The organism is Urbifossiella limnaea (assembly GCF_007747215.1).
Taxonomy (GTDB): Bacteria; Planctomycetota; Planctomycetia; order Gemmatales; family Gemmataceae; genus Urbifossiella; species Urbifossiella limnaea.
Genome location: NZ_CP036273.1, coordinates 3661994 through 3777336, shown reverse-complemented (window position 1 = coordinate 3777336; position 115343 = coordinate 3661994). Strand labels below are relative to the sequence as shown.

87 protein-coding genes and 1 other RNA gene (2 of these 88 running past the window's edge) are annotated in these 115343 nt (G+C 70.3%); 46 read left to right on the top strand and 42 right to left on the bottom strand.

Features of this window, described 5'->3' with window-relative positions:
- The 6 genes in view from ETAA1_RS15475 to ypfJ are tightly spaced (at most 60 nt apart) and all read left to right on the top strand, a layout consistent with a single transcriptional unit that may run on beyond the window.
- On the top strand, window positions 1-585 hold the 3' portion of the coding sequence (locus tag ETAA1_RS15475) for a lysophospholipid acyltransferase family protein (protein WP_202920919.1). It extends 195 nt beyond the left edge of the window; only the last 585 of its 780 coding nucleotides appear in the window; the start codon falls outside the window, past its left edge; the stop codon is at window positions 583-585.
- On the top strand, window positions 585-1673 hold the full coding sequence (locus ETAA1_RS15470) for a glycosyltransferase family 2 protein (RefSeq protein ID WP_145239949.1): 1089 nt from the start codon (window positions 585-587) through the stop codon (window positions 1671-1673). The genes ETAA1_RS15475 and ETAA1_RS15470 overlap by 1 nt, the downstream gene beginning before the upstream one ends.
- 26 nt (window positions 1674-1699) lie before the next feature.
- Window positions 1700-2689 (top strand): malate dehydrogenase, encoded by a 990-nt coding sequence (locus tag ETAA1_RS15465; RefSeq protein WP_145239947.1) that lies wholly within the window; start codon window positions 1700-1702, stop codon window positions 2687-2689.
- A gap of 60 nt (window positions 2690-2749) precedes the next feature.
- The gene (locus ETAA1_RS15460; RefSeq protein WP_145239945.1) at window positions 2750-3349 is read left to right on the top strand and encodes an esterase/lipase family protein; all 600 of its coding nucleotides are present in this window, start codon (window positions 2750-2752) and stop codon (window positions 3347-3349) included.
- 21 nt (window positions 3350-3370) lie between these two features.
- Window positions 3371-3751, top strand: coding sequence for a DUF2237 family protein (locus ETAA1_RS15455; RefSeq protein WP_145239943.1), 381 nt, complete (start codon window positions 3371-3373; stop codon window positions 3749-3751).
- A gap of 51 nt (window positions 3752-3802) precedes the next feature.
- Complete coding sequence (gene ypfJ / locus ETAA1_RS15450; RefSeq protein WP_145239941.1) at window positions 3803-4678, top strand: KPN_02809 family neutral zinc metallopeptidase; 876 nt, start codon at window positions 3803-3805, stop codon at window positions 4676-4678.
- 119 nt (window positions 4679-4797) lie between these two features.
- Here ypfJ and ETAA1_RS15445 read toward each other — a convergent pair whose 3' ends face one another.
- Window positions 4798-6111, bottom strand: a complete 1314-nt coding sequence (locus ETAA1_RS15445) for a DUF1501 domain-containing protein (protein ID WP_145239939.1) — start codon at window positions 6109-6111, stop codon at window positions 4798-4800.
- Window positions 6112-6382: 271 nt separating this feature from the next.
- Here ETAA1_RS15445 and ETAA1_RS15440 point away from each other — a divergent pair, with 271 nt between their 5' ends.
- The 3 genes from ETAA1_RS15440 (at window position 6383) to ETAA1_RS15430 (ending at window position 10922) form a co-directional block, all read left to right on the top strand.
- The gene (locus ETAA1_RS15440) at window positions 6383-7609 is read left to right on the top strand and encodes an MFS transporter (RefSeq protein WP_145239937.1); all 1227 of its coding nucleotides are present in this window, start codon (window positions 6383-6385) and stop codon (window positions 7607-7609) included.
- Window positions 7610-7766: 157 nt separating this feature from the next.
- The gene (locus ETAA1_RS15435; RefSeq protein ID WP_202920918.1) at window positions 7767-9380 is read left to right on the top strand and encodes a sensor histidine kinase; all 1614 of its coding nucleotides are present in this window, start codon (window positions 7767-7769) and stop codon (window positions 9378-9380) included.
- A 75-nt stretch (window positions 9381-9455) separates the two neighbouring features.
- Complete coding sequence (locus ETAA1_RS15430) at window positions 9456-10922, top strand: sigma-54-dependent transcriptional regulator (RefSeq protein WP_145244673.1); 1467 nt, start codon at window positions 9456-9458, stop codon at window positions 10920-10922.
- 75 nt (window positions 10923-10997) lie between these two features.
- Here the strand turns inward: ETAA1_RS15430 and ETAA1_RS15425 are convergent, their stop codons facing one another.
- The 3 genes from ETAA1_RS15425 to ETAA1_RS15415 form a co-directional block, all read right to left on the bottom strand.
- Complete coding sequence (locus ETAA1_RS15425) at window positions 10998-13073, bottom strand: O-linked N-acetylglucosamine transferase, SPINDLY family protein (protein WP_145239933.1); 2076 nt, start codon at window positions 13071-13073, stop codon at window positions 10998-11000.
- A 77-nt stretch (window positions 13074-13150) separates the two neighbouring features.
- Window positions 13151-13396 carry a 30S ribosomal protein S18 gene (gene rpsR, locus ETAA1_RS15420; protein ID WP_145239931.1) on the bottom strand — a complete coding sequence of 82 codons (246 nt, stop codon included), beginning with the start codon at window positions 13394-13396 and terminating at the stop codon, window positions 13151-13153.
- 164 nt (window positions 13397-13560) lie between these two features.
- Window positions 13561-13992 (bottom strand): hypothetical protein, encoded by a 432-nt coding sequence (locus ETAA1_RS15415; protein ID WP_145239929.1) that lies wholly within the window; start codon window positions 13990-13992, stop codon window positions 13561-13563.
- A 177-nt stretch (window positions 13993-14169) separates the two neighbouring features.
- Here ETAA1_RS15415 and ETAA1_RS15410 point away from each other — a divergent pair, with 177 nt between their 5' ends.
- From ETAA1_RS15410 to ETAA1_RS15390, 5 genes are all read left to right on the top strand, one after another.
- The gene (locus tag ETAA1_RS15410) at window positions 14170-15687 is read left to right on the top strand and encodes a spinster family MFS transporter (RefSeq protein WP_145239927.1); all 1518 of its coding nucleotides are present in this window, start codon (window positions 14170-14172) and stop codon (window positions 15685-15687) included.
- Window positions 15688-15836: 149 nt separating this feature from the next.
- Window positions 15837-16850 carry a DUF1559 domain-containing protein gene (locus tag ETAA1_RS15405; protein WP_261342020.1) on the top strand — a complete coding sequence of 338 codons (1014 nt, stop codon included), beginning with the start codon at window positions 15837-15839 and terminating at the stop codon, window positions 16848-16850.
- Window positions 16851-16934: 84 nt separating this feature from the next.
- On the top strand, window positions 16935-17423 hold the full coding sequence (locus ETAA1_RS15400; RefSeq protein WP_145239925.1) for a hypothetical protein: 489 nt from the start codon (window positions 16935-16937) through the stop codon (window positions 17421-17423).
- 179 nt (window positions 17424-17602) lie between these two features.
- Window positions 17603-20200 carry a leucine--tRNA ligase gene (leuS, locus tag ETAA1_RS15395; RefSeq protein ID WP_145239923.1) on the top strand — a complete coding sequence of 866 codons (2598 nt, stop codon included), beginning with the start codon at window positions 17603-17605 and terminating at the stop codon, window positions 20198-20200.
- 55 nt (window positions 20201-20255) lie between these two features.
- Complete coding sequence (locus ETAA1_RS15390) at window positions 20256-20684, top strand: hypothetical protein (protein ID WP_145239921.1); 429 nt, start codon at window positions 20256-20258, stop codon at window positions 20682-20684.
- Here ETAA1_RS15390 and ETAA1_RS15385 read toward each other — a convergent pair.
- The 7 genes from ETAA1_RS15385 to glmM all read right to left on the bottom strand — a co-directional run bounded on the left by ETAA1_RS15385 (window position 20633) and on the right by glmM (window position 28440).
- Window positions 20633-21241, bottom strand: a complete 609-nt coding sequence (locus ETAA1_RS15385; protein ID WP_202920917.1) for a phosphorylase family protein — start codon at window positions 21239-21241, stop codon at window positions 20633-20635. The two genes, ETAA1_RS15390 and ETAA1_RS15385, sit on opposite strands and share 52 nt — an antisense overlap.
- 5 nt (window positions 21242-21246) lie before the next feature.
- Complete coding sequence (gene hpnH / locus ETAA1_RS15380; RefSeq protein WP_145239916.1) at window positions 21247-22263, bottom strand: adenosyl-hopene transferase HpnH; 1017 nt, start codon at window positions 22261-22263, stop codon at window positions 21247-21249.
- Window positions 22264-22309: 46 nt separating this feature from the next.
- Window positions 22310-24325 carry a squalene--hopene cyclase gene (shc, locus tag ETAA1_RS15375; RefSeq protein WP_202920916.1) on the bottom strand — a complete coding sequence of 672 codons (2016 nt, stop codon included), beginning with the start codon at window positions 24323-24325 and terminating at the stop codon, window positions 22310-22312.
- A gap of 91 nt (window positions 24326-24416) precedes the next feature.
- Window positions 24417-25442, bottom strand: a complete 1026-nt coding sequence (cheB, locus tag ETAA1_RS15370; RefSeq protein WP_145239912.1) for a chemotaxis-specific protein-glutamate methyltransferase CheB — start codon at window positions 25440-25442, stop codon at window positions 24417-24419.
- A gap of 17 nt (window positions 25443-25459) precedes the next feature.
- Complete coding sequence (locus tag ETAA1_RS15365) at window positions 25460-26335, bottom strand: bifunctional 5,10-methylenetetrahydrofolate dehydrogenase/5,10-methenyltetrahydrofolate cyclohydrolase (protein WP_145239910.1); 876 nt, start codon at window positions 26333-26335, stop codon at window positions 25460-25462.
- A complete protein-coding gene (locus tag ETAA1_RS15360) occupies window positions 26332-27087 on the bottom strand; it encodes an SIR2 family NAD-dependent protein deacylase (RefSeq protein ID WP_145239908.1) in 756 nt (251 codons plus the stop codon). The genes ETAA1_RS15365 and ETAA1_RS15360 overlap by 4 nt, the downstream gene beginning before the upstream one ends.
- A gap of 9 nt (window positions 27088-27096) precedes the next feature.
- A complete protein-coding gene (gene glmM / locus ETAA1_RS15355; RefSeq protein WP_238389451.1) occupies window positions 27097-28440 on the bottom strand; it encodes a phosphoglucosamine mutase in 1344 nt (447 codons plus the stop codon).
- 75 nt (window positions 28441-28515) lie between these two features.
- Between glmM and ETAA1_RS15350 the strand changes: the two genes are divergently transcribed.
- The 4 genes from ETAA1_RS15350 to ETAA1_RS15335 all read left to right on the top strand — a co-directional run bounded on the left by ETAA1_RS15350 (window position 28516) and on the right by ETAA1_RS15335 (window position 33080).
- Window positions 28516-29412, top strand: a complete 897-nt coding sequence (locus ETAA1_RS15350) for a serine hydrolase (RefSeq protein WP_145239904.1) — start codon at window positions 28516-28518, stop codon at window positions 29410-29412.
- 53 nt (window positions 29413-29465) lie between these two features.
- Window positions 29466-30617 (top strand): Gfo/Idh/MocA family protein, encoded by a 1152-nt coding sequence (locus ETAA1_RS15345; RefSeq protein ID WP_145239902.1) that lies wholly within the window; start codon window positions 29466-29468, stop codon window positions 30615-30617.
- 162 nt (window positions 30618-30779) lie between these two features.
- Window positions 30780-31910: a glycosyltransferase gene (locus ETAA1_RS15340; RefSeq protein WP_145239900.1), complete on the top strand. Its 1131-nt coding sequence runs from the start codon at window positions 30780-30782 to the stop codon at window positions 31908-31910.
- Window positions 31911-31928: 18 nt separating this feature from the next.
- Window positions 31929-33080 carry a glycosyltransferase gene (locus tag ETAA1_RS15335; protein ID WP_145239898.1) on the top strand — a complete coding sequence of 384 codons (1152 nt, stop codon included), beginning with the start codon at window positions 31929-31931 and terminating at the stop codon, window positions 33078-33080.
- 111 nt (window positions 33081-33191) lie between these two features.
- Here the strand turns inward: ETAA1_RS15335 and ETAA1_RS15325 are convergent, their stop codons facing one another.
- From ETAA1_RS15325 to ETAA1_RS15305, 5 genes are read right to left on the bottom strand one after another with little or no spacing between them, the layout of a single operon-like run.
- Window positions 33192-33428 (bottom strand): hypothetical protein, encoded by a 237-nt coding sequence (locus tag ETAA1_RS15325; protein ID WP_145239896.1) that lies wholly within the window; start codon window positions 33426-33428, stop codon window positions 33192-33194.
- Between the two features lie 11 nt (window positions 33429-33439).
- A complete protein-coding gene (gene mug, locus ETAA1_RS15320; RefSeq protein WP_145239895.1) occupies window positions 33440-33991 on the bottom strand; it encodes a G/U mismatch-specific DNA glycosylase in 552 nt (183 codons plus the stop codon).
- The gene (locus tag ETAA1_RS15315) at window positions 33988-35334 is read right to left on the bottom strand and encodes a di-heme oxidoredictase family protein (RefSeq protein ID WP_145239893.1); all 1347 of its coding nucleotides are present in this window, start codon (window positions 35332-35334) and stop codon (window positions 33988-33990) included. The genes mug and ETAA1_RS15315 overlap by 4 nt, the downstream gene beginning before the upstream one ends.
- Window positions 35335-35376: 42 nt before the next feature.
- Window positions 35377-36183: an SPL family radical SAM protein gene (locus tag ETAA1_RS15310; RefSeq protein WP_202920915.1), complete on the bottom strand. Its 807-nt coding sequence runs from the start codon at window positions 36181-36183 to the stop codon at window positions 35377-35379.
- 31 nt (window positions 36184-36214) lie between these two features.
- Window positions 36215-36553 carry a hypothetical protein gene (locus tag ETAA1_RS15305; protein WP_145239889.1) on the bottom strand — a complete coding sequence of 113 codons (339 nt, stop codon included), beginning with the start codon at window positions 36551-36553 and terminating at the stop codon, window positions 36215-36217.
- A gap of 357 nt (window positions 36554-36910) precedes the next feature.
- On the opposite strand from ETAA1_RS15305, the gene ETAA1_RS15300 reads away from it, so the two are divergent.
- The 5 genes from ETAA1_RS15300 to ETAA1_RS15280 all read left to right on the top strand — a co-directional run bounded on the left by ETAA1_RS15300 (window position 36911) and on the right by ETAA1_RS15280 (window position 42730).
- On the top strand, window positions 36911-38959 hold the full coding sequence (locus tag ETAA1_RS15300; RefSeq protein ID WP_145239887.1) for a PrkA family serine protein kinase: 2049 nt from the start codon (window positions 36911-36913) through the stop codon (window positions 38957-38959).
- A gap of 31 nt (window positions 38960-38990) precedes the next feature.
- Window positions 38991-39086, top strand: an RNA gene (ffs, locus tag ETAA1_RS15295) — signal recognition particle sRNA small type.
- Window positions 39087-39215: 129 nt separating this feature from the next.
- Window positions 39216-41414: a tetratricopeptide repeat protein gene (locus ETAA1_RS15290; protein ID WP_145239885.1), complete on the top strand. Its 2199-nt coding sequence runs from the start codon at window positions 39216-39218 to the stop codon at window positions 41412-41414.
- Between the two features lie 48 nt (window positions 41415-41462).
- The gene (locus ETAA1_RS15285; RefSeq protein WP_145239883.1) at window positions 41463-42203 is read left to right on the top strand and encodes a YebC/PmpR family DNA-binding transcriptional regulator; all 741 of its coding nucleotides are present in this window, start codon (window positions 41463-41465) and stop codon (window positions 42201-42203) included.
- Between the two features lie 77 nt (window positions 42204-42280).
- Complete coding sequence (locus ETAA1_RS15280) at window positions 42281-42730, top strand: hypothetical protein (protein ID WP_145239881.1); 450 nt, start codon at window positions 42281-42283, stop codon at window positions 42728-42730.
- A 51-nt stretch (window positions 42731-42781) separates the two neighbouring features.
- On the opposite strand, the gene ETAA1_RS15275 is transcribed toward ETAA1_RS15280, so the two are convergent.
- The 5 genes from ETAA1_RS15275 to ETAA1_RS15255 form a co-directional block, all read right to left on the bottom strand.
- Window positions 42782-45910, bottom strand: coding sequence for a WD40 repeat domain-containing protein (locus ETAA1_RS15275; protein ID WP_145239879.1), 3129 nt, complete (start codon window positions 45908-45910; stop codon window positions 42782-42784).
- Window positions 45911-45929: 19 nt separating this feature from the next.
- Entirely contained in the window at window positions 45930-46286 is a 357-nt protein-coding gene (locus tag ETAA1_RS15270; protein ID WP_145239877.1) for a hypothetical protein, read from the bottom strand.
- Window positions 46287-46300: 14 nt separating this feature from the next.
- Entirely contained in the window at window positions 46301-48766 is a 2466-nt protein-coding gene (locus ETAA1_RS15265) for a DUF1553 domain-containing protein (protein ID WP_145239875.1), read from the bottom strand.
- A gap of 52 nt (window positions 48767-48818) precedes the next feature.
- Window positions 48819-50186 carry a DUF1501 domain-containing protein gene (locus ETAA1_RS15260; protein ID WP_145239873.1) on the bottom strand — a complete coding sequence of 456 codons (1368 nt, stop codon included), beginning with the start codon at window positions 50184-50186 and terminating at the stop codon, window positions 48819-48821.
- An 80-nt stretch (window positions 50187-50266) separates the two neighbouring features.
- Complete coding sequence (locus ETAA1_RS15255) at window positions 50267-52828, bottom strand: protein kinase domain-containing protein (protein ID WP_145239871.1); 2562 nt, start codon at window positions 52826-52828, stop codon at window positions 50267-50269.
- 167 nt (window positions 52829-52995) lie between these two features.
- Here ETAA1_RS15255 and ETAA1_RS15250 point away from each other — a divergent pair, with 167 nt between their 5' ends.
- Together ETAA1_RS15250 and ETAA1_RS15245 are read left to right on the top strand one after the other, a co-directional pair.
- Window positions 52996-55662, top strand: a complete 2667-nt coding sequence (locus ETAA1_RS15250) for a PSD1 and planctomycete cytochrome C domain-containing protein (protein ID WP_145239869.1) — start codon at window positions 52996-52998, stop codon at window positions 55660-55662.
- Window positions 55663-55754: 92 nt separating this feature from the next.
- Window positions 55755-57164, top strand: a complete 1410-nt coding sequence (locus ETAA1_RS15245; RefSeq protein WP_145239867.1) for a DUF1501 domain-containing protein — start codon at window positions 55755-55757, stop codon at window positions 57162-57164.
- A 61-nt stretch (window positions 57165-57225) separates the two neighbouring features.
- On the opposite strand, the gene ETAA1_RS15240 is transcribed toward ETAA1_RS15245, so the two are convergent.
- Window positions 57226-57843, bottom strand: a complete 618-nt coding sequence (locus ETAA1_RS15240) for a PHP-associated domain-containing protein (protein WP_145239866.1) — start codon at window positions 57841-57843, stop codon at window positions 57226-57228.
- Between the two features lie 204 nt (window positions 57844-58047).
- Between ETAA1_RS15240 and ETAA1_RS15235 the strand changes: the two genes are divergently transcribed.
- Window positions 58048-59610: a hypothetical protein gene (locus tag ETAA1_RS15235; RefSeq protein WP_145239864.1), complete on the top strand. Its 1563-nt coding sequence runs from the start codon at window positions 58048-58050 to the stop codon at window positions 59608-59610.
- A 49-nt stretch (window positions 59611-59659) separates the two neighbouring features.
- On the opposite strand, the gene arfB is transcribed toward ETAA1_RS15235, so the two are convergent.
- Window positions 59660-60082 carry an alternative ribosome rescue aminoacyl-tRNA hydrolase ArfB gene (gene arfB, locus ETAA1_RS15230; RefSeq protein WP_145239862.1) on the bottom strand — a complete coding sequence of 141 codons (423 nt, stop codon included), beginning with the start codon at window positions 60080-60082 and terminating at the stop codon, window positions 59660-59662.
- A gap of 110 nt (window positions 60083-60192) precedes the next feature.
- Between arfB and ETAA1_RS15225 the strand changes: the two genes are divergently transcribed.
- Window positions 60193-61812, top strand: coding sequence for a glycosyltransferase family 39 protein (locus ETAA1_RS15225; RefSeq protein WP_145239860.1), 1620 nt, complete (start codon window positions 60193-60195; stop codon window positions 61810-61812).
- Between the two features lie 43 nt (window positions 61813-61855).
- Here ETAA1_RS15225 and ETAA1_RS15220 read toward each other — a convergent pair whose 3' ends face one another.
- Together ETAA1_RS15220 and uvrA are read right to left on the bottom strand one after the other, a co-directional pair.
- Complete coding sequence (locus ETAA1_RS15220) at window positions 61856-63229, bottom strand: MmgE/PrpD family protein (protein ID WP_145239858.1); 1374 nt, start codon at window positions 63227-63229, stop codon at window positions 61856-61858.
- 50 nt (window positions 63230-63279) lie between these two features.
- Entirely contained in the window at window positions 63280-70233 is a 6954-nt protein-coding gene (gene uvrA, locus ETAA1_RS15215; RefSeq protein WP_145239856.1) for an excinuclease ABC subunit UvrA, read from the bottom strand.
- Between the two features lie 155 nt (window positions 70234-70388).
- Here uvrA and ETAA1_RS15210 point away from each other — a divergent pair, with 155 nt between their 5' ends.
- The 10 genes from ETAA1_RS15210 to ETAA1_RS15165 all read left to right on the top strand — a co-directional run bounded on the left by ETAA1_RS15210 (window position 70389) and on the right by ETAA1_RS15165 (window position 82223).
- Entirely contained in the window at window positions 70389-71042 is a 654-nt protein-coding gene (locus ETAA1_RS15210; protein ID WP_238389450.1) for a sigma-70 family RNA polymerase sigma factor, read from the top strand.
- A complete protein-coding gene (locus tag ETAA1_RS15205; RefSeq protein WP_145239854.1) occupies window positions 71039-72295 on the top strand; it encodes an anti-sigma factor family protein in 1257 nt (418 codons plus the stop codon). Before ETAA1_RS15210 ends, ETAA1_RS15205 begins: the two co-directional genes overlap by 4 nt.
- 136 nt (window positions 72296-72431) lie before the next feature.
- The gene (locus ETAA1_RS15200; RefSeq protein WP_145239852.1) at window positions 72432-74912 is read left to right on the top strand and encodes a VIT and vWA domain-containing protein; all 2481 of its coding nucleotides are present in this window, start codon (window positions 72432-72434) and stop codon (window positions 74910-74912) included.
- Window positions 74913-75009: 97 nt separating this feature from the next.
- Complete coding sequence (locus ETAA1_RS15195) at window positions 75010-75870, top strand: sugar phosphate isomerase/epimerase family protein (RefSeq protein WP_145239850.1); 861 nt, start codon at window positions 75010-75012, stop codon at window positions 75868-75870.
- An 83-nt stretch (window positions 75871-75953) separates the two neighbouring features.
- Window positions 75954-76886, top strand: coding sequence for a ferredoxin--NADP reductase (locus ETAA1_RS15190; protein WP_238389449.1), 933 nt, complete (start codon window positions 75954-75956; stop codon window positions 76884-76886).
- A 9-nt stretch (window positions 76887-76895) separates the two neighbouring features.
- Complete coding sequence (locus tag ETAA1_RS15185; RefSeq protein WP_145239848.1) at window positions 76896-77774, top strand: serine/threonine protein kinase; 879 nt, start codon at window positions 76896-76898, stop codon at window positions 77772-77774.
- A gap of 45 nt (window positions 77775-77819) precedes the next feature.
- Window positions 77820-78773 (top strand): acetyl-CoA carboxylase carboxyltransferase subunit alpha, encoded by a 954-nt coding sequence (locus ETAA1_RS15180; protein ID WP_145239846.1) that lies wholly within the window; start codon window positions 77820-77822, stop codon window positions 78771-78773.
- 169 nt (window positions 78774-78942) lie between these two features.
- Window positions 78943-80238, top strand: a complete 1296-nt coding sequence (locus ETAA1_RS15175; protein WP_145239844.1) for a Gfo/Idh/MocA family protein — start codon at window positions 78943-78945, stop codon at window positions 80236-80238.
- Between the two features lie 25 nt (window positions 80239-80263).
- Complete coding sequence (locus ETAA1_RS15170; protein WP_145239842.1) at window positions 80264-80824, top strand: RNA 2'-phosphotransferase; 561 nt, start codon at window positions 80264-80266, stop codon at window positions 80822-80824.
- 1 nt (window position 80825) lies between these two features.
- The gene (locus ETAA1_RS15165) at window positions 80826-82223 is read left to right on the top strand and encodes an aminotransferase class III-fold pyridoxal phosphate-dependent enzyme (protein ID WP_145239840.1); all 1398 of its coding nucleotides are present in this window, start codon (window positions 80826-80828) and stop codon (window positions 82221-82223) included.
- A gap of 60 nt (window positions 82224-82283) precedes the next feature.
- On the opposite strand, the gene ETAA1_RS32890 is transcribed toward ETAA1_RS15165, so the two are convergent.
- Window positions 82284-82769 carry a hypothetical protein gene (locus tag ETAA1_RS32890; protein ID WP_145239838.1) on the bottom strand — a complete coding sequence of 162 codons (486 nt, stop codon included), beginning with the start codon at window positions 82767-82769 and terminating at the stop codon, window positions 82284-82286.
- Between the two features lie 187 nt (window positions 82770-82956).
- On the opposite strand from ETAA1_RS32890, the gene ETAA1_RS15155 reads away from it, so the two are divergent.
- From ETAA1_RS15155 to ETAA1_RS31955, 3 genes are all read left to right on the top strand, one after another.
- Window positions 82957-83883: a metal ABC transporter permease gene (locus ETAA1_RS15155; protein WP_145239836.1), complete on the top strand. Its 927-nt coding sequence runs from the start codon at window positions 82957-82959 to the stop codon at window positions 83881-83883.
- A 76-nt stretch (window positions 83884-83959) separates the two neighbouring features.
- On the top strand, window positions 83960-84922 hold the full coding sequence (locus tag ETAA1_RS15150; RefSeq protein ID WP_145239834.1) for a permease: 963 nt from the start codon (window positions 83960-83962) through the stop codon (window positions 84920-84922).
- Between the two features lie 20 nt (window positions 84923-84942).
- Window positions 84943-85914: a TIGR03943 family putative permease subunit gene (locus ETAA1_RS31955; RefSeq protein ID WP_202920914.1), complete on the top strand. Its 972-nt coding sequence runs from the start codon at window positions 84943-84945 to the stop codon at window positions 85912-85914.
- Between the two features lie 49 nt (window positions 85915-85963).
- On the opposite strand, the gene ETAA1_RS15135 is transcribed toward ETAA1_RS31955, so the two are convergent.
- From ETAA1_RS15135 to ETAA1_RS15085, 11 genes are all read right to left on the bottom strand, one after another.
- On the bottom strand, window positions 85964-88909 hold the full coding sequence (locus tag ETAA1_RS15135; RefSeq protein ID WP_145239832.1) for a PVC-type heme-binding CxxCH protein: 2946 nt from the start codon (window positions 88907-88909) through the stop codon (window positions 85964-85966).
- Between the two features lie 85 nt (window positions 88910-88994).
- Window positions 88995-89921, bottom strand: coding sequence for a DMT family transporter (locus ETAA1_RS15130; protein ID WP_145239831.1), 927 nt, complete (start codon window positions 89919-89921; stop codon window positions 88995-88997).
- A complete protein-coding gene (locus ETAA1_RS15125; protein WP_145239830.1) occupies window positions 89918-90916 on the bottom strand; it encodes a serine/threonine-protein kinase in 999 nt (332 codons plus the stop codon). The genes ETAA1_RS15130 and ETAA1_RS15125 overlap by 4 nt, the downstream gene beginning before the upstream one ends.
- Window positions 90917-91033: 117 nt before the next feature.
- Window positions 91034-92524: an endo-1,4-beta-xylanase gene (locus tag ETAA1_RS15120; RefSeq protein ID WP_145239828.1), complete on the bottom strand. Its 1491-nt coding sequence runs from the start codon at window positions 92522-92524 to the stop codon at window positions 91034-91036.
- An 81-nt stretch (window positions 92525-92605) separates the two neighbouring features.
- The gene (locus ETAA1_RS15115; protein WP_238389448.1) at window positions 92606-93499 is read right to left on the bottom strand and encodes an LpxI family protein; all 894 of its coding nucleotides are present in this window, start codon (window positions 93497-93499) and stop codon (window positions 92606-92608) included.
- The gene (gene lpxD, locus ETAA1_RS15110; RefSeq protein WP_145239826.1) at window positions 93496-94518 is read right to left on the bottom strand and encodes a UDP-3-O-(3-hydroxymyristoyl)glucosamine N-acyltransferase; all 1023 of its coding nucleotides are present in this window, start codon (window positions 94516-94518) and stop codon (window positions 93496-93498) included. The genes ETAA1_RS15115 and lpxD overlap by 4 nt, the downstream gene beginning before the upstream one ends.
- 188 nt (window positions 94519-94706) lie before the next feature.
- Window positions 94707-95075, bottom strand: a complete 369-nt coding sequence (locus tag ETAA1_RS15105) for a hypothetical protein (protein ID WP_145239824.1) — start codon at window positions 95073-95075, stop codon at window positions 94707-94709.
- Window positions 95076-95096: 21 nt separating this feature from the next.
- A complete protein-coding gene (locus ETAA1_RS15100; RefSeq protein WP_145239822.1) occupies window positions 95097-95420 on the bottom strand; it encodes a hypothetical protein in 324 nt (107 codons plus the stop codon).
- Window positions 95421-95566: 146 nt separating this feature from the next.
- Entirely contained in the window at window positions 95567-96025 is a 459-nt protein-coding gene (locus ETAA1_RS15095) for a DUF4198 domain-containing protein (protein ID WP_145239820.1), read from the bottom strand.
- Between the two features lie 14 nt (window positions 96026-96039).
- On the bottom strand, window positions 96040-97032 hold the full coding sequence (locus ETAA1_RS15090; RefSeq protein WP_145239818.1) for a DUF1559 domain-containing protein: 993 nt from the start codon (window positions 97030-97032) through the stop codon (window positions 96040-96042).
- A 49-nt stretch (window positions 97033-97081) separates the two neighbouring features.
- On the bottom strand, window positions 97082-97969 hold the full coding sequence (locus ETAA1_RS15085; RefSeq protein WP_145239816.1) for a DUF1559 domain-containing protein: 888 nt from the start codon (window positions 97967-97969) through the stop codon (window positions 97082-97084).
- A 370-nt stretch (window positions 97970-98339) separates the two neighbouring features.
- Here ETAA1_RS15085 and rny point away from each other — a divergent pair, with 370 nt between their 5' ends.
- Window positions 98340-99944: a ribonuclease Y gene (gene rny / locus ETAA1_RS15080; protein WP_202920913.1), complete on the top strand. Its 1605-nt coding sequence runs from the start codon at window positions 98340-98342 to the stop codon at window positions 99942-99944.
- A 144-nt stretch (window positions 99945-100088) separates the two neighbouring features.
- Here rny and ftsY read toward each other — a convergent pair whose 3' ends face one another.
- Window positions 100089-100994 (bottom strand): signal recognition particle-docking protein FtsY, encoded by a 906-nt coding sequence (gene ftsY, locus ETAA1_RS15075; protein WP_145239814.1) that lies wholly within the window; start codon window positions 100992-100994, stop codon window positions 100089-100091.
- Between the two features lie 163 nt (window positions 100995-101157).
- Between ftsY and ETAA1_RS31950 the strand changes: the two genes are divergently transcribed.
- Entirely contained in the window at window positions 101158-102024 is an 867-nt protein-coding gene (locus ETAA1_RS31950) for a tetratricopeptide repeat protein (RefSeq protein WP_202920912.1), read from the top strand.
- A gap of 70 nt (window positions 102025-102094) precedes the next feature.
- Entirely contained in the window at window positions 102095-103153 is a 1059-nt protein-coding gene (locus ETAA1_RS15065; protein WP_145239812.1) for an RluA family pseudouridine synthase, read from the top strand.
- Window positions 103154-103157: 4 nt separating this feature from the next.
- Here ETAA1_RS15065 and ETAA1_RS15060 read toward each other — a convergent pair whose 3' ends face one another.
- The gene (locus tag ETAA1_RS15060) at window positions 103158-105272 is read right to left on the bottom strand and encodes a hypothetical protein (protein WP_145239810.1); all 2115 of its coding nucleotides are present in this window, start codon (window positions 105270-105272) and stop codon (window positions 103158-103160) included.
- Complete coding sequence (locus tag ETAA1_RS15055; protein ID WP_145239808.1) at window positions 105236-107614, bottom strand: thioredoxin domain-containing protein; 2379 nt, start codon at window positions 107612-107614, stop codon at window positions 105236-105238. Before ETAA1_RS15055 ends, ETAA1_RS15060 begins: the two co-directional genes overlap by 37 nt.
- 87 nt (window positions 107615-107701) lie before the next feature.
- On the opposite strand from ETAA1_RS15055, the gene ETAA1_RS15050 reads away from it, so the two are divergent.
- Window positions 107702-108589 carry a hypothetical protein gene (locus ETAA1_RS15050; protein WP_145239806.1) on the top strand — a complete coding sequence of 296 codons (888 nt, stop codon included), beginning with the start codon at window positions 107702-107704 and terminating at the stop codon, window positions 108587-108589.
- Window positions 108590-108738: 149 nt separating this feature from the next.
- On the opposite strand, the gene ETAA1_RS15045 is transcribed toward ETAA1_RS15050, so the two are convergent.
- On the bottom strand, window positions 108739-109227 hold the full coding sequence (locus ETAA1_RS15045) for a SixA phosphatase family protein (protein WP_145239804.1): 489 nt from the start codon (window positions 109225-109227) through the stop codon (window positions 108739-108741).
- Window positions 109228-109373: 146 nt separating this feature from the next.
- Here ETAA1_RS15045 and typA point away from each other — a divergent pair, with 146 nt between their 5' ends.
- Together typA and ETAA1_RS15035 are read left to right on the top strand one after the other, a co-directional pair.
- The gene (typA, locus tag ETAA1_RS15040) at window positions 109374-111212 is read left to right on the top strand and encodes a translational GTPase TypA (protein ID WP_145239802.1); all 1839 of its coding nucleotides are present in this window, start codon (window positions 109374-109376) and stop codon (window positions 111210-111212) included.
- Between the two features lie 106 nt (window positions 111213-111318).
- Window positions 111319-111942: a class I SAM-dependent methyltransferase gene (locus ETAA1_RS15035; protein ID WP_145239799.1), complete on the top strand. Its 624-nt coding sequence runs from the start codon at window positions 111319-111321 to the stop codon at window positions 111940-111942.
- 43 nt (window positions 111943-111985) lie between these two features.
- Here the strand turns inward: ETAA1_RS15035 and ETAA1_RS15030 are convergent, their stop codons facing one another.
- Window positions 111986-115343: the 3' portion of an AsmA family protein gene (locus ETAA1_RS15030; protein ID WP_145239796.1), read on the bottom strand. It continues 56 nt past the right edge of the window; 3358 of the gene's 3414 nt are visible here — the last part of the coding sequence; the start codon falls outside the window, past its right edge; the stop codon is at window positions 111986-111988.

Here is a 115343-nt window from a genome sequence, read left to right as displayed (position 1 = left end):
GACGCCTTCGCCGGCCGCGACCAGTTCGCCGCAATCGACTCGACAGCCTTGCGCCAGTACCGCGTCTTCGGCCGCCTCGGGTTCGTCGGCGTGGACACCACCTCGTTCCGCGGCGCGGCCGAGTTCCTCCGCGTCGGGCAACTCATCCTGTCCGAGCCGAACCGCGTGCTGTGGGTGACGGCGCAGGGCCGCTTCTCCGACGTGCGCGAGCGGCCGCTGGCGCTGCGGTCGGGCGTGGGCCACCTCGCCGCCCGGCTCGGCCGCGGCGTCGTGCTGCCACTGGCGCTCGAGTACGCCTTCTGGGCGGAGCGCACGCCCGAGGCGCTGGCCCGCGTTGGCGAACCCATTCGCGTTGCGGACCACGCCGGGCTCGACGGCAAGGCGTGGACGCGGCTCGTCGAGGAGCGGCTGACGCACACGCTCGACGCGCTGAACGCCGACGCCATGACCCGCGACCCGGCCCGCTTCACGACGGTCCTCGGCGGGTCGGCCGGCGTCGGCGGCGTGTACGACGGGTGGCGGCGGCTCAAGGCACTGCTGACGGGCCGGCGGTTCGACCCGTCGCACGGGGGGGAGCGGCCGTGATGCTGGCGTGGCTCTGCATCGGCCTCGCGGCGCTGCCGGCGGTGATGGCGGCGGTGAACGCGCTGTTCTTCCGCCCGCCGCCGCGTGGCACCGCGGCGTCACAGGTGTCGGTGCTGATTCCGGCGCGGAACGAGGAGGCGGGCATCGCCGCGTGCGTCGCGTCGGTGCTGGCGTCCGTCGGCGCCGAAATCGAAGTGATCGTGCTGGACGACGCCTCGACCGACCGCACCGCTGCGGTCGTGGCCGAGATCGCGGCGACGGACGCGCGCGTCCGGGTGGAGTCGGCCCCGGAACTCCCCGCGGGGTGGAACGGCAAGCAGCACGCCTGCTTCGCGCTGAGCCGACTCGCACGGCAGCCGCTGCTGTGCTTCCTCGACGCCGACGTGCGGCTGACGCCCGACGCAGTCGCGCGCCTCATCGCCTTCCGCGCGCGGAGCGGCGCCGCGCTCGTGAGCGGCTTCCCGCGGCAGGAGACGGGCACCCTGCTGGAAAAGCTGCTGATCCCGCTCATCAACTGGCTGCTGGTCGGCTACCTGCCGATGGCGGGGATGCGGTTCTCGCGTCGGGCCGGATTCGGCGCCGGCTGCGGACAGTGGTTCCTCACCGACCGCGACTCGTACGTCGCCGTCGGCGGGCACGCGGCCGTGAAGGCGTCGCGGCACGACGGGCTGACGCTGCCGCGGGCCTACCGCCGGGCCGGCTTCCGCACCGACGTGTGCGACGCGAGCGGCGTCGCCGTGTGCCGCATGTACCGCGACGCGGCCGGCGTGTGGTTCGGGCTGTCGAAGAACGCCCGCGAGGGGATGGCGGCCGCGGCGCAGCTGCCGGTGTGGACCGTGCTGCTCGGCGGCGGGCACGTCCTGCCGTGGGTCGTCGCGCCGGTCGAGCCGCTGGCGTGGGTCGCGGTGGGGCTCAGTGTCGGCTTGCGGCTCGCCACGGCGGTGTGGTTTCGGGCGTCGCTGGTGGGTGCCGTGCTGCACCCGGTGGGGGTGATTTTGTTGCTCGCGGTGCAGTGGACGGCGGCGGTGCGGCGGCCGGTCGGGTGGAAGGGACGGCCGGCGGTTGCTAGTCATAGCGACGTGGCCTGATCCTCCCCTGACGCGAAGGCGAAGCGATGTCCAAGACGGTCCGCGTGGCGGTGACCGGGGCGGCCGGTCAGGTGGCGTACTCGATGCTCGCCCGGCTCGCGTCCGGCGAGGTGTTCGGCCCCGACGTGAAGGTCCGCCTGCAGCTGCTCGAAATCACCCCCGCCCTCGGCGCCCTCGAAGGCGTCGCCATGGAACTCGACGACTGCGGGTTCGCCACCCTCGACGGGGTGGACGTGTCCGACGACCCGCTCAAGGCGTTCGACGGCGTCAACTGGGCGCTGCTGGTCGGCGCCGCGCCGCGCAAGCAGGGGATGGAGCGGAAGGACCTGCTCGGCCTGAACGGCAAGATTTTCGTGGGGCAGGGCCAGGCGCTGGCCCGCCGCGCCGCCTCGGACGTTCGGGTGCTCATCGTCGGCAACCCGTGCAACACCAACTGCCTGGTCGCGTACAAGAACGGCAAGGACATCCCGCACGACCGCTGGAGCGCGATGACGCGGCTCGACCACAACCGGGCCGTGTCGGCGCTCGCCAAGAAGGCCGGCGTGCCGAACGGGGCGGTGTCGAACGTCACCATCTGGGGGAACCACTCGAACACGCAGTTCCCCGACTTCACGAACGCGAAGATCGGCGGCAAGCCGGCAACGGAGAGCATCACCGACCGGGCGTGGCTCGAAGCGACGTTCGTGCCGGCGGTGCAGACGCGCGGCGCGGCGGTCATCAAGGCGCGGGGGCTGTCCAGCGCCCTGTCCGCGGCGAACGGCGCCATCGACCACGTCAAGACGTGGCTGGCAGGCACGGCGGCCGGCGACTGGACCAGCTCGGCGGTCATCTCGAAGGGCGAGTACGGCGTGCCGGCGGGGCTCGTGTTCGGCTACCCGTGTACGACGACGAACGGCTCCCCGTGGCAGGTCGTCGAGGGGCTGAAACACGACGCCTTCGGCAAGGAGCGGCTGAAGATCACGCTCACCGAACTCCTGGAGGAGCAGGACGCGGTGAAGGAACTGCTGCCGAGCTGATTCTGCTGCCGCTTGCGGCTTCGCGCTGCGAGACGCGAAGCCGCAAGCGGCGGACTCCTGATGCTCATCCTCCACGTTCACGGCCTCGGCCGGAAGCCGCTGTCGATGCTCGGCCTCGCGGCGGCCCTCCGCCGCGCCGGCCACCGCACGCGCTTCTTCGGCTACTCCCCGACGCTCGAATCCGTTCCGCGCATCGTCGCCCGCCTCGCACGGCTGATGCGCCAACTCCGCGGCCCCGTCGGCCTCGTCGGCCACTCCCTCGGCGGCCTCTTGCTGCGCCGCGCCCTCGCCGACGTGCCTGCCCTGAACGTGCGGCGGCTCGTGCTCCTCGGCTCGCCGAACCCGCCGGCCCGCGCCGCAATTCTTGCCTCGCGCTTCGCCCCGTTCCGCTGGCTCACGCGCGACTGCGGGCGCTTCCTCCGCTCGTCCGAAGCCGTGCCGGTGCCGACGGTGCCGTACACCCTCGTCGCCGGGACCGCGGGGGCGACCGGGCGGTGGAGCCCGTTCGGGAACGAACCGAACGACGGCCTCGTAAGTGTGGCCGAGACGCGGATCCTGCCGGCCGACGAACCGCTGCTCGTGCCCGCGCTGCACACGTTCCTGATGGACCACCCCGCGGTGCAGTCGGCGGTCGTCGCGGCTATGATAACCCGGTCGTAATCACCGCCGCCGAGGGACATCATGCCGAACGCCAAGAACGTGTTAGGCGGGCCGCTGAAGACGTGCTCCACGAAGCCACTCACCGGGTTCTACCGCGACGGGTGCTGCAACACCGGTCCCGACGACGAGGGGCTGCACACCATCTGCTGCCAGGTCACCGCCGAGTTCCTCGCCTTCCAGCAGCAGATCGGCAACGACCTGAGTACGCCGTTCCCGCTGTTCGGCTTCCCCGGCCTCCGCCCCGGCGACCGCTGGTGCGTCTGCATCACCCGCTGGAAGGAAGCCTTCGAGGCGGGGATGGCGTGCCCGGTCGACCTCGAAGCCACGCACATGCACGCCCTGGAGTTCGTCGACCTCGACGACCTGAAGCGCTACGCCGTCGCCCAGCCGGCCGGGAGCTGAGCGGCGCGCCGGTTGCATTGCGGCCAACAACTCACCACCGGAGGACGACAGATGCAGTGGGAAGGCGGCGACGAGAGCTCCAACGTCGAAGACCGGCGCGGGATGGGCGGCCTCGGCGGCGGCGTGGCCCTCGGCGGCGGCAGCATCGTGCTGGTGATTCTGGGTCTGATCTTCGGGGTGGACCTGAGCGGCTTCCGCGGCGGCCAGCGCGAGACGCGGCAGGCGGCCGCCCCGATCAACGACAAGACCAAGAAGTTCGTCTCGGTGGTGCTGAACTACACCGAAAAGGTCTGGGACGAGCAGTTCCGCGACCCGAAGAACGGCTACGCCGCCCGCCGCGGCTACCAGAAGCCGAAGCTCGTGCTGTTCTCCGACGGCGTGCGCACCGGCTGCGGCGACGCCCCCTCGTCGGTCGGCCCGTTCTACTGCCCGGCGGACGAGACCGTGTACCTCGACCCGACCTTTTTCGAGGAATTGGAGGCGAAGCTGGGCGGGTCGAAGGCCGAGTTCTCGCAGGCGTACGTGATCGCCCACGAGGTCGGCCACCACGTGCAGAACCTCCTCGGCTACTCGGCCCGCGTCGACCAGCACCGCGGCAAGCGCGACGAGAAGCAGTACTCGGTGCGGCTGGAGCTCCAGGCCGACTACCTGGCCGGCGTGTGGGCGCACCACGGGAACAAGAAGTTCAACTTCATCGAGGCCGGCGACGTGGAGTCGGCCATCACGTCCGCGAAGGCCATCGGCGACGACCGGTTGCAGAAGAAGTCGCGCGGGTGGTCGTCGCCGGAGAGCTACACGCACGGCACGTCGAAGCAGCGGGTCCGCTACTTTACCGAGGGGCTGAAGTCGGGCGACGCCACGAAGGCGCGACTCGATCGCTTCTTCACGGTGCCCTACGACCAGCGCACGGGCGAGCTGGCGGAGTGAGGTTATGCGTTTCGCCGCTTGCGGCGTAGCGTCCCCACGCTTCGCCGCGAGCGGCGAAACGAGAGCGGCCGCCGGGGTCACCCCCGGCGGCCGCTTGGCTTCTAACCTTCAGCCCCGACTCAGCTCACCAGGTCGGTGATCCACGTCGGCTTGTCGCCGGCGATGTAGTACGGCCGGCCGAGGTTGTCGCGGACCGACGCGTTCGTCTCGGGCGTGGGGTCGATGCCCAGGCCCTTGTAAAGCGTCGCGTACAGGTCCAGGATGCCGACCTTCTTGTCGGTCACGTCCATGCCGTCGGCGCTGGTGGCCCCGTAGGCCATCCCGCCCTTGATGTTACCGCCGCCCACCACCACGCTCCAGGCGCGGGGGAAGTGGTCGCGGCCGGCGTTCTGGTTGATCCGCGGCGTGCGGCCGAAGTCGCCCATCCACACGATCACGGTGTCCTGCAGCTTGCCGCGGTCCTTCAGGTCCTTCACCAGGGTGCCCATCGCCTTGTCGAGCGTCGGCAGGCGCTGGTTGGCGAGCGTCGGGAAGATCTGGTTGTGCATGTCCCAGCCGCCGAGCTCGATCTGGACGCAGGCGGTGCCAGCCTCGACCAGCTTGCGGGCCAGCAGGGCGGCGCGGCCGAAGCCGTTCGCGCCCGGGCCGGCGGCGCCGTACTCCTCCTTCAGGGCGGCGGAGATGGGCTGGCCGTTGGCCTCCTTGTCAAGGCTGAACACGTCCTTGCGGGTGGACACGACCATCGCCAGGGCCTTCTCGTACACCTCGCGGTGGGCGCGGGCGGCGTCCATCGACACGTTCGAGGTGAACCCGCCCTCCAGCCGGTTGAACAGGGCGGCCCGGCGGAGCATGTCGGCGCCGTTCGGCGGGGACACGTTCTCGGGCGGCGAGCCGGCGTTCTGGACGGTGAACGGGGCGTACTTCATGCCGAGGAACCCGGACTCGCCGCGGGTGCCGCCGACCGAGATGAACGCCGGCAGGTCGGCGTTCCGCATGGCCTCGACGTCCATCCCCTGGTAGTAGCTCAGGACCGAGCCGATCGACGGGAACGGGGTGAGCGGGTTCGGGGAGCGGCCGTGGTTCATCAGGTAGGTGCCGCGGGCGTGGTCGCCCTCGGAGGTGCTCAGCGACCGGATGATGGACAGGTCGCGGAACTGGGCGCCGACCTTCGGCAGGTGCTCGCTGATCTGGACGGCGCTGCCGGCGGCCGTGGCGCGGGGGCGGTGCTCGCCGCCGTTGGCGTTGCCCGGCTTCATGTCCCACAGGTCGATCGTCGTCGGGCCGCCGCTCATCCACAGGATGATGAGGCTCTTCTGCCGCCGCCGCATCGTCTGAGCCTGGGCGCGGAGACCGGTCAGGAACTCCAGGCCGGGGGCGGCCACGGCCGCCCCCGCCATCGCGTGCTTGATGAAGTGACGACGGTCGCTGGACATCTGGAACTCCCTGGGCTGTCGCCGGTGGGTGAGCGGCGAAGGTCGTGTGAAGGCGAGTGTATCTCGGAAGGTCGGCTCGTGCAACCGGTTGTGGCGGGTTTTACCGGTCGGCTGGCGGGCGGGAGAGCCGTTCTACAGGGTCAGACGCCACGCGCCGACCGAAGTTCCCGATTTCCCACGCAAAGTTCGCCCACCGGTCCGGGTTAGCGCGAACCCTGCTAGCCGGTATCCCTTCCGTATGGGGTTCCGGCCCCGCCGCCGTGAGGGTTAGATGGCCGACCGCGCTCCCGCCCCGCCGCTGACCCGTTCCGAGTGGGGGTTGCTGCTCGTACTGGTGGCTGTGCAGTTCACCCACATGGTCGATTTCGTCATCATCATGCCGCTGGGGCACCGGCTTCAGCAGGAGCTCGGCATCGACCCGGCGCAGTTCGGCTCCGTGGTCGCGGCCTACGCCTGGGCCGCGGGCATCGCCAGCCTCGTCGCCGCGTCCGTCATCGACCGGTTCGACCGGCGGACGGCCTTGCTGGCGCTGTACGGCGGGTTCGCGGTCAGCACGCTACTGTGCGGCCTGGCTCGCGACTACGGCGAGCTCCTGGCCGGGCGGACGCTCGCCGGCGTGTTCGGCGGGCTGGCGGCGGTGACGCTCATGGCCGTCATCGGCGACGTCTTCCCGCCGGAGAAGCGCGGCCGGGCGAGTGGCGCCGTCGTGTCCTCGTTCGCCGCCGCGTCCGTGCTCGGGTTGCCAGTCGGCCTCAAGTTCGCCGAATTGTACGGCCGCGGGGCGCCGTTCGTCGTGCTGGCCGGCTTTAGCGGCCTGGTGTGGCTGGTCGCCTGGGTGCAACTCCCGCCCGTACGAGGACACATGGGGGGGCCGCGGCGGCACCCGGTGGCGGAGTTCAACGCGGTGGTCCGCGTACCGAACCACCTCTGGGGCTTCGCGTTCAGCTTCTTCCTGGTGCTGGGCACGTTCACCGTCGCGGCGTTCATCGCCCCGGTGTACACCAGGGCGAACGGCTGGAGCGAGGGGACGCTGGCGGGGATTTACTTCGTCGCCGGGCTCTGCACGCTCGTCGGCACGAACGTCGTCGGCCGGCTCGCCGACCGCTTCCCGCGGCTGGCGCTGTTCCGCGTCCTGGCCGGCGCGGCGATGGTGATGGCGGTCGTGGTCGGGTACGTCACGCAGGTGTCGTTTTGGGGCGGCGCGGCGCTGGTCAGTGGGTTCATGGTCGCGGCGGCCGGGCGGATGGTGCCGGCGCAGGCGATGCTGCTGGGGGCGAGCGCGCCGGCGACGCGCGGCTCGTTCATGAGCCTGAACACGGCTGTGCAGCACGCCGCGACCGGGCTCGCCCCGGTGCTCGCCGGCGCCATCCTGACGCGATACCCCGACGGCTTTCCGGTCGTCGGGTGGGTCGCGGCCGGGACGGCGGCGGTGTCGCTGGTCCTGGCCGGGAAGCTGAAGCCGGCCGCGGCCCCGGTCGCCCCCGCCGCGGCCGCGTGAGTCGGTAATTCCCGCCGGTTCGGCCCGTAAAAATTGCTCTGGGCGTGTAAGAACGCTCCTGGTAGAGTCCCCGCCGCGCCGCCGGTACGGCCCCACGGACGGGGCCGGGCGGCCGGCGCGCCCGCGGTACTGCCGCGGCGGCATGGAGGCTCACCCCGTGGCGCGTCCCCGGCGGTTGCGGCACAAGCTGATGCTCGGCCTCGCCCTGGTCGTGGGGAGCGTCGGGCTGCTGCTCGGGGGCACCCTCTACGGCCTCACTGCGTACCTCCGCACCGTCCGCGTCACCGAGCGGAAGCTGTGCGAGCTCGAGAACATCAGCGTCGTCCTCGTCCACCTCACCGGCCTCCAGCCGGCCCAGTTCAGCGACCCGGCCACCGAGCACCGCGAGCTGTCCGGCCAGGTGGAGCGTGCGACCATCCTGTCGGGCGTGTACCGCACCGAACTCAAGCTCACGCAGTCGCTCGGGCTCGACCCCGAGGGCGGTGAGGACGAGACCACCCTGCTCGACCGCTTCGACGCGGCGCTGGGCAAGCTCACCGCCGCGCTGAAAAGAGTGTCGGGCACCCGGGCCGGGGATGAGGTGCTGAAGTCGGTGCGCGAGGACCCGGACGTCCGCGAGGCCTACGACGAGGCGAACCTGCTCGGGCAGAACATCCGCCACGCCATCGTCGGCGACATCGGCCGGTCGATCCGCGAGTCGAACAGCACCATCCGCCGCAGCCTGTGGGTGGTCGGCTTCTCGACGCTCCAGATGCTCATCATCGTCGCCGCGCTGATGGTCTACTTCCGCGAGTGGTTCTACACCCCGATCCGCGAGCTGCAGGCCGGGGTGCAGCGGGTCCACGCCCAGGACTTCACCCACCCGATCGTGCTGACCACCCGCGACGAGTTGCAGGAACTGGCGACCGAGTTCAACGCCATGACCGCCCGGCTGGGGGCCGTCCACCGCGACCTCGTGCAGCAGGTGAACGACCGCAGCCGGCAGCTGGTCCGCAGCGAGCGGATGGTGTCGGTCGGGTTCCTCGCCGCCGGCGTCGCCCACGAGATCAACAACCCGCTGGCCAGCATCCTGTTCTGCTCGGAGGCGCTCGAGCGCCGCCTCGCCGACGCCGTCGCCCACGCCCCGCCGGCCGACGCCGAGGTGCTGACGCGCTACCTGAAGATGATCCAGCAGGAAGCCCTCCGCTGCAAAGAGATCACGCAGAAGCTGTTGGACTTCAGCCGCACCGGCGAGCGGAAGCGCGAGGCGACCGACATCGCCGGCCTCGTCCGCGGCGTGCTCGAAGTCGCGCGGCACCTGCCGAACTGCCGCGGCAAGGCGATCACGTTCGACCCGCAGGGCTACGTCGTCGCGCCGGTCAACGCCCAGGACCTCAAGAGCGTCATCCTCAACCTCGTGGTCAACGCCCTCGACAGCATGGACGAAACGGGCGCGCTCGCCATCCACCTCGGCACCGCCGACGGGGCCGCGGTGCTGTCGTTCGCCGACACCGGCTGCGGCATGACGGAGGAGACGTTGCAGAACATCTTCGAGCCGTTCTACACCCGCAGCCGGACCGGGAAGGGGACCGGCCTGGGGTTGTTCATCAGCCACCAGATCGTGGACCAGCACGGCGGCCAGATCCAGGCGACGAGCGCGGGGCCGGGGAAGGGGAGCACGTTCACCGTGCGCATCCCCCTGGCGGACGCGGGCGACGTGACCGCGCCCGGGGTGCCGGGCGAGAGCGACCCGGCGGCGATCCTGCCGTTCCCGGGCAAGCGCGCCGCGTGACCGAACACACCTTGACGTGACAGCGTGCCCCTGGTCTACGGGGGCGGACGGCGAATCAGGAGATGGCTTGTGGCGATCCCGACTCCCGCACACCACCGGCTCCGGCTGCTGTTCGTCGACGACGAGCAGCACCTGCGGGAGTTCATGAAGACCGAGCTGCCACGGCTCGGCCACGAGGTCACCGTCTGCCCGGACAGCAAGACGGCGCTCGAGGTCATCAAGAAGGCCACGTTCGACGCCGCCATCCTCGACATGCGGATGGAGCACGACAAGGCCGGGCTCACCGTCCTGGCCGCGCTCAAGCAGGCGTCGCCGGACACCGAAGCCGTCATCATGACCGGCTACGGCAGCACCGAAACCGCCGTCGAGGCGCTGCGGCTCGGGGCGTTCGACTACCTGACCAAGCCGTGCAAGCTGGCCGACATCGAGGCGCTGCTCCTCCGCATCCAGGAGAAGCGGAAGCTGAAGCACAAGGCGGCCGCGCTCGAGACGCGGGTGCAGGCCGCCGAGGGGCCGGGCGGCCTCATCGGCACCAGCCCGGCGATGCTGCCGGTGCGGCAGTTCGTCGAGCGGATCGGGCCGACCGAGGGGCGCGTCCTCATCACCGGCGAGACGGGCACCGGCAAGGAAGTGGTGGCGCGGGCGATCTACACGCAGAGCCAGCGGGCGGACATGCCGTTCGTGCCGGTGAACTGCGGCGCGCTGACGCAGACGCTGGCCGAGAGCGAGCTGTTCGGCCACAAGCGCGGCTCGTTCAGCGGCGCGGAGAAGGACCGCAAGGGGCTGTTCGAGGTCGCCAACGGCGGCACGCTGTTCCTCGACGAACTCGGCGAGCTGGACAAGAACATCCAGGTGAAGCTGCTCCGCTTCCTGGAGGCGGGCGAGATCCGGCCGGTGGGGTCGAACGAGCCGATCATCGCCGACGTGCGGGTGATCTCGGCCACGAACCGCGACCTGCGGCAGATGGTGGCCGAGGGCACGTTCCGCGAGGACTTGCTGTTCCGGCTGAACATGTTCCACATCCACCTGCCGCCGCTGCGCGACCGCAAGCCGGACATCCCCGACCTCGCCCGGCACCTGCTGGCGCGGGCGGCCAAGCGGCCCGTCGAGGCGGTGGCCCACCTGCTCGGCCACGACGTGCTCGGCGTGCTGATGGACGACTACTGGCAGGGGAACGTCCGCGAGCTGGCGAACGCGATGGAGTACGCCTGGATCATGTCCGGCGGGCAGCCGATCACGCCGACGCACCTGCCGCTGGCGAACCGCACGCCGCGAACGCCGGCGCGCCCGGCGGCCTACGAGGCGCCGGCCGCGGTGCCGTTCCCCACGGCCGTGAGCACGGGGTACCACCCGCACCCGGCTCACGTGCCGAGCAGCAGCGGCAAGACGCTCGCGGACATCGAGATGGAGTACATCCTGCAGGTGTACGCGAAGAACAACTCGAACAAGCAGGCGACCGCCGCCGAGTTGGGGATCAGCCTCAAGACGCTGTACAACAAGCTGCACAAGTACGAGGAAGAGCGGCAGCAGCGGGCGGGGTGAAGGTCACCGAAATGTCGAGCGGCCCGCGTGAGCGGGCTGGTCCGCGGCGCCTCGTTCCGCCGCGGACCAGCCCGCTCACGCGGGCCGCTCGCCTGCGCCGATCGTGTTCGCCCAGGCCTCTCGGTACGCCGCCTCCAGGTGCCGCACGTACCGCGGCGCGTCGGTCAGCGGGCTGGCCGTCATCATCTCGCGCAGCGAGCCGCGCAGGTCCGCGAGGGCGGCCCGCTGGTCGGCCCAGCTCGCGGCCAGTTCCACCAGCTTGTCCGACGAGTCGGCCACGAACTCGGGCAGGCCCAGGTTCGTCAGGATGCTCGCCCCCTGCCGACTCCGGTAGTCGGTGCCGGCCACGGTGAGCACCGGCACGCCCATCCACAGGGCGTCGCACGTCGTGACGCCGCCGTTGTACGGGAAGGGGTCGAGGGCCAGGTCGATGGGCTGGTACGCCTCCAGGTACTCGGCCGCGGGCAGCCGGTACACGATCTCCAGCCGGTCGGACACGATGCCGTGCAGGGTGAAGCGGTCGGCGATGCCGCGGGCCGCCGCCGAGGAGCGGCCGGCGAGCAACACCAGCCGCGACTTCGGCACCGCCTTCAGGACGCGCGACCACGCCGCAACGCAGGCCTCCGACAGTTTCGCCGGGTTGTTCAGGCAGCCGAACGTGAACGACCGGCCGGACAGCCCCGGCAGGGCGTTCGGCTCCGGGGCGTTCGCCGGCGGGCGATACGCCCAGGCCACCTCCGGCAGCCGCAGCACGCGCTCGGCGTACTGTTCGCCGGACTCGCTCGGCGGGTCGGCGACCGGGTCCGACACCTTGTAGTCGATCGCCTTGAGGCCCGTGGTCGCGGGGTAACCGAAGAGAGTGATCTGAACCGGCGCCGGCTTGCGGGCGAAGACCAGGAGGCGGTTCCCGGCGGTGTGGCCGCTGAGGTCCACGAGGACGTCGATCTCGTCGGCCGCGATCAGGTCGGCGACCTGGGCGTCGGGGAGGTGCGTGATCGGCCGCCAGCCGTCGGCGAGGCGGCGGAGGCGGTCCGTGGTGTCGTCGGCGCGCGTGACGTTCGCGTAGCCGGTGACGTGGACGCGGTTGCGGTCGTGGTGCGTGAACAGCGTCTCGATGAACGCGGCGACGGTGTGCTGGCGGAAGTCGGCCGAGACGTAGCCGACCTTCAGCCGCCGCTCGGGCGACGCGTCCACTACCCGCGGCGGCGGGCCGAGCAGCGCGTCGGCGTACCGGCCGGTCCAGTCGGCGTGGGCGTGGAACAGGTCGTTCGCGTCGTGGCCCGAGCTGTAGCAGAGGGCGAGGAGTCGGTTGCTGTCGGTGCGGGCGTCGGCGCGGAGGGACAGCGCCTTGTTCAGCGCGTCGAGGGCTTCCGGAACGCGGCCCTGTTCGGTGAGGCTGGTGCCGAGGTTGCTCCAGGCGTCGGCGAAAGTCTCGCGCAGCTCGATGGCCCGGCGGTACTGCTCCTGCGCCTCGTCGGCGCGGCCCAGGGCCTCGAGCGCGACGCCCAGCGAGTTGCAGGCGTCGGCGTAGTCGGGCCGCAGCCTGACGGCGAGCTCCAGCTCCGGGACGGCGTCCTCGTAGGTACCGCTCCCGGCGAGCGCGAGGCCGAGGTTGTGGTGGCCGCGCGGGTCGTCGGGGCAGCGGGCGACGTACTCGCGGAACACGCCGACGGCCTCCGCCGGCCGGCCGAGACGGTACAGGGCGTCGCCGAGCAGGTTGTAGGCGTCGGCGAGGCCGGGGTCGATCGCCACGGCACGCCGGAAGCAGTCCACGGCCGTGGGCCAGTCGCCGGCGTCGGACACGGCGAGGCCGAGGTTCAGGAACGCCCGCGGGTGGTTGGGGTCGATGCGGACGGCGTGCTGGTACGCGGCGGCGGCGTCGTGCGGCTTGCCGAGCTTGCGGAGGAGGTTGCCGAGGTTGAAGTGGGCGTCGAGCTGGCCGGGGTTGACGGCGATGGCGTCCTGGTACAGCTGCGTGGCCGTCACCAGGTCGCCGCGCTTCGCCGCGAGCACGCCGAGGTTGACGAGCGCCCCCGGGTGGGCCGGGTTCATGTCGAGGACGCGCCGGTAGCCGGGCTCGGCGGCGGCGAGGTCGCCGGCCTGGTGGAGGCGGACGGCCTCGGTGAAGGCGGCGTCGACGTGCGCACTCACAGGCTCACTCCATGAACCTCCGAAAGTGGCGAAAGCCCGGGGGGTCGTCCCCGGGCTTCGCGGCGCTCACGGGCGACTCACTCGCCGACGTACGGGAGCAGGCCCATGAACCGGGCGCGCTTCACCGCCACCGACACAGCCCGCTGGTACGGGGCACAGAGCCCGCTCCGCTTGCGGCTGTACAGCTTGCCGTGGCTGGTGATCAGCTTCTTGAGGTTCCCCACGTCCTTGTAGTCGACGAACGTCGGGCGGGGGCAGCCTTCTTTCGTGCAGAACCGGCAGCGGCCCTGCTTGCTCTTGCCGAGATTCTTCGTTGCGACCATGTCACCAACCAGGGGGCCGGAACTGGGAAAGTGACTTGATAGGAACTCGGCCGCGGACGGCAACCCGGCTGAGGGACTTAGGGGCCGTGGGACACAGGGACGGCGGGACAAGATTCGAGATCTTGTCCCGCCGTCCCTGTGTCCCACGGCCCCTAAGTCGCAACTCAGGCCATCCCCAGGTCGCGCTTCAGGGCGGTGTACCAGTCGCTGAACCAGCCGGTCTTCACCTTGTTGTTGCCCGACTCTTCCATGACGGTGATGATCATCTTCTTGATCTCGCGGTCGTTCTTCTTCCCCTGCATCTTCCGCTTGGTGTTCTGGAAGATCAGCTCGAACTCCTTCTGGTCGACCTTGCCGTCGTTCCCGGCGGCGGTCTCGACCTGATCCTTGACCTCGCGGAGGATCGAGCTCTCCAGGATGTAGTTGCTGTCCTCGCACACCGACGCCAGCGCGCCGCGGGCGCTGTCGATGTTGACGCCGAGCTGGATGGCGATCTGGAGGATCTCGCGCTCCTCGCTCTTGTCGATGTACTTGTCGTCGTACGCCCGCAGCTTGATCTCGTTCGTGAACCGCTTCTTGATGTCGTCGATCGACATGGCCGGGCTCCAGTGGGGGGGTGGACTGACCGGGTATTCGCGGCCGGCCCGCGGGTATTCCGCGGGCGCCGGATTTTTTCCGCGCGTGCCGGTACGGGGTCGTTATCGACGTGGGGCCGATTATACGGTAGCGTAGCCCCGCCGATCAACTGTCCGCTTCCGAACAGGGGTAGGGTCATGCCGGGCGTGCCGACGGGCGGGACCGGGCCGCGGGAGCCGGTGCCGGGGGCGCGGGCCGCCCTGCTGCTGCTGCTGGCCATCAACCTGTTCAACTACATCGACCGGCAGGTGCTCTCGGCCGTGCTGCCGATGCTGCAACTGGACGCCGCCCTGTTCGACCCCACCGACCCCGACCTGAACTTCAAACTCGGCATCCTCACCAGCGTGTTCCTGGTCACGTACACGATGTTTTCGCCGGTGTTCGGGTGGTTCGGCGACCGCGGCTCGCGGTGGCCGCTGGTCGGCATCGCGGTGATCGTGTGGAGCCTGGCGAGCGGCGGGTCGGGGCTCGCCGGCGCCTACGGGATCATGGTGCTGACGCGCTGCCTGGTCGGCGTCGGCGAGGCGGCTTACGGGCCGGTGGCCCCGTCGATGCTCTCGGACATGTACCCCGTGGCCGACCGCGGCAAGGTCATGTCGTGGTTCTACCTGGCGATTCCGGTCGGGAGTGCGCTCGGGTTCGTGGTCGGCGGGCTGGTGGCGGGCGCGTTCGGCTGGCGGATGGCGTTCCAGGTCGTCGTGATACCCGGGTTGATCCTGGGCGGCCTGTGCTTCCTGATGCGCGACCCGCGCGTGCACCTCGCGCCGGCTGCGGACGCACCGAAGGCCAGGTCGCCGGGGTATCTCGCGGTCCTCCGCGAGCTCACCGGCGTGAAGTCGTTCGTCCTCTGCTGCGCCGGCATGACGTGTACCACGTTCATGCTCGGCGGCGTGGCGGCGTGGGCGCCGACGTACATCTTCCAGCGCGAGGCCCGCTTCGCCCTGACGCCCGCGGCGGTGACCAAGCTGGAGGAGCTGAAGGCCAGCGACGAGTCGCGGGTGGTGCCGGACGAGGTGACGACCCGGCTCCGCAGCGTGGCCGGCGAGAAGGAGTACGACTTCCCCGCCTTCAAGGCGCTGCTGCTGGAGCTCCTGGGGCCGGACCGGCTGCGGCAGTACGGCGAGCGGGTCTACGAGGCGGCCCCGACGGCCGACTCGGCGACGGTCGGCGGCGTGAGCACCCGGTTCGGCGCCATCGTCGTGCTGTCCGGGTTGGGGGCGACGCTGCTCGGCGGCTGGCTCGGCGACAACCTCCGGGCGAAGGGCGTGCGCGGGGCGTACTTCCAGGTCGCCGGGTGGGGGACGGTGCTGTCGTTCCCGCTGTTCGTGGCGATGCTGTACGTGCCGTTCCCGTGGGCGTGGCTGCCGCTGTTCGTGGCCGTGTTCGGCCTGTTCGTCAACACCGGCCCGGCCAACACGATCCTGGCGAACGTCACCCGCGCCGACATCCGCGGGACCGCGTTCGCCATCAACATCTTCGTCATCCACATCCTCGGCGACGTGATCTCGCCGCCGCTGATCGGCCTGGCCGCCGACGCCTGGGGGCTGACGACGGCGTTCCTGGCCACGTCGGTGATGATCCTCGCGGGCGGCATCTTGTGGGTGGTCGGGGCGCGCTACCTGGACGCCGACACGGCCCGCGCCGCGAGTTCGTGAAACCATTCGGGCGCGGCGGCGTCGTAACTGTACCGCCGGCGCCGACGGGGCTCCGGGCACTGCGGGGCGGCAAAAATTGACCCCGACCCCCGTCTTTTCGCTGGCGTTCGCTCCGGTTTGCTCGTAACATAGGCTCTTAGAGCCCGTCATTGTACTCCGTACCGGTCTACGTTCGCCCCCAACTCTTCCTGGAGAAGGTCGTGCTGAAGCTCTCGTTCATGCCTCCTCCGATTCGGCGCCGGCGGGGGTTCACCCTGATCGAGCTGCTGGTCGTTATCGCCATCATTGCCATTCTGATCGGCCTGCTCCTGCCGGCGGTGCAGAAGGTTCGCGAGTCGGCCAACCGGGCCAAGTGCCTGAACAACTTGAAGCAGCTGGCCCTCGGCATGCACCTGTTCCAGGACAGCCAGAAGAAGCTGCCAGCCGGGCACCTGACTTCGACCAGCGGTGCGGTGGCGCCGAGCCCGGGCTGGACCTGGGCCACGCTGATCATGCCGTACATCGAGCAGGGTAACCTCTACTCCCAGCTGGCCGTTCCCCCGGCCAACGTCCTGGACACCGTTCCGCTCCCCGCGCAGTTCAACTCGGGGCCGAACACCGCCGCCCTGGTGACGCTCTGCTCGACCCGCCTCACGCTGTACCGCTGCCCGTCGGACGTCCTGCCGGACCTGAATACCGCCCCGAGCTGGGCCGTGGACTTCGCGACCAACAACTACGTCTGCAACCGTGAGGTACTCGGGCCGGGTCGGACGAACGGGAGCAACGTGCCGGACGCCCTCAGTGTCGACACCATCCGCGACGGCTCGAGCAACACGATCCTGCTCGGCGAGCGCGACGGCATCTTCAACGTCGGGGCGATGTACGTCCGCTCGACTACCACCTCGGCCAGCTTCGAGGGTCGGCCCGGGTACGGGATCAACCCCCGCCCGGTCCCGATCACGAACCCCCCGTTCAACACGGGCAACAACGAGCGACTGGCCTACAGCAGCGGTCACACGGGTGGCGTTCTGTTCGCAATGGCCGACGGTCACGTGGTCTTCCTGACCGACTCGATCGACGCGGACACAACCGACAGCCACGTCGGCTTCCCGGCGCTGAACACGAACTTCACGCTCCAGAAGCTCCAGCACCCGAACGACCGGCGGCCGGTCTCGATCGACTGACCATCACCCGCGTATCACCCGGGCGGACGACGGCCGTCGTCCGCCCGGGTCGTTTCCGTTCACCCCCTGAGAGAACCCCCTCCCATGTTCCCGCGGCGACTCCGAATCGCGCTCGGCTCGGCGGCACTGTCTCTCGTGTTCGTCGTCGGCTGCGGCGGGCCCAACATCTCGGGCACCGTGAAGATCGACGGCCAGAACGTGGACGGCGGCGGAATCGCGTTCCTCACGGAGGGCGGGAAGGAGGCGGTCGCGACCGGCCAGATCGTCGGCGGCGCCTACAAGATTCCGACGAACAAGAAGCTCGTGCCGGGTAAGTACACCGTTCAGATCACCTGGCTGAAGGGGACCGGCAAGAAGGTCAAGAACGAGAGCGACCCCGGCACCGAGGACGAGGAGAAGGTGCAGTACATCCCCGGCGAGTACAACACCGGCTCCAAGCTCTCAGTCGAAATTACCTCCGGCTCGAACACCCACAACTTCGACCTGAAGGGCGGCGGCGCGGTCGCCCCGGCCCCGGGGGCCGGTCCGAAGCAGGGTGGCGGCGGTGCTGGCAAGGCCGTCGGCGATTCGTAATCTCGGCCGAAAACGACGGCGGCCGGCGACCCATCGGGTCGCCGGCCGCCGTCGTTTTCGTCTCCCGCCCGGCGCCGACCGTGAACCCGGCTCAAGCGTCGGACATCACTTCGCGGGGCGTTGACACGTTATTCCTCTGCCGTAAGCCAGATTCCGCACCCCCACCGAGGCCGAGGCTGATGCCGAGCTACAACCCCGCCGACGTCGAGCGCCGGTGGCAGCAGTACTGGCTGGCGAACAAGACCTTTCGCACGCCCGACCCCGGCGACCCGGCCGCCGCCGGCCGGCCCAAGTTCTACGTCCTGGATATGTTCCCGTACCCGAGCGGCGCCGGCCTCCACGTCGGCCACCCGGAAGGGTACACGGCCACCGACATCCTCGCCCGCTTCAAGCGGATGCGCGGCTTCCACGTCCTCCACCCGATGGGCTGGGACGCCTACGGCCTGCCGGCCGAGCAGTACGCGGTCGAGAAGAACGTCCACCCGCGCATCACGACCCAGCAGAACATCGCCACGTTCCGCCGGCAGATTCAGTCGCTCGGCTTCTCCTACGACTGGGACCGCGAGGTCGACACCACCGACCCCACGTACTTCCGCTGGACCCAGTGGATCTTCCTGGTCCTGTACGACACCTGGTACGACGCCGCGGCGGGGAAGGGCCGCCCGATCGCGGAGCTACCCATTCCCCCCGATGTCGCCGCGCGCGGCGACGCCGCCGTTCGCCAGTATCGCGACGACCGCCGGCTGGCGTACCAGGCCGAGGTGCCGGTGAACTGGTGCCCGGCGCTCGGCACCGTGCTGGCGAACGAGGAGGTGATCGACGGCAAGAGCGAGCGCGGCGGCCACCCGGTCGAGCGTCGGCCGCTGCGCCAGTGGCTGATGCGGATCACCGCCTACGCCGAGCGCCTGATCGACGACCTGGCCGGCCTCGACTGGTCGGAGTCGATCAAGCAGATGCAGCGGAACTGGATCGGCAAGAGCGAGGGGGCGGAGGTTCACTTCGCACTGGCGAGCGGCGGGCGTGAGCCCGCCGTTTCCGAACCGATCACCGTGTTCACCACGCGGCCCGACACGCTGTTCGGCGCCACGTACATGGTGCTGTCGCCCGAGCACGCGCTGGTGCCGCGGATCACGACCCCCGAACAGGCCGCCGCCGTGAAGGCGTACCAGGACGCCGCCGCCCGCAAGAGCGACTTCGAGCGCACCGAGCTGGCCAAGACGAAGACCGGCGTGTTCACCGGCGCCTACGCCGTAAACCCGGTGAACGGCGAGCGCGTCCCGATCTGGATCGCCGACTACGTGCTGTCCGGCTACGGCACCGGGGCCATCATGGCCGTCCCCGGCCACGACGAGCGCGACTTCGAGTTCGCGCAGCTGTTCGACCTGCCGGTCGTGACCGTGGTGACGCCGACCGCCGAGTGGCTGAAGCGAACCGGGAGCACGATGGCTCGCCTGACCGAGGCATACACCGACGACGGCGTGGCGGTGAACTCCGGCCCGCTGGACGGGCTCGACACCGCGGCCGCGAAGTCCAAGATCACCGCCTGGCTGGAGGAGCGCGGGCTCGGCAGCCGGCGCGTGAACTACAAGCTGCGCGACTGGCTGTTCAGCCGGCAGCGCTACTGGGGCGAGCCGTTCCCGGTGCTGCACGGCCCGCACGGCGAGCTGGTGCCGCTTCCGACGACCGAGCTGCCGCTGATCCCGCCCGACCTCGCCGACTTCAAGCCGACCGGCACGCCCGAGGGGCCGCTGTCGAAGGCGACGGACTGGGTGAACGTCACGCGCGACGGCGTGGCCTACCGGCGCGAGACGAACACGATGCCGCAGTGGGCCGGCTCGTGCTGGTACTTCCTCCGCTACATCGACCCGCAGAACACCGAGGTGCTGGCCGACCCGGAGAAGCTGAAGTACTGGCTGCCGGTGGACCTGTACGTCGGCGGGGCCGAGCACGCGGTGCTCCACCTGCTGTACAGCCGGTTCTGGCACAAGGTGCTGTTCGACCGCGGCTACGTGCCGTGCGCCGAGCCGTTCCAGCGGCTCGTGAACCAGGGCATGATCCTCGGCGAAAACGGCGAGAAGATGTCGAAGGCCCGCGGGAACGTCATCAACCCCGACGACGTGGTGCAGGAGTACGGGGCCGACAGCCTGCGGCTGTACGAGATGTTCATGGGGCCGCTGGAGGCGGTAAAGCCCTGGAACACGAAGTCGATCGAGGGCGTGTACCGCTTCCTGACGCGGGCGTGGCGGTTGATCGTGGACGACACCGCCGAGGAGCTGAAGCTGCACGCGGCGGTGAAGGAAGTTGAGCCGGACAAGGACACGCTGCGGGTGCTCCACCGTACCATCCAGAAGGTCACCGAGGACACCGACGGTCTTCGCTTCAACACGGCGATCGCGGCGATGATGGAGTTCGTCAACCACGTCAACAAGCTGGAAGCGCGGCCGCGGGCGGTGCTGGAGCCGTTCGTGCTGCTGCTCGCCCCCTACGCCCCGCACGCGGCCGAGGAGCTGTGGCGGGCGCTCGGCCGCGGCCCGACGCTGGCCTACGAGCCGTGGCCGGCGTTCGACCCGGCGCTGACGAAGGCGGACGAGATCGAGGTGCCGGTGCAGGTGAACGGCAAGCTGAAGGCCCGGCTCAAGGTGCCCGCCGAGGTGTCGGACGCCGACCTGGAAGCCGCGGCCCGCGGCGACGCCGCGGTTCAGGCCGCGATCGCCGGCAAGACCGTGAAGCTGGTGAAGGTGGTGCCGCGGAAGCTGGTCAACGTCGTCGTGGTCTGAACCTACCTCGCGGCCCGCGTGTCCGCTCCGAACCACCGGAGGGAAGCCGATGTGTATGGTCGTCTACGTTGGCTCCGACTACCCACTGCCGACCTGGCCGTGGGACCAGTCCCGGCCTGCGTTCCACGTCGTCGAGCAGTCGGACCCGGCTGACCCGGTCCGTCAGCGGTTCACGAAGCCGTACGTGTACTTCGCCGGGTCGCAGGACGGCTGCGGGTGCGGGTTCCACTACGGCCCGTACGGCACGGACGACCCGGACGCGGAGGTGGACGCCGCGACCGCGGCGTGCCGCCGGGCGTTCGGCGACTACCTGGCGGTCGCGCTGCAACACCAGCGCGAGGTCGAGGTGTACGCCTGCTGGAGCGGCGAGGAGGCGGAACCGCCCGAGTACCACGACCGCGCCACGCCGGCGGAGCTGGGCTCGGGTGAAGCCTACGTCCGCGAGCGGGAACTGGTGATCGTGTCGGACGCGCCCGCTTCCTGATCCAGCTTGGCGACCAGCGCCCGGGCGAGTGTGCCGGCCGCGGTCGCGGTGTCGCGCCCGAGCCGCAAGAATTCGGGGAGCAAGGCGGGCCGTCGGACCAGGGCCAACAGCACACGGGGCACCGAGACCGTGCCCCCGCTCAGCAACCGTACCAACTCGGGTGACAACTCGGCGTCGGCGGTGTCTGACACCGCCCGTACCGCGAAAAAACTCACGCCGCGCTCGCGGCACGCTTCCTCGACCGCCGCCGATTCCATGTCCACCGCGTCCGCCCCGGCCGAGGCTCGTAGGGCAGCCTTCTCGCCCGGCGGTCCGACGATTCGATCGACCGTCACGATTCGCGGTGACACCACGATGTCACCGACCTTCAATCCTGGGTCGAGCGCCCCGCAGAAGCCGGCGGCGATGACGCGGTCGGGCCGCACCTCGTCGACCAGCCTCAGCGCCGTAACCTGCGCCGCGGCGCGACCGACGCCCGACACGCGAACGGCCACGTCCTGCCGCCCGCGGACCAGCCGCCGGAACGGGGCCGCCTCGCGCTCCAGCGCGAACAGCACGCCGGTCACGTCAGCTGCCAGCGGAGCATCTTCAGGCTGTCGCCGAGCCGGCTGTTCACGCCGAGCGCGGCCGCGACCTCGTACCCGCTGTGCATCATGCAGTGCTCGCACCGCGGGTCCTTGCCGTACCCGTAGCTCGACCAGTCGGTGTTCTCCATCAGGTCGCCGAACGACGGGTGGTGCTCGTCGGTGATGAGGTAGCACGGCCCCTTCCAGCCCTTCACGTTCCGGGTCGGGCTGGCCCACGCGGCGCACGTCAGGTCGCGCTTCCCCTGCAAGAATTCCAGGTACACCGGCGACGTGTTCATGGCGTACTTCTTGAACAGCCCGGCCGCCTCGTTGAACTTCTGCTTGATCTGGTCGCGGGTCAGGAAGATCTCGGCCGCGTCCGGGTTCGTGCTGCACACGGCCGCGTACCCGTAGGCCGGCGACAGCATGAAGCCGTCGACGCCGAGCTGCGAGAGGTAGGCGTACAGGGCGTCGACCTCGGCCATGTCGGTGTCCTGGAACACCGTCGTGTTCGTGCACACCATGAACCCGGCCGCCTTCGCCGCCTTGATCCCCTCGACCGCCTCCTTGAACACGCCGTCCCGCTCGACGGCCTTGTCGTGCGTCTTCTCCAGGCCGTCGAGGTGGACGTTGAAGAAGAACCGGCTCGTCGGCTTGAACTGGTGGAGCTTCTTCTTGATGAACATCCCGTTCGTGCAGAGGTAGATGTGCTTCCGCTTCTTGAGCACGCCGCGGACCAACTCGCCGATCTGCGGGTAGATCAGCGGCTCGCCGCCGCAGATGCTCACGATCGGGGCGCCGGCCGCGTCCACCGAGTCGAGGCACTCCTCGACGGTGAGCTTCTCCTTGATGGTGCTCTCGTACTCGCGGATGCGGCCGCACCCGGTGCAAGTGAGGTTGCAGGCGTGGAGCGGCTCCAGCATCAGCACGAGCGGGAACCGCCGCTCGCGCTTGATCTTCTTCTTGATCATGTACCCGGCCATGTCGGTGGTCAGGCTGAGCGGGAAGCGCATGTCCTTCTCCGGGCCGGCGGCGCCGGCAGGATTCGGGATTCGGGATTCAGGATTCGGTATTCCGGGACCGAACCGCCGCGGCCTGCATCCGGGGGCGCGGAGCCGGGTGGGCCTGGTCTGCCCGAAGTCCCGACTCCCGACGCCCGTAGCCTGCCGCGAAGCGGCCCAACGCCATCAGCGGGAAGTACACCGGGTACAGGTGGTACTTCAGGTAGAAAACCCGCGGGAAGCCGGTGCCGGTGAACGGCTCCTCGGCCCACCCGCCGTCCGCGGCCTGGGTGCCGATCAGGTACTCGACGCCGGCCCGCACCTCGGCCGTGTCGGTCTCACCCGCGGCCATCAGCCCGAGCAGCGCCCACGCGGTCTGTGACGCGGTCGAGGGGCCCACGCCGGCCTGCGTCGGGTCGTCGTAGCTGCGGCAGCTCTCGCCCCAGCCGCCGTCCTCGTTCTGCACGTCCTTGAGCCAGCGGACCGCCCGGCGGACCACCGGCTGCGTCATGTCGAAGCCGACCGCGGCGAGGCCGACGAGCACCTGCCAGGTGCCGTAGACGTAGTTCACGCCCCACCGGCCGAACCAGCTGCCGTTGTCTTCCTGCCGTGCGAGGATGAACCGCACGGCTCGATCGACCGGCGGCTGACCGACGCGGTAGCCGTAGTGGCTGAGCGATTCGAGGACGCGGGCCGTAATGTCGGGGCAGCTCGGGTCGAGCATCGCGTTGTGGTCGGCGAACGGCACCTTTTCAAGCACCTGCTTGTCGATGTCGCGGTCGAACGCGGCCCAGCCGCCGTCCGAGTTCTGCATCGCGAGCAGCCAGTCGAGCGCCCGGCGGACCGCCGGCGCGGCCGCGACGCGCGTCGCGTGGCCGGTGCGCGCCAGGGCGATGAGCACCATCGAGGTGTCGTCGGTGTCGGGGTAGAAGGCGTTGCGGTACTCGAAAAACCAGCCCCCGGGCTCGACGCCGCGCACGGTCTTCGCCCAGTCGCCCTCGCGCCGCACTTCCTTGTCGAGGAGCCAGCGCACGGCCGCGTCGCAGTCGGCGGCCGCGGCCGCGCCGGCGTCCGCCATGCCGATGAGTGACAACGCGGTGTCCCACACCGGCGACAGGCATGGCTGCAGCCGCAGCGTGTCGCCCTCGGGGATGCACAGGTCGTCGAGCTGCTTCATCACCCAGCGGGCTTCGGGGTCGGTGTCGGGCACGCCGAGGCACTTCAGCACGATGGCGTGGTACACGATCGGCGGGAAGATCGCCCCGAGCCCGTCGCTCTCCGCCATCCGCTCGCGCATCCAGGCCCGCGCCTCGCGGACGCCCCACCCACGCAGCGGCGTCAGCCGCAACTTCTCGGCGGCCTTGAAGCACCAGTCCACGCCGAGGAAGAAGTTCGTCCACGAGAACCACTGCGTCGTCGGCGTCGCCGGCCAGCGCGGCGTCTCGGGCGGGTTCAGGAACAGTTCGCGGCAGCCCTGCGACCCCGGCAGCTGCGTCACGGGCTTGTAGGCGTCCACGATGCTGAGCGGCACGAAGATGGTGCGGCTCCACGCCGACATGGCGTAGACGTGGAAGTAGAACCAGCGCGGGAACAGGATGATCTCGGCCGGCACGCTCGCGCACGCGGCGTACGGCAGCTGGCCGAGCAGGGCGAGGTAGAAGCGCGTGAACGAGTTCGTCGCCTCGGCCCCGCCGATGCTGCGAATCTCGGCGGCGGCGCGGCGCATCCGCGGCTCGTCGGCGGCGTGCCCGGCGATCTTCAGCGCCAGGTACGCCTTCACCGACACGCTGACCTCGGCGGGGCCGCCGGGGTAGTTCGGCCAGCCGCCGCTCGGCAGCTGCTTCTGAAGAAGGTAGTTGGCCGCGGGGCGGACGCGCGGGTCGTCGGCCTTGCCCAGGAAGGCCAGGAGGAGGATGAACTCGGATTCGAGGATCGTGTCGCCTTCCAGCTCGCCGACCCAGTGTCCGTCCGGCTTCTGGCGGGCGAGTAGTCCACGGCGGCCGCGACCGACGGCGTCGTCGACGGCTTCGAGGAAGGCGGCGGTGCGGGCGTCCGGGGGCGCGGGGCGCGTCACGGGCGGAATCCTTTCCGGCGGCGCGTGGCGGGTGTGGGTAGAGTCTAACCCGCGGGCGAAGTGGGGAGCAAGGGCAACCGGCGCGGGCGGGTCAAGACCTGGTCCGGCTCCGCACCTGGTTCACGACGGCGGCCCCGATCAGGCCCAGCGGCAGCACCTCGGTCGCCGCGCGGCGCTCGACCGCGGCCTTCGGCATCCCGTACACGACGCACGTCGCCTCGTCCTGGGCGATAGTATGCCACCCGATTTGCCGCAACCTCAGCAACCCGTCGGCGCCGTCGGTGCCCATGCCGGTGAGGAGCACGCCGACTCCCGGCCGCGGCGCGCGGGCGGCGAGGCTGGCGAACAACACGTCCACCGACGGCCGGTACGGCGCCGAGTGCGGCGCCGGCGTGTACCGCAGCCGCAGATCGGACGCGAGTTCGAGGTGGTCGTCGGTCGCGGCCAGGTAGACCGTCCCGGGGTGCGGCACTTCACCGGAGGCGACCACGCGGACCGGCAACCGGCAGCGCGGCCGGAGTGCCTCGGCCAGACCCGGGGCGTACTCGGCGGCGATGTGCTGAACGACGACCACGGCCGCGGGGAAGCCGACCGGCAACGCCGCGAGTACCGCCGCGAGCGCGTCCGGCCCCCCGGTCGACACGCCGACGCCGACGATCCGCGGCACGTCGATCGACGGGGGCTTCGTCGCCGGAACGGGGACGAAACCGGAGCCCGTCTGCCCGCGGAGGGCGGCGTCGAGTTTCGTGAGGCGGGCGACCAGCGGCTCGGCGTTGTGCGGCACGCCGCCGGGGCCGAGCGTCGGCGTTTCGACCGCGTCCAGCGCCCCGGCGCTCATCGCCCGGTAGACCAGCGCGATGTTGCCGCCGACGGTCGCGGTGACGAGCAGAACGGGGCAGGGGGCCTGCCGCATGATCTGCCGCGTGGCCTCGGCCCCGTCGAGCCGCGGCATCACCAGGTCCATCAATATCACGTCGGGCCGGTCGGCTACGGCCTTCGTCACGGCGTCGTCGCCGTCCACCGCCTCCCACGCGACGACGTACCCCGGTACGGACCGGACGACCCGCCGGAGCACGTCCCGAGCCAGCGCCAGATCGTTGACGATTGCGACCCGCATACCGGGAATTGTACCACTCACCCGTCGATGTGTTCGGCCGCGGCGAGCGTGTTCACGAGTAGCATGGTGATGGTCATCGGGCCGACGCCGCCGGGGACGGGAGAGAGGGCCGCCGCCACGGCCGCGACGCCCTCGTGAACGTCACCGACGAGCTTGCCGTCCATGGAATTCGTCCCCACGTCCACGACGACGGCCCCGGGGCGGACCATTTCGGGCGTGACGACGCGCGGCACGCCGGCGGCGGCGACGAGTATGTCGGCCCGCCGACAAACAGCGGTCAGGTCGGCAGTGCGGGTGTGCGCGATCGTGACGGTCGCGTCGCCGCCGGCCGGGTTCGCGGCCGTGCGCTTCTGGGCGAGCATCAGCGCCAGCGGCTTGCCCACGATGTTGCTGCGGCCGACGATCACGACTTCCTTCCCCGCGGGGTCGAAGCCGTTGCGGGCGAGGAGGTGGAAGACGCCGTGCGGCGTGCACGGGTAGTAACGCGGGTGGCCGACCGCGAGGAGGCCGACGTTCTCGGGGTGGAAGCAGTCCACGTCCTTCGCCGGCGTGACGGCACGGAGGACGGCGTCCTCGTCGATCTGCTTCGGCAGCGGCAACTGCACGAGGATGCCGTGAACGGCCGGGTCGGCGTTCAGCCGGGCGACGAGGGCCAGGAGTTCGGCCTGGGTGGTGGTCGCGGGTAGCGTGTGAACCCAGGTGGCGAGACCGGCGTCGGTACAGGCCTTGTGCTTGTTGCGGACGTAGACGTGACTCGCCGGGTTGTCGCCGACGATGACCGCCGCGAGCCCCGGCCGCGACTTCCCCGCCGCGACCCGGGCCGCCACCTCCGCGGCGACCTCGGCCCGCATCGTCTGCCCCAGCGCCTTGCCGTCCAGTCGCGTCGCGGTCATGCGGTTCGTTCCAGTTCGGCCACGAGCTTCGGGAGCACCTCGCCGGCCGGGCCGTACAGGCCGACGTCGGCGTAGTGGCTGGCCTCGGTGCGGGTCATGTTGACCTCGACGACGGTGGCGTCGTTGGTCCGCTTCGCGATCGGGATCAGCGACGCGGCCGGGTGTACGACAGCGGAGGTGCCGACGACGAGCATCACGTCGCACTCGGACGCCGCGATCTGAGCGGCGTCCCACACGTCCGGGGGGAGGTTCTCGTTGAACCACACGATGTCCGGCCGGAGCATCGCACCGCAGTGGCAGTGCGGGATCGCGGGCAGGGCGTCAAGCCCGCGGTCGAGCACCTCGCCGCAGTAGGTACAGCGCGTGCGGTAGAGGCTGCCGTGGATTTCGAGCAGCGACTTTGTGCCGGCGACGCGGTGGAGGCCGTCCACGTTCTGCGTCACGAGCGTGAAGCGGGTGCCGTAGCGGTCTTCGAGCCGGACGAGGGCGTGGTGCCCGGGGTTGGGCCGGACCGTGCGGACGTTCGCGCGGCGTGCGTTGTAGAAGTTCCACACCAGCCGCGGGTCGCGCTCGAACCCCATCGGGCTGGCCACGTCCTCGATGCGGTGGCCCTCCCACAGTCCGTCGGAGGCGCGGAACGTCGGCACGCCGCTCTCGGCCGACACGCCGGCTCCGGTCAGCACGCACACCCGCGACGCGGCCCGGAGGGCGTCGGCGGCGCGCTTCAATTCCCCGTCGAAGTCGTCGGTCATCACGAGCCCTCAGCCGGTGACCACCGCCCCCGCCTCGTCACACAGTCGCCTCACGTCCGCGTCGGTCGGCGCCTCGGCGATCACGCGCACGACCGGCTCCGTGTTACTGCCGCGGACGTGCAGCCACCAGTCGCTGCCGTCGAGGCGCAGGCCGTCGTCGCGGTTCACGCGGGCGTCGGGCCAGCGGCGCTCGAGCGCGTCGTAGGCGGCGGCAAGCTTCGAGCGCGGCACCTCGAACTTCGTCTTGAGCATGGCGTACCGCGGCAGCCCGGCCACCAGCTCGGAGAACGGCCGCCCCGTCTCGGCCATCAGGCTCAGAATGAACGCCATGCCGACGAACGGGTCGCGCACCCAGCCGACGCGCGGGTCGATGACGCCGCCGTTCCCCTCGCCGCCGATCACGGCCCCTTCCGCCCGCATCCGGCCGACCACGTTCGCCTCGCCGACCGCGGCCCGCACGCAAGTACACCCCGCGGCGCGGGCGACGTCCTCGGCCATCCGCGACGTGCTGAGGTTGAGGACGACCGGCCCGGCCTCCTGGTTCAGGCGGTACTGCACGGCCAGCGCCAGCGTCGCCTCCTCGCTCACGCAGACGCCGTGCTCGTCGATCAGTGCCAGGCGGTCGGCGTCGGGGTCGAGGACGAAGCCGACGGCGGAGCCGGACTGCTTCACCCACGGGGCCACGTCCGTGAGGTGGGCCGGCGTCGGCTCGGGCTCGTGGGTGAAGTGGCCGGTCGGCTCGCAGCCGTGCTGCACGACCTCGCACCCCAGGTCGGCGAGGAGCTGGACGCCGAGCGGGCCGCCGGCGCCGCCGTTGGCGTCGAGGAAGACCCGGAAGCGGTGCGCCGCCACGCTCGCCACGCTGACGAGGTCGAGGACGGCCTGCCGGTGGTCTCCGAGCACGTCGGGCGGGACGCGGGTGCAACCGATGCCGTCCCACGCGGCGCGCGGGAAGTCGCCGGATTCGTAGCGGCCGCGGACCTCGGCCCCGCGGTCGGCGGGGAGCACGGCGCCGTCGGCGCCGAACATCTTGAGGCCGTTCCACGGCGCCGGGTTGTGGCTCGCCGTGATCTGGATCGCGCCCGCGGCCCCGAGCGCCCGCACCGCGAACCCGCACGTCGGCGTCGGCGTGATGCCGATGTCTTCGACGGTGCAGCCGGCCCCGAGCAGCCCCGCGATGACGGCGTGCCGCAGCATGTCGCCGCTCGGCCGGCCGTCGCGGCTGACGAGAACGGGCTTCGGCCCGACGGTGCCGCCGTAGGCGGCGGCGAACCGGGCCGCGGCCTCGGCGGTGAGCCCGCGACCGACCACGCCTCGGATGCCCGACACGGACACGATCAACTCGTCGCTCATGACGATTTTCTACGGACCGAGCCGGGCCGGTTCACCCCCGGCTACAACACCCGCACCGCACCCCGGAGGTGACACATGCGTACCGTCGCCGCACTCGTTCTGCTCGCGTCCCTCGCCCGGCCGGCCACGGCCGCCGAGCTGGCCGACACGCTCGCCCCGTTGCTCAAGGCCCACCGCGGTCGCGTCGCCGTGGCCGTGAAGCACCTCAAGACCGGCGCCGAGTTCTACCACCAGGCCGACGAGCCGATGCCGACGGCGAGCCTGATCAAGTTCCCGGTGATGGTCGAAGCGTTCTACCAGGCGGCCGACAAGAAGATCGACTTCGGCACGACGCTCACCCTGAAGAAGGAGCACCGCGTCCCGGGCAGCGGCGTCCTCACGTCGCACTTCTCCGACGGCGCGACGTTTCCGCTGCGGGACGCCGTGCGGCTGATGATCGCCGTCTCCGACAACACCGCCACGAACCTCGTCCTGGAGCAGACCGGCATCCGCCCCGTGAACGAGCGGATGGCGAAGCTCGGGCTGACGGAGACGCGGATCAACGCCCAGGTGTTCCGCGGCAGCACCACGAGCGTGGACCCGGAGCGGACCAAGAAGTACGGCCTCGGCAGCACCACCGCCCGCGAGATGGTGAAGCTGCTGGAAATGCTTCAGGAGAACAAGCTCGTCTCCGAGGAGGCGTGCAAGGCGATGATCGCCCACCTCCGGGCCTGCGACGACACTGCGATGTTCAAGCGCTACCTCCCGCCCGGCGTGCTTCTGGCCCACAAGACCGGCGCGGTCAGCAACGCCCGCACCCAGGCCGGCATCATGACGCTCCCCTCCGGCCCGGTGGCGCTGTGCGTCCTGACGAACGAGAACGCCGACCAGCGGTGGGCCGTGGACAACGCCGCACAGGTGCTACTGGCGAACGTGGCGAAGGCCGTTTACGACCACTTCACGCCGCCGGCGAAGGAAGCTGGCCGGCCGTGAGCGGGGGCGGTATCCTCCCCATCACACTCCTTCCACGCCGAGGTCGCTCTCCCATGCCGAGCAAGGAACTCCGGGTCGGGATGATCGGGTACGGGTTCATGGGCCGCGCCCACTCGAACGCGTACAAGCAGGTCGGCCAGTTCTTCCCGTCGGACTACCGCGTGGTCCTCAAGGCCGCGTGCGCCCGGGACGCGGCCAAGGCCAAGGAGTTCGCCGACCAGTGGGGCTACGAGTCGGTCGAGACCGACTGGAAGAAGCTCATCGCCCGCCCCGACATCGACGCGATCGACATCTGCACCCCGAACAACCTCCACAAGGAGATTGCGATCACCGCCGCCGCGGCGGGGAAGATGATCCTGTGCGAGAAGCCGCTGGCGATGAACGTGGCCGAGGGGCGCGAGATGGTCGCCGCCGTGGAGCGGGCCAAGGTGCCCAACATGGTGTGGTACAACTACCGCCGCATCCCGGCGGTCACGCTCGCCAAGAAGTTGATCGAGGAAGGCCGGCTCGGGAAGATCTTTCACTACCGGGCCAAGTTCCTCCAGGACTGGACGATCAACGCCGACCTGCCGCAGGGTGGGCAGGGGCTGTGGCGGCTGGATGTGGCCGCGGCCGGCAGCGGCGTCAGCGGCGACCTGCTCGCCCACTGCATCGACACGGCCGTGTGGCTGAACGGCTCGGTGGAGAGCATCTCGGCGCTTACCGAGACGTTCGTGAAGGAGCGGAAGCACAACCTGACCGGCAAGGTGGAGCCGGTCGGTATCGACGACGCCTGCATCTTCATGGGCAAGTTCAGCAACGGGTCGCTGGCGAACTTCGAGAGCACCCGCTACGCCCGTGGACACAAGGCGCAGTACACGTTCGAGATCAACGGCGAGAAGGCGAGCCTGGCCTGGGACCTGCACGACCTGCACCGCCTCCAGATGTTCGACTACAAGGACGAGGGCAAGATTCGCGGCTGGAAGTCGATCCACGTGACCGACAACGGCGGCGAGCACCCGTACATGGACAAGTGGTGGGTGCCGGGCCTCGCGGTCGGCTACGACTGCAGCTTCACGCACCAGGTCGCGGACTTCATCACGGGGCTGGAGACCGGCACGCCCGCCGGCCCGACCTTCCGCGACGCCCTGGAGACGCAGGCCGTACTGGACGCGATCCTCGACTCGGCCAAGTCCCACCAGTGGGTGCAGGTGGCGAAGGGGTGATTGTTCGCACCGACCACTCGGCCGCGGTCCGCACCGCGGCCGAACACTCTGCCAAAGCTCGCGTCACCCACCGTCAAACCGATCCCACTGGACACGCCCCCGCTGCGGGCCCTACACTCCCCATTCGTTTCAATCGCCCCTGCCGCACGGACGCGACCGGGAATGACCGTCGTCCACCTGACCGCGAGCACGTTCTACGGCGGCCCCGAGCGGCAGATGCTCGGGCTCGCTGACGCCCTCCCGGACTCCGTCCGCACCGCGTTCGTCAGCTTCCCGGAGGGCGGCCGGTGTGCCGCGTTCCTCGACGTGGTCCGCGACCGGGGGCGCGAAGCGGTCGCACTGCGGGCCGACTTCCCGCGGTTGATCCGCGTCACCGCCGAACTCACGGCCACGATCCGCGAGTTGGGATGTGAGATCTTGTTGTGCCACGGCTATAAGGCGAATCTGCTCGGCCGCGTCGCCGCGCGGCGGGTCGGGGTGCCGGCCGTCGCCGTGTCGCGCGGGTGGACGTGGCAGGACCGACGCGTCCGCGCCTACGAGTGGCTCGACCGACGGCACCTGCGGCTGATGGATCACGTCGTCGCGGTGTCGGAGGGGCAGGCCGCGCGGGTGCGGAACTGGTGCGGCGTGCCGGCCGGCCGCGTCAGCGTCGTCCGCAACTCGGCCCGCCTCGGCGCCTTCGCCACGACCGAACCGGCCCGCGGGCGGCTACTCGATTTCTTCCCGCGTGACAGCCGGGTGTCGCGGGTCGTCGTCGCGGCGGGTCGGCTCAGCCCCGAGAAGGGGTTCGGTGTCCTGATTGACGCCGCGACGGCGGTCCTGAAGGCGGACCCCGTGGCGGGCGTGGTGATCTTCGGCGAGGGCGTTCTGCGGGCGGAGTTGGAGCAACAGGTTCGCGCTCGCGGGCTCACCGGTCGAGTCGTGCTGCCCGGCTTCCGCGACGACCTGGATTCGCTCCTCGCCGCCGCGGACGTGGTGACGCTGCCGTCGTTCACCGAGGGGCTGCCGAACGTCGCGCTCGAAGCGAGCGCGGCCGGCGTCCCTGTCGTCGCGACGGCGGTCGGCGGCACGCCCGAAGTGATCGCCGACGGCGAGACGGGCTACCTCGTACAACCCGGTCGGCCTGACGAACTGGCCGACCGGTTGGTTCAGTCGCTGAAGGATGGCGCGCTGCGGGCACGCCTGGGGAACGCCGGTCGCGCACGGATGCAGCGGCTGTTCACGTTCGACGCCCAGGCGGCCGCGTATCTCGACCTGTTCGCCCGGCTCCGCCCGTCGCCCGTTGCCGTTTGACTGACCGGAGGGACACGGATGTCCGCACTCCTCGCGCCGCGCCTTGCCGATCCCGTCGCCCCGCCGGCCGCCGCGCCGGTCCGGGTGTCGTTCGTCATCGACCGCCTCACCCGCGCCGGCACCGAGAGCCAACTCGTCGCCCTCATCAACCACCTCGACCGGAGCCGCGTCCGGCCGTCGCTCGTGTTGCTCGACGGCGAAGATGATCTGTCCCGGGCGCTCGAGCCGGCCGACTGCCCCGTCGTGCGGCTCGGCGTGCGGAAGTTGCTGAGCCGCGGCGGCGTTCAAGCCGCTTCCCGGCTCCGGGCGTACTGGCGCGACACGCAACCGGACGTTGTGCAGACGTACTTCCAGGACTCGTCGTACTTCGGTGTGCCGGTCGCCCGCGCGGCGGGTGTGAAAGCCGTCGTGCGGGTGCGGAACAATCTCGGCTACGCCCTCACTCGTAAGGACCGCGTCGCCGGGCGCGTCATCCGGCCGTTCGTCAGCCGCTTCCTCACGAACACCGCCGCCGGCCGCGACGCCATCGTCGCCGGCGACGGCTACACGCCCGACCGCGTGGTCGTGCTGGAGAACGGCGTCGACACCCAGCGGTTCAACCGGTTCCTGCTGCCCGACACGACCAAGAAACGCGTCCGCGTCGGCTGTGTGGCGAACCTTCGGCCGGTGAAGAACATCGCCGGCCTGATGCACGCCGCGAAGCTGCTGCTGGAGCGGCACTCGTGCCTGGTGTTCGAGGTGGCCGGCGACGGCGAGCAGCGCGAGGAACTGGAGCGGCTTCACGCCGAGCTCGGCCTCGGCAGCCGGTTCGTGTTCCGCGGTTCGATCCCCGACGCGGCGGCCTTCCTGCGGACGGTCGAGATCGCGGTGTTGCCGTCCCACTCGGAGGGGATGTCGAACGCTCTGCTGGAGTACATGGCCGCCGGCCGGGCGGTCGTGGCCACCGCCGTGGGCGCGAACCCGACGCTGATCGACGACGGCCGGAGCGGCCAGATCGTGCCGCCGAATGACCCCACGGCCCTGGCCGAGGCGGTGGGCCGCTACCTGGAGCGGCCGCTGATGGCGGCGGCGTTCGGAGCGGCGGCCCGGCGAAAGGTCGAATCCGAGTTCAGCCGGGACGCGATGACGCGGCGATTCGAAGATTTCTTCCACGAGTTGGCCGGGCGATGACCCCTCAGCCAGCAGCGCCTCGTAACTCGCCGAACACGCGGGCCAAGGCGTCGGCCTGGTAGTGGGCGTTCAAACCACTCGGGCTGTGTAGACATCTGTGCGTTCAGGGTGCTACCGGATCCGCACCTTTTCCTTCGTCTCAGCAATCAGTTCTTCGAGTACTTGGAGCGGAATGTCGGTGCCGAATGTTTCGACCCAGAATTGTCCTGTAGCGTCCCAGAACACGACGCTTGCCACACGCAGATCTGCTCCGTCCTGTTGCCGGACGAGTTCAAATCCCTCGTAGCCTTGTTGAACGTCTTTGATCTTCCTCGACGTGTAACGTGCCCGCCCCCAAGTGAAATCCATGACAGAGCCTCTCAACCATGCGAGGGGCAAGCTACCCCACGCAGTTCTGAGAAAAGTGCAACCATCTTCTGCTGGTAAAAGACGTTCAGCCCGCTCGGATTTGGGAGCACCCACACCCGCGTCTCGCCGATCCGCTCCGGTTGCTCGCCGACGGCAGCTTTCGGCCTCCCGAACGCCACGCGATATGCGCCAACACCCAACACCGCCAGGAACGTCGGCGCGAGCCGTCTCAGCTTCTCGACGAGCACCAACCCGCCGGCACGGACCTCGTCATCGGCCAGTTCGTCTGCGGCGGCGGTGGCGCGGGAGACCACGTTCGTGATGCCGTAGCCGAGTGGCAGCAACTGCTGCTCCTCGGAGGGGTCAAACAGCCGCGGGGTGAACCCGGCGGCGTGGAGGGTCGGCCAGAAGCGGTTGCCGGGGCGGCCGAAGTGGTGGCCGATCGCCGCCGTGTACAGCCCCGGGTTGATGCCGCAGAACAGTACCTTCAACCCAGGGGCGGTCACGTCGGGAACAGTCTTGCCGGCGGCGGCGAGGAGATCGGCGCGGGTTGGTCTCTTCACTTCCGAGCCAGGCGGGTCACGGCCGAGTTTCGCAGGGGCTGCGCGTCCGGCGGCGCCTTCAGTGTACCGAGGAAGGCCAGCACCGACTCCTGGTCCGCGGCCGGCAGCTTCTTGAACCGCTCCGACACCGCCTTGCCGTTGCCGCGGTGCTTCAGCACGGCGTCCTTCAGACTCGGGGCCGTGCCGTCGTGCCAGTACGGGGCCGAGTCGGCCACGCCCCACAGCGGCGGCGTCTTCCACTCGTTCGGCTCCGTCTCGCTCCCCGGCCGGCCGGGCAGGTTCAGCTCTGGCGGGGCGGGGTCGTAAGCGCTTCCGCCGCGGCCGCCGCTCGGCACCGGGTCTTCCATCACGTACAGGAGGAAGTCGCTGTACACGCCGGTGACGCCGCCCAGGTCGGGGACGTGGCACGCGGCACAGCCGATCTCGCCGAACAGTTGCCTGCCGCGGGCCGCGTGCGCCCCGCCATCGGCCTCGATCGGCCGCGGGAGTGTCTTCACGAATGCCACCAGTTGCCGGACCTGTGTGCGGTCCAGGTCGGGCTCACTCGCCGGGCTGTGGCTCGTGAACGGCTGCGCCTGAGGGTTGTCCGGCGTGCCGAGGCCGAGTTCGTTCGCACACGCCACCGACACGAACTCGGACAGCGTGTGGAACTGACCGCGCCAGCCGAATTTGCCGACGCCGCCGGCGACGTGCCGGACCTTCCCGACGGGGATGTCGTCGAACTGGAGGGACAGTTCACGAACCGCGTTCTGCACGCCCCGGTTGCGGGCGTTGCGGAGGATGGCGCGGTCCGAAATCAGGTCGATCCAGCCGGCGCCGAACAGGGCCGTGGCCTGCACCGGTTGCGTCCGCACGGGGTTGAAGTCGGGGACGGTGATGGTCCGCTGACAGTCGGGAGTACCGGTCACGGTCGTGCTGCCGGTCACAGTCGGGTGGATCTGGCTGAGCCGGCCGATCGTCTCGCGCACGGCCGGGTTGGTGCTGAAGTTGTGGATGGTGCCGCTGCGGAAGGTGTGGTCGCCGGGCCGCGGCAGCACCTCGAAGCCCAACGCGTTGTGCTCGTTCGCCCCGCCGCCGCCGAGCCCGCCCTGGAAGTGGCAGGCGGCGCACGACCGGGCGTTGAACACCGGCCCGAGCCCGTCGCCGCGGGCCATCGGGTCGTTCGCGCTCCACTCGCGCTCGAACAACTCCCGGCCCGCGGCGATCTCCGAGGCCGAGGCCGACGGGCCGCGCCAGATCGGCAGGCCGTCCGAGAAGAACGTCCAGTACCCGACCGCGACGGCGGTCACGACCATCCCCAGGCCGAACACTTTGCGCTGACCGGACGGCGACAGGCGGCTCATGGCGGCCCTCCACGACGTGCGAGACCATCCGACGGGACAACGTCACGCGGGGCGAGTCATTTCAGCGGGCGGGAAGAATCCAGCCTCGCCTTCGAACGTGGGGTAGCGGGTGCGCAGCACGTCGGCAAACGCGCGGTATCGTTCCGGCGACCACTCGGTCCGGGCGAGTAGGACGCGGGCGGCGCCGCCGGTGTCGGCCCCGAAGCCGCCGCCGGCGGCGTGGAAGTCCTGGCACACCAGTACCGCGGGGGCGAAGGCCGCCAGCCGCGCGGCGAAGGCGTCCGGGTCGGCGAGCGGCAACGTCGGCGTGACGCAGAGCCCGACGGGGACGCCGGCGGCCTTCAGTTCCTCGGCCACGACCCACCGGCGTTCGAGCGGCGGCGCCTTCGGCTCGAACGCCCGCCGCACGTCTTCCGAATCGGTCGGGACGGACAGGTTCACGCGGACGTGGCGGAACTCCCGCAGCAGGTCGATGTCGCGGACCACGAGCGGCCCCCGGGTCTGGATCACGAGCCGGGGCTGATGCGGGAGGAGGGCTTCGAGAATGCCGCGGGTCAGGAACAGACTTCGTTCCGCGGGTTGGTACGGGTCGGTGACGCTGGACATGTACACGGCCGCACCGGCGACCTTCTTAGCCTTCCGACGGGCCAGTTCGACCGCGTTCGTCTTCGCGGTGAGCCAGCGGCCCCATTCTTCAACCGGGCGGCGATTCTGCGGCAGGAACGCGGCGTAGCAGTAGGTACAGCCGAATGTGCAACCGACGTAGGGATTACAGGTCCAGTCGAACCCGCCGCGGCGGATGAAGCCGGTGGCGGGCGAGAAGATGGAACGCGATTCGATCACGTCCACGTGAGGGGTTCCGCGCGCCGACAGCCCGGCGTTACTTCTTCGCGGCGGGCGTGCCGAAGTCGATGCCGAACAGCCACGCGCCGCTTTCGGCCGGCGTCGGCACGGCCTTCGGGCCGGGGGTGCCGGCCGGCGTCACGGGCGTGTTCGCCGCGTCCTTCTTGGCGCTCTCGACCTGCGTGCCGATGAACTCGCCGACGTGCCGGGCGCCCTCGCCGGCGTCCTTCACGACGCGGCTCGTGTCCACGTTCGTGGTCACCTGGAGGGTGCCGTCGGAGCTTTTGGTGACGCTCAACTTGTACCACCCGAGGTACCAGCCGACGCCGCCGAACCCGACCACCAGCGCCCCGACCAGGGCGAGCATGTTTCGCATCGGTGAAGCCCTCCGTGGAAGCGACCCGAACCCGCCGGCCGCCCGGCCGGTCTACCCACCGGCGGGCCGCGGCGCCTAGCCCAGTGTACGCGACACGAACGCCGGCCGCGCGGCCAACATGCGCGGACACTTGGACGGACCCCTTCGATCAGGTAGAATGGGGCGCGGCGGGTAAATCCTCGCCAGCACTTGTACCCGGTCGGCCCGACGGGGTAACCTGTCGGCCAACCGCGACCCGAATTCCCCCTCCCGATCCCGCCGAGTCACGCCGGCGGGCCGCGCCACTCGCCCCTTCCCGGGCGCGGCCGGGCGGAGCCCGACACCAGGCGGCCCACGCCGCCCCGGAGGATACAGCCCATGGCAGCTGCCGCCGCGATCCTCGACAGCATCCGCTCCCAGATCGACCTCACCGACTACAAGAAACTCCACTGGGAGGGGTCGTTCCAGGACTACCTGAACACCGTCCTCGCGCAGCCGGCGGTCACCCGCACCGCGTACCAGCGGCTGTACGACATGGTCATGTCGCACGGCACCGAGGACATCTACGAGAACAAGGACAAGCTCACCCGGTTCAAGTTCTTCACCGACTTCGCCGCCCGCCACGGCGACGGCATCTACGGCCTCGACCGGTCGCTGATGCAGCTGGTGAACACGTTCAAGAGCGCCGCCCTCGGGTACGGCACCGAGCGCCGCGTGATCCTGCTCCACGGCCCGGTCGGCAGCGCGAAGAGCACCATCGCCCGGCTCCTGAAGCGCGGCCTGGAGGAGTACAGCCGGACGGACGAGGGGATGCTGTTCTCGTTCTCGTGGAAGGGGCCGGACGGCACCTGGGTAAAAGACCCGATGCACGGCGAGCCGCTGCAACTGGTACCGGAAGAGTACCGCGCCGAGCTGGTGGGCCGGCTGAACGAGAACGGCGCGAAGCCCTACGCCTACGAGGTCCGCATCAAGGGCGACCTGTCGCCGTTCAGCCGGTACGAGTACGCCACCCGCCTCCAGAAGTACGACGGCGACTGGCTGAAGATGCTGGACAACGAGGTGCGGGTCTACCGGATGCTGCTGTCCGAGAAGGACCGCGTCGGCATCGGCACCTTCCAGCCGAAGGACGAGAAGAACCAGGACAGCACCGAGCTGACCGGCGACATCAACTACCGCAAGATCGCGGAGTACGGCAGCGACAGCGACCCGCGGGCGTTCAACTTCGATGGCGAACTGAACATCGCCAACCGCGGCATCGTCGAGTTCATCGAGGTGCTGAAGCTGGACGTGGCCTTCCTGTACGACCTGCTCGGGGCGAGCCAGGAGCACAAGATCAAGCCGAAGAAGTTCGCCCAGACGGACATCGACGAAGTGATCCTCGGCCACACCAACGAGCCCGAGTACCGCCGGCTCCAAAACAACGAGTTCATGGAGGCCCTGCGGGACCGCACGGTCAAGATCGACATCCCCTACGTCACCCGGCTGCGGGACGAGGTGAAGATTTACGAGAAGGACTACAGCACCGCGAAGGTCCGCGGCAAGCACATCGCCCCGCACACCGTCGAGGTGGCGGCGATGTGGGCCGTGCTGACCCGGCTGACGCCGCCGAAGCACGCCAGCCTGAGCGTGCTGCAAAAGCTGAAGCTGTACAACGGCAAGACGATGCCGGGCTTCACCGAAGACAACGTCATCGAGCTGAAGCGGGACGCCGTGGCCGAGGGGATGACCGGGATCAGCCCGCGCTACATCCAGGACAAGATCAGCAACGCCCTGGTGGCCCACCCGGACGAGGACAACATCAACCCCTTCATGGTCATGAAGGAGCTTGAAGACGGCCTGCGGCACCACTCGCTGATCAAGGACGAGGACCAGTACCGGCACTACAAGGAGTTGCTGAGCGTCGTCCGCGAGGAGTACGAGGACATCGTCAAGAACGAGGTGCAGCGGGCGATCGCGGCCGACGAGGACGCGCTGGTCCGGCTGTGCGGCAACTACATGGACAACGTGAAGGCGTACACCCAGCGGGAGAAGGTGCGCGACCGCTACACCGGCAACTACGGCGAGCCCGACGAGCGGCTGATGCGCAGCGTCGAGGAGAAGATCGACATCCCCGAGGGCCGCAAGGACGACTTCCGCCGCGAGATCATGAACTACATCGGCGCCCTGGCCATCGACGGCAAGAAGTTCGACTACAAGACTAACGAGCGGCTCCAGAAGGCGCTCGAGTTGAAGCTGTTCGAGGACCAGAAGGACTCGATCAAGCTGAGCAGCATCGTGTCGAACGTGGTGGACAAGGCGACGCAGGAAAAGATCGACGTGGTGAAGTCTCGACTCATCCGCAACTACGGCTATAATGAGTCGAGTGCTACCGACGTGCTGAACTTCGTGGCGAGCATCTTCGCCCGGGGGAATCCGAAGCCGAAGTAGGCAACGAGACACGGCCGCCGGGGTTCGGAGGGGTGGGGGCCTGACCGACCTGAAGGTATGAACCTGGTCAGGGCGGAAGCAGCAGCCATAAGTGCTGGAGGGTGCGGCTCAGGGCACCCCCATCCTTTCCGAGCCCCGGTGGTCAACCGACCGGCCCGCCAGCAACCCTGGCGGGCCGGTTGCGTTTGGCGTTCGCTCACGCCGTCCGGTGCGATAGAATCCCACCCACCCGCGGACCGTGCGGCAGGAGGTGGCCATGTCCCCCGGGCTCTTCGCCGGATTACTGCTCCTCGCACCTCCCGACCCGCCACGCGAGTGGTCGCCCGCCCACCGCGACGCCGTGGCGCGCTACGGGGCCGCGCTGCTCCAGTCCCGCCGCGACCGCCTCCTCACGGCGGCCGCCGGCTTCGAGAAGGCCGCGAAGGACGACCCCGCGGCGACCGAACCCCTGATGGAACTGGTCCGCATCTACAGCCAGAGCGGCCGCGAGCCCGACGCCGTGCGCGCCGCCCGCACCGTGCTCGAACGCGACCCCGCCAACACCGCCGCCGGCCTCGCACTCGCCCGGCTCCTGTTCGGCCTCGGCGAACTGGGCGAGGCAGCGACGGTCGCGAAGGGCGTCGCCGGGGGAATGAATGCCGACGCGACGCCGGAGCGGGTCGTCACCGCGTGCCGCGACCTGGGCACCATCCTGGAGAAGGCCAACGACGCGGCCGGCGCGGCAGACGCACTCGGCCGGGCGCGCGACGTGTTGATCCAGCACCGCAAGCGGCTCGTCGTCCCCGGCGGGTTCAGCGCGACCGAAGCGGATACGGCCCTGGCCGACTGTCACGAGCGGATCGGAAAAGCGCTCGTGGCCCAGAAGAAAGCCGACGCTGCGGCCGAGTCCTTTCGAGCGGCCCACGCGATCTACGCTGACTCCAAGCGGCTGAACGACGCCAGCGCCGCGGCGCGGCTTGACTGGAACCTGTCCGGGGCCCTCGCCGCGAAGGGCGAACCGGCCGCTGCCCTACGACACCTCGACGCCTTCCTCAGGCTCCGCCCGCAGGCCGTCGAGCCCTACGAGCGCCTCGCCGACCTGCTGAGGCAAGCGAACCGGCCCGACGACGTGCTGCCGCTCCTCCGCGGGCAGAGTGCGGCCGACCCGCGGAATTTACCACTGCAAGCAGTCCTCGCCGCAGAGTCGGCGCGGGTGCCCGGTTCGCGGGCGGAAGCGGACGACTTGTTCGCCCGCCTCGGGGAGCAGACCAACGACCCGAAAATCGTCCGTGCCGTGGTTCGCTCGCACGTGCAGACCGGCCGGCCGGGGCGGGTTCTGAACGACTTCGACACCTGCTTCAAGACACTGAAGGACCGCGACGAGGGCGGCTCGGCACGCGTCGCCGAGCGCGACTTCGCCGCCGAACGGACGCGGGTGCTGGGCGAGCTGCTGCGGGCGGAGGCGGGCTGGGCGAACGCCGTCGTCACCGCCGGGGCCGACGACCTGGCCGCGGGACGGAAGCACGAGTACGGCACGACGCACGTACTCGGCGTCCTCGCGGCCCGGCACGGCCGGATCGACCTGGCCGTCGTGCAGTTCCGGCAGGCCGTTGCCGCGGCCCCACGCGACACGCAGCCGGCCGCCTACGGGGCGCTCATCGACGCGCTCTGGCGCGCTCGCAAGCCGGCCGACGTCGCAGCCGTCTGTCGTGAAGGGCTCCGCGTCGCCGACGGCGTCGCGCCGGCGTACTTCCACTTCCACCTCGCCTACGCACTGGCGGAACTCGGCGACGTGGCCGACGCGCTGGCCGCCGCGGACCGAGCCATCACGATGGCCGGCGACGCCGACCGCCTGACCGTGCGGCTCCGCAAGCTCACGGTCCTGAAGGTGCTCGGCCGGTGGGACGAGTCCATCGCCCTCGGCCGCCGGCTGCTGGACGAGTTCGACGCGCCCGCCGACCGCGAGCGGACCCGCTACGCCCTCGCCGGAGCGTACTGGGGTGCGAAGCGCGAGGCCGAAGCGGAGGCGGAGTTGCGGGCGATTCTCGACCGGGACCCGGACCACGCCGGCGCGTGCAACGACCTGGGCTACCACCTCGCCGACCGCAACCGCAGCCTGGAGGAAGCCGAGCGCCTGGTGCGCCGGGCGGTCGCCCGCGACCGGCTCGACCGCCGCAGGGCCGGTGACGTGGACCCGGACAACCCCGCGTACCTCGACAGCCTGGCGTGGGTGCTGTTCCGCCGCGACAAGCTGCCCGAAGCGCGGGCGCTCCTGGAGCGCGTCTCGGTCATTCCCGAAGGCGCAGCCGACCCCGTGGTGTGGGACCACCTCGGCGACGTGTGCTTCCGGCTGGACGACAAGCCGGCGGCGAAGGCGGCGTGGGAGCGGGCCGCGGCCCTGTACCCGACCGACCACCGCGGCCGCCGCGACGGCCGGCTCGACGAGGTGCGGCGGAAGCTGCGGCGGGTGCCGTGACCGGTCCGTATACTCACTCTTTCGAGCCGCGGGACCGAGGTCGAGGACATGGCCGGACACAGTCATTACAAGAACATGGTGCGGCACAAGAATGCCGTGGACGCCAAGCGGGGCAAGCTGTTCAGCAAACTCAGCCGGTACATCATCATCGCCGCCCGGAACGGCGGCGGCGACCCGACGATGAACCTCAAGCTCCGCTACGCGATCGACAAGGCCCGGTCGGTGTCGATGCCCAAGGAGAACATCGAGCGGGCGATCAAGCGCGGCACCGGCGAGTTGGAGGGCGTGGACTACGCCGAAATCCTGTACGAGGGCCGTGCCGCGGGCGGGATCGCCGTCCTGGCCGAGATCCTCACCGACAACCGCAACCGCACCGCGGGCGAGATCAAAAAGATCTTCGAGCGGGCGAACGCCGAGGTCGGCAAGCCCGGGTCGGCGGCGTACCTCTTCGATCGCAAGGGGTTCTTCGCCGTAGACGCGACCAAGTACCCGGACGAAGAGCGGCTGATGACCGCAGTCCTGGAGGCCGGCGCCGAAGACCTGACGCGGGAAGGGGACGTGTTCGAGATCACCTGCGACCCGTCCAGCTTCTCGGCCGTGCTCGACGCCCTGACGGCGGCCGACGTGGAGCCAGCTGAGGCTGAGGTGAAGTACCTTGCCAAGACGTTGCAGGACGTGGACGTGGAGACCGGCAGAAAGGTGGTGCGGCTGATGGAGGCGCTCGACGACCACGACGACGTGCAGACCGTCCACACCGACGCGGCACTGACCGAAGAGATGGGGGAGTAACCCGCGCAAGTCCCCCAGCCTGCCGCGTTCGTGCGCCGACAGGCTCGCAGCCCGCGGGCCACCGTGAGGAACCACCCGTGACCACCCTCGTCCTCGGCCTCGCCCTCAGCACCCCCGCCCAGCCGCCGGTCGTCGTCGTCGGCCGTCCGGTCGTCGCCCCGCACCTCCGCCCGCTACCGCCCGTCGTCGTGGCCCGGCCGATCGTCGTGCCGCCGCCGGTGGTCGTGGCGCGTCCGGTGGTCGTCGTGCCGCCGCCGGTCGTGGAGGCCCCGCCGCCGGTCGCGGCGCTGACGCTCGAACAGTTCTCGCGCGTGTTCGCCCCGACGCCCGGCCGGCACCACTACTGGATCATTCACCCGCGGACGTGCCAGCCGGTGGAGGTGTGCTTCGTACTGCCGAACTGCGGCCGGCTGGACCGCGTGCGGGTGAACCGCGACAGCATCCACATCGACATCGACAACCCGGACTACGACGTGGACGTGGACTTCCGCCACGACGGTAGCGTCCGGGTGCGGTACAGCGACTGAGTTGCTCCGGCACGAAGCCCACCCGCCGCGGCGGGTGGGCTTCGTTCGTTTCTACGGCACCACCTTGAGCGGCAGCGACCGTGCCGCGTGTTCCGTGTTCTTCGCCTCGTGCCGGGCCAGTACCACGATCGGGTGCTCCGTCGGCTTCACCCACGGCTCGCAGTACAAGGTCACCTCGCGGCTCGTGTCGCGCTCCGTCACGAGGATGCCGTTCAGCCCCACGTTCATGACGCGGACGCCGTGTGGCAAGCCCCGCACGTCCAACGGCACCCGACCGCCGAAGCCGTTGCGGCGTTCGATGTCCACCGTGAACTTCACCTCCTGACCCGGCCGGACGACCAACTCCGCCTGCCGGACGGTGGTGCGGACGTCGGCGGTGTCGAGCGCCTTCGGGGCACCGCCAGCGGCCTCGCGCGTCACGTCTTTACCGTCGATCCGGGCCGTGCCGACGAGCTTCAGCATCGCCCCGGCCGGCACGACGGCGTCGGCGGAGGCGGACAGCGCGAACGCGGTGCCGAGCTGGCCGGCCTCGATGCTCGATTCCGGGGCATGAAACCCGGGCGGCAGCCCCTCGAGCTTCAGGCGGATCGGCCCGTCGAAGCCGTCGCGGCGGGTCGCGGTCACGCTCACCGGCACGGCCCCGTTCCGCCACACGGCCGGCGCCGTCGGGTTGAACGCGAGCGCGAAGTCGGGGCGCGGCGGCCGCACGGTGACGCGGAAGGCGTGCGTCGGCCCGCCGGCCCCGCGGGTGTCGCTGACGCGGACCTGGTACACGCCCTCGGCGGGCGCCTCGAACAGGAGGCGCGAGTCGGTGCCGAAGCCGGGGCCGCCGTCGTCGTTGCGGTAGTTCAGGGCGAACACCGGCTGACCGTTCGGCGGGAAGGTGCGGCCCGGCGGGTGAACCTCGACGCGGTACATCGGGCTGTCCATGCTGTGGTGGCACGGCGTGGTGTCAAGGAACCCGACGCGGCGGCCACCGGCCTGGTAGAACTGGCAGTCGTCGTCCGGGTTGCGGGGCAGGGCCAGGATCTTCATCACCTCGCCGTCGACGTACAGGTAGTCGTCGATCGCCAGGTCGGGCCAGACGGTCAGGCGGATGCCGGGTACGGCGGAGTCGTGGTCGCGGAAGGCCACGAACGTCCTCGTCGTCGCTCGCAGAACCGCGCGCGGCACCGGCTTCCCGGCCGCGTCCAGCACCTCGGCGACGGAGTCCACCGGCGACCCGGCGCGGGCCGCGGTCACTTCGACGAGCAGCTTCTCACCCTTCTTCGCGGCGAACCGCACCGTCCGGGCGTCGCCCGGCTTGGCCAGGATGCCGTCGGCGGTGCCGGGAACGCGGACCTCGCCGCCGGTGGGGTCGATCACGGCCGACGGGAACTCGTCCACGATCACCTGGGCCGCGCCGAGCGGTCGCTCGCCAGTCTGGGGCAGGGGCACGTTCACCTTCGAGCCGGGCGCCGCGTCCGCCGGCACAGTGACGGGGATCGTCAGCGTGTCGTCGCCGAGGTGGACGCCGCTGACGTGTACGGTGGTGATGCGGCCGCGCTGCACGCCGAGCGGGAAGACGCCGGTGACGACGGGCACGTCGCCCAGGTGCAGCCGGTACGTGAAGTCGGTGCCGCCGCGGTACTCGCGGTCGCGGACGCCGACGGCGTAGCCGCCCGCCGCCGGGACGCGGAAGCCGAGCACGGCGCCGCCCTCGGCCAGAACCCGGCCGTCGGCGTCGGTGAGAACGAGGACGGGGTCGAGCTTCGAGCCAAGCTCGGCGGCGACGACCTGCACCCCGATCGGGTCGCCGGCCTTGGCGGTGAAGCGGAAGTAGTCCACGTCGCCGGCGCGGTCGATGGCCCCCGTCACGGTGCCGGGGAGGCCGACGAGCATGGACTGCCGCGCCGAGTCGGTGTTGCCGGACTCGGGGACGGCGGCGTGCCGGTCGACGGCGAGCGTCAGCGGCGGCGACTTGCCGCCCGGCCCCTCGAGCGTCAGCACCACCGGCCCGACCGCGGCACCCGGCGGCACCGTCACTTCGAGTTCGAGCCCCGTCGCGCTACGCCCCGTCGGGACGATCTTCCCGGTGACGCCCGGCACGTTCGCGGTCAGGCCGGTCGCCTGATCGAGTTGCTTCCCGGCGACCGCGACGCGGGTCGTCTTGCCGCGCGGCACCCCGGTCGGGTTGGCCTTCTCGGCCTTCGGCGGGGCCGCCTTCGCGGGGAGCGGCCGGGCCGTCGGTTGTCCGGTCGACGCGTCGACGAGCAGGGCGGTGCCGTCGAACAGGCCGAGCGCCAGTTGCTTGCCGTCGCGGCGGACGGCGAAGCCGAGCACGACGTCGGGTTGGGCGGGGAACACGCGCGTCTCGGTCATTTTCGACGCGTCCCAGGCCTTGACGCCGCCGTCCTCCGCGACGCTGAACAGCGCTTTGCCGTCGCCGCTAAACCCGAGTCGGCTGACGGGCCGCGGGTGGGCGAAGACGGAATGCACGAGCCGCCCGCCGGCGCGATCGACGGCCCACACGCGGATGCTGCGGTCCACGCCGGCGGCGGCGAGGTGGCGGCCGTCCGGGTTCCACGCCAGGGCGTACAGCCAGTCGGTGGACTCGCCGAGCGTGTACAGGCGGGTGCCGGTCAGCACGTCCCAAACCTTCACGGCCCGGTCGCCGGCCGCGGACGCGAGCAGTAGCCCGCCCGGCTGGAAGGCCAGAGCGTAGATCGTGTCGCTGTGGTCGCGGAGCGAATGAACCAGCTTCGCAGTGCCGTCCGGGGCCAGCTCGTAGACCTGGATGACGCGGTCGTAGCCTGCGGTAGCAAGCCGGGTACCGTCGTCGGACACGGCGACGGCGTACACGCTGTCCTTGTGCGTCGCGGCGGCCTTCGCCGGGCCGGCCGGCTTGCCCGCGGCGTCGAGCGGCACGACCGCCACCACTCCCGACTTTCCCGGCTCCCCGGCCGCGACCGCCAGCCACGCCCCGGACGGCGCAAACGCCAGTGCGGTGACGCGGCCGGTCACACCGGCGACGCTGCCGACTTCCGCCGCCGTGCTGGGGTCGAACAGCTTCACCCCGCCGTGCAGGCCGAAGGCGACGGTCTTGGCCTGTGGGTGGTACGCCGCCGCGGACACGGCGGGGGCCGCCGCCGCAAACCCCGGGGCGACGAGCACGAGCGCGAGGGAGAGGAGCCGCGGCATCGGTGAACAGCCTGATGGGTTAGCGGAGAACGGCGGCGACAGCGGCGCCGACCGAGGCGAGCATGACGAGCACCGCGAGAGAGCAACTGCCACAGCCGTCGGCCGCGGCGCCGACCGCGCTGCCGACACCGTCGGCGACGGCCCCGATCCCGTCCGCCGCCCCGCCGACAGCCTCGGCCGCACCGGACGCGAACGAACCGACAGTCTCCGCAACGCCGGAGATGCCGTCGCCGACGGTGCCGATCACGTCGATGCCGTCGGCAGCGCCGCCGAAAACGTCGCCGAAGCGGTTGACGGTGGTCTGCTCGTCCTCGGGCGGCACCGGGGGCAACGGCTCGAGCGGAAGGCCGTCGGGGCCGAATTCGGTCGGAGGCACGGGCGGGCTCCGTTTCAGTGGTTGAACAAGAACTCGCGGCCGGTCAGTACGGCCCAGGCGAAGTCCTCGAGCGCCTCGCGGCGGGCGGCGGGGCTCTCGCGGCCGGCCTCGGCCAGGATGCCGACGAACCGGTCGCGCTCCTCCGCCGTCGGGGCGCGGCTCAGCGCGGCGAGGTACAGCCGGTCCACGACCTCGCGGTCGCTCAGTTTCGCGTCCACCCAGCGGGCCACGACCGACGTGCCGCTACGAAGCTTTTCGTTCAACGTCTGGCCGTTATTGAGGTGAAGTGCCTGCCCGACGCTCGCGTCCGCGGTCCGCTCGCAGGAGCACGTGGCCACGCGCTCCGGCCGGCCGAAGGCCTCCAGGAAGCGCGACACGGCGAGCGAATCCGGCAGCTGCATCGCCCGCGTGCCGAGCGGGTAACTGGTCGTCGGCGTCGTAGAATCACCGGCCGCCGACTTCAGCTGGTTGAAGGCCGTCGGCACACCCGTCACGTCCGAGTAGGCGTCGAGAATGACCTCGGCCGGGAGCCGGCGCAACAGGTAACGCGAGTAGAAGCGGTCGTCCGCGGCGTTGGCCGGGCTCGCCCTCGACGCACGCTGGTAGGCCGCCGAGCGCGTCACGGTGCGGATCAGGTGCTTCACGTCGAACCGGTTCGTCACGAAGTCCGCGGCGAGGGCGTCGAGCAACTCGACGTTGGTGGCGGGGTTGGTGTCGCGCAGGTCGTCCTCGGTCTCGACCAGCCCCCGACCCATCAGGCTCTTCCAGACGCGGTTCACCGCGGCCCTGGCGAAGTACGGGTTCTCCGCGGCCGTGAGCCAGTCGGTGAAGTGCACGCGGCGGTCACGCGAGTCGCCCTCGGGCACGGCCTTGCCGTCCAGGGGCGTCGGCGGCATGGCCACGCCGCGCCGCAGGTGCAGGGCGTCGCCGTCGGCCCGCGGCTGGATCAGCACCTCGCCGGGGCGGTCGCCGTTCTTCAGGCCGACGCGGGCGAACAGGTTGGCGAACTGCCAGTACTGGTCCTGCGTCCAGCGCTCCAGCGGGTGGTTGTGGCAGCGGGCGCAGGTGATGGACGTGCCCATGAACGTGACCGCGGTCGATTCGGCCAGGTCGGACACGTCGCGGTGGAGGACGAAGTAGTTGCCGCGGCCGTTCGTCAGAGTGCTACCCGACGCGGTGAGGATGTCGCGGGCGAAGCGGTCCCACGGCTGGTTGTCGGCCACCGACTGCCGCACCGATCGGTAGAACGCCCACATCGCCGGCTGCGGCAGCCGCCGGCTCGACACCAGCAACAGGTCGGACCACTTCATCGTCCAGTAGTCCACGTACTCGGGCCGGTCCAACAGCCGGTCGATGAGCCGCTCGCGCTTCCGCGCGTCGGTGTCGGCGAGGAACGCGGCCGTTTCCTCGGGCTTGGGTAGGACGCCGCACACGTCGAGGAACACGCGCCGGACGAACTCGCTGTCCGAACAGGTGCCGTTCGGCGCGACGCGGAGGAGTTGCAGTTTCTTGAGTACGAGCACGTCGACGAAGCCGGCCCCGGCCGGCGGCGTGAACGCGGCGGCATCGACCGGCGTCGCGAACGGGGCGGTAACGGTGAGGGCCGCGACCTTCGTGCCGAACAACACCGACACGGCCGCCTCGCCGTGCCCGACGACCGTGACCACGCCGTCTTCGGTGACCGTCGCCGCCTGCTCCTCACTGGACACGAACTTGGCCCAGCGGGTCACGTCCTCGACGGTGCCGTTCGCGTAGACGGCACGAACAACGACGCGGACCGTGTCCCGCGGCTTCAGCAACGCCGCGCGCGGGAACACGTCGAGCCGCACCAACTCCGGCTCCGCGGCCGCGGGAACAGTCGCCCCGGCGGTGACCCACTGGAGGAGCAGCGCGTGGTGGTCGGAGTCGGCCTCGAAGCGCGTGCCGCCGGCGTGCGGCAGGGCGCGCGTCGCCTTCTGGAGCATCAGGCTGTCGGCGGGGCGTGCAAGGTCGACGCGGCGGGCGACGACCTGGCGCGTGAGAGCGAAGTGATCGGCGTCGGGGTCGTAGCCGCGGAGCGACAGCTTGAGCCCACCCTTGCCGGCGAGGGCCCCGTGGCACGCCCCCGAGTTGCAGCCGGTCCGCGTCAGCGTCGGGACGACGTGGTTGCGGAAGCCCCAGCCCGACACGCCCGTCGACGCCGTCAGCTTCACCTGTAGCGACCGGCCGTTGACTGTCACCGTGACGGTGCCGTCGCCGTCACCGACGGCGGTAACAAGCCCGTCCGCGGTCACCTTCGCCACGGAAGTGGTGGAACTGGTGTAGGTCGCCTTCGTAGTGTGATCGGCGACGACGCGGCCGTTCTCCTCCTCGACGACCAGGAGTTGCTGGACGCGGTTCGGTCCCGACACTGCGACCGCGGGCGGGTAGACTTTCAACTCGCCGGCCGCACAAACGCCGGGGGCGAGCAGAAGCACGAGTCCGAGGGCCGTCTGCCGCATCGCGGGTATCCTGGGGAGAACTCTTCGGGGGCACGGAGCGGCCGATCGACAATCAGAACAGCTCGGCGATCGGGCGGACGCCGAAGTCCACCAGCGGGATCGGCCGGCCTTGCGGGCCGGGCAACTCCTTGTGGGGGTCCAGGCCGAGCCCGCGGTACAGCGTCGCGGCCACCTCGCCGGGCGTCACCGGCCGCGTCTTCGGCGTGCCGCCCAACTCGTCCGACTCGCCGACGACGCGGCCGCCCTTCAACGGTCCGCCGCCCATCAGGATCGTCCACACGCCGGGGTGGTGGTCGCGGCCGCCGGCCGGGTTCACCTTCGGCGTCCGGCCGAACTCGCCGAGCGCCACGACCATCGTGTTCGACAACAGCCCGCGCTCGCTCAGGTCTTCGAGCAGCGCGGAGTAGGCCCGGTCGAAGTTCGGCACCACCTCGCGGCTCATCTGCACGATGTCGGTGAACGGCTTCGAGCCGTGGATGTCCCACGTCACCTCGTCGAACACGGTCTCGAACATGTTGACCGTAACGAAGCGTACGCCGGCCTCGATCAGCCGGCGGGCCATGAGGCAACTCTGGCCGAACCGCGTCCGGCCGTAGCGCTCCTTCACCCGGTCCGGCTCTTTCTCCAGGGCGAAGGCGTCGCGCGCCCGCGGCGACGACATCAGCCGGTAGGCCAGGCCGAAGTTCTCGTCCAACTGACGGGCGGCCGCGCTCCCCTCGAACGCCGCGGTCGCGCCGTCGACCGCTTCCCGCAGCCGCTGCCGACGCTCGGCGCGGACGCCGGTGATGTAGTCCGGCGGCAGCAGGTCCGGGACGCGGAAGCCGGGCGCGTTCGGGTCGGCGTTCAGGATGAACGGGTCGTGCGGCTTGCCGAGGTAACCCGCCGCGTGGCCGTGGGGCAGGTTCCCGCCGGTGCGGCCGATCGGCTTCGGCAGCAGCACGTGCGGCGGCAACTCGGCCCGCCCGCCCTTCAGGTAGCCGAGCGCGCAGCCGACGTGCGGGTGCTCGACGCCGCCGCTGAACAGCCGGCCCGTCTGCATCATCTGGTGGCCGGTGTCGTGGACGGCGGCGGCCGTGTGGTACACCGAGCGCACGAGCGAGAACTTGTCGGCGTGCCGCGCCGTCTGCGGAAAGATTTCGCTGATCTGCGTGCCTGGCACGTTCGTCCGTGTCGGGCGGAACGGGCCGCGGACCTCCTCGGGGGCGTTCGGTTTCGGGTCCCAGGTGTCGATCTGGCTCGGGCCGCCGACCAGGAACAGCATGATGCAGTTCGTGTCGTTGTCGGCCTGGCCGGCCGCCTTTGCTCGCTCCAAGGCCGCGAGCGTGAGGCCGATCGGGGCGATCGCCCCGGCGTGGAAGAAGTCGCGCCGGCTGGGGCCGTTGCAGACGTTGGCGGGGCGGGGGGCGTCCAGCCGGATCATGACGACCTCGGGGAGGTGGGCCGCGACGTAAGGCGTTGTTGATATTGATACCCGACCGTCACCCGGCGTTCAACTCGCTCTCAGGGAGAGACTTCCCGCGGCGGCGGGGCCGCGACCGCCTCGGCCGCCGCGCCGCGCCGCCAGCGCACGGCGATCGTCAGGTTCGCCTCCGCCAGGGTCGAGTCCGGCGTGATGCGAAGGGCTTCTTTGAAGTCGGCTATGGCCCCGGTGTAGTCCCCGAGTCGCAGGCGGGCGTGGCCGCGGTTGTTGTAGGAGCCGGACGACTCCATGCCGGTCCGGGCTTCCAACTCGACGGCCAGGTCGAACTCCCTCAGCGCCTCGGTGTACCGGCCCTGTCGCTGGAAGACGGAGCCGCGGTTGATGTGGGCGTGTGAGTAGTCCGGGTTCAGCACCAAGGCGCGGTCCGCGGCTTCGAGTGCGGCTTCGGGGTCGTGCATCCGGAGTAGCACGGCGCTGAGCTGCGTCCACGAGTTGTAGTCCCGCGGGTCGAGGCGCACGGCCCGGCGGTAGCAGCGGGCGGCGTCCTCGAACTGGCCGCGGTCCCAGTGGGCCCGGCCGAGGCTCCGCCACGCCACCTTGCTCTCCGGCCGCAGCGAGGTCGCCGCCTGCGCCCATCGCAGCTGCTGGGCGAGAGTTTCGGCGCGCGCGGTCCCGCCGGCTTCGAGCACCCCCAACATGGTGTGAATCAACGGCACGTTGTCCGGGTTCCGCTCCAGTGCCGGCCGAAGGACACGCTCCCGGGTCGCGGCCGAGAACTGGTACACCTGCCCGATGACGGCCGCGAAGCGGGGCGGCTGGTGAAGGGCGGCCGGGTGGTCCAGTAGAGACTGCTTGTACCGCAGGTCGAAGCCGAGGGCGGTGGTGCGGAACTCGTTCCGGTACGGGTCCGGGTCCGCAATGCGGAGGATGTTCCGGAGCGCGGTGCGACGGTCGGAGTCGGACAAGTTGAGGAACCACAGGTCGAGAGCCAGCAGCAACCGCTCGCGGATGACGGAGCCGTTCACCACCGCCGCCGCGGTCTCGACCGGCGTATTCCCAGGGTCGACGCCGTACCGCCGGAAGGCCGCGTCCCAAGCGCCGGTCGAGCGCCCCACCCGGAGCCGATAGTCTTCCGCGGCCCACTGGGCCTCGGCGGCCGCGTCGAGCTCCCGCAACATCGTCAGGTCGGCACGGGCGCGGGCGACGCGGGCCGCGGACGTTCCCACAACCCCCTCGGCAAGCCGCTTCTCGATCAGGCCGAACGGAATCGCGGCCCTCTCGGCGTAGTCGGCGGCGAGGGCGGCGTTCACCTCGTCGAGCAGAAACTCGACGGCCTGAGCGCCACGCGCGGCACGCGCGAGTTCGTCCGCCGACCGCTGCGCCTCCAGCCGGTCGAGCTCGGCCTGCTTCTGGCGGCGGTCGAGCTCGCGCTCGGCCGCCTGCCGGTCGGCCCACCACGCCCCGCCGGCCACACCCGCCACGATCACGACCGCGGCCGCAGCCAGCGCCCGTTGCACCTGCCGGCGCTTCCGCTGCTCCACGAGCCGCGCCTCGGCTGCGGCCCGCTCGCGCTCGGCGTCACGCAGCCGGCCCTCGACGCCCGCGCGGTATCCGGCCACCGCGGCAGCAACCTGCTTGGCGTCGGCCGGGCGGGCGTCCGGGTCGGCCTGGAGGCACCGCTTCGCCAGTGCGACCAACTCGGGGTCAACGGGCGAAGCGTCGAGCCGCTCGAACGCCGGGCCGAGTTGGGCCGTGATCGACAGGGCTACCACCTCTTGCGCGGTCGCGGCCCAGTACGGCGGCCGGCCGGTCAGGAGCTCGCAGAGCATCGCCCCGAGGGCGAACACGTCGGAGCGGGTGTCGGTGCGGTCGATCTCGCCCTTGGCCTGTTCGGGCGGCATGTACGCCGGCGTGCCGAGGAGGCTGCCGGCCCGCGTCTGCGAACTCGGGTCGCGGTCGGACTCAATTACCGACACGGGAGGAGCGGCCGCGTCGTCCGCCGGCGCAACGGGCGCGGGCGACGCTTCGGCGAGCACCTTCGCCAGCCCCCAGTCCATGACCTGCACTTCGTGGAACGCCCCGACCATGACGTTGGCGGGCTTCAGGTCGCGGTGGATGACGCGACGATCGTGGGCGTACGCGACCGCCTGACACACGTCCTCGAAGGTGCGGAGGAGCTCGGCCAGCGGCGGCGGGGTGGGCGCCAACTCGTCCGCGAGGGTTCGGCCGCGAATCAACTTCATGGCCATGAACGCCCGCCCGTCGCGGAGCGTGCCGAGGTCGTGGACCGGCGGGATGCCCGGGTGCTGGAGCTTGCCCGTGATGCGGGCCTCGTCCACGAACCGCGACGCCGACGGGGTGTGGTGTTTGCCGTCGTCGCGGAGCAGTTTGAGGGCGACCTCCCGGTTCAGAACGCGGTCGTACGCCGTCCACACCTCGCCCATGCCGCCGCGGGCGAGGAAGGAGCGGAGTTCGTAGCGGTCGTCGGACGTGGGAAGGGCGGCCGGCCCGGTGGCGGTGTCGAACGCCTTCGTGCCGTTCTCGCTGACCGGGTCCGCCCGAGTGGCGGTGCGGCCGGGCGACGGTGCGGGAGCGACGGGCTCCCGCGTTGCTTCGCCGGAATCGGACGGCGGTGCGGACATGGGATGAGCGTACCCGCGCGGCGGTGACGAGGCAACGGCCCAAGTCTCATCGCCGCTTCAGGAATTGGGGTTCGCCCGGAATCGCCCGGTGACGTAAAATCCACTTACCTGCCAGACACGCCCATCCCGCGCCCCGCCGGCCGGACCCGGCCCGACGAGGATCACGCATGACCCGCTGGATTGCCGTAGTACCCCTCCTCGCGCTCGTCGCCACGCCCGCGGCCGCACAGCCCGCCGCCAAGCTGACCGCCGAACAGACCCAGTTATTCGAGACGAAGGTTCGCCCCGTCCTGGCCGAGAAATGCTTCTCCTGCCATGGCGAGAAGAAGCAGAGTGCCGGCCTCCGCCTCGACACCGCGGCGGGGGTCAAGCAGGGTGCCGACGACGGGGCAGTCATCGTGCCCGGCGACCCGGCCAAGAGCCGGCTCATCAAGTCGGTGAAGCGCGAGGGCGACTACGCGATGCCGCCGAAGGACGCGCTACGGCCCGAACAGGTCGCCGACCTGACGGACTGGGTGCGGATGGGCGCCCCGTTCCCCGCCGAGCAGGCGGTGGTGAAGGGCGCCGACCCGACGAAGCACTGGGCCTTCCAGCCGGTGAAGCCGCAGGCGCCGCCGGCGACCAGGCGGCCGACGACGCACCCGATCGACGCCTTCGTGGTGTCGAAGCTGGAGACGAAGGGGCTGACGCCGTCCGCGCCCGCGGACCGGCGGACCTTGCTTCGGCGGGCCTACTACGACCTGATCGGCCTGCCGCCGACCGCGGACGAGATCGCTGCGTTCGAGAAGGACCAAACGCCCGGCGCGTTCGAGGCGGTGATCGACCACCTGCTGGCGAGCCCGCACTACGGCGAGCGGTGGGGCCGGCACTGGCTCGACGTGGCGCGGTACGCCGACACCAAGGGCTACGTCTTTCAGGAGGAGAAGGCCTTCCCGTTCGCCTACACCTACCGCGACTACGTGATCCGCTCGATCAACGAGGACAAGCCGTTCGACCGGTTCGTCGTCGAGCAACTGGCCGCGGACCGGCTGCCGCTCGGCGAGGACAAGTCGGCCCTGGCCGCGATGGGCTTCCTCACGCTGGGCCGCCGGTTCCTCAACAACACGCACGACATCATCGACGACCGCATCGACGTGGTCACCCGCGGGCTGATGGGCCTGTCGGTGGCCTGCGCCCGCTGCCACGACCACAAGTACGACCCCATCCCCGCGAAGGATTATTACAGCCTCTACGGCGTGTTCGCGAGTTCGGTCGAGCCGAAGCAGCTGCCACTCCTGTCGGAGAAGCGGTCGCCCGAGCAGCAGGCTTTCGACCGCGAGCTGGCCAAGAAGGAGGCCGACATTGAAGCCGAGAAGGTGCGGCGGTTCGAGGCCGCGGTGGCCAAGCTCCGCGCCGCGGACGCGCTCGCCGACTACCTCCGCGCCGGGCTCGACGCCCGCGGCAAGTCGCCCGAGCAGGTTCAAGCGTTCGCCCGGGAGCGCGACCTGAACGGCTTCGTCCTCGGCCGCTGGCGACCGTACCTGACCGAGCAGCTCAAGGCGGGCAACCCCGTCCTCACGCCGCTCGCGGCGTTGCACGCCCTCCCCGAAGCCGAGTTCGCCGCCAAGAGCGCGGCCGCCCTCGACGGCCTGAAAGTGAAGGCCCATCCCGCCGTCACGGCCGCGCTGACGGCCGCGAAGCCGAAGACGTTCCGCGAGGCGGCGACCGCCGTCGGCAAGGCCATCGCTCAGGGCAAGGACGACGCCGCGCTCGCCGGCGTTACGGGGAAGGGCGGCCCGCTCGACATCGCCGTCGCGGACGCCGACAAGCTCTTCAACCGGGTCGACCGCGACGCCCTCGTCGCGGCCCGGAGGAAGGTGGACGCCTTTCAGGCGAGCAGCCCGAACGCCCCGCAGCGGGCGCACGTCCTGGTCGACGGTAACGTGCAGGAGCCGGTCGTGTTCCTCCGCGGCAACCCTGGAAATCGCGGCCCCGCCGTGCCGCGGCAGATGGTCGCGGTGGCCGCGACGAACCGCCAGCCCTTCAAGCAGGGGAGCGGCCGCCTGGAGTTGGCGAACGCGATCGCCAGCCCCGACAACCCGCTGACCGCGAGGGTGTTCGTGAACCGCGTGTGGGCCGGGCACTTCGGCCACGGCCTCGTCCGCACGCCGAGCGACTTCGGCGTCCGCAGCGACCCGCCGACGCACCCCGAACTGCTGGACTGGCTCGCCCACCGCTTCGTGACCGACGGCTGGAGCCCGAAGCGGTTGCACAAGCTGATCATGCTCTCGGCGACGTATCAGCAGGCGAGTGCGTCCCCGGACGCGCTGTTTCGCGCCGACCCGGAAAACAAGCTGCTCGCCCGTCAGAACCGCCGCCGGCTCGACTTCGAGTCGCTGCGCGACTCACTGCTCGTGGGTTCAGGCAAACTCGACCGCACCGTGTACGGCCGGCCGGTGGATTTGTTCAAGGCACCGTTCCCGACGCGGCGATCGGTGTACGGCCTGATCGACCGACTGAACCCTCCGGGCACACTCCGCGTTTTCGATGCGGCGAACCCGGACCAACACAGCCCGCAGCGGTTCCTGACCACGGTCCCCCAGCAGGCGCTATTCCTGATGAACAGCCCGTTCGTGCGCGAGCAGGCGGTGGCGTTGGCGACGCGCCCGGAGATGACGAGCGCCGGCACCCCCGACGCCAAAGTGACCGCGCTGTACCGCCTGGCGCTGGGCCGCGCCCCAACGCCTGCCGAACTTGCGCTGGGCCGCGAGTTCGTGGCCGACGCCGCGACCGGCCGCTGGGAGCAGTACGCCCAGGTGTTGCTGCTGAGCAACGAGTTCGCGTTCGTGGACTGAGAGTAACGAGTGCGTTCAGCCCGCCGTCGTGACCGCCGCCTGAACAACCAGGCCGTGTCGAGTAGTTCGGGAGAGTAGGAACCGGAGCCGCCATGTACCCGTTCAGCCGCCGCGACTTCCTGGCCCGCACCGGGATGGGCTTCGGCCTCACCGCCCTCGCCCCCATGCTCGCCGGCGACGCCCGGGCCGTCGACGCGGTCAACCCGCTCGCGCCGCGGCCGCCGCACTTCCCGGCCAAAGCGAAGCGCGTCATCCACATTTTCGCCAACGGCGGGCCGAGCCAGGTCGACACGTTCGACCCCAAGCCGTCGCTGCTGAAGTACGCCGGCCAGCCGCTGCCGACGACCAACCTCCGCACCGAGCGCCGCACCGGGGCCGCGTTCCCGTCGCCGTTCACCTTCCGCCCGCGCGGCAAGAGCGGCATCCAGGTCAGCGACCTCTTCGCGGAAACCGCCAAGCACATCGACGACATCTGCGTCATCCGCTCGATGCACGCCGACGTCCCGAACCACGAGCCGTCGTTCCTCCTGATGAACACCGGCGAGGCCCGGCTCATCCGCCCGAGCGTCGGCAGCTGGGTCACGTACGGGCTCGGCACCGAGAACCAGAACCTGCCCGGGTACATCAGCATGTGCCCGGGTGGGATGCCGCTGCTCGACTCGCAGAACTGGCAGTGCGGCTTCCTGCCGGGCGTCTTCCAGGGCACGTACATCGACAGCCGGCACACCGACGTGGAGCGGCTCGTCGAGCACATCCGCAACCGCGGCACGAGCCCCGCCGACCAGCGCCGCCAGCTCGACCTGCTGGCCCGCCTCAACGGCATGCACCAGGCGACGCGGCCGAACGACCCACTGCTCGAAGCCCGAATCCGCTCGTTCGAGCTGGCCTACCGGATGCAGTCGGAGGCGACCGAGGCGTTCGACACCACGCGCGAACCGAAGGCGATCCTGGACGCTTACGGCCCCGGCGAGCAGGCCCGCAGCCTACTGCTGGCCCGGCGGCTGGTCGAGCGCGGGGTGCGGTTCGTGCAGGTGAGCCACGCCCCGGTACAGCCGTGGGACAGCCACGACGACCTGGAAGTCAACCACCGCCGCCTCGCCGGCCAGATCGACAAGCCGATCGCGGCGCTGATCTCGGACCTGAAGCGACTCGGGCTGTTCGAGAGTACGCTCATCATCTGGGGCGGCGAGTTCGGCCGCACGCCGGTGGTCGAGCTGCCGACGCCGGGCTCGAACGCGGGCAAGGTGAACGGCCGCGACCACAACCACTGGGGCTTCTCGATGTGGATGGCCGGCGGCGGTGTGAAGGGCGGCACCGTGGTGGGCGCGACCGACGAGTTCGGCTTCCGGGCGGTGGAAAACCCGGTGCACGTCCACGACCTGCACGCGACGGTGCTGCACCTGCTCGGCTTCGACCACGAGAAGTTCACGTTCCGCTACGCCGGCCGCGACTTCCGCCTGACGGACGTGCACGGCCGGGTCGTGCGCGAGGTGTTGGCCTGATCGTGGGGCCGGCTTCCAGCCCGACAGCGCTTCACACGCGGGCTGGAAGCCGGCACCAAGGTCAGGCGAATCGCTCGTTCACCAGCGCCACGCCCGTCCGCCCGCGGATTGCGGCAACCAGGTCGGCCGCGGTGCGAATCTCCGCCGCGAAGTCGGTGTAGCAACATCCCACGGTATTCGGGTCGTGCGAGTCGCTGTTGCCGAGCTGGGCGTACTGCGGGTAGCGCGTCAGCAACCGGGCTGCCTTCTCGCGCAGCTCGGCGTCCATGTTGTTCGACATCACCTCGATGCCGTCGAGTTCGACGCCGGTCTCGGCGACCAATTTCTCGAACGGCTGGCCCCATCGATTGGGGTGCGCCGCCACGGCCGCGCCGCCCTGCTTGTGAACTTCGCGGACCAGATCGACCCAGCCGATCCCGCGGAAGAACGGCGACGGGTCGGTGATGCCGTAGACGAGTACGTCGCCGCCGCGGCCGGTCACCTCCGTCCCGGACAGGATCACCAGTTCGGGCGCGAACGCCCGCAGCTCGGTGAGCTCCTCGTCGGGCCACCAGTAGTCGTGCTCGGTGAGCACCACACCGTCCAAGCCGGCACGGCGGGCGCTCCGCAACAGATCGAACGGGTCGGTCACCGAGTCCGGCGAGTGGCGAATGGTGTGGAGGTGCAGGTCGAACTTCATCAGCGTTCCGGGGGCTCGCGGGGCGAAAGTCCTATTTTACGGGCCGCACGACCGGCGCCGCCGGCATCCCGCGAACCGACAGCGACCCGCCGGCCGCGTTCTTCCCTTGTGTCCACCCGGACAGGGTTTACAATTCCTGTGACGTGAACCCGCGCCACCCGGCGCGGGCGCGTCCACCCCGGTCCGGCCCGCCGCGAGGCCCGCATGGCGACCCAGTTCATCACCCAGGAAGAGGCGGCCCGCCGGCTCGGGATTCCGCTCGAGGAGTTCAAGCGGCGCCTCAAGACCGAGTGGACCCACGTCACGCCGATGCGCGACGGCCCCAACCTCCGGTTCCGCGAGAACCAGATCGAGGAGCTGTCCCGCCAACTCGGCGCGGCCAGCGACCCCGGTCTGCCCCTGGCCGGCCTCGGCCAGGCCGAGCCGGGCTCCGACGACTTCAAGCTCGCCCCCGGCCCCAAAACGGGCCGGATTCCCAAGCCCGGCAAGCCCGCCGAGGAGCCGCTCGCGTTCGACGGCTCGGACGACGACATCTTCTCGCTGTCGGCCGAGCCGGCGAAGCCGAAGAAGCCGGCGGACGAGTCCACGGACAGCGACGTGCGGCTCGAGGTGCCGTCGAGCAAGCCCAAGAGCGGCGGGCCGAACGTGCCGACGGAGGAAATCTCGCTCGACCTGGGCGGCGGTCCGGGCAGCGCGGTCATCAAGGGTGGAAGTTCGGCGAAGTTGTCCGCGCCCAAGTCGTCTTCCAAGCTCAGTTCCGGCGACTCGGGTAAGAAGCTGTCCGCGGAATCGGGCAAGAACGCCGGCAAGAACAAGAACCTGGGCGACAGCAGCGAGTTCGAGCTGAGCCTGGACGCGGACAGCGACGACTTCGAGATGCAGATGTCCGGGGACTCGAGCGAAGAGGTGGACCTCGGCAGCTCGCCGCTGGACGAGGGCGGACGGGCCGGGAAGAGCGGCGTCAACCTCCGCAACCCGGACGACGCCGGCATCCCGCTCGACCGCAACCGGGCCGGCGGCTCGGGCCGCAACCTGGGTAAGGCACCGCCCCCGCCGGTCGACGACAGCGACGACTTCGAGTTGTCGCTGGAGGCCGATTCGAGCGAGGCCGAGCCGGTGTCGCCGAAAAGCAAACCGGCACAGCGGGCCACCCCCAAGATCCCCGCGACGACCGACTCGGACAGTGAGTTCGAGCTGACGCTCGACGACTCCGGCGACGCGGGGAGCCTCGGCAGCCTGGAGGCCGCGGCGATCGAAGAGGAGGGGAAGGGCGACATCTTCGAGACCGACTTCGAGATCCCCAACCTGCCGGACGAGTCCGGCTCCGAGGCCGTGGCGCTCGAGTCGGACACGGACCTGGAAGTCGGATCCGACGAGGTGCCCGACGTCGACCTGGAAATGGACGAGGACACCTCCGGCAGCGAGGCCGTCGTACTCGACGACGAAGAGGAGGAGGCGCCGGCTCCGCGGAGCGGCCGAAGCCGTCGGGGTGCGGCCGACGAGGACGAGTGGGCCGGCGTCGGCGGCGGCCGGCGGAGGCAGAACGACGACGAGGACGACGAGCCGGTCGGCGTGGCCGCGCCGGCCCAGTGGGGCGTGATCCCGGCGATCGTGCTGTTCCCGTCGTTCCTGCTGCTCATCGTCGGCGCGCTGATGAGCTACGAGCTGCTACACACGATGACGGGCTACGCCCAGCCGCGGAAGCCGGCGTCTCCGATCGTCCGTGGCATCGCCAAGCAACTCGACATGGACGTGAAGGACCAGTAACCAGTGGGTTGAAGCCCGGGGGGCGGCCACCCCCCGGGCTTCGTCGTTTCTACTCGTCCCCGCCCGCGCGGCGGCCCTGCTTCTTGGCCGACTGCCGCCGCTTGTCCTCGACGCGCCGCCGCTTCGCCGCCTTGCTCACCTTCGCCTTCTTCCGCGCCACCGGCTCCACCAGCGACACCTGGATCATGTGTGCGAGCTTGACCGCGCAGGCCTCACGGTTCCGCTCCTGGTCGCGGAACTCCTGCGACGAGATGACGACGTCGCCGTCCACGGTGAACCGGCTCGGGAAGCGCGCCTTCATCCGCTCCCACGCCGTGAGCGGGATTTGTGCGACGGTCCGCCCCGCCGCCCAGCGCAGGACCGCCTTCGACGACACCTTGTTGACGTTCTGCCCGCCGGGGCCGCCGGACCGGGCGTAACTCCAGTCCAGTTCCTCGTCGGGGACGGCGATCGACTCGGTCACCTGGATCACGACAGCGCTCCCGGACCCGGCTTGACGCGGGGGGTCGGCTTATCCTATGGTCGGCCGTTCGGGATGCCCCAGGCCGGCGCGCACCGGCCGGCACGGACGCGGAGCAAAGCATGGCCGGTGCGGTGGGTGCACGACTCGGGCCGGCCGTCGGCGCCCGGATGGAGGCCGTCGCCCGCAAGCGCGTCCTCGCCGGCCCGGACTACCTCCGCCTCTCCGTGCTGCTCCTTGTTGCCGCCGCCGTCCACGGCTGGCTCCTCGCGCACACCGCCACGACGGCCCGCGACGGCCTCGGGTTCGCGCGCCACGCCCTGAACTTCCAGTCACCGCACCAGGTGGCGACCGGTCACGACCCGAATCGCACCGTTCTCACCGTCCTGAAAGAAGCCCAGCACCCGCCAGCGTACCCGGCCGCGATCTGGGCCGTCGGGAAGGTCGTCCGCAACGCCAGTAGCCTGCCGCACCCCGAGGCGTACTTGCTGGCCGCGCAGCTGGTCAGCGCCGCGGCCGGCGTGCTCCTGGTGGTGCCGGTCTACCTCACGGGCCGGATGCTGTTCGACCGCTCCGTCGGGTTCGCCGCGGCGCTGTTGCTGCAGGTGCTCCCGACGCCGGCCCGCCTGACCAGCGACGCCCTTACCGAAGGGATGTACCTGCTCGGGCTGAGCGTGGCCGTGATGCTCGGGGTGCGCGCCGTGCGGCGGCCGACGGTCGGGGGGTTCCTGTTGTGCGGCATGGCGACGGGATTCACGTACCTCGTCCGGCTCGAAGGGTTGCTCGTTGCCGTGGGCGTCGGTGCGACGGCCGTCGGGCTACTCGCCGCGCGACGCTGGCCACTCGACCTGACGCTCGGCCGGCTGACGGCACTCGCCGTCGGCGTCGCCCTCGTCGCCGGCCCGTACATGGTTGTGATCAAGGGGCTGACGAACAAGCCCACCGGCCAGGAGATGCTGAACCCGAGCGTGAATCCGCGGGCGAACCTGTTTCACAAGGCGGAAGCGTGCGCGGTCGTAGCCGTGCCGCTGTTCGCCGAGTGGCGCGAGGGCGACGGCTCACGGGTGACGTGGTCCGTGGCCGCGGTCGCCTCCGAAACCGTGATGGCGCTGTTCTACGTGCCCGCCGCGCTGGCCGTGGCCGGGGTCGTGCTGCTGCGCCGCCGCGTCGCCGCCGACCCGGGCCTGTGGTGCCTCCTGATCCTGGCCGGTCTCAGCGCGATGTTGCTGACGGCGGTTGGAATCAAGGCGGGCTACGTGTCCGAGCGGCACACGCTACTCCTCGTGCTGATCGGCTGCGTGTTCGCGGCCGCTGCCCTCGAGCCGGTGGCGGCGCTGCTGCGGAACCGCGTCCGCGCCGAGTGGCTGCTCGTCGGCGTCGCGCTGGCCGCGCTGCCGGCAACAATGAAGCCGTTGCACGCCAACCGCGAAGGGTTCAAGCACGCCGGCCGGTGGATGGCCGAGAACGTCACGCCGGCCGACTGCGTCATCGACCCGTTCAACTGGGCGGAGTTCTATTCCGGCCGGTCGCTTTACGCCGTGCCGCCTGACCCGGCCGAGCCGACGTTCCGGTACGCCGTTGTGGACGACCGCACGCGACCCGGCGAGCACGGCCGGTTGCCGCGGCTGGACCAGGCCATCGACGTGATGACGAACGGGAACAGTCGGGTTGTCTACCACTGGCCCGAAAACGTGCCGGAGGAGCAGGCCAAAGTGAAGGTGTATCGCCTCTCGGTGAAATGACGCTAAACGCCCACCCGCCGCGGCGGGTAGGCGTCACCCGATCTCAGTCGAACAGACCGATCAGCTCGCCGACCCCGGGCAGCGACTCGAAATCCCAGCAGCGGGCGAGCATCGCGTCGACCTTCGGCTTCCCGTACTTCGGCTCCACCGCCCGTCGGAATTTCGCCTCCACCTCCTGATCCGTCATCGGGTTCCCGGCGTGGCCGCGCGGGAACTCGACCTCCTGTACCAGCTTGCGGCCGTCGTTGAGCGTCACCGTGATGCGGTTCGGAATTCCCTTCGGGTAGCGCGTCGAGAGGGCGTCGTCGAGGTGGACCTGCACCTTGCCGGTGAGGTCGAGCAGGGCCGGGTCCGTGAACCGGGCCTCGTCGAAGGTGGGGAGGTAAACGTCGCCGTCCATGAGGGCGGCGGCGGTGCAGTAGGGGAGCGAGTGGTCGGCCGTCTCGCGCGTCTTCGGGGTCCACGCCTGCGGGTACTTGCCGATGATGTTGTAACTCGCCTCGAACGTCTCGATGTCGATCGACTTCACGTTCGACACGTCGCCGCCGAGTTCTTGCCGGAGCCTCAGCGCGGCGTCGATCGCGCTCTGCGAGTGGTACTCGGCCGGCCAGAACTTGATGTACGTCTTGTTGATCATGAACCCGTCGAAGTTGCCGAGTTCGGCACCAAACGGGGCCGGGTCGAACGCCCCCTGCGACACCAGCCGGAAGAACCCGAGGTCGCCCTCGAAGATCGGGGCGGGACCGCTGAGCCCCTCGCCGGCGAGCGTCGCCGCGAACACGCCGTTGCGGGCGGCGTTGGCGAACGCGCACCCCTTCCACTCGCTCAACTCGCCGCTGCGCGTCTGCCGCAGGGCGACGTTACAGACGCCAGCGATACCGACGGCGTGGACGAGCTTCCCGGCGTCGAGCCCGAGCAGCTTCCCGGCCGCGACCGCCGACGAGATGGCGCCGTAAGTGACGTGGTCGACGCCGTGCCTCCTGAGGCTGGCGGCGTCACAGAACCGGCACTGGATCTCGTAGGCGAGCACCGCGGCGGTAATGAGGTCGCGGCCGCCGCGGCCCGCGGCCTCGCCGGCGGCGAACACGGCGGCGAAGTTGTCACTGGGGTGTGCCGGCTCCTTCGACAGGTACGTGTCGTTGAAGTCGAGGTAGCGGATGAGGAGGCCGTTCACGAACGCCGCCCACTCGGGGCTGCTGCGGCCGCCGCCGAGCAGCGAGGCCCCGGGATTCCCGCTGACGCGGAGGGCGCACCGCTTCGCGGTGTGGTACGCCTCGGCCGGCATCGCCCCGACGGCGGTGGCGAGCGAGTCGATGACGCGCCGCTTGGCCTCGTGGACCGCCTCGGGCGTCAGCTTCTCGAAGGTCAGTTCGGTGGCGTATTTGGCGAGGCGGGCGGCGAGCGTCGGTGCGGGCATGCGTGGTCCCCGGGGCGGATGCGTCCGGTGACTGTTCTACGGCACGCCACTCAGCCGGCTTCCTTGTCGCGCCCGTGCGCCTCGCGGAAGCCGGCCAGGTGCTCCGTCAGGAGTTGCTTCAGGGCCGGGGCGTGGAAGTGGTCGGCGGTCACGAACTGAAGGTGTAACACGGTCGCCCCACCGGCGCGGTCGTCGATCAACTCCGCGCCGCGACCGAACTGCTCGATACGGCTCAGGTTGAACTGCCCGCGGCGGCCGACGAACTGCACGTCGAGGGCGTCGGCGTCCTTCGTCCGCCAGCGTGCCCACGACCGCGTCGCCCCCGGCACCTTGACGAGGACGGCGTCGCGGTTGTCCCACTTCACCTCGGCGTCCGGCTCGATGTCGCGGACGAGCTTGAGCAGCTTCGGCAGCAGGGTGCGGTCCCAACGCGCCCCGCGGCCGGGTGGGAAGCCCTTGTCGGACAGGTGCCACTTCTCGCCGTCCTTCTTCCACGGCATTTGCGCCTCGACGCCGTCCGCCGCGGTCCGCGTCCTGGCCTGGGACGCGGCGACGGCTTTCGCCAGGAACTCGCGGAAGGCCGGCGTGTCGATCTCGGCCTTCGTGTGGACGATGACGACGGCGTACTGCGCCCCGGGCCACGTGCCGACCTCCACGCGGTTCTCGTCGCGGGACAATCCTTCGAGGCCGGGCGTGTCCGAGAGCGGGCGGAGGCCGAGGCTGGCCGCGAGTTGGTCCTGCTTGAACGGCTTCCCGGGGACGCGGAAGACGAGCTTCAGGTACGCCTCGTGGCCGGTCATCGCGTGGAGGAACCAGCCGTCCGCCTTCTTCGGCGGGGTCACCTCGACGATACTGCGGTGGTTCCAGTTCGGGGGCGCGAACGCGCCGGTCTTCTCAACTTCGGCGATCACCCACGCCAGCGCGGCGCCGTCCCACTTCGCGGGCTTACCGGTCGTCGTCACGCGCTCCTTGGTGTGCCAGCGCGGGCCGTCGGCCTCCCACGGTAAGGCGTGGTCCTTGCCGACCTCGGTGATGTCCAGGTCGCCGGCGCGTTGTCGCCGCGCCGCATCGGGGTCGAACGGGACGCGCTCGACGCGAGGGCCGGCGCCCAGCACACCTTTCAGGATGCGGCCGGTGTGCGACTCCTCGACGCCGACCACGTCCTCGGGCGTCCCCGCGGCGACGACGCGGCCGCCGCCGACGCCGCCGTCCGGCCCCATGTCCAGCACCCAGTCGGCCGACTTCACCACGTCCAGGTTGTGCTCGACCACGACGACAGTGTTGCCGAGATCTACGAGGCGTTGCAGCACGTCGAGCAGCTTGCGGATGTCGTCGAAGTGGAGCCCGGTCGTCGGCTCGTCGAGGAGGTAGAGTGTCTTGCCGGTGCTCGGGCGGGCCAGCTCCGCGGCGAGCTTCACGCGCTGGGCCTCGCCGCCGCTCATCGTCGGGGCCGGCTGGCCGAGTGCCATGTAGCCGAGGCCCACGTCGTCGAGCGTTTGCAGCACCACGCGAATCTTGGGGATGTTGCCGAACAGTTCCAGCGCCTCGGCCACGCGCAGGTTCAGCACGTCGGCGATGCTCTTGCCGTGGTACTTCACGGCCAGCGTCTCGGGGTTGTACCGGGTGCCCTTGCAGGTGTCGCACTCGACCCACACGTCCGGCAGGAAGTGCATCTCGATCCGCTTCTGCCCGTTCCCCTCGCACGCCTCGCAGCGGCCGCCCTTCTGGTTGAAGCTGAACCGCCGCGGGTGGTAGCCGCGGACCTTCGACTCGGGGAGCCGGGCGAACAACTCGCGCACCAGGTCGAACACGCCGGTGTACGTCGCCGGGTTGCTCGACGGCGAGTTGCCGATGGGGTCCTGATCGACGTTGATGATCTTGTCCACGTGGTCGAGCCCGCGGATGTCGTCGTGCGCGGCGGCGACGGTGCGGGCGCGGTGGAGCCGGCGGGCGAGCGTGTTGTACAGCACCTCGTTCACGAGCGACGACTTCCCCGACCCGCTCACGCCGGTGACGGCGACGAACGCCCCGAGTGGCAGGTGGGCGTCGACGTTGCGGAGGTTGTTCTGGCGGGCGCCGATGATGGAGAGGACACCGGCCGTCGGGGCGACCTCGGCCAGCGCCGCGGGGGTGTGCGCGGTGCCGCCGGGGATGCGTCGGTTCGACGGAATCGGGATCGCCAGCGCGCCCGAGAGGTACTTGCCGGTGAGCGACGCGGGCGACTTGCCGACTTGCTTCGGCGGGCCGGCCGCGGTGATCTCGCCGCCGCGGTCGCCGGCGCCGGGGCCGAAGTCGAGGAGGTAGTCGGCCGCGGCGATGACCTCGCGGTCGTGCTCGACCAGTACCAGCGTGTTCCCCAGGTCCCGGAGCCGCTTCAGCGCTTCGAGCAGCCGCTCGTTGTCGCGCGGGTGCAGCCCGATGGTCGGCTCGTCGAGGACGTACAGCACGCCGGTCAGGCCGCTGCCGATCTGCGACGCCAGCCGGATGCGCTGGGCCTCGCCGCCGGAGAGCGTCGGGCCGGGGCGCGACAGCGCGAGGTAGTCGAGCCCCACGTCTACGAGGAACGTGAGGCGGCTGCGGATCTCCCGGAGCACTTCGCCGGCGACCTGCGTGTCGTGCTTCGACAGGTCGAGTCCGGCGACGTGGCGGAGTGTATCCCCGAGGGGCTTGGCGCCGAGTTCGCCGAGCGTGAGGCCGGCGAAGCGGGTGGCCGCGGCGTCGGCGCGAAGGCGCGAGCCGCGGCAGGTGGAGCAGGGGACTTCGTCGACCAGTTGGTCGAGGCGCTGGCGGTAGACGAACGAGACGCGGTTGGCCTCGTCCACGGCTGGGAACAGGCCCTTGTACTGGAACCGCGCCGGGCGAGCGGCCGGCGTGAGCCGGCTGGTCGTCGAGCGTGAAGTCCTGCCACCCCGACCTGCCGGCTCACGCCGGCCGCTCGCCAAATCCAACCACGCTTCGCCGGTGCCGTGGAGGATGACGCGCTGTTGGGCCGCGTCGAGCTTGTCGTAGGGCGTGTCGAGGTCGAAGCCGGCGTGTCGGACGATGGCCTCGGCGAACGGTAGCCACGCAGAACCGGCATCCAAGTCGGGCCAGCCGGCGATGGCACCGTCGCGGATAGACAGAGCCCCGTCGCGGATCAGCAGCGCCGGGTTCGCTCCGCGCTGGACACCCAGCCCCTCGCACGTCGGGCACCAACCGAGCGGGCTGTTGAACGAGTAGTGGTGCGGGTTCAGCGGCTCGAAGCTGAGGTTGCAGCGCTCGCAGGCCAGGTGCTGCGAGTAGCGGTCCACCTTCCACTGCGGCTCCGGCTTGTTCGCGTCCACGAACGCGATGTTCATCACGCCGCGGCCCAACTCCAGCGCCTGCTCCACGGCCTCGGCCACGCGGGTGCGGGTGCCGGGCTTCACGACGTTGCGGTCCACCACCACCTCGACGCGGTGCTTGCGGCGGTGGTCGATCGCCGGCGGCTCGTCGAGGTTGTAGCTGGTGCCGTCCACGCGCATTCGCACGTACCCGGCGCGGCGAATCTCTTCCCAAAGCGTGTCGTACTTCTCCTGCCCCTTCCGCTCGACCGGCGCCAGGATGTACAGCTTCGTTCCCTCCGGGAGCGACAGCACCTTGTCCACGATCTCGTCGGCGGTCTGCGTGCCGACGGCGTCGCCGCAGCTCGGGCAGTGCCGCTGGCCGAGGCGGGCGTAGAGGATGCGGAGGTAGTCGTACACCTCGGTGATGGTGCCGACGGTGCTGCGCGGGCTCTTGCTCGTCGTCTTCTGCTCGATGCTGATCGCCGGCGACAGCCCCGTGACGTGTTCGACCTTCGGCTTCTGAACCTGCCCCAGGAACTGGCGGGCGTAGCTGGACAGGCTCTCGACGTAGCGCCGCTGCCCCTCGGCGTAGATGGTATCGAGCGCGAGCGACGACTTACCCGAGCCGCTGGGGCCGCAGAACACCGTCATCTGCTCCCGCGGCAGCTTGCAGTTCACGTGCTTCAGGTTGTGCTGGGACGCGCCTTCCACCTCAATGTGGGTGATGTAGCCGGTCGGCTTCCGCGGCTGCTTCTTCTTGGCTCCTGTCTCCTGTTTCCGGTCTCCTGTCGGGAACAGGATCGGCTTTAGCGCCGCGCCGGTGTGAGAGGCCTTCACCTTTGCCACCTGCTCCGGCGTGCCGGTGGCGACGACGTGGCCGCCGCCGCTGCCGCCCTCCGGCCCCATGTCGATGAGCCAGTCGGCCGTCTTGATGACGTCGAGGTTGTGCTCAATGACCAGAACCGTGTTCCCGGCCGCGGCGAACCCGTGGAGGACATCGAGGAGTTTGCGCACATCCTCGAAATGGAGGCCGGTCGTCGGCTCGTCCAGGATGTACAGCGTCTTCCCGGTCCCCTTGCGGACCAACTCCTTCGCCAGCTTGATCCGCTGCGCCTCGCCGCCCGACAAAGTCGGGGAGGGCTGCCCGAGCTTGACGTAGTCGAGCCCCACGTCGTGCAGCGTTTGCAGCATCGTCCGCACTTTGGGGACGTGCTCGAAGTGGTCGAGTGCCTGGCCGACCTCCATTTCGAGCGTGTCGTGGATGGAGCGGCCGCGGTACTTCACCTGGAGCGTCTCGCGGTTGAACCGCCGCCCCTCGCACACCGGGCACGTCACCCACACGTCGGCCAGGAAGTCCATTTCCAGCTTGGTGGCGCCGTTCCCCTCGCACGCCTCGCAGCGGCCGCCGGGGCGGTTGAAGCTGAACCGGCTCGGCGTGTAGCCGCGGGTCTTGGCGTCGGTCATGTCGGCGTACAGCGACCGCACCTCGTCCCACAGCTTGATGTACGTCGCCGGGTTCGACCGCGGCGTGCGGCCGATCGGCGTCTGGTCGATGTCGATGACCTTGTCGATGTGCTCGGCGCCCTCGATCCGCTCGTGCGCGCCGACGGTGTGGTCGGTCTCGTCCGGCTCGTCGTCCTCGCCGGCCGCGGCAGGGCGGCCGGCGGCCGTGAGAGCCTCCTTCAGGATGTCGTTGATGAGCGACGACTTTCCCGAGCCGCTGACCCCGGTCACGACCGTGAGCACGCCGACCGGGATGTCCACGGTCACGTTCTTGAGGTTGTTCTGCGTCGCGCCGATCACCTTGATCTGCCGCTTCTGATCGACCTTCCGGCGCTCCGCGGGGATGGCGATTTCCTTCGTTCCGTTGAGGAACTGACCGGTCAGGCTGGCCGGGTTGGCGAACACCTCGGCCGGGGTGCCGGCGGCCACGACGTGGCCGCCGCGCACGCCCGGTCCGGGGCCGAAGTCCACGAGGAAGTCGGCGGCGCGCATCGTGTCTTCGTCGTGCTCGACGACCAGGACGGTGTTTCCCATGTCGCGCAGCCGTTCGAGGCTCGCCAGCAGCCGGGCGTTGTCGCGCGGGTGGAGGCCGATGCTCGGCTCGTCGAGGACGTACAACACGCCGACGAGGCCGCTGCCGATCTGGCCGGCGAGGCGGATGCGCTGCGCCTCGCCGCCGGAAAGCGTCGGCGCGGAGCGGTCGAGCGTCAGGTAGTGGAGGCCGACGTTCAGCAGGAAGCCGAGGCGGGCGCGAATCTCCTTCAGCAACTCGCCGGCGATCGTGCGGGCCACGTCGGTGAGCTTCGCCTCGTAGCCGTCGAACCACGGCACCAGTTCGCCGATGGGCGAGTGTCCGAGTTCGACGAGTGTCTTGCCGCCGACGCGCACGGCGCGGGCCTGCGGGTTCAGCCGCTGGCCGTAGCACGCGGGGCAGCGCACCTGCCGCATGTACTTTTCGAGCCGCATCCGCTGCGGCCCGGGGGCGGCCTTCTTGAATTGCGACAGCAACTGCGGCACGACGCCGTCCCACTTGCCGCCGTGCTTCCACACGGTGCCGTTGCGCTGCTTCCACTCCCAGACGATGTGCCGGTCGCCGCTGCCGTTCAGGAGCTGGTCGCGGTGCTCGGCGGGGAGCTTGCCCCACGGCGTCTTAAGCTCGATGTCGAGCGACTTGGCCACGCCCTCGTAAACGTGCTTCCGCCAGCGGCCCATCCCCTTCAGCGAGCCGACCAGCGGCACGGCCCCGGCGTAGAAGCTGAGCGACGGGTCGGGGACGATCAGGTCGGGGTCGAAGGTGAACTTCGTCCCGAGGCCGTCGCACTCGGTACACATCCCCATCGGGCTGTTGAAGCTGAACAGCTGCGGCGTCGGGGGCTCGTAGCTGATCCCACAGTGGGTGCAGGCGTAGTGGGCGGAGAGGAGAATCTCCTCGGCGGCCGTTTCACCTTCGGCGTCAGTCGGACGGTCGCCCTCCACGCTGATGACGAGGTTGCCCTCGGCCAGCGCCAGCGCCTGCTCCACGGCCTCGGCGATGCGGACGCGGTTCGTCGCCCCCTTGGCCTCGATCTTCAGCCGGTCGATGACGATCTCGATGGCGTGCTTGATGCGCTTGTCGAGCTTCAGGTCGTCGGTCAGTTTGACGACGCGGCCGTCCACCCGGGCGCGCACGTAGCCGCGCTTCGACATGTCGGCGAAAAAGTCCTTGAACTCCCCCTTCTGGCCACGGACCACCGGCGCCAAGATCATGAACCGCGTCCCTTCGGGCAGCGCCAGGACGCGGCCGATGATCTGCTCGCGGGTCTGGGCCGTGATCGGCCGCTCGCAGGTCGGGCAGTGGCCCTGTCCCAGCCGCGCGAACAGCACCCGCAGATAGTCCGACACCTCGGTAACGGTGCCGACGGTACTGCGGGGGTTGCGGCTGGCGGTCTTCTGCTGGATGCTGACGGCGGGGGACAGGCCGCCGATGTAGTCCACGTCCGGCTTGGGGAGTTGGCCGAGGAACTGGCGGGCGTAGCTGGACAGGCTTTCAACGTATCGCCGCTGGCCCTCCGCGTAGATGGTGTCGAATGCGAGGGAGGATTTGCCCGAACCGCTGACGCCGGTAAAGACGATGAGCTTGTCGCGCGGCAGTTCGAGATCGACGTTTCGGAGGTTGTGCTCCCGCGCCCCGCGGATGACGATGGCCTGGGTGTCCATGAGGGCCGAGGCTCCTCCTGAGCAGCGCGGGATAGGGTACAGGTGATTAGTATAGCCGGGGGTACGAGCGAAGCCCACCCGCCGTCGCGGGCGGTAATTCTGTCAACAACCGGGAACTTTCGACTCGGTGCGAACGTCAGACGTGGTGGAGGGTTGTGAACGACGACGATCGCCGGCTGATCGCGGAGAGCCTGGGTGGGCGACGGGATGCCTTCGGCGAGTTGGTAACCCGATACCAGGCCCGGCTTTACAACGCAGCGGTCCGGCTGGTGGACAGTCCCGACGACGCCGCCGATGTCGTCCAGGACGCGTTCCTGAACGCCTACCAGTCGCTCCACGCCTTCAAGGGCGACGCCGAGTTCTTCACCTGGCTGTACCGGATCGCCTTCAACGGCGCCATCAGCCTGAAACGGAAGAAGCGGCCGGCCAAGAGTCTCGGGGCGGCCGACGGGGAACCGGGGTACGAGCCCGCTGACCCGTCCGACTACGTCCGCACCGGGCACGCCCTGGAGCGGAGTGAAGAAGACGCCTTGCTCCACGCGGCGCTCGCCCGGCTCTCGCCCGAGCACCGCGAGGCGCTGACGATGAAAGACCTCGACGGCCTCCGCTACGAGCAGATGGCCGAGTTGCTCGGGGTGCCGGTCGGGACGGTTCGCAGCCGCCTGCACCGCGCCCGGCTCGAGCTCCGCGGCCTGCTCGCCCAGCTGGACGCCGAGAACGAAACCAACGGGGAAGGGGGGAGCGTCCACCCCCCGACCCCAACTGACTACCCCGCCCCCCCAGGACCGCCGACCCGCGGTTCGCCATGACGCCCGACGACGCTCTACCACTGCTGACCGCCGCCGTGGACGGGGAACTCACCCCCGCCGAGGCCGAGGCCGTCCGCGCCCTGTTGGCGGATTCGTCGTCGGCCTGGCACACCTTCCGCAACCTGCGGGCGGATCGGCAGCGGCTTCAGCAGCTCACTCCCGTCGCACCACCGGCCGACCTCCACGCCCGCATCATGGCCCGGCTTCCCGCTCATCCTCCGACTCCGGTCGAGGTCGCGCGGCCGGTGTCCCCGTCGCGGAAGATGTCACTCGTGCCCGTGGGGTTGGCTGCGTCCGTGCTCGTGGCGATGGCCGGCGCGTCGTTCACGTTCTTCGTGAACCGGCCGAACGGCGGCCCGAGTACCCACGGGGCTCTGCTGGCGAAGGCTAACCCGAAGCGCGACGGCGAGTGGGCGAAGCTGTTGCCGCGCGATGCGGCGCCGCCGTCGTCGTCACCCGCGCCCATCGAACCGATTCCCGAGCCCGTCGCCGCCGTCGAAGCCCAGGTCTCGCCCGAGTTGGCGCCCGAGCCGCGGGCCGTCGTCCGCGACGTGCTGACGTTCCCGCCCGTTCCGGCCGTTGGCAAGCTCGACCTGGCCCGCGTCCGGGTGCCCTTCCTGGCGACCGTCGCCGAGTTCGACCGCGAGGACGTGCAGCAGCAGTTCGTCTCCGAACTCAGGCAAGACCTGGCGTTCCGGATTGACCTGTTCGCCCGCGACCCGGCACGCGGTGTGGAGCTGTTCCAGGCCGCGGCGAAGGGAACCGGGCTGAACCTGCTCGTGGACCGCACAACCGCCGAGCGCGTGCAGCGGAAGCAGGCCGCGGCGTACCTCGTGTACACGGACAGCCTGACCGCGACCGACCTGCGCGACCTCCTCGTCCGGCTCGCTACTGCCGACGCGAAGGCGCCGTCCAAGACCTTCGAGGCCGTCCACACGACCGCGGCCGTACCGGCCGACGGGCGCGACCTGCGCGAGTTGCTCGGCACCGACCCCGGCCTGTGGAAGCGGCCGATGACGACCGCCGAGCCGAAGTCCGTGTCGAGCGACACCGTGAACCAGCTGACGCGTAACCTGACTGACCCGAAGGGGAAGGGGGGCGACCGGCTGGCGGTGCTGACGACCTACGCCCCGCGCGAGGTGCGGACGGTTCCGGGGCGGTCCGCCGAGGTCCGTCAATTCTTCGAGCGGCGCGGCGACCGCCGACCCACCGCGGTGCCGGTGCTCGTCGTCGTCCGGCAAGCTAACGGCTGACTCCCGCCACTTGCGGCAGTGCATGTTTTCCTTTGTAACCCACTCGTAACCCGACCGTAACGACCCTCTCACGACCCCTCGCGGAAGCGGCACCCGGGAGCGTATACTCCGGGTGTTCCGACCCCGGAGGTGTGCGATGCGTTACGCTCTCCCGCTGTTCGTGCTGTTGGCCGCGGCCGGGGGCCGAGCCCAGGCCGCCGGCTTCCTGATCCCGAACGAGAAGGGCACGCCGCCACTGGCTATGGTCAACCACAAGGTGACCGTCGCCGTCGAAGACCAGGTCGCCGTCACCACCGTCGAGCAGACGTTCCGCAACCACACCGACCGGAATCAGGAGGCGACGTACCTGTTCCCCGTGCCGCGCGGCGCCAGCGTGGACCGGTTCAGCATGTGGATCGACGGCAAGGAGACGAACGGCGAGCTGCTGCCGGCGAAGGACGCCGAGAAGGTGTACACCGACATCGTCCGCCGCATTCAGGACCCCGGCCTGCTGGAGTACCTCGGCAACGGGCTGATGCGGATGAAGGTCTTCCCGATCCCCCCGCGCGGCGACCAGAAGGTGAAGATCAGCTTCCGCTCGGTCGCCCCGCGGGACGGGGCCGTGGTCGAGTACACGTACCCGCTCCGCACCGACGGCCGGGCCACCGCCACGCTCGAGGACTTCTCGGTCCGCGTGAACATCAAGTCGCAGCAGGCCATCCAGAACGTCTACAGCCCGACGCACGCCGTCACCGTGGTCCGCAAGACGGACAAGGAGGTGACCGTCGAGTTCGCGAAAGAGCAGGGCGTACTGGACCGCGACTTCCAACTCTTCTACGGCACCGGCGGCGGCGACGTGGGCGTGACGCCGCTGCTGTACAAGCCGGTGACCGCCGACGACGGGTACGTCATGCTCCTGGTGTCGCCGCAGATCGACCCGGCCCGCGTGCGGACGCCGCGCGACCTGGTGCTTGTTCTGGATTCGTCCAGCAGCATGTCGGAGATCAAGTTCACGCAGGCGAAGCGCGCCCTCCGCTTCTGCCTGGCCCAGCTGCGGCCCGACGACCGGTTCGCGGTCGTCCGCTTCTCGACAACGGTGAGCCGGTTCCGCGACACGCTCGTCGCGGCCAACAACGACAACCTGGAGCGGGCGAACAAGTGGGTGGACGACCTGCGCACGAGCGGCGGCACCGCCATCTGGCCGGCGCTGGAGGACGCCCTGGCCCTGCGGCCGAACGACCCGGCGCGCGCCTTCACCACCATCTTTTTCACCGACGGCCAGCCGACGGTGGACGAGACGAACCCGGACCGGATCGTCAAGAACGTGGCGGCGCGGAACAGCGCCAACACCCGCATTTTCACCTTCGGCGTCGGCGACGACGTGAACGCCAGCCTGCTGGACCAGCTCGCCGAATCGACCCGCGCCGTGAGCACCTACGTCCGCCCGGCGGAGGACATCAAGGACCGCGTGGCCGGACTGTACGCGAAGATCAGCCACCCGGTGATGACCGACCTGAAGATGACGACCGGCGACAACGTGAAGCTGACGGAGGTGTACCCGCCGCGGCTGCCGGACCTGTTCCACGGCCAGCAGGTAATCGTGACCGCCCGGTACAGCGGCAGCGGCCCGACGGCCGTCCGCCTGAGCGGCATGGTGAACGGCGAGCGGAAGGAGTTCGTGTACGACGTGACGTTCCCGGTCCGCACCGACGAGGGGACGGGGAAGGACTTCGTCGAGCCGCTGTGGGCACGTCGCAAGGTCGGCTACTTGCTCGACCAGATCCGCGCCAACGGCGAGCAGAAGGAACTGATCGACGAGGTGGTGACGCTGGCCCGCCGCTACGGCATCGCCACGCCGTACACGAGTCACCTGGTCGTGCCGGACGGCCCGATGCCGGTGGTGCCGCCGCCGGGGCGCCGCCCGCAGCCGGCCAGCGGCCCGGTGCCGCACGCGCCGGTGCCGGGCGGGCTCGGCGGCGGGTTCGGTGGGCTCGCCCCCGGCCTTGCGCCGATGGGCGGTGCGGGGGGGCCGGCACAGTCGGTGGCCGAGTTCGCCCGTGACCAATCGAAGGGCGCCGGGGCGAAGAGTGCACCGGCCGACGCCCTCGCGTCCAGCCGGGCCGTGGCGAACGACCGCCTCCTGAAGGCCGGCGAGCAGGCCGTCCGCGAGACGAAGGACGCCGACACGCGGAAGCGACTCGAGGAAGCCGTCGGCCAACTCAAGTTGCAGAAGGACACAAACGAGGGGGCGGGCCGGGCGTTCCGCGGCGACCGGGCCGGCTACCAGACCGGCAAGCTCGGCGTGGACCTGGCCCAGAACACCGACAACCTCCGCAACCAGAGCCGGCTGACGCTGACCGCCAACCGCGCGGCCAACGGGCGGCAGGTGCTGGAGGTCGGCGGCGTGTGGATCGACGACGCCTACGAGGCGAAGATGCCGACCGTCGTGGTGAAGGCCCAGGGCTCCGGCTACTTCCGCATCCTGGAGAAGCAGCCGGCGATGCGCGACGTGTTCCGCCTCGGCAACGCCCTGGTGTGGGTGGCGCCGAACGGCACCGCAATCGTCGTGGACGCGAACGGCGGCAAGGACGCGCTCACCGACGCGGAGATCGACGCACTGTTCACCGCCCGCCGGTAGCACCGGCCGTTCCAGCCTGCCGGGCGAAGCCCACCCGTTGCAACGGGTGGGCTTTCTGCTTTAATCACCCTCGCCCCACCCTCCCGGAGCTGAACCCATGTCCGCGCCCCTGTCGCGCCGCTCGTTCCTCCAGGCCGGCGCCGCCACCGCCGCCGGACTCCTGGCCGCCACCCCCGCGGGTGCCGCCGGCGACCTCGTCGGCGACATCTCCCTCGGCGTTCAGAGCTACACGTTCCGCCAGTTCAACCTGGAGCAGGCGCTCCGCCGCATGAAGGACCTCGGGATCAAGAACGCCGAGTTCTACAACAACCACATCCCGCAGGCCAGCACGCCGCAGCAGCTGTCCACGATCCTCGGGCTGTGCAAAGAGTACGAGGTGACGCCGGTCGGGTTCGGCGTGCAGGCGTTCACGGACAACCACGACGCCAACAAGCGCGTGTTCGACTTCGGCAAGGCGCTCGGGGTGAAGTACCTGAGCGCCGACCCGACGCCGAACAGCTTCGACAGCCTGGACAAGCTGGTGGCCGAGTACAACATCGCCATCGCCATCCACCCGCACGGCCCGTCGGGGAAGGCGCTGCACCGGTGGTACTCCGCGGAGGTCATCATGCGGGCCGTGCGGGACCACCACCGCCTCATCGGCGCGTGCCTCGACACGGGGCACCTCATCCGCGCCGCCCAGCTCGGCGAGCGGCTCGACCCGGCGCAGCAGATCCGGCACATGGGCGCCCGCAACTTCGGGATGCACGTGAAGGACCACGACAACCGCCGCAAGGAGGACGTGGTGTTCGGCGACCCGACCGGGGCGCTGAACGTCGCCCAGGTGCTCGCGGCCCTGCGCGAGGTGCGCTTCAACGGCGCCATCTGCATCGAGTACGAGGCGCACCCGCAGGACCCGTCGCCGGACATGAAGAAGTGTGTGGACCACGTCCGCGACGTGGCCCGCCGGGCGACCTAGCCTATAACACTCGGTGACCGGGCCGCACGCCCCCCGCCGGCCGCCGGCGGGGGGCGTGCCGTTTGTCCGCCCCCGAGGCCGCCGTGCTGACGCCCGACCACATCACCGACCTCCGCCAGAAGCGCTACAACGGCACCGTGACATACGTCCGGAAGGTTCACTCCGACCTGATGGTCCTGCGGGTGAAGCCGGACTTCGTTCGCCCCGCGCACAAGCCCGGCCAGTACTGCTCGCTCGGCCTCGGCTACTGGGAGGCCCGCGCCGACGGATGCCAGGTCGAGACGCTGACGCCCGAGGAACAGACCAAGGTGGTCCGCCGGGCGTACTCGATCAGCAACTCGATCCTGACCGACGCCGGCGAGTTGGTGGACGTGCCGAGTACGGACTACCTCGAATTCTACATCGTGCTGGTGCGCGAGAACGCCGACGGCCGGGTGCCGGCGCTCACGCCGCGGCTGTTCGCCCTGGGCGAGGGCGACCGGCTCAACGTCGGCGAGAAGATCACCGGCGTGTACACGCTCGACCCGGTGAAGCCCGGCGACACGGTGTTGTTCCTGGGCACCGGCACCGGCGAGGCGCCGCACAACTACATGGTGTGGGAGTTGCTGCGGCGCGGGCACACCGGGAAGGTGCTGTCGGCGTCGTGCGTCCGCTACGCCCGCGACCTGGGCTACCTGGAAACTCACCGCCGCCTGATGACGCAGTTCCCGAACTACAAGTACCTGCCGCTGACGACCCGCGAGGCGACCGTCACCAAGAAGACGTACATCCAGGACGTGATCGCCGGCGGCGAACTGGAGGAGCAGCTCGGGGAGGCGCTCGACCCCGGCAAGACGCACGTGTTCCTGTGCGGCAACCCGAAGATGATCGGCGTGCCGCACCGCGACAAGGAGACCGGCGCCAAGACGTACCCGGAGCCGGTCGGGGTGATCGAGGTGCTCGAGAAGCGCGGCTTCCAGGCGGACGTGTCGGCGCTGAAGTTCAAGGGCAACGTCCACTTCGAAGAGTACTGGTGAGGGGGCGGCGTGGCCGACATCAACGAGGTCATCGGCGGCTACCGCCTGCGCACGCTGCTCCAGACGGGGCAGAAGTCGCAGGTGTTCGAGGTCGTGGAGACGCGGTCGAACCGGCACTTCGCCATGAAGGTGCTGCTGCCCGAGGCGGCGACCGAGCCCGAGGCCCGCGCCGAGCTGTTCAACGACGCCGAGGTCGGCGTGAAGATGGCGCACGCGAACGTCATCCGCATCCACAAGGTGGAGCGGTCGAAGGAGCGGCCGTTCTTCGTGATGGAGTTCTTCCCGTCCGGCTCGCTCCGGCTGCGGCTGCAGGCGAAGGACACGAAGTTCATCAAGGAGCACGCCCGCAAAATCTTCCGCGAGGCGGCGACGGGCCTGGCGTACATGAACGCCATGGGCTACGTCCACCGCGACGTGAAGCCGGACAACATCCTGGTCAACAGCATGGGCGACACGAAGATCATCGACTTCGCCCTGACCACGAAGGCGAAGCAGGGCGGCGGCCTGTCCGGCTTGCTCGGCAAGTTGCTGGGGAAGAAGGAGCGCGTCGGCGGCACGAAGAGCTACATGAGCCCGGAGCAGATCCTAAAGCAGCCGCTGGACGGCCGGGCCGACCTGTACAGCTACGGGGTGACCCTGTTCGAGTTGACTACCGGCCGGAAGCCGTTCGTGGGGATGACCGAGCAGGAACTGCTGACGAAGCACTTCACCGAGAAGCCGCAGAGCCCGGTGAACTACAACAAGGAGCTCACCGACGAGTTCGGGCAGATCGTGCTGAAGATGCTGGCGAAAAAACGCGAGGACCGGTTCGCCGGCTTCCACGAGTTCCTCATCGCCCTGCGGAAGGTGAAGATTTACAAGGACGAGAAGGTCGAAGACGAGGGGTAACAGCCTGCCGTCGCACGCCCCCCAGCCGCCCGAGGTTGCCGCCCGATGGTCCCCGACCCGCTGCCGTTCGAGCACGACATCCACGAACTGGAACAAGCGCTGGCCCGGCTCGAGGGCGGGGCCGCCACACCAGGCGGGGCCGAAGTCCTGAAGAAGATGCGCCGCGAGGTCGTGGCGTTGCTCCGGGAGCGGTACTCGACCCTGAGTGCGTGGGAAACTGTTCTGGTGTCGCGGCACCCGCAGCGGCCGCAAACCCTCGACTACATCGGCCTGATCTGCGACGAGTTCGTGGAGTTGCACGGCGACCGGGCCATCGGCGACGACCGGGCCATCCGAGCCGGGTTCGCGCGAATCGGCGACCACAAGGTCATGCTGATCGGCCACCAGAAGGGGAAGACGACGGCCGAGCGGACCCAGTGCTACTTCGGCTGCGCGCACCCGGAGGGCTACCGGAAGGCGCTGGCGAAGATGAAGCTGGCGGCGAAGTACCGCGTGCCGGTGGTGTGCCTGATCGACACGCCGGGGGCGTTCCCGGGTATCGGGGCGGAGGAGCGCGGCCAGTCGCAGCTGATCGCCACGAGCATTCTGGAAATGTCCCGGTTGCCGACGCCAATTGTCTGTGTGGTGATCGGCGAGGGCGGCTCGGGCGGGGCGTTGGGGATCGGCGTGGGCGACAGGGTGGCGATGCTCCAGCACGCGTACTACTCGGTGATCAGCCCCGAGGGATGCGCCGGCATTCTGTGGAAGGTGGCGACGGACGCGACGAAGCCGAAGGCCGCCGACGCGCTGCGGCTGACGGCGGCCGACTTGCAACGGCTGGGGGTGATTGACCACGTGATCGCGGAGCCGGTCGGCGGGGCGCACCGCAACCCGCGCGACGCCGGCAGTACGCTCAAGGGCTACCTGACGAAGCAACTCCGCGAGCTGGCGGCGCAGCCGTCGCCCCAACTCCTCCAGTCCCGGTACGCGAAGTTCCGCTCGATGGGCGTTCTGGGCTGAACGCCGGCCCGGTCGGGCCGGCGGTTTCACAACATAAGGTTGATTATCGGTCGCGGCGGAAGTACAGCCCGTTCCGCACGTCCGCATACAACGTCCGATAATGTATATTATGTATTGAAAACCGCCGCGGCTTGTGGACGCCGGTCGCCGGCCCGCGTACCTTGCGGATATGCCTGAAATCCTTGCGAATCCCGCCGCCCCGAGCCTCGACGTCGGCCTCGTCGGCTTCGGTATGATCGTCGACGAGACGTACCGCCCGTGCTTCGACGCCCTCGCCCGGTCGCCGCTCTTCCTCCCGGCAACCGGCCCGGTCCGTGTCCGCCTCACCGCCGCAGCCACCAGGACCGGCGCCCGCGTCGCCCGCTTCCTCCGCGACACCGGAACGCCCCCCGACGCCTTCGACAACCTCGTGGGAGACGACGCGGCCGAGCGACTCGCCCGGTCGCCGGTCCGGGCCGTGTGCGTCGCCAGCCCGGACGACCGCCACTTCGCCGCCGCCCGCGCCGCCCTCGCCGCCGGCAAACACACTCTGATCGAAAAACCCTCCGTCCTCAGCCTCACCGAACTGGACGAACTCGTCGCCACGGCCGCGAGAACCGGCGCCCTCGCCAAAGTCGTCTACCACAAGCTCGCGGACCCCGACCACAAGAAACTCCGCACGCTTTATCAGGACGGCGTGCTGCGGCACGTCAACAACGGCTACTGCTCGCTCCTCGAACCGAAGTCCATCAGCGGCGGGCAGTTCGCGGAATGGATCACCGGCCGGAACCCGTCAACCTACGTCGCCGTCCACTACCTCAAACTCATCGACTTCACCTTTGGCCCGGACTGGGACCTCGCCCGGATCACCGCCACCGGCCAGCGTGGAATCGTCGGCCCGGCCGACGGCCCCACGTGGGACTCGGTGCAGCTTCAGGTCGTGTACCACCACCCGGACTCCCGCGAGGCCGCGTTCGACATCCACACCAGCTGGGTCACGCCCGATAACTTCCCGGGGTACGTCGAGCAGGAGGTCCAGTTCCGCTTCGACAACGCCGTCTGGGCCGCCCACCAGCGCAAGCGCGGCGTCGAGCTCACGGTCGAGGGCCGCACCCCGCACGACATGAAGAACACCCCCAACTACCACTACAATGGCACGTTCCTCGAACCGTGGGGCGAGCGGTCCCAGCGCGGCTACGGCATCGAGGTCATCGAGCGGTTCTTCCGGGAGGTCGCCACCGTCGAGTTTGGCGGGTCGCCGGCGGAACGACCGCAGCGGCTCGCGGCCATGCAGGCGCTCGCCTACGACGACCTGAGCGCCGACCGCAACGTCGTCGCCGTCGTTCAGGCCTCAGAAGCCGTACTGAAGCACGCCGCGGCCGGCCGCCCAGGTTGCGTCGTGAAGGTGAACCAACCCGAGGGCGGGCTTGTCCTCTACGCGCCGGGCAGCGCGACCCCCGAAGTCCTCTACCCCGGGCGGGTCTGAGTCCGCCCCACACACCAGGCCCGCCGTGGACCGGAAGCGCCTCGTCCGCCTCAGCAAGTTCCTGAGCCTCCACCTCCGGCACCAACCGGCGGGCCTGGGACTCACGCTCGAACCCGGCGGCTGGGTTCCGGTCGCCGACCTGATCGCCGGCGCCGCCCGCGTCGGCTTCCCGATGACGCCCGAAGACCTCGACGAGGTCGTCCGCAGCAACGACAAGCAGCGCTTCGCCCTCGACACGACCGGGACGAAGGTCCGCGCGAACCAGGGCCATTCCGCCGATGTCGACCTGCAACTCGAACCCGCCGAGCCGCCGGCCGTGCTGTACCACGGCACCGCCGACCGGTTTCTCGACGCCATCCGCGGCGACGGCCTGCTGAAGATGGCGCGCCACCACGTCCACCTGTCCGCCGACACGGCCACCGCCGCGAAGGTCGGGACGCGGCACGGCCGGCTCGTCGTCCTCGAAGTGAATGCGGCCGCGATGCGGGCCGCCGGGTACACCTTCTACAGGGCCGCCAACGGCGTCTGGCTCGCCGACGCCGTGCCGCCCGAATACCTTCGGGTCACCCCGCCCCCGGACGCCTGACATGCCGCCGATCGAACACCCCGCCGAACCCGCGTCCAACGCCGCCCGCGCCGCCGCCGCCGCCGTTGAGCCGCGGTCGCTCCGCACGTTCACCCCGTCGCAGGCCGTGCTCGCCAGGAGCGCCGGCGTCTACCACTGGACCCCAGAAGGCCGCCGCCTGTTCGACTTCTCCTCCGGCGTGCTCGTCGCCAACCTCGGCCACAACCCCGTGCGCTGGACGCAGCGATTCTTCGACTACATGGGCTGGCCCGCCGCGGGGAAGGGGGCCGGCGCCTTCGACGCCGGGCCGGATTACTTCCCGGCCGTGGCCATGACTGCGTACAACGCGGTGACGCCGATCGAGGCCGAGGCCAGCCGCCGCCTCATTGCGGCGCTGCGGGCCGAGCCGGGCGGCGGGCGGATGGAACAAGTGATGTGGGCGGCGTCCGGCTCGGAGGCCATTCAGAAGGCGCTGTGGGCGACCCACGCCCGCGACCGCACCCGGCCCATGATCCTGGCCACGCGCTACGGCTTCCACGGCAAGAAGGGGCTGGCCAACGCCGTGACCGGCAGCGAGGCCGACGCCGAGCGCGACCCGCGCGTGAAGTTCATCACCTTTCCGACGGCCGAGTGCCGCGACGTGGCGCAGCGCGGCGAGCCGTTCGACACGGCCCCCTACGAGAAGGAGTTGGCCGCCCTCCTCCACCAGTTCGGCCGGCGGATCGGCACGCTGATCACCGAGCCGTACCTCGGCGGCGGCGGCTCGTACCACCCGCCGAAGGAGTACCTGCAGTTCCTCCAGCGCTGGTGCCGGGCCAACGACGTGCTGTTCATCCTCGACGAGGTGCAGGCGAACTTCGGCCGCACCGGCAGCATGTTCGCGTACAGCACTTACGGCCTGGAGCCCGACCTGGTGGTGCTCGGGAAGGGGCTAGGCAACGGCGTGCCGGTCGCGGCCGCGGTCGGCCGGGCGGACGTGTTCGGGGCGCTCGACTACGGCGAAGGGTCTGACACGTGGAGCGCCAACCCGCTGAACTGCGCCGCCGTGCTGGCGACGCTAGACGAGTTTGAGGCGCGGGACGTGATCGCCGCGATGAAGGAGCCGTCCGCGCTGATCGAGCGCGGGCTGGTGGCGCTAAAGGCTCACCCGTTCGTGGCGCACGTCCGCGGCGAGGCCGGCGGGATGGTGTGGGGCGTCGAGTTCGCGGACCACGGCGGCAAGTCGGCGGCGGAGTGGGCGAACGGCTTCGTTCTGGCCGCGTACCTGGGCGACGGCCGCGGCGGCGACGGCGTCCACCTCCTCGGCCCGCTGGCGAAGAAGGTGGTGCGGATCTCGCCGCCGCTGACCATCACCCCCGCCGAGGCGGCCGCCGCGATGGCGCTGCTGGCCCGCGCCGCGTCGCGGCTCGGAGGCGGGTAAGCGTCCCGTGGGGTGGGTTGAACAGTTACCGCGGCAGCCGCGGCTCACGGCTGCCGAGAATCACGAATCGCCACCGACTCCGCGGTCTGCTGCCGCGCCGGGGTCGGCGCTGCCCTCTACTCCGTCCGCCACTCTGGGCGAGCGCTGCCGTGAGCGCTCGGTCGTCAGCCACCCCCCGAACCACGCGGCGCCCGCCCCCGTCACCGCGGATGTCCCCGCCAATGCGAGCGTGTATGAGGGCAAGATGCCGGTGCTCGCCATCCCCATCAGGATGTCTGCGATTATCCCGACCATCAGCCCGAGCACCGCGCCGCCCATCATGCCCAATGCGAGCGATGATGCTTCGGCCCGCCCTGGCGGGCACACCAGTGCGGCTACGAGGAAGAGGAGCCCGCCGACTGCCGCCCCCGGCACCAGCAACCCGCGCGTCACTTGGGCGCAGCAGTACCCGGACAAGTCCGCGGCCGAGGTGACGAAGAACCCCGTGACAGCCCACAGGACTGCCCCGGTGAACGCGCCGACGAGAAGTGGCGCAAGACCCCGCATCACGTGACACCGCCGAACGAGTAATTAGCCGGACCAGACCTAACACGATGGTCCGGACCAGCCGGTCCGCCTAACGCCCCAACATAGACCTGGCGCTTGTTGCCCGCAAGCGGCTGTCGCGGCCGGTGCCGTTCCGGTACTTTACCTCAGCACCCTGCCTCGACCGACGCCCCCGTCCGGAGACGAGATGCCCGCCGCCTGGATGGCCGACCTGATCGCCGCCGCCGCCGACGCCCTCGGCACCGAACTGTTCATCGTGAAGGGCGTGCTCGCCATCCTGCTCGTATGCCTCCTCTGCGGCACCGTCGGGGCGCTCGTCGTCGGCAACCGCATGGCCTTCTTCTCGGACGCGATGGCGCACTCGGCGTTCGCCGGCGTCGCCCTCGGGTCGCTCACGGCCATCGCCGCCGGGGCCGGCCGCGACCCCGACACGATGGGCTGGCTCGTGCCGCTCGTGATGGTGCTGTTCGGCGCCGCCGTCGGCGCCGCGATCGTGTACATTCGGGAGCGCACCAGCCTTGCGGCGGACACCGTCATCGGGGTGTTCTTCGCCCTGAGCATCGGCTTCGGGGCGATGTTGTTCCGCGTGTTGCAGGAGAAGAGCACGTTTAACCCGGAGGCGTTCCTGTTCGGGTCGCTGCTGTTCGTCCCGGAGGCGGACCTGGTGTACCTGATGGTGTTGGTCGTGGTCGTCGGCGTTCTGTTCGCCCGGCGGTACAACGACCTCGTGTTCGCCAGCTTCAGCCCGAGCCTGGCCCGCACCCGCCGCATCAGCCTGCGGGTGAACAACTACCTGTTCATCGTGCTGCTGGCGCTCGTCGTGAACCTGTCGATCAAGGCCGTGGGGGCGCTCCTCATCAACGCCCTGCTCGTCGTCCCCGCCGCGGCCGCGGCGAACGTGTCGCGGAACCTCCGGCAGCTGTTCTGGCTCACGCTCGCCGTCTGCGTCGGGTCCGGGCTCCTCGGCTTCTACCTTAGCACCGCCGTCACCGTGCCGATCGGCGGCGGTGTCAAGTTCGGCCCGAGCGGTACCATAGTCGTAGTCAGCGTCGGGTGCTTCTTCCTCTCCGTGCTCGCCGGCGGGCTGAAGAACCGGCCGCTTCGCCCCGCCTGATAGAATGCCACCACGAACCCGCCGGCGTCCGCCGGCGTACCTTCGATAGCCCCCCTGCCCTGCCGGCGGAGACGCGGTGAAGGACATCCTCGACTTCATCCTCACCTTCTCCTCCATCCTTTGGGAGGCGATGCCGTTCATCATCCTGGGGGCGGTCGTCGCCGGGATTCTCGAAGAGTTCCTGCCGCAGCAGGCGATCACCAAGTACCTGCCGAAGTCGGTCGTGCCGGCGGTCATGATCGGGGCCGTCATCGGGCTCGTCTTCCCGATGTGCGAGTGCGGCATCCTCGTCGTGATGCGGCGACTTCTCCGCAAGGGGCTGCCGCTGTCGTGCTGCGTCGCCTACATGCTCGCCGGGCCGATCATCAACCCCGTCGTCATGTTCAGCACCGGCGTCGCGTTCTGGCCGCACAAGATCGGCCCCGAGGTGCTCGGCCTGCGCGTCGGGCTGGGGTTCGTCGTCGCCGTCGTCACGGGGCTGGTGGTTCAGGGGTTGTGGGTGAAGCACGGCCGGGCGCTGCTGAACCCGGTCGCGCTGCCGCCGGAGTCGAAGCTGTCGCTGCCGGTGACCGACGCCCCCGCCCCGCGGAAGCCGCTGAGCAAGCGCCTCGGCAACATCTCGGCCACGGCCGTCCACGACTTCGTGGACATCACCGTGTTCCTGATCCTCGGGGCGGTGCTGGCCGCGGTCGCCAAGCTGTACATCACGCAGGACCAGATTCAGTACCTGTCCCGCGAGCAGCCGTTTCTGGCGATCCCCGCGATGATGGGGCTCGCCGTGCTGATGTGCCTGTGTAGCGAGGCCGACGCCTTCGTGGCCGCGAGCTTCACGAACATGCACATCAGCGCCAAGACGGCGTTCCTCGTACTCGGGCCGATGCTCGACCTGAAACTGCTGCTGATGTACACCCGCGTGTTCCGCCCCCGGCTGATCGGCGTGATCGTCACGTGCGTCGTCCTGCAGGTGCTCGCGTACTGCTACGCGGTGCACCTCGTCTACCAGATGAACGGCTGGACCGGCCTGCCGCCGAGCTCCTGACCAACGCCCCGGAGGCCGCCATGGCCCACGACCATCACCACCACGGCGAGTCCGCCCGCGACTACTTCGTCGAGCAACTGCTGACGATCTTCGTCGTCGGCGCGCTCGGGGCCGTCGGCGTGCTGATGTACCGCGACGGCAAGCTCGACCTGATCCTCGCCCCGTCGTTCCGCCTGCCGGTGCTGGTCGGCGGGATTGCGGTGCTGGTCGTGGTCGCGGTGCGGGCGGTGGCCGTGTGGCAGGAGGCCGGGCAGACGCACGCCCACGACCACGGGCCCCAGCACCACGGGCACCACCACCACGAGCACGGCCCCGACTGCCAGCACGGTCACCCCGTTCACCTGCACGCCCACGACCACCCGCACGAGCACGGCCCGGAGTGCGACCACGACCACGACCACGGGCACGCGCACGCCGACGACCGGGTGCACGCCCACCACGACCACGACCACAGCCACGACGACCACGGCCACAGCCACGACCTGGCGTGGGTGTTCGCGCGGATGATGGTGCTGTTCTTCCCGGTGGCCCTCTACCTGATCGGCGTGCCGAACGCCGGGTTCAGCGCGGACCGGATCGCCAAGATGCTCGGGAACGACCAGGCGCTCAACGTGTCCATCGACAACGTGGCCACCGGCGAGGGCTCGGTGCTGAGCTTCAACGACCTGAACGACGCGGCCTACGACGAGAGCAAGCGCGAGGCGCTGGGCGGGAAGGTCGGCATCCTGGTCGGCCGGTTCGACCGCATCGGCGACAAGGAGTTCCGCCTGTACCGGCTGAAGATGACGTGCTGCGCCGCCGACACGGTGCCGCTGAAGGTCCGCATCCTGACGCGGACTGCGGTGACCGGGTTCAACAGCGGCGAGTGGGTGAGGGTGAAGGGCGAGGTGCGGTTCGTGCAGCAGCCCGGCTCGACCCAGTACCTGCCGGTGATCGCCGTCGCCGACCTGGCCGACATCCAGCGGACGCCGGCGCTGAACGAGTACGAGTAATCACCCGCCGCTTGCGGCGTAGCGTTACGACGCTACGCCGCGAGTGGCGTCACTTCCCCGCCACCCGCAGATAAGCGAACAGGTCCGCCACGTCCTGCCGCGTTAGCACCCGCTCCAGCCCCTCCGGCATCAGCGACAACCGCGTCGATCGCAGCGACTCCAGGTTCGCGCGCAGTACCGTGTCTTCGGCCCCGTCGGCACGCCGTAGCGTCACGCTCGTCGGCGTCTCGGCCGCGATGACGCCGCCGAGGGTGCGGCCGTCGGCGGTCACGGCCTGGTAGTTGACGAACCGCGGGTCCACCTCTCGGTTCGGGTCGAACACCGCGGCGAGCAGGTCGTCGCCCGACTTGTTCGGCAGCGCCGCCAGCAGGTTCGCCCCCACGTCGGCGCCGACGCCGTCGAGCCGGTGGCAGGCGGCGCAGTGCGTCTTGAACACCCCCCTCCCCTTCCCCGCGTCGCCCTTCAGGTCGAGCGCCGCGGCGTACCCGGCGACCACCTTCGCCCGGTCGGCGTTCACGGTCGCCTTCAGCACCGCCTCGGCCTTTGCCCGCACGGCCGCGGCCGGGTGCGCCTTCAGAGCTTTCACGCGGGCCGGGTCCAGCTCGTTTGCCGACACCTGATTCTTGCCGATCGCGTCGAGCAGCTTGAGGGTACGGTCCGGCCGCGCCAGCAGCGCCTCGACTACCTCGCGCCGCGCCGCCGGGGAGTACCCCGCCCACGGAGCGAGCAGCAGGTCGGGCACCTTTGCGTTGGTGTGCGCGGCGAGCGTGCGGACGGCCGCGAGTTGGAGGTCGCCGGGGGCCGTCGGCGCGAGCACGGGCGGCAGTGCGTGTTCCGCCAGCTCGAACGGCCCGTAGGCGAGTAGCACGGCGGCGCTCGCCCGGTCCGGCGCGGCCGCGGCTTCGTCCTGGGCGAGTTGCCCCGCGGTCCGGAACCGGTCGCGGAGGCGGGCCATCACCGGCTCGGCGCCGGCCGGCGGCGTCGCCCACCACGTCGCCAGCGGTCGAGGGCTGTTCCGCATCCCCTGCCCCAACCCGTCCAGGACCGCGGCGTCCGCCGCCGCCTTCCGCCCGTCGGCGACGCGGCCGAGGAGGCGGACGATCGCGGCCGCGTCCCCCTTCGCACCCACCATCCCGGCGACGCGCGACAGGCTCGGGCCGGCGTCGTTCGCCTCCCAGAGGTGACCGACGAGCGGCTCGGCGCAGTTCGCGGCGGAACTCAGGGCCGCGGTCTGGATCCACGGGTCGCCGGGGTTGTCCCGGAGAACCCCCGCGAGAATCGCCGCCGCGTCGGCCGGGGGTTGTTCGCCGGCGCTCAGTGCCGCCTGGAAGCGGACCTGCGGGTCCGGGTCGGAGGCCTGCTTCCCGGCCAGGAAGCGGACGTCGGACACGGCGGCGTAAAAGCCCTCGCTCAGCCGCAGCGCTTGCACGCGAACAGCCGGCCGTGGGTTGCCAAGGGCCGGCAACACGTCCCCCGCCCGGAGCTTCCCGAGGCCGTGGAGCGTCCACAACAGGTTCACGTACCCGGCCTTCTCGAACGAGGCCGGGACGCGCTCGCGGAGTGCGACGGCGGCGTCGGCCGGCTGGCGCTCGACCAGTAAGCGCTGGGCCGTGATCCGCCGCGTCGGATTCGTGCTGAACAGCTCGTCGACGAGTCGTTCCGACGTGAGGCCCGATACGTCTTTCAGCTTCGCGGCCTTGTTCCCCGCCGGGGCGACGCGCCAGATGCGGCCGCGGCCGCGGCTCTCCAGGTTCATGCGGGCCTTGATGTCGTCCGGCAGCGACAGCGGCGTCTCGATCACCTCGCGGTAGAAGTCCAGCACGTACACCGCCCCGTCCGGCCCGAGCGTCAGGTGGACCGGGCGGAACCAGTTGTCCGTGCTCCGCAGGAACTCCGTGTTCTCGTCGGCCCGCCGCGCGGTGAACACGGCCCCCTTCCCGTGCAACGTCTCGCGGTGGATCAGGTTGTTCGCCGGGTCGCACACGAAGTTGTTGCCGCGGTACGGCGCGGGGAACAGGTCGGCGGTGTAGATCAGCGGGCTGCACGCGGACGTGATGTAGCCACCGGGCACAAGCTCCGTTGTCGGGAAGCGCTTGGCGTCGGGGCTTCCGGCGCGGCGGGTCGTGCGCTCCACGCGCCACGCCTCGAACGAGCTGGCGCGGAAGACCTTCGCGGCCGCGCCGTGCTCGGGGATGTCGATCGTGACGGCGGTCACCGCCAGGTACGGGTTGCGGCGCAGATACTGATCCGGCAGCACGATCTGCCGCAGGTGCTGGCTGTTCGTGGCGGTGAACCAGTGACCGTACTCGTCGGCGGTGAGGCCGTACTGACCACCGCCGCTGGTCGGCTCCAGGCTGCCCGGCTGCCACGGGCGGAAGCGGAAGCCGCGGTTGCGGAGGTTCACTTCCGGGGCGTCGGCCTTCTCCGCGGACTTCACCACGCCGCCGTCGCTCCCGCACACGCCGTACACCCAGTTGTCCAGCCCCCACTGCAAGCCGTTCACCATCTGCTGGATGTTGGCGAGGTTGAAGCCGGTGTACAGGACGCGCTTCACGTCCGCCTTGCCGTCGCCGTCGGTGTCCTTGAGGTACAGCAGGTCGGGGGCCACCGCCGCGACGATGCCGCCGTCCCACGGCGTGACGCCCATCGGGAAGCGCAGCCCCTCGGCAAACGTGGTGGCCGTCTCGAACCTGCCGTCGCCGTCGCGGTCCTCCAGGACACGGATGCGGCCGCGCGTCTCGTTGCCGGTGCCGACGCCGCCGTTCGGGTAACCGCGCATCTCGCACACGACGATGCGGCCCTTCTCGTCGAAGCACATGGCCACGGGATCGACCACGTCGGGCTCGGCCGCCACGAGGTCGATGTCGAAGCCGGCGGCGAGTTCGAACGTGGCCCGCTCCTCGGCGGGTGTGCGCGGGTCACCGTTCTTCAGTGCGGGGGGTTGGGCGCTGACGGCGAGCGTACAGGCGAGAAGCAGCGGCAGCGCGCGAGTCATGGTGCTAGTCCCGAAGTTGGTGAACCACCTGCCGTCGGCGGCGCGAAGTGTCAGTGAACCACACGCCGACGCGGCGTGCAATCACCTACGGAACCGCCCGTCGGTCCGGGACGTACCGCCAGACCAGAGCCGCGAGGATGAGCGCGCCGCCGAGCCACATGGCGGGCGTCGGCGTGTCCTTGTCCGGCGTGATGAGGTAGGCCCACAACGGGTTCAGGAGCGGTTCCAGCAGTGTGATGATGCCGGCCTCGTGCGGCGACACGTGCCGCAGCCCGCGCGCGAACAGCCAGTATGGCATCGCCATCTGCACCACGCCGAACACGGCCAGAAGCGCGAGTTGCCCCATGGTCGGGGCGGTCACCCAGTCCACGAACCCGCCGACGCCGTAGCGAAGCATCACGTAGACGCCGAGCGTGGCGGACGTGCCGAGGAGGTTGAGTGATACGAGCCACGCCGGGGACTCGTTCCGCAACACCCGCAGGAAGAGCACGACACCCGCATACCACAGGCCGCTGCCGACGCCCATGAGGAGGATGAGCACCTGCGTCTGCTGCTCGTCCGGCGGCAAGTCGTGCGGCCAATTCCCCGCGACAATCACGACGGCGCCGAGGCCTCCGAGTAGCACCGCCTGCCAGCCGCGGCGGCTGGCAGCCTCGCCGAGCGCGTACACGGCGAACAGGTACACCCACACCGGGGCCGTGTTCTGCAAGAAGATGGCATTCGCCGCCGGCCCGAGGCTCAGGGCTGACATGTACAGCCCGCACATCACGGTGAACGTGAGCACCATCGCCCCCATCAGCGGGCGAAACGTCACGTCGATCCGTCGCACCATCGTGAGCAGCACGGCGCCGCCGAAGAGACCGCGGAAGAACGCGATCTGCAGCGGGGTCAGCGGCGGGTCGTGAAGGCCGAGGGCGGTGGGCTCGCGGAGGAAGCGCACGAACAGGCTGCCGAGGCTCCACAGCACCGCGGCGAGCACCAGCAGCAGGCGGGCCGACGTGACGGGGTTCACGGGCAGCTGCCGGCGGCGAGCGGCGGGCCGGACGTGAAATCGACGCGGGTGGGGGCGTCGAGGTGCGGCCCGTCGCCGGGCGGCACGGTGCCGATGGGGTAGGACGGGACCCGGGTTGCCAGGCCGGTGGCGGCGAGGGCGGCGCCGAACTCGTCGGCGGTGGGGTAGCGCGAGCGCGGGTCGCGGTGGAGGGCGGTTTCCAGTACCGTGGCCACGGCCGCGGGCACTTCCGGGCTCGCGCTGCGGACCGGGGCGAACCGGCCGACCTCCTTGCCGCGGATGATCTCCTCGTGCGTCGCGCCGGGGAACGGCACCTGACCCGTGAGCAGGTGGTACATGGTGGCCCCGAGGGCGAACACGTCGCTGCGGGCGTCCACGAGCGAGCCGTTCAACGCCTGCTCGTAGGGCATGTAGTACGACGTGCCGACGCCCTGGCTGACGGCCGTCAGGCCGCTGTCGTCGTTCAGCCGCTTGGCCAATCCGAGGTCGGCGAGCTTGGCGCCTCCGTCGGGGCTGAACAGGATGTTGTCCGGCTTCACGTCGCGGTGGACGAGGTTGCGGGCGTGCAGGAAGCCGAGCGCCCGCGCGATGTCCACGCCGAGGCGGACGCCGGCCCCCACGCCGAGCCGACGCGCGCGGCCGAGGGCGGCGTCGGCGCTGGGCCCGTCCACGAACTCCAGCACGAGGTAGTGCACGCGCGGCCCGGTGTCGAAGCCCGCGGCGAAGCCCTGTACCAGGTTCGGGTGCTGGAGGAACTGACTGAGCCGGGCCTCGCGGTAGAATCGGCTCACGAACTCGGGTCGGCCGGCGAGGTGGTCGGCGAGCAGCTTGACCGCCACCGGCCGGCGGGCGGTCACGTCGTAGCTCAGGTAGACGGTGCTCATCCCCCCTTCACCGATGCGCCGCAGCAGCCGGTAGCCGCCGACGGCGTGAAGCCCGCCCGCTTCTGGCGGGTCGCCGGGGTCGGCCGGCCGCGGGTCGTCGGCTGGGGGCATCGCCTCAGTCTCGTGGGCGCACGGTCGCGCCGGTGTGTGGATTGTGTGTAGCCGCGAGTCGGAACAGGACGCGGGAATTCTAGCCGCGGGCCGGCCCCCCCGCAAGCACCGCGTCGGTCATTCGAGGTGGGTCGCCCTCAGCCCCTGGAGCCGGCCGAGTAGCGGGTTCGCCCGACCGCTGACGGCAAAGAGTCCGCCGTTCGGCGTCAGGTGCGGTTCGACGTCGGCCCAGTGGTCCCACGTCACGGAGCGCACCTGCGGCTTGCACAGCGCCAGGGCCGCGACGGCCATGCCCCACTCGGCCTGGCCCTCCGGCGTCGGCGGGCCGCGCCACGCCGGCGACCAGATCACCTCGCCGTGAGCCTGCGCGATCGGGTCCGTCCCCGACCCGGCGGGGCACGCCAGCACCACGTCCAGCGGAGGGCCGAGGATGCCGAACAGGTCGAGCAGCCGCGACACTTCGAGCCGGTCGCGCGGGAAGCTGCCGCGCGGAAGCGAGCCGGTGCGGAGTTCGAGCTCGATCCCGCCGACGCGGGCGCCGGCCCGCAGCAGGTCGTCCACGAACGCGAGCGGTGTAATGGTCTGGTCGCCGCTCACGAGGTAGTCGCCGAACGGCTGCGCGACCCCGAGGGCGAAGTCGAGTTCGGGGTCGAGCTGCGCCGCGGCCTCGAACAGGCGGGAGGCCAGGCGGAGGCGGTCGTGGTCGGACAGCCCGAGGCCGTCGGCGTGGTTCACACCGCCGCACACCACCCACCTGCGGACGCGGTCCTTGTACCGGTTGACGATCGTCTCCAGGTAGTCGCACATGAACGCGGCCAGGGTCGGCATGTCGCCGCGCCAGGTCGCCGCCCACGGCGGCAGCATCCCCGGCGTCAGGTCGATGACCGGCCCGAACACTACGGGTAGACCCAGTTCCTCCGCGGCGGTGATGGCGGCGTCCACGCGGTCCCAGTCGTAGCGCGACTCCTCGGGCTCGATGTCGGCCCAGCGGATGCTGACGCGAACGGCCGAGAACGCCCGCCGGAACTCGGCCACGAGCGGCGGCGGGACGGGGACCGGCGTGGTGGCGGCGAGCCACGAGCCGAGCTTCCCCTCGTCCTCATGCCGCGTGGCGAACATCTGATCCACGTACAGCTGCACAAGCCGGTCCGCGAGGACGTAGCCGTGCTCCAGGGCACGCGCCGCGGCATCGTCCGCGGCCGTGCCGTCAGGTGCCAACACGGCCTGACCGAACAGGCGGATCAGGTCGGCGAGGTCGGCCTCGAACTCGGGCGGAGTTTGTAGGCCGATGTCTTTCCACTCGCCGAGCTGTGTGCGGAGCTGATTCAACTTGCCGCGGGCCAGTTCCGTGAGCAGCCGGTAGGACTCGGGCCGCTCGCGGACGGTCGCGCTCGTCGTCACCACCGCGCCGCCCGATCCGACCGGCCACGGCACGACGAGGAAGCCGCTCTCTGCCGAGTCGCGAGACAGAATTAGACGGTCGCCCTCGACGCGGACGGCGGTAGGCGTCGGCGCCTGGTCGTAACCGCCGGCCACGCAGGCCAGGCGCAAGAGTGACTCGGCCGCCGGCGGCAGGGGGTTCGGCAGCAGAAACGTCGTGGAACCCATGTCGGGCTGGGACCGCCGGCAGCCGGGAAGGATGCTGGATTATCGAGCCGCGGGCCCGGCGGGGAAAGGGGAAATCGTGACTCAGCCCGGCGGCGACTCGGCCAGGGCGGTTACAGCGATGCCGTACCGGTCGGCGAGTGCCACCGTCTCCGCCTCGTCGATCAGGATGGTCTTACCGGCCTCGATCGCCAGCACCTTGCCGCCCGCGGCCCTCATGGACTCGATGGTCTGCACACCGACGGTGGGCACGTCGAACCGCATGTCCTGGGCCGGCTTGGCGACCTTCACCACGACGAACCCGGTGCCGCCGCACAGCTCGCCGGCGCGGAGGATGGCGCGGTCGGTCCCCTCGATGGCCTCGACGGCGACGACGGCCCGGTTGCGGATCATGACGCTCTGCCCCACGTCGAGCCGGCCCATCTCGCGGGCCAGCGCCCAGCCGACGCGGATGTCGAGCTCCTCGTTCGCGGTCGGCCGGCGGCGGGTGAGGAGGCCTTCGCGCACGAGCAGCTCCGGACAGAGTTCGAGGGGCGAGACGCAGTCCAGGCCGTGCGACCGGAACTCCTGGATGAGGCCGAGCAGGATGGAGTCGTCGTTGTTGGCGCGGCGCGAGCCGAAAAACCAGAACCGGAGCATCCGCCAGTCGGGGAGGAAGCGCACGAGCATCCAGGGTTTCAGCAGCTGGTGCTTGTGGAACTTGCCGGCCATCGTGAACCGGCGGACGCCGGCGCGGCGGAACGTGTGGATCATGAACCCGAGGGACGCCCGCGGCATCCAGCGGAACTCGGCGCACAGGTCCTTCAGTACCGGGTCGGCCATCCCCCGGACGCCGAGGCACACGACCGGCACGCCGGCCTCGCGCGCCTTCTCGGCGAAGATGATCGGGAAGCGGCCGGCGCAGGCCAGCAGCCCGACCGGCTCGGGCCCGGTGCGCGGCGGGCGGGCGGCGAACGGGTTCAGCCGCAGGCCGGTCACTCGTCCCCCAGGCCGAGGTGTTCCTTGACACGCTTCAGGTCGCGCCGCCAGTCCGGCAGGTGGTCGAGGAGCACCCACACCCGCTTCATGTGCGAGTCCGGCCGGGCCGGGTAGCCGAGCACCCGCATGTCTGCCGCCACGTCGCTCAGGACGCCGCTCTTGGCCGCGATAATCGTGCGGTCGCCGACCCGGAGGTGGTCGGCAACGCCCACCTGCCCGGCCATCACCACGTACTCGCCGGTGACGCTCGACCCGGCGACGCCGACCTGCGCGGCGAGGATGTTGTGCCGGCCGATCTGGCAGTTGTGGCCGACCATCACCAGGTTGTCGATCTTCGTGCCGGTGCCGATCCGCGTCGGGCCGAACGTGCCGCGGTCCACCGTCGAGCTGGCGCCGATTTCCACGTCGTTCTCGATCTCGACCCACCCCAGCTGCGGCACCTTGACGTGCCGGCCGGCCTGCGTGCGGTAGCCGAACCCGTCCGCGCCGATGACCGCGTTCGCGTGGATGACGACGCGGTCGCCGAGAACGCAGTCGTCGTACAGGACGACGCGCGGGTGCAGCACCGACCCCGCCCCGATGCGACAGCCGCGGCCCACCACGACGCCTGAACTCAGCACCGAGCCCGCGCCGATCTCCGAGTCCTCGCCGATGACCGCGAACGGGCCGACGGACACGCCCTCCCCGAGCCGCGCCGTCGGGTGGACGAGAGCAGTGGGATGAATCTCGCCGGCCGGGAGCGGCGCCCGGCCGCGAAGGTGGCGGACGATTTCGGCGAAGGCCAGCAGCGGGTCGGCGACGCGGATTAGTGGCCGGCCGTTGACTGGGATCGACGGCGGGGCCACGGCCGCGGCCGCGGGCGAGGCGTGCCACGCGGCGGCGTGCTTCTCGCCGTCCACGAAGGTGATGTCGCCGGCGCGAGCGTCGGTGAGCGTCCGCGCGTCCTCGACGGCGAGGTCGCCGTCGCCGAGGACTTCGCCTCGCACCCACTCCGCGAGTTGTCGGACGGTGACGGACACGGTGTGGCCCTTTTCCCGACGAGCCGCGGACCCCCCCGGAACCCCCGGGGCGGCGGAACTTAACGGAACCCGGCGGCGCCGACAAGGGCAACCGGTTGCGGGGCTGTGGGGGGCTTATCGGCCAGAGGGCGGGCGGGTGGTCACGGCGAAGTGCCAGCTGGCGGCGGGGCGTGGGTCGAGTGTGCGGGTTATGCGGGTTTCAAGCCCACGGAACGGGCGAAGGCGTCAGCGGAAGTGAGTCCGTCGGGCGTCTCGACCTGCCCGCCGCCGGCCGCGGCGCAGGCCCAACACAGCGTGTCCCAGTCGGCCCGGAGCCGGTCGTCCGCGTTGCCCCAGACCACACACGTAACCGCGTCCGGGGCGGATCGCAGGGTCACCATTCCACCCGGAGTGCCGACGCGGAGTTCCTTCCAGCCCGGTTCCGGCACCTCGTCCGGGAACGCCGGGAGCCCATCAATCATCTTCACGGACACCACCACGCCGACCCGAGCGAGTTGCCCGCAAACGGCGTCCCACCCAGGGACGCCGCCGGGGGCGAAGCGGACGGAGCGTTGCATTCCCATTGCGCCGGTCCGGTGTCATTTGCCGAGGAGGATTTCTTCGAGCCGCTTCTTCTGCTCGGGGGTCAGGACGGCCTTCACCTCCTTGTCGCGCGCTGCTTTCAGCTCACGAATCTTGGCGTCGAGCTTGTCGATCTCGGTGTTGTACTTCGCCTGCACTTCGTAAACCTGCTGCTTCTGCGTGTCTGTGAGGCCCAGCTTGCCGTAGTTCTGCGGCAGGAACCCCTTGGCCTTCGGGGCCGGGTCGGCCTTCTTCGTGTCCTTCTTGGCGTCTTGAGCGACCGACCCGCCGCCGGCGACGAGCACCGCGGTCACAACGGCCGGGAGCAACACACGGAACACGGGCACACCTCGGGGTGATGGTGACGGCCCCCGTCGGAGCCGATAAGCGATAGTTATTTGTGATCGACCGCAGACGTGTCCGCAAGCGAAAAAGCCGCTCGAACTCGGGGGCGACGAGTTCGAGCGGCCGGTGAGCTGATGGCGGTTCAGTTCTTGCCCGGCACGCCTTGCACTTCGCCGGGCGGCCGGCTGACGGCGGCGAGCTTGAAGGGCGGGACCACGTTCGCCCCCGCGGTCACCGTTACGGTCAGCTTCGAGTGGACGGGGCCGTACCAGCCGAGCAGGCGGTCGGTCATGTCCTCCTCTTCACCCTCACCGGCCGGCTCGGGCCAGTCGAGTACGACCTGGTACCCGCCTTCCGCGGCACCGTCGTTCGTGCCGAACGTGGACAGCTCGAACGAGCCGTCCGGCCCGGTCACGCCGTGCGGGTTCATCGGAATCTGCGGCACCACCGGTGCGCTCGTCGGGATGAAGTACACCTTCACGCCCTGGGCCGGCTTGCCGTCGTACAGCACCTGCCCCCGAACCGGGTGGACCGTCACCGGCGGCTCGGCGGCGGAGCACCCCGCAACCACGACAAGCATCGTTCCCGTCAGCACGCGCATCACGTCCGCTCCGGTCAGTTGTCGAGGGGAACCACGTCGTTGCCCGACCGCGTCAGGAACTTCACAAACAGCCGCATGTCCATGCTCTCGCGGATGAACCGCACGGACCCGTCGCCGAACACGTGCATCGCCCCGCCCACGTGGAACGAGTACACCTCGTTCCCGTTGTGGCAGTTGGTGTGACACGGACCGGGGGACGCCGTGTTCGTCTTCGACACGGCGCCGTGGGTGATGTACTCGTTGTCGTGGTCCGCCCACCCGCCATCGAGCCCGCCGAGGGCGGCGGTCATGGTCGGGCCGGTCCACCGGTCGGGGCGGCCGGCACATTCCGACAGGAGCACGGTGTTCGACGTGCCGTCGCGGATCTCGGGGATGCTGAACATCTGGTGCGTGTTGGCGGTGACCACCTGGAGGATGCCGTTCCGGTTCACCGTCACGTCCGCGAGCCCGGCGCCTTCCAGGGCCGAGCCGTAGGCGTTGTTGGGCGCGTAGTCGCCGGAGGCGATGTTGATCGTCCGCGTGCCGCCGCCCGCCCCCGTGGGGATGGACACGGACCGCGAGAACACCCGCGACCCGCCCGGCGTGGACGGGCACGACATGACCTTGAGTTGCGTGGCACGAGCCGTGTCGTTGGCGGCAGCGGCCCAGTCCTCGTTCAGGTTGTACTGCTGGAACAGCGGCCCCTGCTCGATGTGCGGCAGGAGGAACACCGACCACGCGTGCCGGACGCCGTTCCGGGTCACACCCATCTTCGTGAAGATCGGTCCGACGGTGCCCGTGTTCGGCGCCCGCAGCGCGCCCGCCGGGAAGTGCCCGACGGTGGACTGGAAGTTGTGCAGCCCGAGGCCGAGCTGCTTCATGTTGTTCTGGCACGCACTCCGGGCCGCGGCCTCGCGCACCTTCTGGACCGCCGGCAGCAGCAGCCCGATGAGGATGGCGATGATGGCGATCACGACCAGCAGTTCGATCAGCGTGAACGCCCGAGATTGGCGGGTGTATCGGATCACGGAAGGGACCTCGTGTGTGACGAGTGTGGGGGGTGGGTTTCGGGGCGGGTTAGAAGTCGGTCGTGATGACCTGGCCGTCGCCGATGAGGCACACCCGCATCCAGTTCGCGGCGTCGGCCGTGTACCGCATCGACCGCACGGACCCGTCGGCCATCACGGCGTTGAACACGCCCGGGTGCGAGCCGCCGAACCGGACCGACCAGAACGTCGACGACGCCGAGGTCGGGTGCTTGTCGTCGGGCTCCGGCACGGCCTCGCCGAACCGCTGGTGGTCCTGGTCCCATCCCGAGTTGTTCCACACCTCGTTGTCCCCGCCCGCAGAGCCGAGCACGGAGAAATGCACCTGCTTCTCCGCCACCATCACCGTGTTCGAGGTGCCGTCGGTGATGTCGGTCAGCGTCCGCCGCTGCTCCACCGGGGCCGTCGGCGACATCGTGGTGCCGGGGGCGCGCCACTGGCGGACGAACACGCCCTCGGTGCCGTTCCCGGCCATGTTGCGGCCGCCGTTCCCGGCGTAGTCGCACCGCCCGCCGTTGGAGTACAGCACCGGCTGGCGGCGCGACGGGCAGTAGTAGATCTTGATGGCCGTCTGCGCGACCTGGGTGTTCCCCGCGGCGGTCTCGGGGAGGTTGAACACGTTCTGCTGCTCGATGTACGGCGTGAGCTGGAACATCCACGTCCAGCCGACGCGCGACGTGGCGTTGCAGCAGCTCTGGTTCGGCCCGTCGGACCCGGCCGTCGGGAACTCGCGGAGCCCGTCGTGGTGGGCGTGCATGCCCAGGCCGATCTGCTTCAGGTTGTTCGAGCAGGTGCTCCGCGCGGCGGCCTCGCGGACCTTCTGGACGGCCGGCAGGAGCAGCCCGATCAAGATGGCAATGATCGCGATGACGACCAGCAACTCGATGAGTGTGAACGCATGATGTTTCGCCTGACGCACGTGCAGCCCTCAGCATATCCGGTCGCGGGCGACTCCCGCACGTCAGAGATACTTGCCCCGGCGGGCTCCCAAAAGGTGGGCAACAGCCCTTTCAACGAACCTTCACGGGGCCGTCACAGAACTCGCCCCGGTGGCCAAAAAAGAGCCGGTTGTGGCGCGTCCGTGGCCGTTGCCAGAGCCGGCGAAGCCGGTTGCGAACGGATTCGCACGTCCGCATAATGCCAACATCCCGCCCCCCACGGACGACCGGGCGGGTTCCGGCCGGCCGTTGTGCCGACCGGCCGCCCGGACGGCGGCTTGCATACCCGACCTCACCCGCGACAGACCCCCGCCCGATCGGCCCGGCCGACACGCGGGAAGGACCGTTCCCATGGAACCCGAACTCGCCGCCGGGCTGGCCGCCGGAGCGGCCGCCGCCGGCGCCGCGCTCACGTATGTCACCGTCCGCACCCTCGGCCGCGGCCCGTCGCTGTCCGTGATGGAAGCCGCCCGCCTGCAAGAGGAAACGCGTCAGGCCGAGAACCGGGCGCGAGAGCTGGTCGAGCGGGGCCGGCAGGAGGCCGACGGCATCGTCCGCGAGGCCGAGGCGCGGGCGCGCGACGAGGCCGGCCGGCGCCGCGACGAGCTGACGCGCGAGCTGGACCAGGCCCGCGGCGAGGTGCGCGAGCTGGAGCGCCGCGCCGAGAAGCGGGAGGACGCCGCGGAGCAGAAGGCCCGCGAGCTGGCCCGCAAGGAGCGGCAACTCGAATCGGTGCAGAAAAAGCTCTCCGAGCGCAAGGAGCGCCTCCAGGAGAAGGCCAAGCAACTGGACGATCTTGCCACCGAGCAGACGCGCACGCTTCAGCAGCTGAGTGGCATGTCACGCGAGGAGGCGGAGCGGATGCTGCTCGACCGGCTCGACCGCGAGCTGGCCGAGGAGGCCGCCGCCCGCATCCGCCAGCACGAGGAGCGGATCCGCCAGCAGGCCGAGGCGAAGGCCCGCGAGGTGCTCGCCACGGCCATCCAGCGCTTCGCCGCCGACCACACCGCCGACACGACCGTGAGCACGGTGGACATCCCGTCCGACGACATCAAGGGCCGCATCATCGGCCGCGAGGGGCGGAACATCCGGGCCTTCGAGAAGGCCACCGGCGTGGACGTGATCGTGGACGACACGCCCGGCGTGGTGATCGTGTCGGCGTTCGACAACGTCCGCCGCGAGACGGCCCGGCTCGCCCTGGCCAAGCTCATCGCCGACGGCCGCATCCACCCGACGCGGATCGAAGAGGTGGTGACCGAGACGCAGGCCGAGATGGAGAAGCACGTCACCGAGACCGGCCGGGCCGCGGTCATTGAGGCGGACGTTCCCGAGCCGCACGAGAAGCTGCTGCACCTGCTCGGCCGCCTCAAGTTCCGCACGAGCTACAGCCAGAACGTCCTCCAGCACTCGCTGGAAGTCGCCCACCTGTGCGGACTGATGGCCGGCGAACTCGGCCTGAACCCGCAGCTGGCACGTCGCTGCGGGTTACTGCACGACGTGGGGAAGGCAGCCGACCACGAGATGGAGGGCGGCCACCCGAAGGTCGGCGCCGAGCTCGCCCGCCGCTACGGCGAGACGAGCAAGGAGGTGCTGCACGCCATCGTAGGCCACCACGACGACGTGACGGTGGACAACATTTACACGGTGCTGGTGGCGGCCGCAGACGCGATCAGCGCCAGCCGCCCGGGGGCGCGGCGGGAGTCGTTGGAAAAGTACGTGAAGCGGCTGGAGAATCTGGAGGCGGTGGCGATGGGTTTCCCGGTGGTCGAGCACGCCTACGCGATCCAGGCCGGCCGCGAGCTCCGCGTCATCGCCAACGCCGGGCAAACGACGGACGCCGAGGCGGTGAAGCTGTCGCGCGACATCGCCCGCGCCATCGAGCAGCAGTTGGACTACCCCGGCGAGATCCGCGTGACCGTGATCCGCGAGACGCGGGCCGTCGAGGTGGCGAAGTAAACTCTGACGTGGGGCTGGCTTGCAGCGGGCCTCACGTCGGGCGGCGTCGTTATCATATACTTTTGTGTCATTGACTCAATTCGTGCCTCGACCCCCTGGGGGGGTGCCGTACACACAATGAACCCGGCCCGAATGTTCGCCGACTCACCCCTTGTCGAACAGCGCCGCGACGAAGGCGTCGGGGTCGAACGGCTCCAGGTCGTCGAGCCCCTCGCCGACGCCGACGTACTTCACCGGCAGGCCGAGCTTCTGCTTGATGGCGAAGACCGCCCCGCCCTTCGCCGAGCCGTCGAGCTTCGACAGGATGATGCCGCTGCACTTCACGGACTTCGAGAACTGCTCGGCCTGCACAACGGCGTTCTGCCCGTTCGAGGCGTCGAGCACGAGCAGCACCTCGTGCGGCGCCCCGGGTATCTGCCGGCTCACCACGGTGTGAATCTTTTCCAGCTCCTTCATCAGGTGCGTCTGCGTGTGGAGCCGGCCGGCGGTGTCGACGACGAGCACGTCGTACCCGCGGGCCTTGGCCGCCTCGCAGGCGTCGTGCGCGACCGCCGCCGGCTGCACATTCTGGCCTTGCTTGATGATGTCGCAGCCGATGCGGCCGGCCCACACCGTCAGTTGCTCGATGGCCGCGGCGCGGAAGGTGTCGCACGCGGCCACGGCCACGTTCTTGCCGTCCTTCTTGAGCCTGTTGGCGAGCTTGGCGATCGACGTGGTCTTGCCCGAGCCGTTGACGCCCGCGACCATCACGATCGTCGGCCCGGACGCGGCGTAGGCCAGTCCGGGCGAGTCGGAGGCGAGCAGGTCGCGGAGTTGCTTGCGGACGAACGCCGACACCTCCTCGCCGACCTCCTTGTCGCGGAAGCCCTGGCGGACGCGGTCGATGATCGTCGCGGTTGCGGTCGTACCCAGGTCGGCGCGGTACAGCTGCTTCTCGAGTTCGTCGAGAAACGCCTGATCGACCTTCCCCTTGCGGCGGAGCACGTCGAGGACGCCGCCGAACACGCCGGCCGTCTTGGCGAGCCCGCGCTTGAACCAGCCGAACACCATGTCGCCCCCCGTTGCGGCCGCGTACCAGGCGGTATTCTACGGCCGCGGCCGCGGGCCGCAGCCCCCGTTGACCGGGGCGGGTGGTCGGCCTATCATCCTCCCTTACCGCCGGTCGTAGTGCCTGTAACGGTCGTGCGACCCGCCCCGCGGAACGGAGCCCGGCATGAGTACCGAGTCGCCGACGACCCCCCCGCCGCCCGCGGAAACGACCACGCCGGGGGCTGCCATCAAGGCGGCCTGGCAGAGGTTCACCCGCGGCGAACTCGTGTCGTACCGCGTGATGGCCATCTTGCTGATCCTGATCGTGGGCGTCGGCGTGCTGTGGTTCATGAACTTCCAGGGGAATGTGGCCGGCTCGCGGCAGTGGCTCGACCTGGAACTGGCCTCCACCACGGAAGACCTGGAAAAGGTCATCAGCGACTACCCGGGCACGGCCCCGGCCAAAGTTGCCGAGTTCCACCTGGCCCGCATCCGCCTCGCCCCGGAGGGGATCGACAAGCTCGTCACCGGCGACCCCCAGGAGCGGGCGAAAGCACTCGCCGCCATCGAACAGGCGAAGGAGTCGCTGTCGAAGATGGCACCTGAACTGAAGGATTCGCCGGTCCTGCTAGCCGAGTGCTACCTGGGCCTGGCGAAGGCCGAGCTGGCGCTGGTGGGCATCACACAGGAAGGGCGGATCGACACGTTCCGAGGCGACCCGCGCGAGGCCGCCCAGTACCTCGAAAAGCTCGCGGAGGTGGCCAAGGATTCGCCGTGGGGCGAGGAGGCGAAGAAGCTCGCGGCCGAGCTGAGGGCGCCTGGCGGAGCCACGACGCAGGACATCCAGCGGGTGCAGACCGACCTGTACAACATGCTCCGCTTCCCCGCCCGTCCGGGTGGCGGCATGTTCGGCCCTGGTGGGATGCCGTTCGGCCCCGGCGGCGGGATGCCGTTCGGCCCGGGTAGCAGCCCGTTCGGCCCGATCTCCGGCCTGCCCGGCGGCGGCCCCGTGGCCCCGCTCCCGCCGGGGCACCCGCCGCTCACGCCGTGACCGAAGAACCGGAGTCGGACACAAGCGGCGGGGGGCTTCGGCCCCCCGCGTCGCGTTTGCGGATCACCTCATGACCCCCGCCGCGGACGACGACGACCGGATCGACGCCGCCCCCGCCGAGCCGATCCCGGCGCGGACGCGAGAGCCACTCGACCTGGTCGCGCAGATCAAGCAGGAGGGGATGCGGCTCGACCTGTACCTGCACATCCACATGCAGGCCTACAGCAGGTCGGAGATTCAGAAGGCGATCGAGGCCGGCGGCGTGACGGTGAACGGCCGGGCGACGAAGCCGAGCTACAAGGTGCGAAAGCTCGACAAGCTGCACGTCGAGATGCCGGCCCCGGACCACGACCTGCCGGAACCCGAGGACATCCCGCTCGACATCCTGTACCAGGACGAGTTCCTGGCGGTGATCAACAAGCCGGCCGACATGGTGGTTCACCCCGCGAAGGGGAACTGGTCCGGCACGCTGGTGAACGCCCTGCAGTTCCACTTCCGCGAGCAGCTAAGCCGGGAGAACGGCGCGTACCGCGCCGGTATCGTCCACCGGCTCGACAAGGACACCAGCGGCGTGATACTGATCGCCAAGGACGACCAGACCCTCCGCGAGTGCTCGAACCAGTTCGAGACGCGGAAGGTGTTCAAGGAGTACGTCGCCCTGACGGCGGGCGAACTCGAGCGCGACACGGACTACATCGAGGCTCGGATCAAGCACCACCCGCACGACCGCGAGAAGATGGCGGCGACGCTCGACCCCACCGACCCCGATGCGAAGGACGCACTGAGCTACTACGAGGTGTTAGAACGGTTCCGCGGGCACACGCTGGTCCGGGTGCAGCCGCGGACCGGGCGGACGCACCAGATTCGGGTCCACCTGGCTCACGTCGGCTGCCCGGTGTTGGCCGACAAGCACTACAGCGGGCGCGACCGCTTCCAACTCTCCGACCTGGTACCTGGTACCCCGAAGGACGCGGACGAGGTGCTGATCGGCCGGCAGGCGCTGCACGCATTCCGCCTCCGCTTCCGCCACCCGCGGACCGGGCACTGGCTCGAGGTGGAGGCACCACTGGCCCCGGACATCCGCCGCGCACTCGACGCCATCCGGACTCACCGCCCGGTGCGGCCGTAGTCCGTCACGTCGGCCCGAACCGCGCCACCCGCCCGACCCGGCCGGGGGTGATGAACACGCCTGCCCCGCACCCGCACCGGTTAGCCAGCGAAGCCAACGCCGGATGCGTGGGACCGGGGGCCAGTGCCACGTCGAGGCGCGGCAGCAACTGCTCGGCGCGGACGCGGAGGAGTTGACGGAGCGTTGTCAGGAAGGTGGCCGGTGGTCGCCGCGGCAGCGCCAGCCGGTGCGGGCCGAAAACGAGCGTGGCCGAGCCGACGAGCCGCCCGCCTTCCACGCGCAACTCCGCGTCCGGGTCGGCAACGAGTTTTCCACCCACGACCACACCGCGGGCGGTGACGAGCACCCAGCCGTGGGCTTCGTCCACGGCCTGCGGCGGGCGGTGGTAAAGGAGCAGGTCGGGGTGCTCGTGGAGCAGGCGTCCGGCGAGCGTGGGGGCGACGCGCGCCAACTCGAAGACAGTCCCGGTGCCGGCGACCGACTCCCACGGCGGCTGCTTCGTCCAGTCCCAGACGCCGTACTGAACGCCGAGCCGCGAGAGGGGTACGACGTCCGTCAGGGCGCGGAAGTTCGGACACGCGGCCCACACGTCGGTGAGCCCACGGGGGGTGAACCCGGCCGCGAACGCGCCGTCGAGCGCGAGCACGCGCAGTCGCGCGACCGCGCCGGGCGACGGCCGTCCAGCGAGGAACAGCTCGGTGACGTATTCGGCGAACGTTACACCTGCGTCACCCCGTAGCCCGGCCGAGAGGAGGTCGCCGATGGCACCGGTGCGGTCGACGCCGTGCCGGGCCGCGTCCTCGGCCTGAAGGAAGCGGGCGGCGGCCCGTGCCGCCAGGTCCCTCGGCTCGGACAGGTGACCCGCGCGGGCCTCGGTGTTCGGGTGCCCGGCGCTAACGCGACATAGTCGGGTCAGGAAGTGGTCGAACGCGGGGCCGGGCCGAATTCGCGGCACGAGGTCGGACCAGGCACGATCGACCGCCCGCTCGCCGGCCGTGGCCATCGGGCCGCGTAGCACACGCGCCGCCAGGTATGACGTGACCGAGAGGCCAACCACCACCGTAACTGGCAGTGACAAGACACCTCCGACTACGAGAACCGCCGCGGCGGCCGCGACGCCGACCGCCCGCGGGCCGATGGCCCGTCGGCCGTCGAGCCCGGAGCGAACGACTCCCGCGGGCGTCGTGACGGTACACGTGCGCAGCCCGTCGGGACCACTGACTTCGACCGCGTACCCGTCGCCACAGAGGCGCCCGTCGGCGAGCGTGAGCGGCGGCGGCAGCGGTGAGACGGACGGCGGCCGCTCGGCGAAGCAGCGCGGGCACAGGCCACACCCGCGCCCCGCGGCGTCATCGAGGAGTGACGGTACGTCTGACGGGGCAGGCCTGGTTCGCGCCGCCCAGGCCCGGAGTGCGGCGGCGGTGGACAGGGCGGCGGCTTCGTCCAGGGCCGTCGTGTCGCGCGCGGCAGCGTACCGCTTACGGCGAGCTTTCGCCAGCGTCTCCGGCCGACGAGCGCGGCCGCGGTCGAGTATTAGTCCGTGCGTCTCGAACAGGTGGCGAGCCATCGCCGCGAGGCCGAGCCGCGCGGTGCAGCGTGGGCACGTCAGCCGGAGCCGGCGTTCGCGGCGATCGATCAGCGCGTCAAGCGCCTTCGAGCGCCGTAGCCGGGCCTGGACCGCCCGAAGCCGGGCGAGTGAGTCCAGCGGGGACAGGCCAGCGGTGAGCGACTCGACTACCGAAATGAGAAGTGATCGAGACGTCCGACCGGAGCGTAGCGCCCTGGCCGCCGCCCGAACTCGCAAGTCGTCCGGAAGACGGCTGTCGCCGAGGACGGTGAGTACCTGAGGCCGCACCGCTTCCGGGATCCGGACGCGAAGGCGGGTCAGCCATTCGAGGAACACCAGCCGGCCGCGGTCACCCTCTGCGAGAAACCGGTCGGCCACCGCAGTCACTGCTTCCTCCGTCCGCGTCACCAGGGCCAGGTCGGCGACGAAGCCGGCGTGTACCACGGGATCGACGTCCGCCAGTACGGCGTCGGCCAGCTCGCCGAGCTTGACCCGGCCGCGCGGGCCGCCGTCGGTCACGGCTTCACGCGGAGCGTTGACGGCAGGAGGCACCGCCCCTCGCGGCATGCGATGACGCGAACACGGAATTCGACTGTAGCCGGGTCTACGCCGGCCGGCAGCGTGCCGGTGATGCGGGTCCCGTCGGCGTAGATGCGGTAGTCGCCGGTGGTCGCGTCCTTTACCGTGGAGCCGACCGGGTAAGCGATCGGGTCGTCGTTCTCCTTCCCGCCGACCACGATGGCGACAGTCGTCTTTGAGCCCACGAGAGTGTCGTTGCCGGTCGGATTGGCGTAGACGTGGAACGGCGCCGCGATCGTCAGTGTGAGCGTGAAGGCCCGGTTGGGCTGGCCGCCTACCGGGGTCAGCTTAACCACTGCGCTCACCACGTCGGACGACTCCCGCGGCATCTTGGGTGTCGGCGTCTTGGCGTCGGCGGCGACCGAGTCTTTCGTCGCGATGTCGAGCCATTGATCGAGCGCGCGGGCGGTGTTCGGCGCTGCTCCTGGGCTGCTGCGCAGCATCCCGGCGAACGCCCGCAGCGACTTGCCCGCCAGCTCGCGGTACTTCGCGTCGTCAGTTTTCGACGCCAGCCGGACCAGGTTGCGGACCACCATCCCGTTACCGGACGGCGTCGCGCCGTCGTACCCGTCCTTGGCGCGGGCGAACAACTTTTCGTGGTCGTGGGCGGTGAAGTAGAAGCCGCCGCGGGCGTCGTCGCCGTGCCACTTCGCGGCCGCGTCGGTGAGTGCCTTCGCTTCATCGAGCCAGCGCTTGTCGCCGGTAGCGTCGTGCAGGTTGAGGAGGCCGTGCGTCAAGAAGGCGTAGTCCTCCAGGAAAGCGTTTCCGCGGGCGGCGGGCCGCTCGCCCGGCACGGCGGCGTAGAGGTGCTTCAATCGACCGTCGGGGGTGCGGACGGTGCGGAGGAGGAAGTCGGCGGCCTTCGCGGCGGCGGCGGTGTGGGCCGGCTCGTGGAACACTTCGCCGGCCTTGGCGTAGCCCGCGATCATCAGGCCGTTCCAGCTCGTGATGACCTTCGTGTCCCGGAACGGCTTCGCGCGTCGCTCCCGCGCCTCCAGCAGCCTCGCCCGCAGCGGCGTGAGGCGCTCAAGCACCTGCGCCTCGGTCAGTTTCAGGTCGGCGGCGATCTCCGCGAGCGGCTTCGGCAGCCGCAGCACGTGGTACTTCTCCTCGAAGTTCGGGGCGCCGACGCCGTACACGGTCTTGACGAACTCCGTGTCCGCGGCGTTGCCGAGTACCTTGCCCAACTCCTCGCCCGTCCAAACGTAGTGCTTCCCCTCTTCGCCGTCGGTGTCGGCGTCGAGGGCGGAGTAGAACACGCCGTCCGGCGAAGTCATGTCGCGGGCCACAAATGCCAGCGTGTCGGCGACGACGCGGCGGTACAACGGGTCGGCGTCGAGGCGGAACGCCTCCGCGTACAGCTCGGTGAGCTGGGCGTTGTCGTACAGCATCTTCTCGAAGTGCGGCACGGCCCAGGTGCGCTCGGTGCTGTAGCGGTGGAAGCCGCCACCGAGGTGGTCGAAGATGCCGCCCAGCGCCATCTGCCGGAGCGTCAGCCGAACTGAACCCGCGAGCGCCGCGTCCTTCGTCCGCGCGGCGTGGTGCAGGAGGAAGCCGTACACGGACGGGCGGGGGAACTTCGTTCCTTTGAAGTCGCGGTCCTTCGAGCCGGTGCCGCCGTACACCGGGTCGAATTCGTAAGCACCCGCGGCCTCAGCCACCATCTCGCGCGTCAGCGCACCGACCAGCTGGAATCGGGTACCGCGAGCCAGCGCGTCGTTCGTCATCTCGGCGACCTTGTCCGCCTGCTTGAACAGGCCGTCCTTCTCCTTCGCCATCAACTCGTTCACCTTCCCCAGCACCGTCGAGAACCCCAGCTGCGTCGCGTCGCCCACCTTCTTGTCCTTCGGCGGGAAGTACGTGCCGCCGAAGATCGGCTTGCCGTCGGGCGTCAGGAACATCGACAGCGGCCAGCCGCCGCTGTCGCCGGCGACGTTGAGGGCCGTCATGTAAACGTCGTCGATGTCGGGCCGCTCCTCCCGGTCCACCTTGATGCAGACGAAGTTCGCGGCCAGCAGCTTGGCGATGTCGGGGTCCGAGAACGTCTCCCGCTCCATGACGTGGCACCAGTGGCAGCTGCTGTAGCCGATCGACAGGAACACCAGCTTTCCCTCACGCTTCGCCTTCTCGAACGCCTCCGCGCCCCACGGGTACCAGTCGACCGGGTTGTGGGCGTGCTGCAACAGGTACGGACTGCTCTCCTTCGCCAGCCGGTTCGCCGGAAACTTGGGCTTCTCCTTCGGGTCGGCAGCGGGGGTGCCGGCGGCGGCCACGAGCAAGACCGCGGCGGCGAACGCGAACAGACGGGGCGGCATGGCAGGCTCCGAGGGCGGACCATTATCCTACCCGAACGCCGCCCCGCGGGCTTATACTCTTTGTGCTGCACCCGCCGGAGCCACGACATGCCGCGCCTCGCCCCTTCCGCCGCACTGTTCCTACTCGCCGCGTCGCTTTCCTCGGCCCAGGACGCGACCGATACGCAGAAGGCAGCCGTCGCCGAGAACCTCAAGAAGGGCGAATTGAAGGGGTACACCGTCGTCGAATCGGCAACGCTGCTCCTGGCGTCGCCGCTCCCGGAGGCGCGGGCAAAGGCCGTGGCCGAGGCGCTGGAGAAGACCGCCAAGACCGCCCGCAAGGGGCTTCAGTACGGCGAGAAGGAAGAAGCCTGGAAAGGAAAACTTGCCGTCTACCACGTCCCCGACCGGCGGGCTTACGGCAACTTCCTCCGCCTCGTGCTCGGCGATCGCACCGACACCGGCGTGGTGGTGTCGGTCCGCGGCGACGAGCCGGTGGCGGCCATCGGTGTCGAGACTAACCCGAAGGCGACCGACGCCGAGTTCGTCGGCGACATCGGGCCGGCGATCGGGGCGGCGTACCTCCAGTCGAAGGCCGGGCCGAACACGCCGGTGCCCGCGTGGCTCCGCAGCGGCTACGGCCGCGCCGCCAGCCTCCGGGCCGATGGCCCGAGCGGCAAGCGCCTCACCGCGTACAAGACGGCCGCCCGCGGCGCCGTCCTCGGCAAGGGGCGTGGCCCGGTCACGCTCGGCGAGTTGTGGGCCAACGACCGCCCCGACGCCGAACTGATCGCCACCGCCTTCGTCGACTACCTGGCGTTCGGCACCGACAAGATGGGGCAGGAGAAGTTCGTGCGCTTCGTCGGGGCACTGCGGCCGGACGAGAACGGCGACGTCCCGGAGCCGGCGAAGGCACTGGAGTCCGTCGGCTGGAAGGCGCCGGAGGTCGAGGCGGCGTGGCGGGCGTGGGCACAGAAGGGGATGAACGCCAAGTGACAGATCAGTGGCTCACGATGTGTGCCTCGTACCCCCCCAGGGGGTCGTGGCACGCATTGAGTCAAATACACAAATATATGTCTGATCAAAGTGCGGTGGTCATCGTGCGGAACCTCAACTCCTGGCTGCCTTTGCGGCAACACTTCGGTTCAGGCACCGTACCACGCCGGGGTGAGCATCCAACCGAGGACGCCCTCGCCCTTCGCAGGTTCGTCCTCGAACGAGACCTTCGCCACCCCGCCCTTCTCCAGCGGCACGTTGTCCGAGTCGATCCCCAGTAGCCACCCCAGGTACGCGGACAGGTCGGGCTCGTGGCCGACCACCGCCACCGAAGTCGCGCCGAGGCCGGCGATCAACTTCGTGAGTTTCCGCTTGCGGAGCTCGTCGGGCGCGAGCAGGTCGCACGCGGTCGGGCCGGGGCTGCCGACGAGCGCCTCGTTGAACTCGCCTGCGGTCTGCACGGTCCGCGTCAGCGGGCTGGTCAGGATCGCTCCGACGGCGATACCACGGGCCTGGAACGCCGCCCCCAGCGCCCGTGCCTGACCGCGGCCCAGTTCGGTCAGCGGCCGCTCGGCGTCGTCGCCCTCCCACTGCCGGCGGTCGCCGGCGTCGGTGTGTCGGATGAGGTACAGGTCCATGCTCGGCTCCCGCGAAGAGGTTCACGCAATCTACGCGGCACCAACCCTTCCGGCACGGCACGTCGGTTCGTAGATTGAACGGATGGTAAGGCCGCGGGCGCACCCCTCCCGCCCGGTCGGCCCGCAATCGCACCCAGACGGATGACATGAAGCGGAACGATATTCGGAACGTCGCGGTGGTCGCCCACGTTGACCACGGCAAGACGACGCTCGTGGACCAGATGCTGCGGCAGTCGGGCCTGTTCCGCTCCGAGGAGCTGGACAAGCTCGTCGGCGGGCAGCACGGCCTCATCATGGACTCGAACGACCAGGAGCGCGAGCGCGGCATCACCATCCTCGCCAAGAACTGCGGCATCCGCATCGGCGACGTGAAGGTGAACCTCATCGACACCCCCGGCCACGCCGACTTCGGCGGCGAGGTCGAGCGCATCCTGCGCATGGCCGACGGGGTGTTCCTCCTCGTGGACGCCGCCGAGGGGCCGCTGCCGCAGACGCGGTTCGTCCTCAAAAAGGCGTTCGCCGTGGGACTCAAGCCGATCGTCGTCATCAACAAGATCGACCGCCCGGACGCGCGGATCGACGAAGTCCACTCGATGGTCTTCGACCTGTTCATCGAGATGGGCGCGTCGGACGAACAGGCCAACTTCCCGGTCATCTACGCCAGCGGCCGGGCCGGCATCGCCACCAACGACATGAAGGTGGAGCCCAAGGACCTGCGGCCGCTGTTCGACGCCATCCTGAACACCATCCCGGCGCCGGACGTGGACGTGGACGCCCCGCTCCAGGTGCAGGTGACGAACCTGATGTACAGCGAGTTCCTCGGCAAGATCGTCGTCGGCCGCGTCGCCGCCGGGAAGATTCGGAAGAACCAGAAGGTGACGGTGGTCAAGCAGAAGGACGGCACCACGTTCAACGACACGGTAGTGCAGGTGCAGGAGTTCGACCGGCTGGCCCGCCGCGAGGTGGAAGAAATCAGCGCCGGCGACGTGTGCGCCATCGTGGGCATCGACGAGGCCGACATCGGCGACACCATCTGCGAGTTCGACAAGCCGAACGCCCTGCCGCCGCTGACGATCGACGAGCCGACGCTGGACATGCTGTTCAAGGTGAACGACTCGCCGTTCGCCGGCCAGGAGGGGAAGCCGCTGACGAGCCGCGAGTTGCGGGACCGGCTGGAGCGCGAGCTGCAGCACAACGTGGCCCTGCGGGTGAAGCCGGGCGAGCGGGAGAGCGAGTTCATCGTGTCCGGCCGCGGGCTGCTCCACCTGGGCGTGCTGCTGGAGACGATCCGCCGCGAGGGCGGCGAGCTGGCTGTCGGCAAGCCGCGGGTCATCATCAAGGAGATCGACGGCAAGAAGTACGAGCCGTACGAGTACCTGGTGATCGAGGTTCCGACCGAGCACTCGGGGTCGGTGATGCGGCTGGTGCTGGAGCGGCAGGGCGAGTGCGTGAAGATGGAGGGCGGCCACGGCAACACGACGCACATCGAGTTCCATGTCCCGGCCCGCGGGCTGATCGGCCTGCGGACGAAGATGATGAGCGGCACCCAGGGCATGGCGATCATGCACCACAACTTCCTGGAGTACCGGCCGGTGAAGGGGACCTTCCCGGGCCGGCCCAACGGCGTGCTCATCAGCCTGGAAACGTCGAAGGCCACGGGCTACGCGATCGAGGGGTTGCAGGAGCGCGGCACCCTGTTCGTGAAGCCGATGGAGCCGGTCTACGAGGGGCAGATCGTCGGCGAGAACAACCGCGACAAGGACATGACGGTGAACGTGACCCGGTTGAAGGCGCTGACCAACATGCGGAGCGCCGGGGCCGACAAGACGGTGCCGCTGAAGCCGCCGATGGAGTTCGCCCTGGAGGCGGCGCTGGAGTACATCGAGGACGACGAGCTGGTCGAGGTGACGCCGACGGCGCACCGCATGCGGAAGGTGTTCCTCAAGGAAGGCGACCGCAAGCGCGCCGACCGCGGGCGGGCGTAGGCTGCAGCGGGCGGCCCGCGTGAGCGGGCTGTTACGTCGCTGCTCGAGGCGCCGACGTAACAGCCCGCTCACGCGGGCCGCCCGCCACTCGACCCACACTTCAACCATGCCCCTCGTCGAAATTCCCTACCCCGACGACGACGCCCCGCTGCCGCCGGACGTGCGGAAGTTTCTCCGCGACGCCGACCGCCGCATCGAAGACTTCCTCTACTCCGCGCGCGTGCCGGCGTTCGTCCCGTCGGACTACCCGACGGCGTACCGCCTCCTCCGCACGCTGAACGAGCACCCCGTCTCCCGCGGCAACCGTTTCTGCGAGTGGGGCAGCGGCTACGGCGTGGTGACGTGCCTGGCGGCGATGCTGGGCTTCGAGGCGGTCGGCATCGAGATCGACCCCGGCCTGGTGGACTGCGCCCGCCGGCTGGCCGAGGACTACGGCCTGGAGGCGGAGTTCGTGGCCGGCAGCTTCGTGCCGAGGGGCGCCGAGGAGGGCGTGTACAAGGCCGGCGAGTACGCGTGGTTCACGACCGAGAGCGACGACGCCTACGACCAGCTCGGCCTCGACCCGGGCGACATGGACCTGGTGTTCGTGTACCCGTGGCCGGACGAAGAGTTGGTAACGGACGCACTGTTCGAGAAGTACGCTGCCGCGGGCGCCGTGTTGGTGACGCACCACAGCGGCGACGTGTACAAGGTGCGCCGGCGTGTGCCGGGCAAGAAGCGCAAGCGCTGACGCCCGGCGAGCCGACCGCCGTCAGGCGGCGGGTAGCGCGCCACTACTTCTTTGGCACCGGGAGCGGCAGCAGTGGCGGCCGCCCGCCCGGCGGAGTTCCCGCCCCCGGCGCCCCGCCGGGGAACAGCCGCTCCAACTCGCGGTTCAGCAGGTCGCGCCCCGCGTCCTTCACCGCATCCTTCGCCGCGTCGCGGGCCACCGCCGCGACCGCATTGTTGAACCCGGCTCGGTCCACGACCGGTCGACTCACCGTGCCGCCGATCGGCACCTTCACGATCCTCCCCTCCAGTGCCTTCTTCAGTGACGGGTTGTTCTTCAGCCCCGGGAACGTGCCAGGAATCGGCACGTCGGCCACGAGCGCGAGCGAGCCGTCGAACCCGGCCGAGCCGTTCGTCTTGATGGCGTAGCCGTTCACCGTCAGCGTCAGGTTCTCGTGGTGAACCCGACCCGCCTCGACGCGGATCGGCACGGTCATCTCGTTCGCCAACACCACCCGCGGGGCCGGCTCGCCGATCAGTTGCACGATCTCGGACACGACCGGCCCCGCGCTCACGGTCGCGCGGTGAACCAGCAGCCGCCCGCGGAGTGTAGCTCCGGTGAAGTCTGACAGCGGCACGCGGTTCTCGTCCAGGTCGAACGACACTTCGCCCTCCGCCTGCGCGGCGTTGGCCACGACCGGCAGCGCGTACCCGACCGCCCCCGCGCACACGGCCGGCGTCAACTTCGCCTTCTCGACGACGCGGCCCCTGGCGAACGACACCTCCCCCGGCGTCAGCTTCAGCGTCGGCTGCAGGCTCACGCGGCCGCCGCCGAACGTGGCCGACACCGGGCTTACTGTGCCGACGCCGTTCGCCAGCCGGGCCGTGAACTCTCCGCGGCCCATCTCGAAGCCGTACACCTTGACCGCGTCCCAGCCGACGCCGCCGTCCGCGGTCAGGCCCGCGAGGCCCTTGCTCGCCAGGCTGCCGCGGAGCGAGAACGGCCGGGTGCCCTTCCCCGCCGCCTCGAAGCCGCCGCCGATCGCGGCCCGCAGCTCGGGCGTGAGTAGAGCCAGGTCGTAGGCCAGCGTGCCGGTCACGTCCACGTCCTGCGTCGTATCGAACTTCGCCCACGTCCCCTTCCCCTCGGCCGTGAGCCCCGGCCGCTCGACGCGGCCGGTGGCGACCGTCAGCCGGTCCGCCGTCTGCTCGTACTTCGCGTCCAGGTCGAGCTTCAGTCGCGGCTCACGTACCGTCGGTGCGGCCTTCGGCCCCATCACGAATTTGGTCACGTCGAGGGTGCCGCCGAAGGTGGTGGCGTCGCCCTGCCAGCGGAACCGCACCGGGCCGGCGGCCTGCCCGTGCAGCGAATCCGGGCCATCGGGCGCCGTCTGGATGCGGAGGGTGCGGGCCAGCCCGTTCACGTCGCCCTCGGCGGGGCCGCTGCCGCTCACGACCATCGGCTGCTTCTCGGGGAACTCGAACGTGAACCGCGCCCCCTGCGCCCGCAGCGTGGGCGAGTTGATGACGACCGGCGTGAGGACCACGTCGCCGGTCTTGCGGTTGAGCGTCATCGGCCCGGCCGCGTTGAGGTACGGCTCGTCGATGGCGAGTCCGGCCCCGCGGAAGTGCGCCGCCTTGATGCCGACCGAGACGCGGTCCGCGATCACGGCGTCGGCCGCGAGCGTGACCGTGGCCGTGGCGTCGAGCGCGCCGCCGAATTCGTAGTGCGCCGGGATGTCCACGAGCCGCCGGGCGCGGTCGGCCCAGCGGCCGAGGTCGCCGACGACGCGCACCGCGGCGCGGCTCCCGACGGCCGAGCGCGCGTCGGGCACCGGGGCCATGAGCGTGCCGGTCAGGCGGTCCGGGTCGGCGACCAGCTCGGCCGACGCCTTGGTGAGTCGGACCGGCCCGTTCTTCGTCCAGGTCCCCTCGGCAGACGCCTTGAGCGTCAGCTTCGGTTCGGAGAGCGGGCGCACGCCTGGCTTCCGGAACGCGAACTGCTTCAGCTCGGCGCCGGCGTCCACCTTGAACGGCCCGGCCGGGTCGTGCGTGGCGATCACCCACGTGTACGCCTCGCCCTGGAGGCTCAGCCCGCCGAGGTCGACGAACTCGCCGAGCCGGGCGGCGAGGCGGTCGAGGTACACGTTCGCCGCGGCCTGGAATTTCTCGGCCGAGCCCCGGGCGTTGACCGCGACGAAGTCCGACTTGCACAGCAGCTTGTCGAACACCGGCAGCCGCCCGGCCGGGGCGCGGGCGCGAAACTCCACCGCCAGCGGCTCCGGCCACTCGACCGCCTTCCCGTCGCGGACGGCTTTCAGCGCCGTGGTGCGGACCGCACCCTCCCACGCCGTCCCGTCCGCGCCCGCCTTGCTGGTGAGCGAGCCGACCACCCGCCCCTCGCGGACCGCAGTCCCCTCGCGGAGGCGGAGCAGGTTCGGCAGCAGGCCCGCGAGTTTGGCCAGATCGACATCCGCCTCAACCGTCACGCCGGGCTTTTCGAACAGACGCTCGACGGATTCCGACGGATCGAACGTGCCGACGGCCGACACCCGGCCCGCGTCGCAGGTCAGCTCCGCGCGCTCGACGCGGACGGCGCTCCCGGCAAGTTCGACCTTCAGCGGCAGGTCGGCGGCCGCGAGGCGGAGGCGGTCGCCGCGGAGCCACGGGCCGGCGAGGTCGAGGTTCCGCACGCCCGCCGTGCCCTCGACCCGGGCCGTGCCGCCGTCCGTCCAGTTCGCCCGCAGGTCGGCCGTGAGGGTGCCTGCGATGCTCGCCGCCGGTTCGACCCGTCGGAACGCCGGCGCAAGTACGGCCAGCGGGAAATCCGTCGCCTTCAGTTCCATTCGACCGCCACCGCCAACCGCCCCGTTCACGTCCAGCTTGCCGACCGCGGACGTGAGCGCGACCTCGATGGGCGCCGCACGGTCGGCGGGCACCGCGGCTGTGAGATGAAGCCCGGTCAGGCTCGGTGCCGCGGCCGAACCATCGTGGAGCGTGAGCGTGCCGTCCTCGACGCGGACCCGCACCGCGGGCCGCGGGCCGGCCGGCTGCGAGTCCTTGAAGTACTCGGCGAGCACGTCCTCGGCGTTGGTCGAACCGTTCTCGAAAAATACGTCGGCACGCGGGCCGTGCAGTTCGAGCTCGCCGAGGTCCGAGCGGTCGCGTAGGAGCGCGAGCAGCGTCTTGGACGTAGCCACCCGTGGGACGCTGACGAGGACGCGGCCCTGGCGGTCGGTCACGACCACGTCGCGCAATTCGACCGCCGACAGCCATCCGGCCGACATCCCGCCGACGCTTACGGTGCCGCGTACGTCGGCCGTCGCAGCGGCGACGACGCGGTTCCGCAGCGGCGTCTTGGCCACGATCACCGGCACGAACCAGAGGCCGACGGCGAGGAGGACAACGAAGCCGAGGACGCGC

Coding starts and splice junctions, on each gene's coding strand:
- ETAA1_RS15410 (WP_145239927.1), top strand. CDS start 14,170: ATGCCGGGCGTGCCGACGGGCGGGACCGGGCCGCGGGAGCCGGTGCCG.
- ETAA1_RS15235 (WP_145239864.1), top strand. CDS start 58,048: ATGGCGACCCAGTTCATCACCCAGGAAGAGGCGGCCCGCCGGCTCGGG.
- ETAA1_RS15125 (WP_145239830.1), bottom strand. CDS start 90,916: ATGCCCCCAGCCGACGACCCGCGGCCGGCCGACCCCGGCGACCCGCCA.
- ETAA1_RS15265 (WP_145239875.1), bottom strand. CDS start 48,766: ATGCGGCAGACGGCCCTCGGACTCGTGCTTCTGCTCGCCCCCGGCGTT.
- ETAA1_RS15245 (WP_145239867.1), top strand. CDS start 55,755: ATGTACCCGTTCAGCCGCCGCGACTTCCTGGCCCGCACCGGGATGGGC.
- cheB (WP_145239912.1), bottom strand. CDS start 25,442: ATGCGGGTCGCAATCGTCAACGATCTGGCGCTGGCTCGGGACGTGCTC.
- ETAA1_RS31955 (WP_202920914.1), top strand. CDS start 84,943: ATGGCCCACGACCATCACCACCACGGCGAGTCCGCCCGCGACTACTTC.
- ETAA1_RS15220 (WP_145239858.1), bottom strand. CDS start 63,229: ATGCCCGCACCGACGCTCGCCGCCCGCCTCGCCAAATACGCCACCGAA.
- ETAA1_RS15365 (WP_145239910.1), bottom strand. CDS start 26,335: ATGACCGCGACGCGACTGGACGGCAAGGCGCTGGGGCAGACGATGCGG.
- ETAA1_RS15350 (WP_145239904.1), top strand. CDS start 28,516: ATGCGTACCGTCGCCGCACTCGTTCTGCTCGCGTCCCTCGCCCGGCCG.
- ETAA1_RS15095 (WP_145239820.1), bottom strand. CDS start 96,025: ATGCGCGTGCTGACGGGAACGATGCTTGTCGTGGTTGCGGGGTGCTCC.
- ETAA1_RS15440 (WP_145239937.1), top strand. CDS start 6,383: ATGGCCGACCGCGCTCCCGCCCCGCCGCTGACCCGTTCCGAGTGGGGG.
- ETAA1_RS15205 (WP_145239854.1), top strand. CDS start 71,039: ATGACGCCCGACGACGCTCTACCACTGCTGACCGCCGCCGTGGACGGG.
- typA (WP_145239802.1), top strand. CDS start 109,374: ATGAAGCGGAACGATATTCGGAACGTCGCGGTGGTCGCCCACGTTGAC.
- ETAA1_RS15300 (WP_145239887.1), top strand. CDS start 36,911: ATGGCAGCTGCCGCCGCGATCCTCGACAGCATCCGCTCCCAGATCGAC.
- ETAA1_RS15250 (WP_145239869.1), top strand. CDS start 52,996: ATGACCCGCTGGATTGCCGTAGTACCCCTCCTCGCGCTCGTCGCCACG.
- ETAA1_RS15180 (WP_145239846.1), top strand. CDS start 77,820: ATGGTCCCCGACCCGCTGCCGTTCGAGCACGACATCCACGAACTGGAA.
- ETAA1_RS15055 (WP_145239808.1), bottom strand. CDS start 107,614: ATGCCGCCCCGTCTGTTCGCGTTCGCCGCCGCGGTCTTGCTCGTGGCC.
- ETAA1_RS32890 (WP_145239838.1), bottom strand. CDS start 82,769: ATGCGGGGTCTTGCGCCACTTCTCGTCGGCGCGTTCACCGGGGCAGTC.
- ETAA1_RS15470 (WP_145239949.1), top strand. CDS start 585: ATGCTGGCGTGGCTCTGCATCGGCCTCGCGGCGCTGCCGGCGGTGATG.
- ETAA1_RS15415 (WP_145239929.1), bottom strand. CDS start 13,992: ATGTCGATCGACGACATCAAGAAGCGGTTCACGAACGAGATCAAGCTG.
- ETAA1_RS15390 (WP_145239921.1), top strand. CDS start 20,256: ATGGTCGTCTACGTTGGCTCCGACTACCCACTGCCGACCTGGCCGTGG.
- ETAA1_RS15305 (WP_145239889.1), bottom strand. CDS start 36,553: ATGCGAAACATGCTCGCCCTGGTCGGGGCGCTGGTGGTCGGGTTCGGC.
- ETAA1_RS15240 (WP_145239866.1), bottom strand. CDS start 57,843: ATGAAGTTCGACCTGCACCTCCACACCATTCGCCACTCGCCGGACTCG.
- ETAA1_RS15175 (WP_145239844.1), top strand. CDS start 78,943: ATGCCTGAAATCCTTGCGAATCCCGCCGCCCCGAGCCTCGACGTCGGC.
- ETAA1_RS31950 (WP_202920912.1), top strand. CDS start 101,158: ATGAGTACCGAGTCGCCGACGACCCCCCCGCCGCCCGCGGAAACGACC.
- ETAA1_RS15050 (WP_145239806.1), top strand. CDS start 107,702: ATGCCGCGCCTCGCCCCTTCCGCCGCACTGTTCCTACTCGCCGCGTCG.
- ETAA1_RS15165 (WP_145239840.1), top strand. CDS start 80,826: ATGCCGCCGATCGAACACCCCGCCGAACCCGCGTCCAACGCCGCCCGC.
- ETAA1_RS15445 (WP_145239939.1), bottom strand. CDS start 6,111: ATGTCCAGCGACCGTCGTCACTTCATCAAGCACGCGATGGCGGGGGCG.
- ETAA1_RS15045 (WP_145239804.1), bottom strand. CDS start 109,227: ATGGACCTGTACCTCATCCGACACACCGACGCCGGCGACCGCCGGCAG.
- ETAA1_RS15285 (WP_145239883.1), top strand. CDS start 41,463: ATGGCCGGACACAGTCATTACAAGAACATGGTGCGGCACAAGAATGCC.
- ftsY (WP_145239814.1), bottom strand. CDS start 100,994: ATGGTGTTCGGCTGGTTCAAGCGCGGGCTCGCCAAGACGGCCGGCGTG.
- ETAA1_RS15255 (WP_145239871.1), bottom strand. CDS start 52,828: ATGTCCGCACCGCCGTCCGATTCCGGCGAAGCAACGCGGGAGCCCGTC.
- ETAA1_RS15035 (WP_145239799.1), top strand. CDS start 111,319: ATGCCCCTCGTCGAAATTCCCTACCCCGACGACGACGCCCCGCTGCCG.
- ETAA1_RS15400 (WP_145239925.1), top strand. CDS start 16,935: ATGTTCCCGCGGCGACTCCGAATCGCGCTCGGCTCGGCGGCACTGTCT.
- ETAA1_RS15360 (WP_145239908.1), bottom strand. CDS start 27,087: ATGACCGACGACTTCGACGGGGAATTGAAGCGCGCCGCCGACGCCCTC.
- ETAA1_RS15155 (WP_145239836.1), top strand. CDS start 82,957: ATGCCCGCCGCCTGGATGGCCGACCTGATCGCCGCCGCCGCCGACGCC.
- ETAA1_RS15465 (WP_145239947.1), top strand. CDS start 1,700: ATGTCCAAGACGGTCCGCGTGGCGGTGACCGGGGCGGCCGGTCAGGTG.
- ETAA1_RS15345 (WP_145239902.1), top strand. CDS start 29,466: ATGCCGAGCAAGGAACTCCGGGTCGGGATGATCGGGTACGGGTTCATG.
- ETAA1_RS15195 (WP_145239850.1), top strand. CDS start 75,010: ATGTCCGCGCCCCTGTCGCGCCGCTCGTTCCTCCAGGCCGGCGCCGCC.
- ETAA1_RS15260 (WP_145239873.1), bottom strand. CDS start 50,186: ATGATCCGGCTGGACGCCCCCCGCCCCGCCAACGTCTGCAACGGCCCC.
- ypfJ (WP_145239941.1), top strand. CDS start 3,803: ATGCAGTGGGAAGGCGGCGACGAGAGCTCCAACGTCGAAGACCGGCGC.
- glmM (WP_238389451.1), bottom strand. CDS start 28,440: ATGAGCGACGAGTTGATCGTGTCCGTGTCGGGCATCCGAGGCGTGGTC.
- ETAA1_RS15340 (WP_145239900.1), top strand. CDS start 30,780: ATGACCGTCGTCCACCTGACCGCGAGCACGTTCTACGGCGGCCCCGAG.
- hpnH (WP_145239916.1), bottom strand. CDS start 22,263: ATGCGCTTCCCGCTCAGCCTGACCACCGACATGGCCGGGTACATGATC.
- ETAA1_RS15315 (WP_145239893.1), bottom strand. CDS start 35,334: ATGAGCCGCCTGTCGCCGTCCGGTCAGCGCAAAGTGTTCGGCCTGGGG.
- ETAA1_RS15105 (WP_145239824.1), bottom strand. CDS start 95,075: ATGCAACGCTCCGTCCGCTTCGCCCCCGGCGGCGTCCCTGGGTGGGAC.
- rpsR (WP_145239931.1), bottom strand. CDS start 13,396: ATGGTCGCAACGAAGAATCTCGGCAAGAGCAAGCAGGGCCGCTGCCGG.
- rny (WP_202920913.1), top strand. CDS start 98,340: ATGGAACCCGAACTCGCCGCCGGGCTGGCCGCCGGAGCGGCCGCCGCC.
- ETAA1_RS15135 (WP_145239832.1), bottom strand. CDS start 88,909: ATGACTCGCGCGCTGCCGCTGCTTCTCGCCTGTACGCTCGCCGTCAGC.
- ETAA1_RS15290 (WP_145239885.1), top strand. CDS start 39,216: ATGTCCCCCGGGCTCTTCGCCGGATTACTGCTCCTCGCACCTCCCGAC.
- ETAA1_RS15335 (WP_145239898.1), top strand. CDS start 31,929: ATGTCCGCACTCCTCGCGCCGCGCCTTGCCGATCCCGTCGCCCCGCCG.
- uvrA (WP_145239856.1), bottom strand. CDS start 70,233: ATGGACACCCAGGCCATCGTCATCCGCGGGGCGCGGGAGCACAACCTC.
- ETAA1_RS15275 (WP_145239879.1), bottom strand. CDS start 45,910: ATGCCGCGGCTCCTCTCCCTCGCGCTCGTGCTCGTCGCCCCGGGGTTT.
- ETAA1_RS15225 (WP_145239860.1), top strand. CDS start 60,193: ATGGCCGGTGCGGTGGGTGCACGACTCGGGCCGGCCGTCGGCGCCCGG.
- leuS (WP_145239923.1), top strand. CDS start 17,603: ATGCCGAGCTACAACCCCGCCGACGTCGAGCGCCGGTGGCAGCAGTAC.
- ETAA1_RS15460 (WP_145239945.1), top strand. CDS start 2,750: ATGCTCATCCTCCACGTTCACGGCCTCGGCCGGAAGCCGCTGTCGATG.
- ETAA1_RS15200 (WP_145239852.1), top strand. CDS start 72,432: ATGCGTTACGCTCTCCCGCTGTTCGTGCTGTTGGCCGCGGCCGGGGGC.
- ETAA1_RS15065 (WP_145239812.1), top strand. CDS start 102,095: ATGACCCCCGCCGCGGACGACGACGACCGGATCGACGCCGCCCCCGCC.
- ETAA1_RS15455 (WP_145239943.1), top strand. CDS start 3,371: ATGCCGAACGCCAAGAACGTGTTAGGCGGGCCGCTGAAGACGTGCTCC.
- ETAA1_RS15325 (WP_145239896.1), bottom strand. CDS start 33,428: ATGGATTTCACTTGGGGGCGGGCACGTTACACGTCGAGGAAGATCAAA.
- ETAA1_RS15120 (WP_145239828.1), bottom strand. CDS start 92,524: ATGGGTTCCACGACGTTTCTGCTGCCGAACCCCCTGCCGCCGGCGGCC.